Here is a 115,343-nt window from a genome sequence, read left to right as displayed (position 1 = left end):
AAATGCATTAAAGGCAGGGATAACCAGATATTCAGCAAAACAGCCCGGGCGATTTACACCCACCCCAATGGTATTACGGCATAAATGCGTACGACCACCACGGCAATTACGGCAATGACCACAAGTGATATGCCCTTCACCAGAGACGCGATCACCAATATTAAAACCTTTCACTTCCTGTCCTATCGCAACAATTTCGCCGATATATTCATGACCTACAACCATAGGAACAGGAATTGTTTTTTGTGACCACTCGTCCCAGTTATAAATATGAACATCAGTGCCACAAATTGCTGTTTTACGAATTTTGATCATCACATCGTTATGACCAAGTTCAGGTACTGGAACATCGGTCATCCAGATACCTTCTTGCGCTTTTAATTTTGACAATGCTTTCATATGGGAACCTTATGCAATCACATTAAGTTGTTTGCCGATTTTGATAAATGCCGCCACTGCACGCTCAATTTGTTCAGTAGTATGTGCTGCCGACATTTGTGTACGAATACGAGCTTGGCCTTGTGGTACAACAGGATAGAAGAATCCTGTGACATAAATCCCTTCATCAAGTAAGCGGGTTGCAAACTCTTGTGCTAATTTAGCGTCGCCTAGCATCACTGGAATAATCGCGTGATCAGCACCCGCCAATGTAAAGCCTGCCGCACTCATTTTTTCACGGAAAAGCGAAGCGTTACGCCATAAACGAGCACGTATTTCATCGCCTGTTTTCAGCATATCTAAAACAGCAATAGAGGCAGAAACAATTGCAGGTGCTAACGAGTTGGAAAATAAATAAGGGCGAGAACGCTGACGTAACCACTCAACCACTTCTTTGCGTGCTGCGGTGTAACCACCCGATGCACCGCCTAAGGCTTTACCTAAAGTGCCCGTGATAATGTCGACTCTGTCCATCACATCACAATACTCATGAGTTCCGCGGCCTTGTTCACCCACAAAACCCACGGCATGCGAATCATCGACCATCACTAAGGCACCAAATTCATCCGCTAAATCACAGATACTTTTAAGATCTGCAATCACACCATCCATAGAAAATACGCCGTCTGTCGCGATCATAATGTGGCGAGCATTCTCTGCTTTAGCTTTTTCAAGTTGTGCGCGCAGTTCTGCCATATTGTTATTGGCGTAGCGATAACGCTTCGCTTTACATAAACGCACACCATCAATAATAGAAGCATGGTTTAAGGCATCAGAAATAATCGCATCTTCGGGCCCCATTAATGTTTCAAATAATCCACCATTGGCATCAAAGCAAGATGAATACAAAATGGCATCTTCCATACCTAAAAATTCAGCAATTTTATTTTCTAATGTTTTATGTGAATCTTGAGTACCACAAATAAAACGTACAGATGCCATACCAAAACCGTGACTATCCATACCTGCTTTTGCTGCTTCAATCAGTTTGGGATGATTAGCCAAACCTAAATAGTTATTAGCACAAAAGTTAATAACATGGCTTCCGTCAGCAACGGCGATATCTGCGTTTTGTGAAGAAGTGATGATACGCTCATTTTTAAAGAGGCCATCTTGACGAGTTTGTTCGAGTTGTTGATTAATTTGTTGATAGAAAGAGTGGGTAGACATACTTTCTCCTAAGACTACAGGGCGAAAAGAGGTAACATACATTTTTGATTATAATGTAGTCGTTATTGTTTCTTATTCTATTCCTTTGTTCTATTAAAAACGACAAATGTAAATAAATAATGTTATTTATGTAATTAAGATCACTAATACACACTGTGTTTATCGAGAATTTCAGCCTGTTGTTCCGTGATGAATACTACCGTTAATGCTGTTCAGTGTTATTATAGACCTAGAGCTAATTTTTAGATTTTTATATGAAGGGGTAGCCACATGATTATCGTCACGGGCGGTGCAGGTTTTATCGGCAGCAATATTGTTAAAGCATTAAATGATGAAGGTTATACCGATATATTGGTTGTTGATAACCTTAAAGATGGCACCAAGTTCGTGAATTTGGTCGATCTGAATATTACCGATTACATGGATAAAGAAGATTTTATTGCGAGCGTTGTTGCTGGTGATGATTTCGGCGATATCGATGCAGTTTTCCATGAAGGTGCTTGCTCATCGACCACTGAGTGGGATGGCAAATATATGATGGATAACAACTATCAATATTCTAAAGAGCTACTTCATTTTTGTCTTGAACGCCAAATTCCTTTCTTATATGCCTCTTCGGCTGCCACTTATGGCGGTCGTACAGATAACTTTATCGAAGATAGAAAATACGAAGCACCTTTAAATGTCTACGGTTATTCAAAATTCCTATTCGATGAATATGTACGCCAAATTTTACCTGAAGCAGAATCGATGATTTGTGGCTTCCGTTATTTTAATGTTTATGGCCCTCGTGAAGGACATAAAGGCGGTATGGCAAGTGTTGCATTCCACTTAAATAACCAAGTAAATGCTGGACAAAATCCTAAGTTATTTGAAGGTAGCGAAACCTTCCAACGCGACTTTATTTATGTAGGTGATGTGGCTGCGGTTAATTTATGGTTCTGGCGCAATAATGTATCGGGAATTTTTAACTGTGGTACAGGCCGCGCTGAATCATTCCAAGCGGTTGCAAACGCAGTTATTGCGCACCATAAAGATAAAGATCTCTCTATCGAACATATTGAATTTCCAGAAAAATTGAAAGGTCGTTATCAAGCCTTTACACAAGCAGATCTCACAAACTTACGTAAAGCAGGTTATACCGCACCATTTAAAACGGTTGCCGAAGGCGTTGAGCTTTATATGCAATGGTTAAATCAAGGTAAGTAATCGCTGTTTATGAAAATCTTTGTGGTAGGGCCTTCATGGGTCGGGGACATGATGATGTCTCAAAGTCTTTATCGTACATTGAAAGCATTACATCCTGCGGCAACGATTGATGTGATGGCACCAGCGTGGTGCCGTCCATTACTTGAAAAAATGCCAGAAGTTGATAATGCCATCCCAATGCCGTTAGGTCATGGTGCATTAGCGATTGGTGAGCGTCGTCGTTTAGGAAAGCAATTAAGAGAAAATGGTTACACGCACGCTTATGTATTACCTAACTCGTTTAAATCTGCATTAGTCCCTTTCTTTGCAGATATTCCTAAGCGCACAGGCTGGCGTGGAGAAATGCGTTATGGCCTATTAAATGATTTACGCCCTTTAGATAAAGATGCCTTCCCGCTGATGGTTGAACGCTATGTGGCTCTAGCTTATGACAAGCAAAAAGTCCAAAAAGCGACAGATTTACCTCAACCTCTGCTTTGGCCTAAGTTATCGGTTACAGAGCGTGATATATCTACCACATTGACTCAATTTTCATTATCTACACAGCGCCCTGCAATTGGTTTTTGCCCCGGTGCTGAATTTGGTCCTGCAAAACGTTGGCCTCATTATCATTATGCAGCTTTAGCACAAAAATTAATTGCTGAGCAGGGTTATCAGATTTTCCTTTTTGGCTCTCAAAAAGATAAAGAAGCGGGTGAAGAGATAAAACAAGCCCTAACGCCAGAAGCACGTGAAGCCTGTTTTAATCTGGCAGGTGAAACCAGCCTTGAACAAGCGGTTAATTTGATTGCGTCTTGCAAAGCCGTCGTCAGTAATGATTCTGGTTTAATGCATGTAGCAGCTGCATTAGAACGCCCATTAGTCGCACTTTACGGCCCAAGTAGCCCTGATTTTACACCTCCGTTATCCCATAAAGCGCGTGTGATCCGTTTAATTACAGGTTATCACAAAATCCGTAAAGGGGATGCTGAACAAGGCTATCACCAAAGCTTAATTGATATTCAGCCAGAGCAAGTCTTTGCGGAACTTGAACATTTGTTGTCAACGGAGCCATCAGCGTGAAGCGGGTATTAATCGTTAAAACCTCCTCTATGGGAGATGTTTTACATACATTGCCCGCATTGACTGATGCAATAAATGCGTATCCTGATATCCGTTTTGACTGGGCTGTTGAAGAAGGCTTTGCACAAATTCCAAGCTGGCACCAAGCTGTTGATACTGTTATTCCAGTAGCAATACGCCGTTGGCGTAAAAATTGGTTTAGTGCGCCTATTCGTGCTGAGCGCTCACAATTTCGTCAAGCGATTCAAGCTCATCATTATGATGCTGTGATTGATGCACAAGGTTTACTAAAAAGTGCATTTTTAGTGACACGCTACGCCAAAGGCACTAAACACGGCTATTCTCGTCAATGCGCCCGCGAGCCTTTAGCTAGTTTTTTCTACAATGTTCGCCATGATGTCAGCAAAAAAATGCATGCGGTTGAACGTATTCGCCAACTCTTTGCGCTGAGCTTAAATTATCCCATTCCACAATCTCAAGGTGATTATGGGATTGCACAGCATTTTCTCTCACTTCCATCCTTTGATGAACGCCCTTATTTGGTATTCTTGCACGCAACAACCCGTGATGAAAAACACTGGCCAGAATCTCATTGGCGAGAATTAATCGCCCTACTCGCTGATTCAGGATTGCGCATTAAGTTACCTTGGGGCGCAGAGCATGAACATCAACGCGCTATCCGCCTAGCTAAAGATTTTGACTATGTTGATGTATTGCCAAAAATGTCGCTCGCGGATGTTGCTCAAGTGATTGCTGGTGCAAAAAGTGTAGTTTCTGTGGATACGGGGTTAAGCCACTTAACCGCGGCATTAGATAAACCGAATATCACTCTATTTGGCCCTACCGATCCTGGTTTAATCGGCGGTTACGGTAAGGCACAAATGTCTGTGAAAGCAGAAGGTGGAGATATTGGTGAGATAAAGCCACAGCAAATATTCGACCTTCTTGATATTTAGTCTTATAAACCCTAAAGATCACTAGCCTTTTAGGGTTTTATTGACTGCATTAAAGACTTCATCAACAGTAATTACATCCATAATCGACTCTGGAGCTTCACAAAAGAGAGGCTCTTTCTTAATCACGGTATGTAGCTCAAGATCTTGGTAAGGACCTGTTGAACAAGGATTTGCGGTGACAAATAAACTCACAGTTGGTCGTTTTAATGTAATCGCTAAATGTAAGGGTCCTGTATCACCAGTCACTAATACGTTCATCATATTGATATGACTTAATAAGTCTGGTAATGACGTTTTACCAACTAAGTTTTCTATATTTTTGTGATAATTAACAGGAAGTAATTTGAAAAATTCATCAGATAAACCTTGTTCATGAGGAGCACCAATTAACTTAATTATCAATGAATTATCACTGTTAATTAATTTTTTAGCTAACTCGACAAAATGAGAGACAGCCCATCTCCGTTCTGGCGTTGACGTTCCCATCTGAAAGCCGATCACTTTATATTCTATTTTTGGTAATAACTTTATCTTACAAGGGAGCTCCATATCAGTGCTTACATTTGTGATGCCTAAATGACTGACAAGATCTAATTTACTTTGAACAAGATGTACTGGTGTGGTGTTATGATCAGCAACAATCCATTTTGTAAACCACTTAGGAAGTTCATGAAAAGTATTACGCAAAATATATTGGCAACCTGCCATTACTGCGAATAGCACATCATAAGGGAGGTGAGAATGTAAAATTACAGCTAATTCAGGCTTATATTTTTTTGCCTGTAAGACAATAGGAAGTAAGTTTTTTATTTTATTATCCCAATAAATCACACTGTCTATTTGGTCATAGTTTTCAACTAATAACCTATTTTTCTCACTCGAAACTAATGTGATATGAGCATCTGGATAATGCGCACGAATGGCTCTTATCGCTGGGGTATTAAACATAAAATCCCCAAGCGCAGTCGTTGAAAAAATAAGAATGCTGTTAAATTGAATATCTGATGAAAATGTATCCGTTTTTTTCATCTTGCCAAAAAGTGGGTTATAGATATTTAAGAAGTTATGTACCCATTTCAGTTTTTTCAACTTCATTTTATTTTGCCTGTACTTTACTTTGATAATACTCAGCCAGCGTCATGCCCTGCACTTTATCTTTTAAGAAACTAAATAGCGTTTCTAAATCGTTATATAGCCCTTCGATATCTTTTTCTGTGCGGAATGTGGGGCTACCACCTGGCATAAATTCAGACGAGTGCAACATAAACTCAATATGATCATGACCTTGTGCTAAAGATTTTTCTGCTACTTCAATCATCTGGTGTACATTTCCGCCTTTAGGACGTAGCCAATTTACAGAAGGTGCCCGCTGTTTACCTCTTAATTTATCGTAACCTTGCTTAAATTTATTCATTAAAGGTGAGTGCTTATATTGAATACTCATCGGCACTTCTAGCAACGTTGAATTTCCTGCTTTAGTGATATCCTCTAGATCCATAAAATAAGCATGACTTGGAAAATCAGTGTAATTTGTTCCACCCGATTGTGCGGGATCACCTTTGGTAAAACGCCAATCCACTTTAGGTGTTACAGAGCAATCAACTTGATAACCAAATTCAACTAAAAGCTGTGCATAAATTTCATTAAATGCCCAACGACCCGCTCGATGACTTAACATTTTGGTTTGTAGTTTATTTTCAAGTAAGTCAGTCATTAACGCGATTTTTTCTCGCATTTGATCTTTAGGATATTCAACTAAGTAAGGCTGATGATGTAAATCATCATTGGTTAAAGGTACAAGTGGTGGGCTATTCCATGCATGTAAGTGCATACCAATTTCACCCGTATTACGTGCAATAACATCACGAGCAAACTCAATATAGGCATCATCCATTACCATTTCGTAATTTGTTAGCCAAACGGGTTTAAAATGAAAATGCTCGCAAAGTTGCTGAAAACGGGGTAAAAAATGCGTATTTTTTGTGGTGATATCACGTTCGTTTTCCCAAAGATTATCGCCTTCGGTATCTAATGTGATAATAAATGCTGGTTTTTTCATGCATACCCTGCCAATTAATGGATAATAGGCTAATAAATTTATATTTAATACTATGGCATGCAGTGTAAAACATCAATTCAATCAATATAAATTAGGTTTTATGGATGCTTTTGGCTGTTTTGTTTACAATTAGAGTATCTCACTAAAGCTAAAGTAATTATGACTAATATAAATCAATCATTTAATAGAATACTGGTTATTAAACTCCAACATCATGGAGATATGTTATTAACGACGCCCGTTATATGCTCATTAAAATCAGCTTATCCTAATGCAACGATTGATGTTTTATTATACAAAGAAACATTACCTATGCTTGAGCACAACCCATTCATCAATAATATTTTTTATCTTGATCGTAATTGGAAACATCAAGGTAAATTCACTCGATTAAAAAAAGAGTGGGAGCTTGGTCGAATATTACAAAAACAACAATATGATTTAGTTGTTAATTTAGCTGATCAGTGGAAAGCTGCCATTTTTGCTTTAGTCACTAAAGCACAAGTGCGCTTAGGTTTTGAATTTGAAAAGCGCAAAAACAGTCAGTTTTGGCAAAAATGCCACAATATTATTGTCTCTACGGCAGATCATGGACAGCTACACACTGTTGAACAAAATCTGAGTATCCTTGCTCCACTTAATATTCCTATTATTTCAGATGTTATGATGGCTTATAGCGAAGCAGATAAACAGTGGTTAACTGAGACTATTGAAAAATATCATCTCCCTAAAAACTATATCGTTATACAACCAACCTCTCGCTGGTTTTTCAAATGCTGGGATGAAGATAAAATGGCGACTTTAATTACAAAGCTTCAGCAAAATCATTATTCCGTAGTGTTAACTTCGGGCCCAGAAGCAAAAGAATTAGAGATGATACAAACTATTTTGGCACGCTGCCCAAACAAAGATGTGATAACGGTTTTAGCTGGGCAAACATCTTTATCTCAACTTGCTGTATTAATTGATAATGCAGGACTTTTTATTGGTGTTGATTCTGTCGCAATGCATATGGCTGCTGCATTAAAAACGCCTTTAGTTGCTCTTTTTGGTCCTTCTAAACTTGAACATTGGCACCCTTGGCAAGCAGTAGGTGAAACAATATGGGCAGGCAATTATGACGATATTCCACACCCAGACCATATAAAGACAGACACCCAACAACGTTATCTTTCCGCTATTCCGGTTGATGTGGTTTACAACACAGCTATAAGGCATTTATCTTAATGAATCACCCGTTACGACTCGCCATTGTCAGACAAAAATATCGCCCAGATGGGGGAGCAGAACGCTTTATTGCGCGCGCATTAGATGCATTATCCAACGATGACCTTGAACTCAATGTGATCACGCGAGAATGGCAAGGTGATACTAATTCAGATTGGCATATTCACTTATGCAATCCACGAAAATTGGGCAGGATTAGCCGAGAATTGGGTTTCGCTAAGGCAGCTAGAGCATGTTGGCAGGAAAATCATTTTGATATTGTTCAAAGCCATGAACGTATCGCAGGTTGTGATATTTTTCGTGCTGGTGATGGTGTACATCGCCGATGGCTATTACAACGCCAAAGAATATTGCCTAATTGGAAAGGGCGTTGGCTATTTTATGATAGATACCACCGCTATGTAATGAATGCAGAAAAACAGATGTATGCCGATCCCGCATTAAAACAAGTTATCTGTAATTCACAGATGGTTAAAAATGAAATTATTGAGGATTTTGGTGTTTCTGCCGATAAAATAACTGTCATTTATAATGCAATTGACCATAATGCTTTCGTACCTGCAACAAGTTCTCAAAAAGAGACCTTAAAAACACAATATAATATTCCACACGATGTACCTTGCTTTATTTATGTGGGATCAGGCTTCGAACGTAAAGGCTTAGCAGCTGCTATCTCAGCAATAGCAAAGACATCAGCTATATTGTTAGTAGTTGGAAGTGATAAAAATCAGCGTAAATATGAACAACTCGCAACACAATTAGGTTGTGAGCAACGCATTTTCTTTTTAGGTATGCAGAAAAAAACACTCGATTTTTATCAAATCGCGGATGCATTACTACTTCCTACTCTTTATGACCCTTTTCCTAATGTTATTCTTGAGGCATTATCGTGTGGTTTACCGGTGATCACCTCAACGACTTGTGGTGGTGCAGAGTTTATTCAACATGGTAAAAATGGATTTGTTTGTGATGCATTGGATATTTCAGCATTAACTGATGCAATTACACAGATCCCAAAAGAAACAGCGTGGACTGAGATGTCACAAGTGGCGAGAGAGACCATTCTCCCTTATACACCACAACGATTATCAGGCGAGCTTATTTCACTTTATAAACGGATATTAGCCTTGTGAGTCAACAACATATACTTTTTATTATTGATGGATTACCGGGTGGTGGCGCTGAAAATGTCACGCTCAGGCTAGCTAATGGTTTTCATCAAGCTGGATACCAAGTCACATTATTATCCTTACATAATAAATTAGCGTATGAACTACCTGATTTTATTGATTATATTGTTGATCATGATAACTATCGTGGAATTTTTAGAAAATTAACTGAAATATCGCGTAGAGCAAAATCGCTTGATAATGTACTCACTCAACTTTTTGCTAAAAAAGGGCGCCCAGCGCTTGTTCTTTCTAATTTACATAAAACAGACCGTATTGTTTGTCGCTCTAAACAACTAAAAAGCTGCAATGTTTGGTACTGTATTCACGGCATTTACTCTCAATCTTATCTTGGTAATAAATCAGGATTTTCATATTGGTTGAAAAAAATAAAAATCCAACGAGTTTATCGAGATAAAAATCTCGTTTGTGTTTCTAATGCGGTAAAAGATGATCTAATCAATGCCATTGGTATTCATGCTGAACAACTAAAAACTATTTATAACCCATTTAATATTGAAGAAATACAGCAAAAAGCTACCCTTTCTAATCCATTTGCCGAACAAGATTATATCTTGCATGTGGGTCGATTACATGAAGTAAAAAGACAAGACAGATTAATTGAGGCTTTTGCTAAAGCCGATTTACCTTGCCAACTCATTATATTAGGTGAAGGTACTCCCACCGTTAAACAGCAATTAGAAGCTCAAATTAAACAACTTAACTTAGTGGAGAAAGTCACACTTGCGGGTTTTATCCCAAACCCTCTCCCTGCAATCAAAGGCGCTAAAGTGGTTGCATTAAGCTCTGATAGTGAAGGGCTTCCTACTGTATTAATTGAAGCATTAATATGTGGTGTGCCTATCGTCAGTACTCGATGCCCTGGTGGGGTCAGCGAAATTATGACAGACGAGCTTTCTGATTACCTCTCTACAATGGATAGTGACTCTCTCGCAGAAAAACTTCGCCTTGCGTATTATTCACAACCTCAAATATTGCCATCATCCTATGCAAAATTTGAACTAAACCATATTTTAAAGCAGTATATCGCTTTAATTCCTTAATCCGCGCTTACTTGTTTTACACACTTTCTCTCACACAGTGTGATACTATAAGCGTTCGTCCAGATAAGTGAATTTGATAGCATGTTGTTGCGTTTATATCAGGTACTTCTTTACCTTATTCAACCTCTGATTTGGTTGCGTCTTTTATTACGCAGCCGTAAAGCACCCGCCTACCGTAAACGGTGGGGAGAGCGCTATGGCTTTTGCAAAGGCAAAGTCGTCCCTCAGGGTATATTATTGCATTCCGTTTCTGTCGGTGAAACACTCGCCGCAGTGCCGCTTGTTCGTGCCCTTCGTCATCACTATCCTGATTTACCCATTACCGTCACTACTATGACGCCAACTGGCTCAGAACGTGTGCGTTCTGCATTTGGTGATGATGTTTACCATGTCTATCTTCCTTATGATTTACCCGGTTCAGTTAATCGTTTTCTTAAAACGGTTGACCCAAAATTGGTGATCATTATGGAAACGGAGTTATGGCCTAACCTAATTTCAAAACTTCATCAACGAAAAATCCCGTTGATTATTGCTAATGCACGTTTATCAGAGCGCTCTGCTGCGGGTTACCAAAAATTGGGCAGCTTTGTCAAAACGATGCTCCAAAAAATCACTTTGATTGCTGCTCAAAATCAGGAAGATGGTGAACGATTTATCGAGCTTGGTTTAAAACGTTCACATTTACATGTTACAGGTAGCCTAAAATTTGATATTTCTGTCACCCCAGAGTTAGCTGCAAGAGCGGTTGCTTTGCGCCGTCAATGGGCTGCTCACCGCCCGGTTTGGATAGCAACAAGTACCCATGAGGGTGAAGAAACCATTATTTTAGAGACACATAAAAAGCTACTGACACAATTTCCTCAGCTTTTGTTAATTTTAGTCCCTCGCCACCCAGAGCGTTTTCCTAAAGCCGAACAATTAACGCGCGAAGCAGGGTTAAAATATACCTTACGAAGTACCGATGCTGTGCCAGATGCACAAACGCAAGTGGTTATTGGCGATACAATGGGCGAGCTTATGTTGCTCTATGGTATTGCAGATTTAGCCTTTGTTGGAGGGAGTTTGGTTGAGCGTGGTGGTCATAATCCTTTAGAAGCCGCCGCTCACGCTATCCCTGTTATCATGGGACCTTATACTTTTAATTTTAAAAATATCTGTGCCAAGCTTGACCAAGCTGAAGGATTAATTACGGTTACAGACAGTGAATCGATGGCGACTGCTATTGCTTCATTGCTTAATGATGAAGATTATCGCCGTTATTATGGTCGTCATGCAGTTGAAGTGCTTCATGAAAATCAAGGGGCATTACTGCGTTTACTTACCTTACTTTCACCTTATCTTCCTCCACGGAGTCACTAATGAGCCAAAGTAAGCGCCTTTCTGTGGTGATGATCAGCAAAAATGCAGCTGATATCATTGGTGAATGCTTAGACTCAGTACAATGGGCTGATGAAATCATTGTATTAGATTCTGGTAGCCAAGATGACACCTGCCGTATTGCGACAGAGAAAGGGGCTAAAGTCTTTATCAACAGTGAATGGCCTGGGTTTGGTAAACAACGCCAATTAGCGCAGCAATATGCCTCTGGTGATTATATTTTTATGATTGATAGTGATGAACGCGTCACTCCTGAACTCAAAAGCAGTATCCTCGCAGTATTGCAACAACCTGAAGAAAATGTCGTTTATAACTGTGCTCGCCGTAACTTATTTATGGGGCGATTTATGAAACACAGCGGTTGGTATCCCGATAAAGTGACACGTTTATATGCCCGTGAGCATTATCAATATAACGATAATTTAGTGCATGAATCATTAGAAACAAAAGATGCAACAGTAAAAACCTTGCAGGGTGATCTACTGCATCTTACCTGCCGTGATTTAATGGAATTTCAGCAAAAACAGCTAAAATATGCCTCCGAATGGGCAAAAGAACGCCATCAACAAGGTAGAACAACAAGTTATAGTTCTATCTTAAGCCATACTGCTGGTGCTTTTTTTAAGACATGGCTGTTAAGAATGGGTTTTTTAGATGGGAAACAGGGATTAATACTGGCATTTGTTAACGCACAGTATACCTTTAATAAATACGCCTCTTTATGGGAACTCAGCCAGAAGACTGTAAATCATGAAAAATAAAGCTATCTATCCCGGAACCTTTGATCCTATCACTTATGGTCATATTGATATTTTAACGCGTGCGGCAGGTATGTTTGATACGGTTTTATTAGCGATTGCTGATAGCGCCCGTAAAAATCCTATGTTCACCTTAGAAGAGCGGGTTAATTTAGCCAGAGAAGTGACAAGCCATTTACCTAATGTTGAAGTGGTGGGATTTAGTGAACTGATGGCTAACTTTGCTAAGCAACAACAAGCCACCATTTTAATTCGCGGTGTCCGCTCTGTTTCTGATTTTGAATATGAATGGCAACTTGCGAATATGAACCGTCACTTTGCGCCTGATCTTGATAGTGTATTTTTACTGCCCTCTCAAAATCTTTCATTTGTCTCTTCATCGTTAATTAAAGATGTGGCGCGCCATGACGGTGATGTCTCTACGTTTTTACCTGAAGTTGTCACCACCGCCATGCTAAAAAAACTCGGTAAAATTTAGCTCTCATTTTCACCATGTTGGCAATGTCGGCAGAAAAATGTGCTACGTTGCCCTTGTTTAATACTTTCTATCGGTTGACCACAAATTAAACAAGGCTTGTCTTTACGCCCATAAACAAATAACTCTTGCGCAAAATAACCCGGCTTACCGTCTGACTGCAGAAAATCTTTTAGCGTTGTGCCACCTTGTTCAATAGAACGGGTTAATACGCGCTTAATCGCCGTGACAAGAACCGCACATTCTTCTTGCGTTAAACTATTGGCTTTTCTATCTGGCATAATTCCTGATGAAAATAGTGCCTCATTAGCATAAATATTACCGACACCAACCACTAATTTATTATCCATTAACCACGGTTTTATAGCCGTTTTTTTATTTTTGGATTGTTGATAGAGATATTCGGCATTAAATTCATCTGAAAGTGGCTCTGGCCCTAAATGCGCTAATACAGAGCTTGTGGCTAAATCTTCACACCATAGCCAAGCACCAAAGCGTCGTGGATCAGTATAGCGGAGTACTTTACCATCACGAAAAATCAAATCGATATGATCATGTTTTTCTTCAGGTTGTTCCTCTAATAATATGCGTACACTTCCTGACATCCCTAAATGAATAATGATCCACCCAGTATTAAGTTCGATTAGCAAATATTTAGCACGTCGCTTTACACTTAAAATAGGTTCATCTAGTAACGTTTTTATTTTTTCTGAAACAGGCCAACGTAATTTGCTATTACGTACAATGGCATAGTGCAACACATTGCCCACAAGATGAGGCTCAATACCTCGGCGACTAGTTTCGACTTCCGGTAATTCAGGCACAGGTTGCTCCATGATTATCAGATAAGAGATACAGCGATAAACACATTTTTATTGTATGATCGCCACTCTATCAAAAGTATAAAGGATGATGGCAGATTATTATGATGGTGTTTAAAGACTATAGTAAAAAATCCCTGTGGAATTTATCCATTATTGGGCTTTACATTATATTGATCTACTTACCAGATATCACTCGCTATAAAAATATTGTGATGGGATTGATTGGTGCAACAGCACTGTGGTATCTGGTACGTGATTTTAAGACTATCTGCAAAATATTTAAAAATAACCTGTCATTCTCACTGCTGTTTTTATTACTGACTATTGGTTATTCCATCCTAATTTCTGTCGAGCCCAGTATTAGTATTAAAGAAGTAAATAAGCCTATTTTAAATGGCTTACTGCTATTTTCTATTACCTTTCCGATTATATTGTATAAAGAAAAACCTACCGATATTGCTAAAATGGTGATGATAGCTTTTGCAATTGGGCTATTGGTGATTATGGCTAAGGAACTGGTGCGGTATTATTTGGAGTATCAACAAGGTATTTGGCCTTTTACAATAAAAAGTCAGTTAATTCATAGAGAAATATCCTATGCCCTTCTTTTTTTCTTTCCTATTATATTGGCTTTATGGGCTTTAAAAAAACAAAACTCAGTTATTAATTGGTTGCTGTTAGCTGCTGTTAGTTTATCTTTTATTTTTATAATGTTAGGAACATTAGCTCGTGGTGCTTGGATCGCATTAGCAATTAGTACGCTACTTATTTTAGTTATTAATCGCCAATGGTTACTGATGATAATAAGTACATTAACCTGTGCCTTATTATTTATTGGGGCGACGAATTTACCCATAAATCCCGTTGTCAGCAAATTACTTCAATATAAATTAACTCAAACTAATAGTGGATTGCGTTTTGATAATGGCACACAAGGTTCAGCTTTAGAACTTATTTTAGAACAGCCAATAAAAGGCTATGGTTATGGTAATCAGCTTTACCATAATGTCTATAATGAGCGCATTAAAGAACATAAGAATTGGATATTTAAAAAATCCATTGGACCCCACAATGTCTTTTTAGCTTTCTGGTTTGCAGGTGGTATTTTAGGGTTGATTGGTATTCTCTATTTTTGCTCTTCCATTATTGCCCAAGGTATTCAGCTAATAAGAAAAAACCAAGGTATTATTCGCCAAGCTGCTTTAGTGTTATTGATGTCATTTTTAGGTGTTTATGTACTGCGTGGATTATTTGAAAATGCCTATATCAATCAGGTGGGTATTTTGGTGGGATTAATGTTGGCGTTGCGACACGCTTTACTCAATAATCAATCAGCAACACTGTTAGATAAACAGCAATAGATCACTGAATTAACGTCTCTATTGTCTTTAGAATAACCTCAGCCCGTTTATCCCAGTTGTAATAGTTTTCAACTAATGAGCGGGCATGGGCGGTTTTTTCACTTGCTCGTTGTGGATTATCTCTTAACTGTATTATCTGTTTTGCAAAACTTTGTGCATCGCCACTATCTGCAAAACTTACCGATTTTTCATCTACAACATCACGGATTGAAGGAAAATCTGAAATCACCACAGGTTTTTCCATCGCCATATACTCAAATAACTTAAGTGGTGAAGTATAACGGCTTCCAATACTGGTTAACGTCAGTGGGAGTACACAGATATCGTGCTGAGCAATCGCTTCAAAGCGTTTTTTCGGATCAATAAACCCCAAAAAATTGACCTTATCTTTTACATCCATTTCTTGCGCTAATAAGGTTAATCCTCCGATCTGCTCTGGCGTTCCCCCTGCGATATTCAACCGTGCGTTATCAAGATATTTCATTGCTCGCATCATGGTAGGAATACCCTTCCATTTATGCAGGCTACCTAAATACAGCACTTCAGTTATAGTTTTATCTAATAAAGAAGGAGTAATCTGATAATCCGTCGCGGCATGTAAATCAACACCATCAGGGACAACCGTTATTGGTGTAGTAACTTGATATTGCGAAACAATATCATCTCTGAGTAATGAAGTAAGAACAAAAATACCTGTCGCTTGGCTGTAAACCAATTTCTCCATTTTTAATAACTTATGATATTTAGCACGATTCTTTTTTTTCTCAAATGAATGAGACTCGGCAAAAGATTGCGCAAATATTTCATGGCTTTCAAAAAAAAGAGGAATTTCTGGATAGCTTTCACAAAGATAACAAGCCAGTTTTAAATTACGGGTAAACAACGCATCAACATTATTTTGCTTAACCCAACGCGCTATCTGTAATGAGAAAAGTTTTTGTGAATTAAATGGAAAATACCATTTACGACGAATATCTCTTAAGGAAACTAAACTTGCATTAGCATGGATTGAACGACCTAATATATCGCTATCTCGATATTGTCCTTTTGGTGTAACTAAAGTGACATGTGCCCCCGCTCTGGCAAAAGCATCAACATTTTGCAAAATTTGCAATGAAGCAACTCGTAAGTCAGGAACTGGGTAAGGATCAAGATAGGCAATCTTCATTATTATGACGCCAATGTCTGTAATAAACGTTGTGCAGAATGTTGCCAAGTATAACGTGTTTCTATACGTGAACGTGCATTCTCGCCCATTGTTTTACCTCTGTCGGGTAATTGGCGAAGATGATTAACTGCCATCACAATTTCATCTGCATTGCCTGGTGCGACCAATAACCCTGCAGTGCCCTCATTACCCACCACTTCAGGAATACCCCCGATATGGCTCGCAATAACCGGTTTGGCGCACGCCATTGCCTCTGCAATCGTAATACCAAATGCTTCATCCCCAGTACTTGGGAAAATACCAGCATCACTGGCTGCATAAAATTCAGGTAATTGGTTATGCTCAACGGGCTGATGAAAAATAACTTGTTCAGCAACGCCTTTCGCTACCGATTTACTCTTCAATCGTTCTAGATCATCACCCGTACCGATAATCAAGAGCTTAACATCTTCACCTTTTAGCTTTTCAATGGCATCTATTGCGACACTCAAGCCTTTCCAACCAACTAATCGTCCAGCAAATGAGAGTAAAAAAGTAGACTCACCTATTCCTAATTGCTCACGTAACGAGGTAGTCATAGGTTTAAATTTTTCAATATCCACACCATTATAAATCACACTAGGGAATTGCTTAAAATGATGTTGGATTTGCCAAGCATTAAAATGGCTACATGCTACCCATGCTGAAATCTTTTTACCTAATCTGCGATCACCTTTAAAAAAGCTGGTTCCTCCACTCATATAGCAAAAACGCGTTGAGGATGATTTAGGCATCATAGAAGGCCAAAAAAAATCAAAAGGTTTCGTTAAAATAACCCAATCGAATTTTTGATTGATAACATCTTTTTTAGCGTGTCGTGCAAAAGTGTAGCGCTCAACAATACGACGAAAACGACCACCAAGATCGATAACTTTATCTCGCGGTGTATAAGGATAAGTGTGTACCTGTATTTGGCGTCCAGCCAGATTGTGTCGAATATCGCCATTACCACCATAAAGATGAACTTCATGCCCCGCATCATGCAATTGCTTAGCCAGTTCCCAAACCGCTGTTTGGATCCCGCCATAAGACATGGTGATTGTGACATCAATTATACCGATCTTCATGGATTACTTTTTCACCTTCATTCCATCAATGATATTACGCACTGCACCCCACACTTCTTCGACTGATATATCAGCCATATTATCTTCACGGCGGGCATTGTCCAACGACGTTGGATGCTGGATAACCTGACAACAAGAATGCTGTAATGGCGCTAAATAACACCCTGGGTGATAACTATGATATAACGCCACCATTGGGATATCTAAAGCCCCAGCTAAATGTGTGGGACCTGTATCTACCCCAACATAAAGCGATAAATTCGCCATAATTGCCGCATTTTGCCGCATTGAAACTCGACCCGCTAAGGCTAAACAATGTTGTTCACCCATTTGTTTCGCTAAATCAATGGATAATTGTTCACTTTCCTTACTACCTAATAGCAAAAAGTACGCACTCGCGTCATGGGTAATAATCTGTTTTGCTAATTGTAGAAAATTTTCCACAGGCCAATCTCGATAGGCTTTAGCTGGAAAACTTTGCAGTTGAAAACCAATAATATTCTTATTAATTAATGAATTATCTTTTAAAAACTGTTGTGCAAAAGTCGCTTCTTCCTCATTGATAAAGTAACGCAATTGCCAACAACTCGGATAAATCCCTAATGCATTAATTAATAAGGCACGTTCTTTTTGTGCAACTATCGGCGACTTGGGACGAGCAACCCAAGTCACATTGCCTTGTTGCTGAGAAATATCAGCGAAAGCAACGGTATGATGAGATTGGCGACGAGCATAATTCACCAAATCACGATCATTACCGTATACCAAAGCCAAATCATAAGGCTTATGAGGTAACCAACCAGCCCAAACCGCCCTTTTTTTAGAAAAATGCCTAATGCTATCAATATCAGGGTTATGCTCAAGAATGCATGCGCTACGCTTATGTGCAAATACATGAATATGAGCATTGGGCCAGCGCTGTTTTAAGGCATGAATAACGGGAGTGATAAGTAATGTATCACCAAAACGCGCTACCGCTATAACCAATATATTTTTCGGATCCATATGCTTTTTATTTGGCTTAAATGATACATTTACTTCTCAGACTATACACTAAAAAGTATTACAAATATTCATCAATAAGATGAATACACCAAGTTGATAATAGAGATAATCGTTTCACGGCTTTATTATCAACATGAATCATACTGATTTATTTTTATTGTTGATTGCCTGAATAAAGATCCTTTCCATCTTATCTAACATATTATCTAAACTAAATCGTGAAACGGCATGTTCAAGCGCTGCTTTTCCCATTTGTTCACGCAATTCATCTGAGCTCATTAATTTAGCTAAATGACGGGTTAATAATTCTTGTACTTGCGGTACTAATGTAAATCCTGTTTTACCATCAATAACTGCTTCGCTAATCGCGCCAACCGTAGTTGACACGACAGGTAAACCACATGCCATCGCCTGCATAATACCTTGTGGCACACCTTCATTACCAAAAGAGGGTAACGCAAAGAGATCCATTGCATTTAAACAATCAGGCACATCATTACGATTACCAAGGAAAAAGATACTCTGTTCTAAACCAGCCTCTTTCACCATTGGCTCTAGGTTTTTACGCTGAGGTCCATCACCTACAAAAATTAATTGCCAGTCTGGAAACTGCTGATGTAACAATTTCCATGCTTCTATTAAATATTTATGTCCCTTCCATACTCGCATAGTCGCAACAATACCTAATGTCGGTTTATTTGGTATTCCAATTTTCTCTCTAGCTTTTTGTTTATCTTGTGGAAAGAAACGTTGCAAATCAATTCCTGTAGGAACTGATGTCATTTTTTCTAATGGAAATTTATTATGCTGATGGAGTGTCTGGCGTAATTTCTCACCCGTTGTCACAATATGGGCACTGGATGAAAGATAAAGCCATCGTGTTGGTAATAAACGTGAAACATCCGTAGAAACATGACGAGTTCGAACAATAACGGGTGAATGACGTAATGTGGCACAAGAAGCGGCAACTAACCATGCATCAGTTGAACTATGGGTATTGATAACATCAAATTGATGACGATGTAACTTTAACCATTGGCGAAGTGCTTTTAATGCTGAACCGCGTTTTTTTTCAATCGGTAGAGTGAAAACCTCAATACCATAATCCGGTGCAGCCTTAGCAACTTTAGATGTAGGGCAACACACTAATGCAACTCGGTGCCCTCTGCGGATCATGCCTTGAGATTCCGTCAGTATTCGAATTTCCTGACCACCCCAGCCACAAGATGACTCTGTGTGTAATATTGATAATACTGACTTGCTCATCCGCAATCCATTCACCCGATGATTTTAAAAGAGCCATAGTATAACTAAAGAGTAAGCGAAGATCACAATAGCTTTACTTTGTTATACTTAGCGGGCTCCAGATAACAAAAAACCCGACACTAAGGTCGGGTTTTTTAAGAAAACTAAAATTATTTAATTTTAGCTTCTTTATAAAGCACATGTTGACGAACAACTGGATCGAATTTTTTCATTTCCAGTTTTTCTGGCATAGTGCGTTTGTTCTTCGTAGTGGTATAGAAGTGACCTGTACCAGCAGAAGAAACGAGTTTAATTTTCTCGCGAATACCTTTAGCCATTTTTCAGCTCCTTAGAACTTCTCACCACGGGCACGTAAATCTGCTAATACAGATTCGATGCCTTTCTTATCAATCACACGCATACCTTTAGCAGATACACGCAGAGTTACGAAACGTTTCTCAGACTCAACCCAGAAACGGTGAGAGTGCAGGTTTGGCAGAAAACGGCGTTTAGTCGCGTTTAATGCGTGAGAGCGGTTGTTTCCACTCACAGGACGCTTGCCGGTAACTTGGCAGACTCGGGACATGTCTATTCTCCAAAAATCTAATCAGCTCGAGCTTTAATATCAGGTTTGACCGCCTCGTCAGGCTTTGGAGCCCATCTCAGCAACTTTTAACGATTGAAAAACTGTGTAAACACCTCAGAAAAAACTTGCTGAGATAGGCTCTTCTCGCCAAACCCAAGATCCTCAAAGGTGGCGTAGTATACGCCCAATGGCCTCAACGCTCAAGACCCGTACAAATAAAGATTGACAATAATTACAAAAATATTTGCTATAACCAACCACGTTCTGCAAAAGAAACACAGTTATCATGCCCTATCACAAGGTGATCGAGTACATTTATGCCAACCAACTGACAAGCAGTAAAAATTTTTTCAGTCAATTGTTTATCTGCAAGGCTTGGTTCTGAATGACCAGAGGGATGATTATGAGCAAGAATGATAGATGTTGCATTCTTTTTTATCGATTGACGGACAATTTCTCTCGGATGAACCTCTACTCGGTTAATTGTTCCTTTAAACATTTCTTCAAATGCAATCAATTGGTTTTGATTATCAAGAAACAACACCACAAACACCTCTCGGTCTCGCCAATGAAGTAATTTTTGCAAGTAATATTTTGTGTCTTCGGAAGAAGAAAGTACATTTTTATACATAAATTGTGTTGTAGAAAAACGCTGAGCCATTTCATTGATAGCTTGCAACTGGGTAAACTTTCCCACGCCAACACCTTTAAAACGCCCTAATGTTTCATAATCAGCATTAATAACGTGATAAAGAGAGCCACATTCTTTAAGTAAAAAAGCAGCAAGCTCTAATACAGATTTTTCATAAGTGCCGGTGCGTAAAAAGAGCGCCAATAACTCAATATCAGTGAGTGATTCCACGCCATAAAGTAATAGTTTTTCTCTAGGTAAAAGTTCACTAATCGATTGATTTTCCATCCGTGGACTCCTTAATAAGTAAAGGTAGTGGCATTAATGATCTATTTTATTTATTCACATAAGCAATAGGATTTAGGGGAAACATTACTCATCATTAAATGCTAATCGCAAAACAACTGTTGTTTTATACAGTTAATTTACTATAAACTGCTAATCTTGTATAAAAAAGACACATATCAAATTTATGCGAGATGAATCGCAAAAATTTAACCTATAAAACATGAAGTTACATAGAATTCCGAATTCACGATTACCTTGTGGTAAAATTACGGGCAATTATTTATGTACTTAGGCATTTCATCATGACTACACTTCACGACAAAAAGATTATTCTTGGTATCAGTGGTGGTATCGCGGCCTATAAAGCACCAGAACTTGTACGCCGTTTACGTGATAAAGGCGCAATTGTACGAGTTGTAATGACACCCGCTGCTCATGCATTTGTGACGCCTTTGTCACTACAAGCGGTTTCTGGTTTTCCTGTTGCTGATGATTTACTTGATCCAGCAGCAGAGGCCGCTATGGGACATATTGAATTAGGTAAATGGGCTGATTTAATTCTACTTGCACCCGCGACTGCCGATCTTATTGCACGCTTACGAGTGGGTATGGCAAATGATTTACTTACCACACTCTGTTTAGCGAGTAGCGCGCCTATCGCTATTGCGCCTGCAATGAATCAGCAAATGTACAGAGCCACAATTACACAAGAAAATTTATCTGCTTTAGAACAACGTGGCTGTTTAATTTGGGGGCCTGACTCTGGTAGTCAAGCTTGTGGTGATGTAGGCCCAGGACGAATGTTAGATCCTCTAACTCTCGTCTCATTAGCTGAAAAACAACTTGCTTTACCGCCACAAGATTTTGTCGGTAAAAAAATAACGATAACCGCAGGGCCTACTCGTGAAGCCTTAGATCCAGTGCGTTTTATCAGCAATCATAGCTCAGGAAAAATGGGGTTTGCAATTGCACATGCAGCCGCATTACGTGGGGCTGATGTCACACTTATCGCAGGACCTGTCACATTACCGACACCGACTTGTGTTAAACGTATTGACGTTGAAAGCGCACAAGAAATGTACGAACAAGTGATGTTAATCGCACCTTCACAAGATATTTTTATTGGTTGTGCAGCTGTTGCCGATTACCGCGCTAAACTTATCGCGACTGAAAAAATAAAAAAACAAGGTGATGAAGTCACCATCACTATGGTAAAAAACCCCGACATTGTCGCGAGTGTTGGAAAAATGCTTGAACACCGTCCTTTTGTTGTTGGATTTGCAGCTGAAACCCAGAATGTGGAAGAATATGCCCGCAAAAAACGAGAACAAAAGCAGCTCGACTTGATCTGTGCCAATGATGTTTCAGCAGAAAATCAAGGCTTTAACAGTGACAATAATGCATTACACCTTATTTGGGCTAATGGAGAAACGCGCTTACCACACAGTAGTAAAGCACAACTTAGCCATCGCCTACTTGACGAGATAGCCAAACATTATGATGAAAAAAATTGATGTTAAAATCCTTGATGCACGTATTGGTCAAGAATATCCACTTCCTGCTTATGCCACAACAGGCTCTGCTGGTTTAGATTTACGCGCTTGCCTTGATGCACCATTGGTTCTTGAACCAGGGCAAACCGAATTATTACCTACAGGTCTTGCTGTACATATTGCCGATGAAGGATTAGCAGCAATGGTGCTTCCTCGTTCAGGTTTAGGCCATAAACACGGTGTTGTATTGGGTAACTTAGTTGGACTGATTGATTCTGACTACCAAGGTCAACTTATGGTATCAGTTTGGAATCGCGGTCAAACAGCATTCACCATCGAACCGGGTGAACGTATTGCTCAAATGATCATCGTGCCCGTAGTTCAAGCTGAATTTAATATTGTTGAAGATTTTACTGCAACGGAACGTGGTAGCGGTGGCTTTGGTCACTCTGGCCGCCAATAATAAAGACGTCTTGCATTAATTATATCAATGACGATATCACTCCCTTTGCACTAAAAACCTTAGTGCAAAGGTTTACTGATTTGTTTTGCTTTTAGCAGGGGCCTTATCAGTCATGGCAGAAGAAAAAGAAACCAAAAAGAAAAGAAATAGACGGGATGAAATCTTACAGTCACTTGCCCAAATGTTGGAATCAAGTGACGGTAGTCAGCGCATTACAACGGCGAAGCTTGCCGCTACTGTTGGTGTATCTGAAGCTGCGCTCTATCGACATTTTCCAAGTAAAACCAAAATGTTTGATAGCTTAATTGAGTTTATCGAAGATAGCTTAGTCTCTCGTATTAATTTGATTTTAAAAGACGAAAAAGACGCTGTGGCAAGAATTCGCTTAATTCTTGTCTTGATCCTTGGTTTTGCTGAAAAAAATCCAGGGTTATCTCGTATTTTAACGGGTCATGCTTTGATGTTTGAACAAGACAGATTACAAGGGCGAATAAACCAGCTTTATGAACGCATTGAAGTCCAGCTTCGACAAGTTATCAAAGAACGTAAAATTCGTGAAGGGAGTGCCTTTTTACATGATGAAGCATTACTTGCTTCACAATTACTCGCTTTTTGTGAAGGCATGCTAGCGCGCTTTGTACGCACAGAATTTCGCTATCAACCCACTCAAGAATTTGAAGCCCGCTGGCCATTAATTTTGGCACAGTTACAATGAAATGATGGACTCGTGATTTAACTCAACAATTTGAAATTTACAGATATGCCGTTTTTTTCTTATTTGTGTTAACATGCGTCCTCTGGTACATAGTTACCTAAATGTATTTATCAGGAATGGCACTCGTGCAGTTCCTACATTGTGGCATTAGCGACTCGCTTTGCCCCTGCTGTAAAAGTCCTTTTTATATTTCAATATCTGTGATAATTGTCGCAGAAGATTCATTGTACTACTCACCCCGCCCATAATTGGGCGAGGGCTTTTTTTTATCTATAATCGGCCAACTCGTTTATCGCGTATTAACTTTATTAATTCACACCGTAGCGTTCACGATAAGCTTTAACCGCAGGTAAATGCTCAGACAGAGTCTCACTCTCACTTAGGTAGCTAATTAAATCATCCAAAGTAATAATCGAATACACTTGGCATTGATAGTCACGTTTTAACTCTTGTATTGCAGAAAGTTCTTCTCGCCCTTTCTCTTGTCTATCCAAACTTAATAACACCGCAGAAAGCGTTGCATCATGCTGTTTGATGATTTCCATTGACTCACGAATTGCAGTACCTGCTGTAATGACATCATCAACAATCACTACATTACCTTTCAATGGGCTTCCTACTAATGTTCCTCCTTCACCATGATCTTTAGCCTCTTTGCGATTAAAACAGTAAGGGATATCGATATCATGATGTTCAACCAATGCGACTGCCGTTGTAGTTGCAATAGGGATCCCTTTATAAGCAGGTCCAAACAACACATCACAAGACACATTATTATCTAATAATGTTTGCGCATAGAACTGCCCCAATAAAGCCAAATCACGCCCTGTATTAAATAAACCGGCATTAAAAAAGTAAGGACTCACCCTTCCTGATTTCAGCGTGAACTCACCAAATTTCAGGACATTTTTTGCTAATGCTAGTTCGATAAAGCGGCGTTGGTAGGCTTTCATTTCTTTCTCCTCTCTACGTTACTTGATGACAAATTTTAGGCATAAAAAAAGCGACTTCTCAGTCGCCTTTAAAAATAGAATTTATTGCTTAAGCGCCTCTTTTTGCGCTTCAAATATTTTCTCTAATCCCCCCTTCGCAAGGGCGAGTAAAGCAAGTAATTCTTCATGGCTAAATGGTGCGCCTTCTGCCGTACCTTGAACTTCAATCATACGACCATCATCGATCATCACCACATTCATGTCTGTTTCTGCTGCTGAATCTTCAACATATTCAAGATCGCATAATGGTTCACCATCAACAATACCCACAGAGACTGCAGCTACCATTGATTTCAGAGGGCTTTTTTTCAGTTTGCCTTCTTCAACCATTTTATTTAAAGCATCAACTAATGCGACACAAGCACCAGAGATAGATGCAGTACGTGTACCACCATCCGCTTGGATAACATCACAATCTACAGTGATGGTAAATTCACCTAGTGCTTTTAAATCAACCGCGGCACGTAATGAGCGAGCGATTAAACGCTGGATCTCCATAGTACGACCCGTTTGTTTACCGCGAGCCGCTTCACGAGCATTACGACTATTTGTTGCGCGAGGAAGCATGCCGTATTCTGCGGTCACCCATCCTTGCCCTTGTCCTTTCAGAAAACGAGGTACACCGTCTTCTACAGTGACATTACACAAGACTTTAGTATCACCAAATTCGACTAATACAGAACCTTCAGCATGTTTTGTATAGTGGCGAGTAATGGTAATAGGACGTACTTGGTTTGCTTGTCTGTCTGCTGGACGCATGGTGTTATCTCCGCTTTCTCTGACATATTGGGGGCGCATTATACGACCTAAAATGGCTTATGCCTATCCTTGTATTGATGCATAGGGTTATAATCATATCATCTTTTACATTATTGAGACCCTATTATGATCCGTAGCATGACCGCTTTTGCTCGCCGAGACATCAAAAAAGACTGGGGCACTGCCGCTTGGGAACTGCGTTCCGTAAACCAGCGCTACCTTGAAACTTATATTCGTTTACCTGAGCAATTACGTAGTTTAGAGCCTGTTATTCGTGAACGTCTACGTAATCGCTTAACGCGCGGTAAAATTGAATGTAACTTACGTTTTGATCTTAATGCTCGCTTTCAAGGTGAATTAAATCTTGATGAAAATCTCGCAAAACAACTGATTGTTTCTGCAAATTGGGTAAAAAGCCATAGCCATGAAGGCACTATCAGCCCTTTTGATATTTTACGTTGGCCGGGTGTGATTTCAGCACAAGAGCAAGACTTAGATGCGATTGGTACTGAACTTTTAGCCGAATTAGATCTAGCAATCGATGCTTTTATTGCTAGTCGTGAAGCCGAAGGACAATCACTCAAAGAACTTATCGAGCAACGTTTAGATGCGGTTAGCGCAGAAGTCGTTAAAGTAAGAGCTCAAATGCCAGAAATTTTACAATGGCAACGCGAGCGCTTAACCAGCAAATTAGAAGAAGCACAGGTTCAAATTGATAATAATCGTTTAGAACAAGAGTTAGTGATGTTAGCGCAACGCTTAGATGTCGCAGAAGAATTGGATAGATTAGAAGCTCACGTTAAAGAAACGCGCAAAATTCTTGTTAAAAAAGAAGCGGTAGGTCGTCGTCTTGACTTTATGATGCAAGAATTTAACCGTGAATCCAACACATTAGCCTCAAAATCAATTAATACTGAAGTCACCAATTCAGCCATTGAATTAAAAGTTTTAATTGAACAAATGCGCGAGCAGATCCAAAATATTGAGTAAGATTTCTTAGCTGTTTACAGCCCATCATTAAGCCAGCCAATACCTTGTATTAGCTGGCTTTTATCAAGAATAAAATTTAACATTCTCTTTAATAAATGAAAATCACTCACCCAACGCCTTTCTAATAAATCCTTTATTTTGGTTAAGCATCTGCGTGGCTTGAAGTGCATCTACGTTTGCTAAGATCATCAAAATTGCAGTTTTACAGTGACGCTGACATTGTGATAACGCTTGTTCAGCAATAGCTCTTTCACACTCTGTTGCTTGCATCACAATACGAACTTGGCGCTCAACAAGCTTGGCATTGGTGGCTTCAACATCCACCATCAAATTACCAAACACTTTGCCGATTTTTATCATCGCAGCCGTTGTTATCATATTAAGAATAAGTTTTTGTGCCGTGCCCGCTTTCATTCGTGATGATCCCGTGACTACCTCGGCTCCCACAATCGGTGTAATAGCGATATCTGCAATTTGTGCAATAGGGCTTTCAGGATTACAGCTGATGGCACCTGTTGTCGCACCTAATGATTTTGCATAATTTAAAGCACCAATGACATAAGGGGTTCTGCCACTCGCAGCAATACCCACTAATACATCTTTTTCATTAAAATTAAGTTGGCGTAAATCTTGTTCACCTAATTGAATATTATCTTCTGCATTCTCGACAGCTTGTAAAATAGCCTTGTGTCCACCAGCAATTAAACCAATCACCATATCATAAGGTGTACCATAAGTTGGAGGGCATTCACTGGCATCTAAAATCCCTAATCGTCCCGATGTACCTGCTCCGCAATAAATAAGGCGACCACCTTGAGAAAAAGCAATTGCAACTTTATCAACTAATTGAGCAATTTCAGGTAACGCTTTCTCGACTGCTAATGGCACTTTTTTATCTTCATTATTGATGACTTTTAGCATATCGAATGTTGAAAGTGTGTCTATATTTTCACTGTTATGATTTCTACTTTCAGTGACAAGATTGCTAAGGTCAATCGCCATTATCGCTCTCCCAATATTGTTATTTGTTTGATTAAGTCGAAGAAATAAACTGCTTTTATACCATTATTATTGGTAAGATTTTCAAAATCATTACAAACGGTACTCTACATGACATTTATTAAATCTATTTCGACCTTTATCAGTTTAATGACCCTTTTCTTCTCTTTTTCTTTGCATGCTAATTTTGAAGAACAAGAAAAAAGAGTGTTTGAACAAACCCGCACAGAAGCACTAAACCATAATGCACAAGCTCAATATCAATTGGCTGAAATGTATTTAATGGGAACGGGTGTAGAAAAAAATCTCTTCAATGCACAACTGTGGGCTAATGAAGCCATAAAAAATGATTATGCCGATGCCTACGCACTACTTGCTGATCTCTATTTATTTAATACTGACCCTTATTTTAAAAATCATTATGTTGATGCAAGAAAATTAGCAACAATCGCAGCGAATAAAGGAAGCATAAGAGGAAAAATAAGTCTAGCAACAGCGCTGATAGCACCTTTATCTGGTGAAACCGATTATAAAAAAGCAATTGCGTTATTAGAAGAAGCCGCAGCAACGCATCAACCTGAACTGGTTTATGCGCCGATTTGGTTAGGTGTTCTTTATAGCGGAGTAGGTAATGTCCCTGTAGATACTAAAAAAGCGAATATGTGGTTTGCAAAAGCCAACGAAATAACTTTTGAAGGATTTGCTCAAGCAATGGCCTCTTTTATGTTCTCTGGTCAATATCATATTATCGAACAAAATAAGCAAAAAGCTGATGAATTAATGAAACAGGCTTGTGAAGAAGCCAAAAAAGTTGGCAATGAATTCTATTGCCAACAAGCATTTAATTAACCGAAATTTAATCTAATAAATAACCCTAACTCAGAAAAGAGATGGTAAATATTGCCATCTCTTTTATACCCTATCTGTCCTACCTAACGTTCTTTTACAGCGCCATACGGTATTCAATCACACCTGGTTTTTCTGCCACCCAGTTATATAAACGTTGACCGCGTAAGTTGGTTTCCTGTGTATGCCAATATAAACGAGCACAATCACGCTGTTTTGCTTGTTGATTAACAAATTCAATAAGTTGCTTACCTACGTGGCGGCCGCGTATATCTGGTGAAACAAATAAATCTTCTAAATAACAAAAATCACTTTCAGCCCATGTTGAACGATGAAAAAGGTAATGAACAAAACCCAATACCTTTTCACCTTCCATCGCTACGGCACAATAAACAGGCTCTTTTTCATCAAAAAAACGTGCCCATGTTTTTAATGTAATTTCTTCTGATAACTCAACTTTATAAAATACTTGATAACTTAACCAATGTGGCAACCATTGAGCATAATGCGCTTGTTCAACAAACTGAATTGAAACAGTTATTGGTGTTGTGCTCATCTCTTCGCTTCCTTCTACTTTCATAAACGGTATAAACAAAAGGTATCACCCTGCCTTTAATCGTTGCCATGGTACGTTTAATTTTGGTTCTCAATAAGGTACACTTTTTGTGTTTTTATAGGATCCACTTTATGAAACAGAAAAAAACAGCTTATTTTCCTAACCTTGTTTTAGAGGAAGGACCTATTGGTTCTCAGATTTATCACGCGATTAGAAAAGCTATTTTAGATGGGCGTTTATCTTCTGGTAGTCGCTTACCATCAAGCCGTACCTTAGCTGAAATGATGTCGATTTCCCGTAATTCTGTTATTGCAGGATTTGAACGTTTAATTGATGAAGGTTATTTATTTACTCGACGCGGTGCAGGTACTTTTGTCGCAAGTACAATCCCTGATGCCATTATTTCTGATAAGTGGGTTAAAACAACCAATCCAGCCTCTTCTTTGTTAATAGAAAATCCGTTAGAAACGCTAAATCCGAATATGCAAAAAGCACAGGATTTTTGGCAACAATCGCAACCCAATATAAACAGTAACCCTATTTTTCACGTCGGGGTCGGATGTGTTGATCTTTTTCCACATGAACTTTGGGGAAGATTATTAGGGCGTGTTTGGCGGCAATCAAAAAAAGCACTCGCAACATTTAATTCGCCAACAGGCTATACCCCATTAAAAGAGATGATATGCCAATATATGCAATCAACTCGTGGTCTTTATTGCCAACCTGAACAAATCATTATTGTAAATGGAACACAGCAAGCGATTAACCTCACCACCAGAGTATTATTAAAAGAAGGCGATGCCGTTTGGTTAGATGATCCTGGTTATGACAGCGCACGAGGGATCTTCACATCTTATGGTATAAAATCACACCCAATAAGTTCAGATATTGATGGAATGGATATTTTTCAAGGAATAGAGCAGTGTCCTGAAGCAAAACTTGTTTTTACAACACCTTCACATCAATTCCCTTTAGGTAATACCCTCTCATTTTCACGCCGTATTGCGTTATTAGAGTGGGCATCATCCCATGATGTGTGGATCTTTGAAGATGACTACAATAGCGAATTTCGCTATCACTCTAAACCCATTCAATCTCTACAAGGTTTAGATAAATACCAGCGCGTTATTTACGCCGGTACATTTTCAAAAATGATGTATCCCGGATTTCGTTTAGGCTTTTTAGTCGTGCCTCAAACTTTAGTTGACGCTTTTAAAGTCGCTAAATACTACACCGACTCTCACTCAGGCTTTTTAGAGCAAGCAACATTAGCGCTGTTTATTTCTCAAGGTCATTATGCACGCCATGTTCGGCGAATACGAAAAGCCTGCTATGAACGTTATCAAGTATTAACTAATGCCATAAAAACACATTTATCTCATGTTTTCTGTGTTGAACCGACAGACTCTGGGATCCATATTATCTGCTGGCTACTAGCTGGCTACACAGAAGAATATATTGTTAAAAAAGGGCAAGAAATTGGCTTAGCTATACAGCCTTTATCACGTTACTGTATACAAGCTTATCCTAAACAAGGCGTATTATTAGGATATGCGGCTCATAATCCTACCGAAATTGAAAACAGTATTATGCGGCTTGCTCAAGTTTTATCTGAATAAATAATATTGATTATTTACAATATAAAAATCGAATAAGCTTTATATTCACCCTATTTTATTTTTGGTGTGCAATAATAAACCCAAGCAGGAGGAACATTTCGTATTACACGTCTTTTTTCCAAATGAAAATAACGAGATAATGTCTTTTCATATCGCGTTGTATATTGAAAAAGAACAAAGCAACCTTGTGTTTTTAATAACTCACTATGAACCCGTTTTAAGATTTTTAATCCTAATTTTCGATTAATAGATAGAAAAGGAAGCCCTGAAATAATCATATTATAATGACTATCTAATTTCTCTGCTGATGTGGTATAAATCCTTAAGCGTTTATCATCAATTTTACGCAGTTCAGTGGCGAAACTCGGTTCTATTTCAAAGACATCTAACGATGAATGTGCAGACATTCTTTTTAGAATTTGATGCGTAATAACGCCAGTACCCGCACCTAATTCTGCAATTTGAACATCTTGATGCCAGTTGAGTTTATCCAGCATTTCATAACATAACCAACGAGATGAAGGTGCGATAGTACCCATTGTGGTTGGTGAAATCACAAACCGCTTTAAATATGAGTAATACGTAGATAATGGAATGAATGTAGATATATCCATTTGCGCCTCCTAAAACCTTTTTATCAAGGTAAAATAAAAATCAGATAAAATGAAGAATATTCATCGTTATTTTTTATTTATGAATTTATGTCATCTCTTGGATAACGTTTTTCAGTATAAAGCTTGGAGCCATATCTAAGTAAATACGTTTTTCTTATATATTACACTATTTTACATTTTTCTATTTTTACTCTATTTTCTTAAACAAGAATATATTTTTATTTATTAAAAAAACGAAATAAGAAATAACAGAATATTCTTACACTTTAATGACTCATCCATTTTGCTTTTAACAAATTATTGATATTTGTTCGTTCTGTGGTTTCCTTTTGTTAACTCTATGCAGACTATAAGAAACGCTTCTAATTCTTTGGCAAATAATCAATAAATTCACTTGCACCTATCTCTATATTTTGTCAGGTTAGTGTGAGGTCTCTCACTATTCCTACAGACAAAGACAGGGTAATTACAATGAAAAATGTTGGTTTTGTGGGCTGGCGTGGTATGGTCGGCTCCGTTTTAATGCAAAGAATGGTTGAAGAACGTGATTTTGATGGGATAAACCCTGTTTTCTTCACCACATCTCAATTAGGTGAAGCAGCACCTGCTTATGGTAATCACCGTAGTACTCTGCAAGATGCTTATGACATTGATACCTTAGCATCACTCGATATTATTATTAGTTGCCAAGGTGGTGACTACACCAATGAAATCTATCCCAAACTACGCCAAGCCGGTTGGCAAGGTTACTGGATTGATGCCGCATCAGCACTGCGTATGAATGATGATGCAGTGATTATTCTCGATCCTGTTAATGGACAACATATTCAAGACAGCTTAAATAAAGGCATTAAAGCCTTTGTCGGTGGTAACTGCACCGTCAGTTTAATGCTAATGTCATTAGGTGGTCTGTTTGCTAACAATCTAGTGGAATGGGCAAGCGTATCTACTTATCAAGCGGCGTCTGGGGCTGGTGCTCGTCATATGAGAGAGCTACTGTCACAGATGGGTTCTTTACATAATCAAGTGGTTAAAGAGCTAGAAAACCCAGCCTCTGCAATCTTAGATATTGAACGTAAAGTCACTAACTTTACGCGCAGCGGTACAATGCCTACCGAACAATTTGGTGTTCCTCTTGCAGGTAGTTTGATCCCTTGGATTGATAAACAACTAGAAAACGGTCAAAGCCGCGAAGAGTGGAAAGGGCAAGCTGAAACTAACAAGATCTTAAATACAGGTTCTAATATCATTCCTGTGGATGGTCTTTGTGTTCGTATTGGTGCATTACGTTGCCATAGCCAAGCATTCACCTTAAAACTGAAAAAAGACTTACCTGTTGCAGAGATTGAACAGTTACTCGCAAGCCATAATGATTGGGTAAAAGTCATTCCTAATGATCGTGAATTAACTATGCGTGAATTAACACCAGCAGCAGTCACAGGTACATTGAGCACACCAGTAGGCCGTATTCGTAAACTAAATATGGGCCCTGAATTTATTTCAGCCTTTACAGTGGGTGACCAGCTGTTATGGGGTGCCGCAGAGCCTTTACGTCGTATGTTGAATATTCTGCGTTAAAATTCATTCTTTAGAATATCGGCCATTTTAAGAAAATAGAAATGGTTGATATTCTTATTTTCAATAGTTATTAGCTTCATTTCTTATTTTCCTCACATCTTTTTCTCATAAAACTATTTTTTAATTTTTCTTATTTTATTTATTTTTAATTTTATAGATCTTTATAAAACAAGTTTTCTACAATAATTTCAAAAACAACTCTAAAGAATTCAGGATGATTATTCAGCATAATCCACCTATTTTTATTCAAAATAGAGTGTAAAAATAAATAAAGCATTTTTTAACAACTGAAAAATAATGACGACAAAAATCTAAATATAATAATTTCTAATATATTATTCCTTTTCTCTTTCTTTTATATGAACCTCGGTAACTACTTATTATTTAAAAATAAATTTACTTTTTATTGTCATTTATTTAAGGTGATTTTTATTACTTTTATAAAAAGATGCATTATAAATATGACAACACAAACACAACCCAATAAAAAAGGTTTTTTAAACCGAGTCGAACGCATTGGTAATATCATGCCTGATGTTACGATGTTGTTCGTTTACGCCTTAGTGATCTGCTGGATATTTTCATTCTTCCTCTCATTTGTACATTTTGATTATTTCCACCCAGTGACTAAAGAGAAAATCGCCGTTATTAATATGTTTCAATATGAAGAGATCATATTATTTGTGACAAGTGCGGTGAAAAATTTCATTAGCTTTCCTCCACTTGGAATAACGATTGTTGCAACATTAGGAATTGGTATTGCAGAAAGCAGCGGTTTTATTAAAACGGCTCTAAAAAAAATGCTTTCGTTTATTTCTCCTAAAATGCTGACACCAACGGTTGTTTTTGTTGGTATTGTTGCACACTTAGCTTCCGACTCTGCTTACGTTATTCTTATGCCAGTCTCTGCGATGATGTTCTATGCCAGTGGTCGTCATCCTTTAGCTGGTATCGCAGCCTCATTTGCAGGTTTGGCGGGTGGATTTACAGCAAGTTATACACCGTCAATTATTGACCCAATAATGCAAAGCTTTACTCAAGAAGCAGCACAAATTATGGCTCCGGGATATAGTGTTAACGTTTTATGTAACTACTTTTTTAGCGTAGGTGGAACATTTGGCGTTATTTTAACTTGTTGGTATATCACTGAAAAAATTGTAGAGCCTTGGTTAAATAAAAACTGCCCTTTCTCTTCTAGTATTGATACTAAAGATGCAGAGTTAGGTGAAATCACACCAATAGAAAAACGGGCATTCCGTTTTGCGGGTTGGGCAGTGGTGCTAATGGGAATTGGTTTATTTGCACTGTTATTACCAGAAACCTCACCATTACGTTCACCAGAAGGCAGTTTAACCAGCCCTAAAGCCCCAATTATGCAAATTGTGGTGCCTTTACTGTTTATCTTCTTTTCTGTACCCGGTTTAATTTATGGCTATATGACAAAGTCTTTTGCGTCTACAAAAGATATTGTCAAAGCAATGGAAAATATCACCAAATCACTGATCCCATTTATCGTTTTCGCCTTTTTTGCGGCTCAATTTCTTTACTCTTTTCAGCACTCAAATTTAGGTACACTATTAGCATTATCAGGTGCGGAATTACTGCGCACGCTTAATATGCCTTCAGGTATGACTGTGTTGGGTGTGATATTGCTGACTGCAATCTTAAATATCATGATCACCTCAGCAACATCGAAATGGGCAGTGATTGCACCAGTATTAGTGCCAATGTTAATGGCTGTCGGAATTTCACCTGAATTAACGCAAGCCGCGTTCCGTGTTAGTGATTCTGCAATGAATGTGAGCACACCAATGTTCCCATTCTATCCACTGATTTTGATGTATTGCCAAAAATACTATAAAGGTGCAGGTATCGGTACACTATGCTCAATGATGATCCCCTTTACTATTGGCTTGCTTATTGTATTAACCACCACACTGTTTATCTTTTGGGGATTAGATATCCCTCTTGGTTTTGACAGTGGATATACATGGCAACCTGCATAAATCATTCTTATAAAATAACAGTATTAGGAACAACATTATAATGAACACCCTAGGTCAAAAGTTAGAACAGCGTTTCTTCCGTTATCTGGCAGTTGAAAGCCAAAGTGATGCATCTGCTTCTGTGGTACCCAGCACACAAGGGCAACTTGAGCTAGCAAAGTTACTGGCTAAAGAGCTAGAAACTTATGGATTAAAAGATATTTATATCAACTCTCATGCCATTTTATATGCGATGAGACCAGGTAATAATCCCAATGCGCCTAAAGTGGGTTTTGTTGCTCATCTTGATACGGTTGATGTGGGAATATCACCCAATATTCACCCTCAAACACTGCGTTATGAAGGTATAGATCTCTGTTTGAACCAAGAGAAAGACATCTGGTTTAAAGCTCAAGAACACCCTGAAGCTGTGCCTTATATCGGTGAAGAGATTATTTTCAGTGATGGCACAAGTGTATTAGGGGCTGATAATAAAGCGGCGATCACCGTTGTGATGGAATTAATGGATAAACTGCAACAAGCTGATTTTGATTGTGGCGATATCTATGTCGCGTTTGTACCCGATGAAGAAATTGGATTACGCGGTTCTAAACTGATGGATTTATCTCGCTTTGACGTTGATTTTGCTTACACTATTGATTGTTGTGCATTAGGTGAAGTGGTGTATGAAACCTTCAATGCCGCGTCAATTAAAGTGTCTGTAAAAGGTGTTACTGCGCACCCAATGTCCGCGAAAAATGTATTGTTAAACCCAATTCGTGTTGCTCATGATTTTATTGGCTGTTTTGACCGCTTTGATACACCAGAGCATACCGAGCATCGAGAAGGTTATTTCTATGTCACCGATTTAATAGCCAATCCTGATAATGCAGTGATTAAAATGGCTATTCGTGACTTTGATAAACAAAGTTATGAAGCTCGTAAACAGTTTATTAAACAGTCTGTTGCTTTGATCCAAGCTCGCCATCCTCGTGCACAAATCAACTATGAGATTGTCGATGTGTATAGCAATATCAGTGATTCGATTGGAGAAGATCGCACTGCTATCGAACTTATTTTTGAAGCATTAAAACAATTAAATATTCAACCTAATGTGATCCCAATGCGAGGAGGTACAGATGGCTCTGCGCTTTCAGCAAGAGGATTACTCACACCAAACTATTTCACTGGTGCACTGAATTTCCACTCTCGTTTTGAATTTTTACCTGTTAGCTCATTTGAAAAGAGCTATTTAGTGACAGAAATGCTGTGCCGTTTGGCTGGACAACGCGGATAGTGTGATTGTTGTAGCCAACAAAAAAGCGGAGCCGTTTTCACAGCTCCGCTTTTTTTATCTAATTTAGAATAAAACTAGATATCAATATTTGCCGCTTTCAGCGCATTCTCTTCGATAAAGGCACGACGAGGTTCAACTGCATCACCCATTAAGGTGGTAAATAATTCATCAGTTGCGATCGCATCTTTCACGGTGACTTGCATCATACGACGTGTATCTGGATTCATGGTGGTTTCCCATAATTGCTCTGGGTTCATTTCACCAAGACCTTTATAACGCTGTACAGCAAGACCACGACGTGATTCTTTTGTTAACCACTCAAGTGCTTCTTCAAAGCTTGAAATTGGCTGACGACGCTCACCACGCTCAATAAACGCACCCTCTTCAATTAGGTTACCGATAATGTCACCTAAATGCGTAATGCGTTGATATTCGCTACTGTGGATAAAGTCATAATCCAATTTGTAGTCTGTATCCACACCATAAGTACGAATACGTAATACAGGTTCGAACAGACGATTTTCATCATTTTGAGCGATGGTGTAGCTATAAGTGCTGCCTTGATCTTCGGCTTCGTTTAAGCGGTTAACCAAGCCACTCATCCACTCTTCAACTTTGGCTTTATCAGATAACGCATCTTCTGTCAGCGTTGAGTGATACACCAAGCTGCTTAACATGCTAAGTGGATAGATACGCTCCATACGACGAATAATCTTGTGCGCTGCATGGTAATCAACAACCAATTTTTCAAGTTGCTCACCGTGCATTGCGGGTGCGTGTTCACTCACATAAAGTGCTGCGCCATCAAGAGCGATCGACATCAGATACTCGTCCATTGCGTCATCATCTTTGATGTATTGCTCTTGTTTACCTTTCTTCACTTTGTAAAGAGGCGGCTGAGCAATAAAGATATGACCACGTTCGATAATTTCTGGCATTTGACGATAGAAGAAGGTCAGTAACAGAGTACGAATGTGAGAACCATCGACGTCCGCATCCGTCATGATGATAATGCTGTGATAACGCAGTTTATCTGGGTTATATTCATCACGACCGATACCACAACCTAATGCAGTGATTAACGTTGCAACTTCTTGAGAAGCCAGCATTTTATCAAAGCGTGCTTTCTCAACGTTTAGGATTTTACCTTTTAACGGAAGAATAGCCTGTGTTTTACGGTTACGCCCTTGTTTTGCAGAGCCACCCGCAGAGTCCCCTTCCACTAAATACAGTTCAGAGAAAGCAGGATCACGTTCAGAACAGTCCGCTAATTTACCTGGTAAGCCACCTAAATCTAATGCGCCTTTACGACGTGTCATTTCACGCGCTTTACGTGCAGCTTCACGCGCACGAGCAGCATCAATGATTTTACCAACAACGATTTTTGCGTCATTTGGGTTTTCTAACAGATATTCCACCAGCTTCTCATTCATCAGCGTTTCTACCGCTGTTTTCACTTCTGAAGAAACCAGTTTATCTTTTGTTTGTGATGAGAATTTAGGATCTGGGACTTTAACAGAGATAACCGCAATCAAGCCTTCACGAGCGTCATCACCCGTTGCACTGATTTTCGATTTCTTATTAAAACCTTCTTTATCCATATAGTTGTTTAACGTACGTGTCATTGCAGTACGGAAACCAACTAAGTGAGTACCACCATCACGTTGTGGAATATTGTTGGTAAAGCAATAAACGTTCTCTTGGAAACCGTCATTCCACAACATTGCCACTTCAACACCAATATTGTCTTTTTCTGTTGAGAAATAGAATACGTTTTGATGAATAGGCGTTTTGTTACGGCTTAAGTATTCAACGAATGCTTTAATACCGCCTTCATAGTGGAAATGATCTTCTCGGTTATCACGTTTATCAATTAAACGGATAGAAACGCCTGAGTTTAAGAATGACAACTCACGAAGACGTTTTGCTAGGATCTCATACTGGAATTCAGTCTCACCTTTAAAGGTTTCAAGACTTGGCCAGAAGCGTACAAATGTCCCTGATTTTTCAGTATCGCCAATCACTTTTAAGCGATCATCAGGCACACCATGACGATAAATTTGTTGATGGATATTTCCATCACGATGGATTGTCAGTTCAAGTTTTTCAGACAACGCATTAACAACAGAAACCCCTACACCATGAAGTCCACCAGAGACTTTATAGGAGTTATCATCGAATTTACCCCCCGCATGCAGAACGGTCATAATAACCTCTGCTGCTGAGACACCCTCTTCTGGGTGAATGCCGGTTGGAATTCCACGACCATCATCTCGAACAGAGACGGAGTTATCTGAATGGATAGTGACAATTATCTCATCACAGAAACCCGCGAGGGCTTCGTCGATTGCGTTGTCGACCACCTCGAAGACCATGTGATGCAGACCGGTTCCATCATCTGTATCCCCGATATACATCCCCGGGCGCTTACGCACCGCATCCAGCCCTTTTAATACTTTGATACTTGAGGAGTCATATGTATTCGACATCAACGTTTCTCGCTTTATTCCTATGGTTTAACCTCTATTTTGCCACGTTCTACGCTAAATAGCCTGCTATTTACATCTAGCATATCTTTCACTTGCCCTTGTGTTATCGCACTGACAAACACTTGAGCTTGCGTAGACTTTAGACGCTCGGCTAATAACTGACGCCGACTCGCATCTAATTCGGAAGCAAAATCATCGAGCAGATACAGGCATCTTTGCCCATTCTTACGAGTGAAATATTCACCTTGTGCCAGCCTCAAAGCACACATCAACAACTTGAGCTGGCCTCGTGACAACATATCTTCTACTGGCGTGCCGTTTGCTCTAATACGTAAATCCGCCTTATGAGCACCAAGTGAGGTATACGCTAACATTTTATCACGTTCAAATTGACGTGCTAGCAACTCACCATAATCAGTTTCTTTATCCCATCCCCGTTGAAAGCTCACTTTCAACGAAAATTCAGGTAAAAACAGACGGCACGTTTCTTCAATATCTTTAGCGATATCTTCGGTATATTGAGCTCGCCATTCACTTATCTGTTCTGTTAATAAGATAAGCTCTTTATCCCAAGGCATCAGTTGTCGATAAGACGTTGCTTGCCTCAGTGCTGCATTACGTTGTTTTAATACACGTTTTAAATCTGACCATGCAGCAAAAAATCGAGGTTCATTATGGAAACAACCCCAATCAATAAAAGCGCGACGATATTTAGGCCCACCATTCAGAAGTGTAAAGCCTTCAGGTGTTATTAATTGCATAGGTAACAATTTTGCTAATTCTGCAATTTTATGACCATCGCTGCCATCAATACGCACTGTACTATTGCCTTCGCGATCTTTACTTAATCCAATCGCATAGCCACGGCTCTCTTCATTTAGCCCACTTAAGCGCCCATGAAGAATAAATTCATTTTCATCATGCTGGATCACGCGATTAGCTTGAGAACTACGAAATGCGCGTCCGTGGCCTAACGTGTAAATCGCTTCAAGTATACTTGTTTTACCACTCCCGTTAGGTCCAACAAGGAAATTAAAGCCATCCGCTAATGGCAGATCCGCCTGTTCAATATTTCTAAAATGACGGATCAATAAACGGGATAAAATCATGTTAGTGACTATTATAAACGCATTGGCATAACAACATAAGCAGCCGCAGAACTTGCCACATTCTCTACTTGAACACTTGAAACAGCATCTGTTAGTAGAAGTTTAACTTCTTCACATTTCAATGTATTAAGTACATCAAGGAGATAACTGACATTAAAGCCAATTTCCATTTCTTCACCTTGATATTGAACATCAACAATCTCTTCTGCTTCTTCTTGCTCAGGGTTATTAGCTGTAATTTTCAATTGACCGTTGGTGAGGTTTATACGCACACCACGGAATTTCTCATTGGATAAAATTGCAGCACGAGAAAATGCCTGTTTAAGAATATCACAACCCGCAGTCACTGTTTTCGTTGGATTTTTCGGTAATACACGACGATAGTCAGGGAAACGACCATCAACCAACTTCGAGGTGAAAATAAAATCCCCCACATGAGCACGTATATTATTACTACCGATTTGCAATTGCAGTGAGCTTTCACCACCACCATCAAGTAAACGCATCAATTCAATAACACCTTTACGAGGAACAATAACAGAATGTCCTGGTAAAGATTGCCCAATATCCATTGAACATACCGCTAAACGGTGTCCATCTGTTGCAACTGTGCGTAACTCTGTATTTTCAGTTTCAAACAACATGCCGTTGAGGTAATAACGCACATCTTGATGCGCCATTGAAAATTGAGTGGCCTCAATCAGACGTTTTAATGTTGCTTGAGGCAAAGTAAATTCAACCTCACTTTGCCAATCATCTAAATTAGGAAAATCAGATGCAGGTAATGTTGATAAGGAGAAACGACTACGACCTGAACGCACTAATAGGCGATCACCATCGAGCTCAACACTAATTTCAGCACCTTCTGGTAGCCCACGCCAAATATCAAAAAACTTACGCGCAGGAACAGTTGTGGCGCCAATTTCATGAGATTGGCTAAGATTAACTCTTGCCACCATCTCCATTTCAAGGTCAGTCCCCGTTAGCGATAAGGTATTTTCAGTGACCTTAAGCAATAGGTTACCTAAAATAGGTAATGTTGGACGACCACCTAAAGGGCCACTTACTTGTTGTAGCGGCTTAAGAAGCTGTTCACGTTCAATGATAAATTTCATAGCGCTAGGATGATAATGTTCTGATTAAGTTAGAAAAATCTTCTTTGATGTCATGACTTTCTTCACGCAATTGCTCTATTTTTCGGCATGCATGAAGGACTGTTGTATGATCACGACCACCAAAGGCATCCCCGATTTCAGGCAAGCTGTGGTTTGTTAATTCCTTCGCCAGCGCCATTGCCATTTGCCTCGGACGGGCAACCGATCGGGATCTCCGCTTTGACAGTAAATCAGCGACTTTAATTTTATAATATTCAGCAACCGTTTTTTGAATATTATCGATAGTGACTAATTTTTCCTGCAAAGCGAGCAGATCACGTAATGCTTCACGTACAAAGTCGATAGTAATCGCACGACCTGTAAAGTTTGCGTTAGCAATTACTCGGTTTAATGCACCTTCAAGCTCACGGACGTTAGAACGAAGTCTTTTAGCAATAAAAAAGGCCACTTCGTCAGGTAACTGAATTTGGTTTTCATCCGCTTTTTTCATCAAAATCGCCACTCGGGTTTCAAGTTCAGGTGGCTCAATAGCAACCGTTAATCCCCAACCAAAGCGTGATTTTAATCTGTCTTCAACACCATTTATCTCTTTAGGATAACGGTCTGACGTTAAAATAATTTGCTGATTTCCCTCTAACAATGCGTTAAAGGTATGAAAAAATTCTTCTTGTGAACGCTCTTTATTGGCGAAAAATTGAATGTCATCAATTAATAGTGCATCCACAGAACGGTAATAGCGTTTAAAGTCTTCTATCGCATTATTTTGTAATGCTTTTACCATATCTTGTACGAATCGTTCAGAATGCATATACACGACTTTTGCATTCGCTTTGCGTTCCATAATGCTGTTACCCACGGCGTGTAACAAGTGCGTTTTACCAAGCCCTGTTCCACCATATAAAAAGAGTGGGTTATAAGCTCCACCTGGGTTATCAGCAACTTGTCTTGCCGCTGCTCTTGCTAACTGGTTTGACTTACCTTCAACGAAGTTATCAAACTTATGTTTAGGGTTAACGTTAGAACGATAATTGAGTTCAGGCAGCTGAGATACCGGTTGATTATCCCAACTAGGACGAACAGGCTGACTATGTGTTGGAGCGGTATTCACTGTCGGATGTACAACAGCTTTAGGAATACTTTCTGTAGTACGTGCAGATGCAGGTTTATTACCCACTTCAAAACGTAAAGAAGGGACTTCAGAGCCACAAAAATCCACTAATAATGCGTTGATATTATTAATGTATTTTTCTCTCACCCAATCTAAGACAAAACGATTAGGTGCATACAGCGCCAGCGTATTATCGCTTAGTTCTGCCTGCAAGGGACGTATCCACATACTAAATTCAGTGGCAGGTAACTCATCCTGCAATCGGGCAAGACAATGCTGCCAAAGCGAAAGTGACACGGCGAACTCCCCTAAAAAAACAAGACTAAAAAATAAACAGGAAAAATGCAGTTAAACACTGTGCGCCTAAATACAAAGTGCACAACACCGTTCCTCTTCAATTCTTAATAAGGAACAACTCTTGGTGACAACGATTTTTTTACATCGTGACTCACGATCGCAGACTGGCTATTCTGATCGTGACGGGGGATCATATCGCAAAATGAAACGAAGATCCTCTTTCTTTTGCACAGTTTTTATGGTTTTTATCCACAGGCTTGCCGATTTGTGATAATTCACCAAATGAAATATGCAAAGGCGTTCTAGTGTACTTGAGTCGTCCTACAAATAGCAATTGGGGATAACTTTCTCTTTGCATAAATATCTCTTTCTTATAGTAAGTGATCAAATATCTCTCATTTGATCCGCTAAAGATCCTTGCGCTTTCACCGTGAGTCCGTATAATCTTGCACCCTGCGTGCTTGTACCAACAAAGTCACTTATTAAGACTTTTTTAGGTCGCTAATAAGCGTACTCGTTGCGCATAAGTCAGGATTGATTATCGGGTTTGCTAAAAAAGACGACAAAAATCGGTACTTAAAGCGTCATCTTCATTGACGCATTTGAGTGATTTTATTACAATCCCGCATCTTTCCATCATTGATGCTGCGATTGAAGTACTGGTTTGTTTATTTATTGCACGCCTGTCTGTCAACGCATTTGCTGAATCAGTAATTATATTAAGTAGGTAGAAATCGCCATGAAACGCACTTTTCAACCGTCTGTACTGAAGCGCAACCGTAACCACGGCTTCCGCGCTCGTATGGCCACTAAAAATGGTCGTCAGGTTCTGGCTCGCCGTCGTGCGAAAGGCCGCGCTCGTCTGACCGTTTCTTCGAAATAATAAAAGCTAACCATTCCGTGGTTAAGCTCGCTTTTCCAAGGGAGTTACGTTTGTTAACTCCCAAGCATTTCAATTTTGTTTTCCAGCAGCCACAACGTGCGAGTTCTCCAGAAGTTACTATTTTGGGTCGCCAGAATGAGCTGGGGCATCCCCGCATCGGTCTAACAATCGCAAAGAAAAACGTTAAACGTGCTCATGAGCGCAATCGTATTAAACGATTAGCCCGTGAATACTTTCGTTTACATCAGCATGAATTACCGCCGATGGATTTTGTGCTATTAGTAAGAAAAGGGGTTGCTGAACTTGATAACCATCAATTGACGGAAGTGTTGGGTAAATTATGGCGTCGTCATTGTCGCTTGGCTCAAAAGTCCTGATCTTGCTGATTAGGGGCTATCAACTGGGGATTAGTCCTCTGTTGGGGCCTCGTTGTCGTTTTAATCCTACGTGCTCTCATTACGGAATTGAGGCATTGCGCAGGTTTGGAATGATAAAAGGTAGTTGGTTAACAGTGAAACGCATATTAAAATGCCACCCTTTACACGAAGGTGGTGATGATCCTGTCCCACCTAGAAAAAACGACGATAACAGAGAAAATTAACGATGGATTCGCAACGCAATCTTCTATTCATCGCTTTGCTGTTCGTTTCTTTCCTGATCTGGCAGCAGTGGGAGGGTGATAAAGTTTCACAAAACACCACCACTACCGCACAGGTCTCGCAACAAGCGGACGTGCCAAGCAGTGATAGTCTTGCTGTAACTGGTAACAGCAATGAGCAGGCAAAATTGATTACCGTAAAAACTGACGTACTTGATCTTCGCATCAATACTCAGGGCGGTACTATCGATGAGGCTGATTTGTTAGCCTATCCCGCCGAGCTTAATTCGACAACACCTTTCCGTTTACTGGAAACTACACCACAATTCCTGTATCAGGCTCAAAGTGGCTTAATCGGCCCAGATGGTCCAGATCAGAAATCTCGCCCAGTTTATAGTGCTGATAAAAACGAATTCGTACTTGGTGAAAATCAAGATGAATTACGCGTACCTATGACTTTCGTAAATGAAGAAGGCGTAAAATTCGTCAAAACCTTCATTCTGAAGAAAGGTCAGTACGATATCGGTATTGATTACAAAATTGAGAATACAACAGATAAAACATTGACCATGAACTTTTACGGTCAGTTAAAACAATCTGTTAAATTGCCAGAAAGCCGTGATACAGGTAGCAGCAACTTTGCGCTACACACTTATCGTGGTGCGGCATACTCATCAGATGAAACCAACTATAAAAAATACAGCTTTGGTGATATCGAAGATAAAAACTTATCTATAACCACCAACAATGGTTGGGTTGCAATGTTACAACAATACTTTGCAACAGCATGGGTTCCTTCTAAAGAGAGTCAGAACAATAGCTTCTACTCAATCACTTTAGAAAACAAATCTATTGCTCTGATTGGTTATAAATCAGCACCAGTGACAATTGCACCAAATAGCAGTGCTGATATCAGCTCAACATTATGGGTCGGTCCTGAAATTCAATCAGAAATGTCAGCCATTGCGCCACATTTAGACCTATCTGTAGACTACGGTTGGTTATGGTTTATCTCTCAGCCACTGTTTAAACTGCTGAAATTCCTTCACAGCTTTATCGGTAACTGGGGCTTCTCCATCATCATGATCACCTTTATCGTTCGTGGTATCATGTACCCGCTGACTAAAGCGCAGTACACCTCCATGGCGAAAATGCGTTTACTGCAACCAAAACTGGCTGCACTGCGTGAACGTATTGGTGATGACAAACAACGTATGAGCCAAGAAATGATGGCGTTATACAAACAAGAGAAAGTGAATCCTCTGGGTGGTTGTTTACCACTAATTATCCAGATGCCAATCTTCCTTGCGTTGTATTACATGCTGATGGGTTCTGTTGAATTACGTCATGCGCCATTTATGTTATGGATCCAAGACTTATCTGCGCAAGATCCGTACTACATCCTGCCATTATTAATGGGTGTGACAATGTTCATCATTCAGAAACTGTCTCCTACAGCAGTGACTGATCCGATGCAACAAAAAATCATGACCTTTATGCCGGTTGTGTTTACTGTATTCTTCCTGTGGTTCCCATCAGGTCTGGTTCTGTACTATATCGTCAGTAACTTAGTGACCATTATCCAGCAGCAGTTAATTTACCGCGGTCTGGAAAAACGTGGCTTACACAGCAGAGACAAAAAATAAGGTCACATGAGGAAAAACCTCTTCCTTGGTTACATTCAAAGGAAAGTGACATAAAATAGCGAAGGCGGTCTACAATGACCGCCTTCTGTTTTTTATATTGATATGATTATTCTGATTAAGCGAGTACACCATGCATAGCACTGATACTATCGTCGCTCAGGCCACACCTCCGGGAAGAGGCGGTGTTGGTATCCTACGCGTTTCTGGCCCTAAAGCAGCACTTGTGGCACAAACTGTCTTAGGTAAATTACCTAAACCTCGTTATGCCGATTATCTGCCATTTCGCAATGATGATAACTCCGTGCTTGATCAGGGTATCGCTCTTTTCTTCCCAAATCCGCACTCATTTACAGGCGAAGATGTTCTAGAACTACAAGGTCATGGCGGCCCCGTTATTCTGGATTTATTACTAAAACGTATCTTACAAATTCCTGGTGTGCGGATTGCCAATCCTGGTGAATTTTCTGAACGCGCATTCTTAAACGACAAACTCGACTTAGCACAAGCCGAAGCCATTGCTGACTTAATAGATGCCAGCTCAGAACAAGCGGCACGTTCAGCGATTAATTCATTACAAGGTGCATTCTCCTCTCATATTAACGAGATGGTAGAGTCATTAACTCACTTACGCATCTATGTTGAAGCGGCCATTGATTTCCCTGATGAAGAAATTGATTTTCTTTCTGACGGTATCATTGAAGGAAAACTTAACGCTGTTATTGCAGAATTAGATGATGTTCGGGCTCAAGCACGCCAAGGTAGCTTACTGCGTGAAGGGATGAAAGTAGTTATCGCGGGTCGCCCTAATGCGGGTAAATCAAGCTTATTGAATGCATTAGCAGGCAGAGACGCGGCGATTGTTACGGATATTGCTGGTACAACGCGTGATGTATTGCGTGAACATATTCATATCGATGGTATGCCTTTGCATATTATCGATACAGCGGGTTTACGTGAAGCCAGTGATGAAGTTGAACGTATTGGTATTGAGCGTGCTTGGAAAGAGATTGAGCAAGCAGACAGAGTGTTATTTATGGTTGATAGCACCACAACTGATGCAACAACCCCTGAAGATATCTGGCCTGAATTTATGGCTCGTTTACCAAATACCTTGCCTGTTACTGTTATTCGTAATAAATCAGACTTAACGGGTGAGAATGTTGAGATCACGGCTCAAGGTAATTACCCGATGATCCGCTTATCCGCACGCGATGGAATGGGTATTGAATTGCTGCGCGATCACCTAAAAGAAGCTATGGGTTTTAATAGTAATACTGAAGGTGGTTTCTTAGCGCGTCGTCGCCACTTACAAGCCTTAAATACCGCAGCAGAGCACTTACAGCAAGGTCATGAACAATTGGTTTATGCAAAATCAGGTGAATTATTGGCAGAAGAGTTAAGACTAGCTCAACAAGCGTTAAGTGAAATCACCGGTGAATTTACCTCTGATGACTTATTAGGCCGTATTTTCTCTAGTTTCTGTATTGGGAAGTAAAGCCTCATTTCCACTACCTATGGCGTGTAAATAGAAAATTAACCACACGCTATAGGCTCTTTAAAAACAACTAAGTGATATTCTTATTTATTTTCGTAGTTCGTTTTTTAAACAAAAATAGTTGTTTCTACCCCTCTATATTGCTATATTTTCAAACAGGAAAACCGATAGGAGATACCTATGGCTACTACTTCTTTTAGTAAAAGCTTTATTGTTAAAGATAAGCAATCTATTGATTTTATCCAACATGATTTAAGCTACCCACGCCATGTAAAAATAGTTAAACGGAATTACAAAGCAGAAAATAAACAAGGGATTGCGCTATTAAAACAACGATTGTCCAACTTAGAGAACTGCTAAAAGAGTTTGGTGAAGAAGCAACAATTAAGCTTTTACGCAGTTTTTCTAATAAATTAAATAGCGATGTTGAAAAGTTTTTAATCTCTCCAACTAAAGCAATTAGATTTGAGAAAACCAATAATGCGAGAACTTATTTGATTTTAAATGATAGTGGTGAAATTCTTGCTTATTTTTCTCTATCCTTTAAAGAGCTTATACTTGATAACGTTAAAATAAGTAAAACAAAGAGACAGCAACTTGATGGTATTTCTAGAACTGCAGAAAAAGTTAAAGCTTTTCTTATTGGGCAGATAGGAAAAAATACATTAATAGTTGATAACCCTATTTCGTTAGCACTTATCTTACAAGAAATTTATGCTGTATTATCAGAAGCTCAAAAACTTATTGGTGGTAGAATTATCATATTAGAATGTGAAAATAATGAAAGGCTACTTCAACTTTATAAATATCATGGTTTCACCTTAATCGAAATAGAAAACAACTCACCCTCCACTCTTCGAACACTGTATATTCATATTATTGAAAAATAATAGTTACTTGAATATTAATAAATACTATTAAGCTAACTAAAAAATATTTATTCTCACACTTTTTTTAGTGTATCAACAACGCAAACGTTTACTTTATCTTCTTTATTTTTTCTAATATAAATAGATTTTAAATATCGCATAAATACGCATCTTAATTATGCTTTTTAATGATCTAAATATAGTAAATCAACTAATGATAATGCTAAACTTCGTTTTTAGTTAACTGGGTAAATATCCCCCTTTTATTTAAGAGTCTATCGTGAGAACGCTTTACTTTACTGCACTGACAACAGGCATTCTTTCTGCCATTTGGGCATTTGTTGCTAATCAATTTGACTTATTAAGCTGGGCTGGCTTTTTAGGTTGTACCGCCTATTTTGCTTATCCTAAAGAGGGTATTAAAGGATTAGCCGTTACTATGGCTACCATTATGAGTGGCGTAATTTGGGCATTGGCGATTATTTATGGTAGCCAAGTCTTTAGTGATATATCTATTTTTGGGTATGCAGTAACAGGTGTTATTGCCTTTGTGATGTGTATTCAAGCTAAAAGTGCATTACTTGCTTATATCCCCGGTACATTTATTGGGGCATGTACAATATTTGCAGCACAAGGGGATTTAGCTCAAACTATCCCTTCATTAATCGTTGGTGTTTTATTTGGTTATTCGATGAAAATGAGTGGGCTTTGGGTTGCCAATAAATGGCCGAAAACAGCGTAATTTATTTATGCTAACGCAAATCTAAAAGCGGTGTTTAGTCATGCTAAAGCCGCTTTTTTATCTCCTCAAAAGACATTATCTAAAATCAATCTAAGGTATATCCATAAGCGCTAATATTGATATTTTAAATTAATTTAATTAGAAGATAATTTATATTTAAAAAATCATATATTGGTCATTTAAAATGATAAAAATAAAGACATTTGTTATTAAAATTATAATTAACTAACAATATTTAATATTGTGCTTATTTTAAATTTCCGTCAAAAAATAAAGGGAGAAAGACACATTTAAAAGGAAATTAATTATGAGTGCAACACAATCAACAAACTACAATATTATCGTGATGTCAGATCCTCAGCCTTGGAGGCTAGACTTAGATAATAATGATCCTAATGATGATCAATCTCGTTGGGAATCAACGATAAAAAAAGTAAGGGATAGTATTCAATTATTACACCATGAAAAATCTTTTGTTTTTGGCATTATTAATGGTGATTTGACAGAGTTTGGTCGCCGTTATCAACGTGAAAGTTTTCGCTCTTTTTTTGCCCCTTCCCCCTTAGGGTTTATTACTTATGTTGGTCTTGGTAATCACGATTATCAAAATAACGTGGGTGATTGCTCTGAACCCAGTAATTCTGATTTAAGTATGAATGCTTGTGCGCGAGGCATGGTATTTGATATGCATTATCGTATTGAAGAATACCGTGGTTATTCGACTTCAGGTAATTTTAGATATGACAGTAGCGAATATTCAGGCAGTAAAGCGTATTCGTGGGAATATGGCGATATTCATTTTGTCCAATTACAAAATTATCCCACTTATCATGTCGTACTCGACCACTGGGCAGCATCGACCATTAATGTGACAGACTCTATTGATTGGTTAGAAAAAGATTTAATCCAAGCACGGAATCGCAATAAAACTATTATTTTAAACTTTCATGATGGTCACCAACATTTTCCTGAAAACTCCTCACAAGAAGAACTCTCATTCTTTAAATATATGCTTGAGCATTATGGCGTGAAAGCGGTGTTCGTCGGCCATACGCATTATGTTGGGCAAGATAACCGTTATGGTGGTAGTGAAATATTTGGTGATGTTCCCGTTTATAACAGTGGCGCTTTATTTAAAGGGGATTACTTATCTGTTGGAGTTAATGGCTCACAACTCTCTATTGCTGTTTATAACGGACTATCAGGACAACCTCAATTAATCGAACAATGGAACTAATTTTAAACAAGGAGCGTTTGTTATGTATTTAAACCCATTAAAAGTCGCCATTAGTCCTTCATCACTACCCGCAACACAGCCATTAATCTGTATCGACTACCAAGAACTCCAAGAAGGTATGTTGGATATGATTAACCGCAACAGTAATGTCTTACCCACCATTGTAGATAAATTCAATGAGCAAGATCCTTTAAATGCCCCCATGATTGTAGGGCAAACCGTCATCGGGCATATTATTGGCTTAATCCCTGTTGTCGGTGGTGCATTATCAAAAATCACCTCTGCGCTCTTTGGTTTGATGAATAAAAATATGAAAGATAGTTCGTTAGCTAATCAAATTATCGAACATGTCTCTCGTATTATTGACGCTAAAATCGCTGATAATAACGTTAAGATAATCAAACTTACCACAGAGGGAATATCTGACGTTTATCAGTTATTTTCTGATTCACTTGCTCGTTATCTTGATCCCACAATGCGTTATTCGGCTCAACAAAAACAAGATTTACGGGAACAAGTACTCAACCGTTTTGATGATGTCATTACTACTATTGTTTCTCAACAACCCTTAGTATTAAATTTAGCGCAATCAGCAGGCTTACCTTTTTATTGTCACTGTTGCGCCCTTTTTGTTGCGGCACACTACGATATTCTCACCAATAAAGATAAACTCGAGTTAAGTGATAATTACTTTAAAAGCAATCTAAAAACATTAAGAGAAAGTATAGATAAATTTAATAGTGCTATTCACACTACAATTTATCAGCAAACCTCTGGTGTATTTAAAGATGATTACAATAAAAGTAATACCTTTTTATCTGGTATTTATATATCAGGATTATCTTTTTATCAGACTTGGATAAAAAAGAGTTTTGAAATCGAATTTAACACTCCTTTTTCTCGTTGGAATAGCTTAGAGCTATATGGAAACGATTATAGCCATGATCCTAAAATCAGCTATTACAAAGCTTATTTTGATATAGGCAAAGATATATTACACCGAACATCAATGTTACAGAGTATCGAAACCTATTCTCATATTGATGCCGTTATTCGTATTAAACACAACTACTTAAGTATTGAAAAAATAGCAGATAGTTCTCAATATGAAGGCTGTTATGGTGTAACCGGTGATAGCCGTGATGTATTAAAAACAGAAACCTTTTTTACGCCAGATAGCAGTAAGTCATATTTATCACCCAATCAAATTTTACCTTCTGTACGTTATATTTCTGACACCCCTTGGGGCGCATTACACTATATGGTACTTGATGACGTAAACAATAATAGTTTTACCATTGGTCAAGGCGGTCGCGAGAACAAGTCTTATCTCAATATTCCTGGTTACTGTTTTAATGGCGTAAACCTTTATTTAAGCCGACATAATGGCAAACAATGCCATGATGATTCTGGTGCTTGGCTAACAGAATCGGCACCTATATTCCGTTTTTATGACGGTTATGCATCTCTTACGCTAGAAACTAAAAACCACTTACCAATACCACAAAAAAGTTACGAACTGGATTTAAATCATGGGTTTGATACGCAACTAAGTAAAGCTCAGTATGGGTATAGTGATATGCTGGTAGGTAAAAATTGTATTTTGTTAAATCAAGAAGCCTATTTTTGCTTGCCTTCAGAAGAAACTATTGGAAAAACAGATAATTCACAAAAAATGAAGGTGTTATTACAGTGTGCAGCTGAAAGTGAACAGTCACTTTCAGTTTCAGTGAGAACAGGTAATGCCATTAACGGTACCTTAATTGCTTCAAATACATTTTCGCTTGGCCTAAATCAGGACAATGTCGTTTATAAAATAACGCCTCTACTTAATCATCCAGTAACAAATAACAAAGCCTATTTTCGTACTTATCAGCTTGAATTAGACTATTTATTCATACGTGAAAACGAATCCAATCTTTATTTTTATTTACACTTTTCTAAACCTGATACGGTATTAGCGGATATTACTGTGCTGTTTTAGCCATCAATTCTAATAAAAACACCTAAGTCAAAATCACGCTTAGGTGTTTTCGTTAGCTCATTAATTTAATTGAAAATCTAATGCAACAATTAAAGGGTTCAATAGGCCTTCGGGTTTAGGGCCAATGGGTTTTACGCGTTTAACCGCCGCAATGGCCGCATTATCAAGAGAAGAAATACCTGAAGTACTTTCTATCTCAACCCTTGAAACCGCACCTTCTGATGTTAGTGAAAAACTCACCACTACCTGACCTTCATGTTGCATGCGACGCGCTTGTGAGGGATAACGTTTATGGCGCTCTATTTCTCGACGCAGTGAACTAATATAGTGATTGTCAGATTCACCTTGCCCTATTCCTTTCTCGCTTAATGCGTGACTTCTTCCTGCTAACGAGCTTGCAGTATGTTGCGTTAAGCTTTCTGCCGATGATTCAGATGTCGTTTGTGCTATTTGGTTTTCTAAATCACGCTGTTTTATTGGCTCTACTTTTTTTTGTACCACAGGCTTTTTCACTGGTGTGATTGGTTTTATGGGTATAGGTTTTTCTTTGGGTTTTTCAGGTATTTTCTTTGGAGCTTCAACAAACTCTCCTTTTTCTGCACTGGGTAAAACAATGGGCGTTTCTTGAGGTTCCGTTTCCACTAAAGGCTCCGGCACGACTGTCGATTGTTGAGGTGGTGAAAATACCACTTGATAGACAGATAATGTATTTTCTTGTTGCTGATGAATATGGTGCGCACTTTCTGTCATAGAAAGTGAACGTAACACCCAACTTAATATGGCGATATAAACTAACGATATCCCTATTAGCCAATAATAAATATTAAACGGATGCCTGACAGAAAGTGCCAACATAAATAAAAGCTCCTTACTCTCTTTTAATTAAAATTGTGCAGTCACACCTAATCGGAACGTTCTTCCCGGTGCAGGCATACCTGATCGCGTTAATGGATCAATGTAATATTCGTTTAATAAATTACTGCCCGTTATTTCAAAAGATAAATTAGGGCTATATTGATAGTTAATATAGGCATCAACGGTAAAAACTTTTGCCCAACGCATCGGGTTATTATTTCTGCCATACATTTCTCTTGGTAATTTTTCTTTTAGCCATTTTTCATCTTTATTTTCTACTTCTGATGAATAGAGCCAACGGCTACCTATTTCTAATTTATTATCTAACCAACGAGTCCCTAAATGTAAATTAACTGAATATTTAGGCTGAATAGAGGTACGTAAAAAACCACCGGGATACCCCCCTGTCATACACTCTTTAATACCCAAGAAACCAAAGGGATCATAGTTACTAAAAGCATTTTTATCGCATACCTTATTTTTATGACTATAAACAAGAGCGGTATCCATAAAGATAAAACCGTTATCAAAACGTGCTTGAACTTCTAACCCTTCTAATTTTTGCTTTTCAAATTGCCTAATTTGCCAATTCGCATCTCTATCAAACACATTTTCAATATTGGTATAAAAATAATTAATTTTAACGTCAGCATGGCGCTCTATATTAAGCCAATCGGTAAAATCAAACACGACCCCAAACTCTGTACTTTTGGCGCGTTCTGGTTTTAATTTAAAACCGTAATAACGAGCTTTAGAGCCTGAAAACCCGCTAGTATCTTCAAATAAATTAGGTAAACGCAGTTGCTCAGTATAGCGTCCATAAAAACGTAATATCTCGTTGGCATACACCGTCGCAGAAACTAGAGGTGAAAATGCCCCATGTTGATAGCTAGGCTCAGGTGCAAATTTATCTTTATCATCATCAAGATAAATAGGGATTGGATTTGTCACACCCATTTCATATTTATTAACTCGTTTACCTGTAATTGGATCGGGCACTTTTTCATTAGTATTAAGATGACCATTTAAGAACATATTGTTGCTTTTGGATAATTCGCCATTTTTGTCATAAAGTATGACGGTATATTCCGTGAGCATAGGACGTTCTTGAGAAGATTGTATATTGAGATTTCCTTGTTCATCACGAAGAAAATCTTCTTGCATCATATCAATCTGAATTCTTTTAACTTCATTACTATTAATAATCTTTTCTTTTATTTCAGGTGATAATTTTTCATATTCAGGATAAACAAATTTAGATTGTAAAAACTCACGCATTTTTTTGTCTATTTCTGGATAACGTCGATAATTTTTAAGCTCTTCAGGTAACGTCTCCACATCAATCTGGTGAAGTGCTCTATATAATAAATACTCCTCCGCAGTTAATGTACGTCGATAAGGAAGAATAAAGCCTCTTATTGAGGGAGATTTCTCATAACCCTTTACTTTATTTTTCCGCTTATTATTTAAAAAAGTATCTGTTAAATGATAATAGTGATATTTGCCGCCAGCAGTAATGACCAACCAAGAAAGCGGTTTCCAATCTGTGGAAAGGGCTAAATTAATTTCATGGCGTTGCCCACCACGCCCAGCGGTAACAAAATCAAATCTATCTGGTAATTCAATTTCATCGCTATCTAACTTTTCAAATTGATAGTTACTTGAAAATGAAATGGAAAATTGAGGTGATAATTTAAATATCGAAGATAAATCAATACCATAACGATTATTTTCTTGGTAAAGAGAAGCCGTATCAATAAAGTGAGTATTTGTTTTTAAATCCCATTGTGATGTATTAAAAAATCGTTTGTCATAATCAATCTGCACAGGCCTTCTTGGTTCACCACCACGAGTATTGGTATGCCCAGACGTTAAATTACCCCATAACCGTAACAGTAAATCCGCTTTCTTATCTTCTGGCTTCCACTGATAAGTTAATATTCCCGCCTGTTGATTAATCGTTGCTAATGGCCATTGAGTTACTAAATTTTTTTCGTAACGAGCCCACTCTAATCGTAATGGCATAATATCGCCAAACAGTAAGTCAGTGTATCGGTAATTAATGGAAAAACGATGCGCTGATTCAGGGAATAATGCTCCTTTAACTAAAAAGGAACGATTACGACTAGATGTATTAGGGACTTCATTACCGGGGCTATAAATATGGGCAATAAAAGGAACATAAGGTGTTAACCTTGCTTTATAATCATTAGAATGAATTGATTTCATATCATCGGTTTCGAGATAGGCTTTTGTATTTCTTTTTCCTGCTAAATAATTTCCTTTTTCTCGTAGTGCATAAGCAAATAATAAATTAAATTTTTCTTTTTCAAACCCAACACCTAGACGAAATGAATGATCATGAAAACTCAAAGCTTTATTCTTTTGAGGTGTTATTTCTAAGGCAGGATCAATTATTTTTATTCCCTCATGATAGAAGTGAGAATAACTTCGGTAATCTCCTAGCATATCTAAATAGACTTCTTTATACCGTGTAGCGTTATTACTCATATCCCCTTTAAAATTAATACCAAAAGAGTCACCTACAGGCACAATATCACGGATATCTAGGGTTTTTATTGCAATACCACCACCAATACCTGTTTTCATATCTGGGGTTAATGAAGGACCTTTTTCAATATAGATACTACTAATCAGATTAGAATCAATATAGTTACGATTAGAAGCACCACTATACCCACGATAAACAGTAATCGCTTGCTCTGTCCCATCAACAGTAACAGGAATTCGCCCTTGCCCTTGAATACCGCGAATATTCGGGTCAAGCGCCCCACCATTACGCGCTTCACCACTATAAACCCCAATTGCACTTTTTAGTAAGTCCGCTGGTGATACCCCTTGATAACGCTCTAATAGTTCTTTGCCTAAATAAACATTAGAGACATCTTTTTCATACACTTGAGCATACCCTTGTTTATCTTTTTCTTTATTATCTGAAATTTGAATATGACCAAGATCGGTTTTATCTTCTTTGGCTTGCAGATAAAAGCAAGGGGAAAATAGCGAGAGAGAAACGAAGATTGAAACAATTTTCCGCTTTCTAAAAAGCATTATATGCATTGTTTTACCTATTCAATTGATAAAGGAAGTAACTTATTTAATTAAAATTGTTTTTCTAATTTAAATAACACTTCATGTTGCTGATACTGATATAACCAATCCACATTGCTTAATCTTCGGGTATAACGTAATTCTATTGCGGGGTAAAACCCTAAAATAAAGGGTGATTTATTTTTAATATTAGTTGTAAAAACAAAGCTATTGTCTTTTCTTCTCTTTTTTAATAAAGGATTATAATTATTAAAGTGTTTAAATTGATATTGTAAAAAAAGAGATACTTGCCAATTTTCTAACAATGGATAATAAACGCCTGTTTTTATACCATACAGCTGATAATTTAATAAAGTGTTTTTTTTACGACCTGATTGATAATTTAATTGATTAACTAAATGCACTCTATTATTTAAATAATAGTTATGATTAGCACTATAACTAAGTCGCTGACTATTTAAATTATTTAACGCTATTTGATATTTCTTTATTTTATAATCAAAAGCTAAATTAATAGTTTGCTTTTTATTAATAAAATAAAAAAATTGTGTTTCATTTCCCCATGCTTGATATTCATATTGAGTTTGTGATTTTTTTATTTCGTAATAAGGTGTCATTAACCATTGATATTGAGGTTTTTGATAGCGATAACCCAGTTGTGTATATAATGCAAAAAAATTAGCGCTACGATGAGAGTGATAATCTATATATCGTACATAATTATAAGAAGAAAAAGTATGGTAAGAATAAATGATAACAGGTTGATAAAAAGAAAAATAATGAGTAAGGCCTGTTGATGCAATGGGTTTAGCACCTCTTAGTGTTATTTTTCTTTGAGTAGATTGAGAGACGATTTGCTCAGGTAAATCAGGAGCATGGTTAATATTATCATCATAAAAGAAGCTAAGTTGATAGAAACGTTGGCCTTGAAAATAAGAGGCTAACTTAACCCTATAAAACTCAATAGAGTGGATAATATCTTTAGGTAAATCAACCACATTGCTCAGTTGATTAAGTTGTACTTGTGCTTTTTTATATTCTCGCAAATGAAAATAAAGCTGAATTAACCCTGTTTGAGCTGGGATAAAATCGGCTTTTTGTTTAAGTTGCTGCTGATAATAAAATTCAGCATTTAAAAAATCGCCTCTGTTTTGTGCCAGTAACGCCTTTGCATAATTGACAAGTAAGACTTCATATTGAGGCAGCTGTTGATAATAAAGCAGTAATTTTTCTGCTTTCTGCCACTGCTGTTGTTACAAATAGTGATAAAGTTGCTGACCAATTTCCGCGACACTTCTTTTATTAAATTGCTCACGCAATAATTTATCATTATTTTCTATCGCCATACTATTCAATGATAATAAAATGAGTAGTAAAGCCAATAACCGTCTTATTAAAAGTCGATAATAATTCATGGTATATCCTTATAATAAAAACCGACCTATCCCTTAAGATTGGTTTATTTTTGATAAAAAAAAACAGATAACCCTATACCAGATTATCTGTTGCTAACATTTAGCTTAATGACCACTAATACCACTTTTAAAAGAATTAACCGATTGTATTACCAAACAAATTTATAATATTATTTTTGAAAAAATTAAGAAGCATCCGTGCTTGCTGTTGTTTCTTCACTTTCACTGCTATTTTTCGTACCACCAAAACCGATATCTTTTGTGTGATCCGAACTAAACACCACAATACCCGCTAACACTTCTGCGCTTTCACCAAAGAAAGCACCTTCAACAACCCCTGATGTTGTGCCTTCTTTCGCATCTGCAGAAAACGTTACTTGGTTATTTGCGGTATAAAGATTTCCACCTTCTAACTCAACTGTGCGTTGGCTATTCGCTAATGAACCTTCGATTTTCTTTTGTGAAAAATCAACATCAAACGTACCTGAAAGTAGGTTACTACCAGTGTATTGACTCATACCTGTTACCGTATAAGTCGCACTATCTGTCGGTAATGTGGTTGTCACATCTTTACCGACATAATAGGTTTGATGTGTCGCATCCGTTGCTGATGTTGTTTTTGCCCAGTCACCAAAATAGACATTAGCATCCGTGATTTTAGCAAAATGAAAAACGCCCATATCTCTATGAGTATTATTAGTTTGAATAGTATGAACACTATTACCATCAGCAACACCTCTCGCTAAAGAAGCAAAACCAATTTTTTTACCTCCCCCTATACCACTAATACCAACACCGGGTTCTCCAGCCACTGTTTTATGAGGACCATACTGTATTGCATCCGTCGCACCTACACTCATGGTGTTTAATGATCCGCTTTGATTAGAATGGATTTCTGCTTGTACAGCATGAGTGCCCATTAATATAAACAGTGCACCCATTAATTTATTCAGTTTCTTCATAATAATTTCCATATTATTTGTTTGAGGGTGTGGCTACTTATTATAAATAACAAGTAGCCACTTACAGAGATATTCATATTTTATCTTTACAGCTTCACTTTCGAATATAAAGCTTGCTGTTTCTGGCGTAGGTAATATTAAATAAATCGCTTTTATTGTAAATAACACATTTTAATTAAAAAGATTTTAATTAACCCTACTTATATGAGGAGAATTAAATTAATTAAATGATTTAACTTAATTTTTTATTTAAACACATAAAAAAACAACAAATATTCCATGTTTATTTTTGTGAACAAACTCGCAATTATTTATCTTTATTTCTTTTAAAACTAATTAATATTTATTAGGTATCTTAGCTTTATTATAAGTTATATATTGAAAATATAATCATAATTAAAATTAAAACCTTTTTTTATTCATTATATTTTATTTATTTCCTCAGAAATTATTTTTATAAAAATATCACGATCTTTATTCTGAATATTATTATTCCAAATAACACCTATTTTCCATTGTGTATACAAACCCGATAGCGGCAATAAAGTGACTTTTTGCTTGTCACAAATAAGTTCTGCATTTTTAGGCACCAATGCCATTCCTAATCCAGCAGCAACTAACGCTAACTGCGTTTGAATATCTTGCGATTGCTGTAATACACGGGGTTTGATTTGATGATGCTGCAAAAAATCATCGATTTGTTGATGCAGTTTTTTTCCTTTTTCAGGCACCAACTGAATAAGCCCAAGCGTATTAAAGTAGTGTAATGGATCATCATCAACCTCTAACACCCGAATAGTTTGCGTGGGGATTGCTAACATCAATCGCTCTTGTACTAATGAAATACCTTTTAATGGCGCTGTAACGGGTAAGCGTGAAAATGCAAGATCAAGCTCACCTAAAAGCAACTTATCTTCCATTTTGTTAGAAGGCATATCATCAATATGGACGGTAATATCAGGGTGAGCGTGATTAAATTTTGCCAATACTGGTGTAATAAAATTTAATGAGGATAAACCCAATCCTGCATAAAGTTCTGCTTTTTGGGGTTCACTTAATTGACGAGCCTGTTTTTCTAGAACTCGAGCTTCTCTCAAAACTGATTGAGATTGATTCAGTAAATACTGACCTTCAGGCGTTAATTTTGCACCATGACGTCCACGTTGAAAAAGAGTGATACCTAATTGAGATTCCAGCATTTTTATTTGTTTAGTGAGTGCCGGCTGGCTAATACAAAGCTTTAATGAGGCTTCACCAAAATGTTCTGTTTCCGCTAAAACAACAAATGCGTTCAATAAACGTGTATCCATGATTAATCATTAATCCTACATTATTTTCCTTTATTATTATTCTAACATAAAATAAATAAATAAAATTAATAACCAAAAAATGCATTGATAAGCACTTATTCTTTACTTTTGATAACCTTTTGGAATGAAATAAGATAACAGCTAGAAATAACAGGGTTATACATCTCTGTTTCACGGAACAAATACCTTATTTTTTGGCATCATAATGGCAATCAAGGAGTATTTATGTCTGCTAAGTCCCTATTTATAATTCTTTCATTATTAGGATTATCGTTCTCTTGTTATTCAGGAGATGGACTGGTGGATAGAACATGGGGATCTTCTAGGCTTGATACGCAAAGTTATCGACAAGCATTAAGACAACCGACCGCAACCTCTCGATATACTCTTTTTAATATCACGCCAGATATGCCTGTTCCAGGTGGTGCAAGCCATTCTGATCCTCAAGGTATCCGTTATATTGCAATGAAATATGGCCCTTATGGTCAGCCTGAACACTATAAAACCTACCAAATTATGTTTTCTCACTATTCAAATAGTAGTACAAAAAAAGTTCGCTATTTAGGTGAGTTATATACTGTTGTCGGTGATATCTATTTAATTGATCCTTTTGCAACAACCAATGAATGGCAACGTGGTCGTAGCCAAATCGTTGAAGAGTACTATGAGATATTAGATGCTCACGGAAATAGAATCGGCAAAGGATTACGCTTTAATAATTGGGATAAACCAATTCATATAACTAAATGGTCATCAAATTAATATATTCTTAATCAATATTCCTTTTTATTAACTCTCTCTTAATGTCGTCATTTTTCCTTTTATTAAAATAAGTATTTTGAATATTAACCCACGTTAATACTTTCTATTTTTATATAAATAAAAAATATAAGCATATCAATAACTGACATTATTCTCTTAATTTCTATTTAATTTAATTATTTCTTTAGATAGAAGTTTAACTCACAGAAAAATTAGTTTTTATTTCACTTATCTATTTAAAATAATCATTAGCTTATGAAAATCATAGAATACTACTTCAAACAGTTTCGAACTATCGCATTACCTGATCGAGTGTATTTAAAGAATAAGTTTATTCGTAACTTAGGCTATCAACCAAACTTTAAAAAACCAACGTCACTTAATGAAAAAATCAATGCACGTATGTTATTCGATAGAAACCCAATTTATACGCGCTTAGCAGATAAAATCAAAGTCAGAGATTATGTAATAGAAAAGATTGGCCCACACTATCTGGTTCCTATCATTAACACCTATTCTCATCCTGATGAAATCGATATCACTCAACTTCCTTCACGTTTTGTACTCAAATGTAATCATGATAGTGGTAGTACAATTATCTGCCTTGATAAAGCAACGTTTGATTTTGAAAAAGCAAAGAAAAAGCTTCAATTTCATTTAAAACGTAATCTCTATCCCGTCACGCGTGAATGGCATTATAAAAATATCAAAGCTCAAATCATCTGTGAAGAATATATTGATTTATTTGACACACAAAATCCAATGATACCAACGACTTGTCGTCTTCACTGTTTTAATGGTCAGCCTCATTATGCTGAAATTGATCTTTCTGATACCAAAGGGAATGAGTATATAAATGTATATGATACAAATTGGCAGTTACAACCCATCACATTAGAAGATCCCAACACACCAGAACTTGTTGAAAAACCAATTCAATTTAAAAATATGTTGCAATTAGCCGCTAAAATGGCAAATGACTTTAATTATTGTCGAGTTGATTTTTTAATGTCTGAGAATAGGCTTATCTTTAGTGAAATGACCTTTACCCCAAATGCAGGACGTATCCCCATCAAACCTAAAGAGTGGGATTACAAGTTAGGGGCATTGTGGCCATAAAAAAGAAAAATTAAACAGGTGCCAATCGTTACATAAAAAGATTACACCTGTTTTTAAATTTTTCATTTTATTTAGTCAGTCAGTCGTTGTGGATGAGTAAAGACCGTAGCTCTTCCGCGACGGCAAAACCCCACCAGCGTAACATTATATTTATTAGCAACGTCAACCGCCAAAGAGGTCGCAGCAGAAACAGCAAATAAAATTTCTGCACCACACATAGCCGCTTTTTGTACCATTTCATAGCTTGCTCGGCTTGAGACCAATACCGCGCCTTCATGCCACTTTTCTTGTGCTTTCATACCTAAAAGCTTATCAAGTGCGACATGACGCCCGACATCTTCACATCCTCCTTGCATTTCACCTTCTGGCGACAACCAAACAGCAGCATGTGTACAACCCGTTAGCTCACCGATTTCTTGAACGGTTGTCATCTGCTCTAAGGCTTTATCAAGATTTGAAAGTGAGAACGTTTGTGTAAAAGGTAACGGTGCGATAGGTCGGAAAATCTCTTCTAGCTGTTCAGTTCCACAAATACCACAGCCAGTACGTCCTGTCATATTGCGGCGTCGCTCTTTTAATCCCATAAAGCGTCGGCTTGATAATTCAACTTGAACTTCAATGCCTCCGTTACAACTTTCCACAATTTCAATACTGCGAATTTCATTAGAAGACTCTATAATGCCCTCGGATAAAGAAAATCCGACAGCGAACAACTCTAAATTTTTAGGGCTTGCCATCATAACAACGTGAGAGATTCCGTTGTACACTAATGCAACAGGAACTTCGAGTGCAATATAATCGTCTTCTTGTATGCTAAGCGATCCTTTGTGTTGCACAATTGTTTGATCTACGCCAATGATCACACGTTTAGTTAACAATTTTGTCGATTTTGTTTCATCCATAAGATGAATTCCTAAATTTATTAATACATAATAACAATACGGGTAAAACGATTTTACACTACCTATCAGGCAATGAACCTGATCCTATTAAGGATAATAGGAATAAAAAAACAATCAGCTCCATTTTCGTGAAGAAAATCAGAGTCAGTAAAAGCAATGTATGATGAGGAGAGACCCCATGCAGGTCAGCAGAAGACAGTTCTTTAAGATCTGTGCTGGCGGTATGGCAGGTACTACAGCGGCGGCGCTCGGTTTTGCACCAGCAGTTGCGCTAGCAGGCTCACGTCAGTATAAATTACTGAGAGCCCGCGAAACCCGCAATACCTGTACGTACTGTTCTGTCGGTTGTGGACTATTAATGTATAGTCTGGGCGATGGCGCGAAAAACGCAAAAGAAACAATATTCCATATTGAAGGTGACTCAGACCATCCAGTAAACCGCGGTGCATTATGCCCTAAAGGTGCTGGTCTTGTGGATTTCATCCACAGTGAAGGTCGTTTAAAACACCCTGAATACCGTGCACCCGGCTCGGATAAATGGGTAAAACTCTCATGGGAAGAAACGTTTGATCGTATTGCGCGCTTAATCAAAAAAGACCGCGATGCCAACTTCCAGAAATTCAATAAAGAAGGTGTTGAAGTCAACCGTTGGTTAACAACGGGTATGCTTTGCGCCTCTGCAGCAAGCAATGAAACTGGGTTTTTAACTCAGAAATTCTCAAGAGCTCTTGGGATGCTGGCTGTCGATAACCAAGCGCGTGTCTGACACGGACCAACGGTAGCAAGTCTTGCTCCAACATTTGGTCGCGGTGCGATGACCAACCACTGGGTTGATATGAAAAATGCCAACCTTATCGTCGTTATGGGCGGTAATGCGGCAGAAGCACACCCTGTGGGATTCCGCTGGGCTATGGAAGCTAAAATCCATAATAACGCCAAGCTAATTGTTATTGATCCTCGCTTCACCCGTACTGCGGCTGTTGCGGATTTCTATACGCCTATTCGTTCTGGTACTGATATTACGTTCTTATCGGGCGTTATCTTATACCTGCTCGAAAATAAGAAATATCAAAAAGAATACGTTGAGGCCTATACCAACGCCAGCTTGATTGTCCGTGAAGACTATCATTTTGACGATGGTCTATTCAGTGGCTATGACGCTGAAAAACGTAAATACGACAAAACCACTTGGAACTACGAGATGGATGAAAATGGTTTCGCAAAACGCGACACCACATTACAACATCCTCGTTGTGTCTGGAATCTGTTAAAACAACACGTTAGTCGCTACACGCCTGATGTAGTTACTCAGATTTGTGGTACACCAAAAGATGATTTCTTAAAAGTCTGTGAATATATTGCTGAAACAGCAGCGAAAGATAAAACAGCATCTTTCCTGTATGCATTAGGCTGGACTCAACATACCGTTGGTGCTCAAAACATTCGTACCATGGCAATGATCCAATTACTGTTAGGTAATATGGGTATGGCTGGTGGCGGTGTTAACGCACTACGTGGTCACTCCAATATTCAAGGCTTAACTGACCTCGGCCTATTATCTCAAAGCTTACCAGGCTATATGACGCTGCCTTCTGAAAAGCAGACTTCATTAGAAACCTACTTAGCTGCAAATACGCCAAAAGCGACAGTACCGGGACAAGTTAACTACTGGGGCAATTATCCTAAATTCTTCGTCAGCATGATGAAGACATTCTATGGCGATAATGCTCAACGTGATAATGATTGGGGCTTCTCACTATTACCTAAGTGGGATAAACCTTACGATGTTCTGCAATATTTCGAGATGATGGATAAAGGTGAAGTTAATGGCTATATCTGCCAAGGCTTTAACCCTGTTGCCTCATTCCCGAATAAGAACAAAGTTATTCGTTCATTATCAAAACTGAAATTCCTTATCACTATGGATCCGCTAAACACTGAAACAGCGTGTTTTTGGCAGAATCACGGTGAAGAGAACGACGTTAAAACAGAAGATATTCAGACCGAAGTCTTCCGTCTACCAACAACCTGTTTCGCAGAAGAAGACGGTTCTATCGTTAACTCTGGTCGCTGGTTACAGTGGCACTGGAAAGGCGGTGATGCACCAGGTGTTGCTATCCCTGATGCTGAGATTTTATCTGGTATTTTCCATCGTTTACGCCAACTCTATAAAGAGGAAGGCGGTGCGATGCCAGAACAGGTGTTGAATATGACTTGGGATTACTTTGATCCTGATAATCCAACATCCGCAGAAGTTGCACAAGAAAGTAATGGTAGAGCATTAGTCGATTTAAAAGACGCTGATGGCAATATCATTCTGAAAAAAGGTCAACTGCTTAGCTCGTTTGCTCAGTTACGTGATGATGGTACAACAGCAAGTGGCTGTTGGATCTTCGCAGGTAGCTGGACAGAGAAAGGTAACCAAATGGCTAACCGTGATAACTCAGATCCATCAGGGTTGGGTAACACATTAGGTTGGGCATGGGCATGGCCTCTTAACCGTCGCATTATTTATAACCGCGCATCGGCAGACCCACAAGGTCAACCTTGGGATCCTAAACGTAAATTAATCGAATGGGATGGCAGCAAATGGACAGGTATTGATGTACCTGACTATAGTAACGCTGCACCGGGTTCTGATGTAGGGCCATTTATTATGCAGCCGGAAGGTATGGGACGTCTGTTTGCTATCGATAAGATGGCAGAAGGTCCATTCCCTGAACACTATGAGCCAATTGAAACACCATTGGGTACTAACCCACTGCACCCGAATGTGGTTTCAAACCCAGCTGCGCGTATCTTTAAAGATGACTGGGAAGATATGGGTAAAGCAGAAGATTTCCCATATGTCGGTACAACTTATCGTCTGACCGAGCATTTCCACTTCTGGACTAAGCACGCGCGCTTAAATGCGATTATTCAGCCACAACAATTTATTGAAATTGGTGAGCGTTTAGCCGCAGAAAAAGGCATTGTTCAAGGCGATACCGTTAAAGTCAGCTCAAAACGTGGTTATATCAAAGCGAAAGCGGTAGTCACTAAACGTATTAGAACCCTTGATGTTGATGGGCGCAAAGTGGATACCATTGGTATTCCTATTCACTGGGGCTTTGAAGGTGTTGCAGTGAAAGGCTTTATTGCGAATACGTTAACGCCATTCGTGGGTGATGCGAATACACAAACGCCTGAGTTTAAAGCGTTCCTTGTTAATGTGGAAAAGGTGTAAGGAGATAAATTATGTCACTGCAATCCCAAGACATTATTCGTCGCTCTGCCACCAATTCCCTTACTCCCGCGCCACAGGTGCGGGATTACAAGGAAGAAGTGGCAAAACTTATCGACGTAACAACCTGTATTGGCTGTAAAGCCTGTCAGGTTGCTTGTTCTGAATGGAACGATATTCGCGATAAAATTGGCACTAACGTTGGTGTTTACGATAACCCAACTGACCTAACGGCGAAATCATGGACAGTGATGCGCTTCTCTGAAGTTGAAGAGAACGGCAAACTGGAATGGTTGATTCGTAAAGACGGTTGTATGCACTGTGCTGATCCGGGCTGTTTAAAAGCATGCCCAGCAGAAGGTGCTATCATTCAATACGCTAATGGTATTGTTGATTTCCAATCAGAACACTGCATTGGTTGTGGTTATTGTATCGCTGGTTGTCCTTTCAATGTGCCTCGCATTAATGAAGAAGATAACCGTGCTTACAAATGTACGTTATGTGTTGACCGTGTAGAAGTCGGTCAAGAGCCTGCATGTGTGAAAACTTGCCCAACAGGCGCGATTCATTTTGGTTCGAAAGAAGCCATGATCAATCTTGCAGGTGAGCGAGTTGCAGAACTGCAAACTCGTGGTTACGACAACGCGGGTCTTTACGATCCACAAGGCGTGGGTGGTACGCACGTCATGTATGTTCTCCATCATGCTGACAAACCAAATCTGTATCATGGTTTACCAGAAAACCCAGAAATTAGCTCAACCGTTAAATTCTGGAAAGGTATCTGGAAACCATTAGCCGCTGTTGGTTTTGCCGCAACCTTCGCGGGTGCTATTTTCCATTATTTAGGTGTCGGTCCAAACCGCACAACTGAAGAAGATGAAGAAGAAGCGCTCAAAGAGATGGAAGCATCTTCTAAAACACAGACCTCTGTGAATAAGGAGGAGCAGAAATGATGAAGAAGAAAGGTGATAAAATTCTTCGCCATACCGCATCAGAGCGTATAAACCACTGGGTCGTTGTGATTGTCTTTCTGTTCACAGCAATCAGCGGATTGGGTTTCTTCTTCCCATCTCTGAACTGGTTCATGAATATTTTAGGTACACCAGAACTGTCGCGTCTGTTACACCCATTTGTGGGTAGTGCAATGGCCATTCTCTTTCTCTTTATGTTCTTCAGATACTTGAAGTATAACTTTATTGATAAAGATGACTTAGTCTGGGCTAAAAATATTCATAAAGTACTGCAAAATGAAGAAGCTGGCGATATTGGTCACTACAACCTTGGTCAGAAAGGTATTTACTGGATGTTAAGTATCAGCCTTATCTTACTGACTGTCAGTGGCATTATCATTTGGCGCCCTTATTTTGCAGAATATTTCTCGATCCCAGTGATTCGAATCGCCTTATTAGTTCACTCATTATCAGCAATCTTACTGATAATCACCGTATTTGTTCATGCTTATGCGGCGTTCTGGGTGAAAGGTTCAATTCGTAGCATGATTGAAGGCTGGGTAACTCGTGGTTGGGCTAAAAAGCATCACCCTCGTTGGTATCGTGAAATTCTCGAAGAAGAGAAAAAAGAAGCCGAAAAGCAGTCACAGAAATAATGCCCTAAAGTGTATTTCTGAACAAACGGAGGCTTGTTAGCCTCCGTTTTTTATTCAATTTACGCCCGTTTTTAAGACGTAAAAAACAATAAAATCACGCTATTATTACCCACTGTCATGGCTTCGTGTTTGCATTTGATTTATTCTGAAGCCAAACCCTGTGGGTATTCACTATAAAATTTATGATAATAGGAAGATAGAACGTTATGAGTATTCGCATCGTTCCTAAAGAGCAATTAGGTAAAGAGCAATCAGAAAAAGGAATTAGTTTTATTCCACCCGTATTATTCCCTAATCTGAAAAACCTTTATCAACGTCGTGCTGAACGTTTTCAAACACTAGCAAAAGATAATCCTTTCGCAGATTACCTTGAATTTGCGGCAGAAATTGTCAAGGCTCAAGAAAAAGCACTTCATGACAATCCATTAGTCGTCGATCTTGCCCCACTCCTTACACAGCAAGTCGGTGTAGCGCCTTTAGATAGAAAAACATTCAAACGCAGTAAACATTGGCATGCTTTATTAGCCTCGATTATTGCTGAATTACGTCCAGTTGTGCCTGAAAGTGCTACTATCACGTTAGAAAATCTCTCTAAAGCTTCTGAAACTGAATTAGAAGAAATGGCAACTGCGTTACTCAATGATGAATATTCAAAAGTCTCAGCAGATAAGTCTGTCTTTATTTGGGCAGCCTTGTCTCTTTACTGGGCTCAATTAGCGGCGAATATTCCCGGTAAGGCTAAAACAGAATACGGTGAAAATCGTCAATTCTGCCCAGTTTGTAACAGTATGCCTGTGGCAAGCATGGTACAAATCGGCACAACACAAGGTTTACGCTATTTACACTGTAATTTATGTGAAACGCAGTGGCATGTTGTACGCATTAAATGCACCAACTGCGAATTAACAGGTAAATTAAATTACTGGTCTTTAGACAGCGAAAATGCGCCTGTAAAAGCAGAAAGCTGTGGTGATTGTGGAAGCTATCTGAAAATTTTATATCAAGAAAAAGATGCCAATGTGGATGCTATCGCTGACGATTTAGCGTCTATTGTTCTTGATGCAAAAATGGAAGAAGAAGGCTTTGCTCGTAGTAGCATTAATCCATTCCTGTTCCCAAATGAATAATAATTAGGTATTAGCATGACAAATGATATGCGCTCACTTTACAGCCAACTACCGTCTATTGATAAGTTACTGCACCAAGCCGACATTCAAGCCCTAGTGGCTTCTTATGGTCAGACATTTATTGCAGAGCATTTACGAAAGTTACAAGAAGAAGCGCGTATCATTATTCGTCAAGAAAATGAGTTACCACAATGGCATAACCATTGGGTGGATGAATTAAAAAATCGCATTACATTACAACGAAAATCCTCGATTAAACCTGTTTTCAATTTAACAGGTACCGTTTTACACACTAATCTAGGGCGTGCATTAATGGCAGAATCCGCCATTGAAGCAGTTAGCCAAGTTATGCGCTCACCAGCAACCTTAGAGTATTCTCTTGATGGCGCATCAAGAGGACACCGTGATCGTGCTATCGCTGATTTGTTATGTGAGTTAACGGGGGCAGAAGATGCCTGTATCGTTAATAACAACGCTGCTGCCGTTTTACTGATGCTCGCAACTGTTGCACCCAATAAAGAGGTTGTTGTTTCTCGTGGTGAATTAGTTGAGATTGGCGGTGCTTTTCGTATCCCTGATGTGATGACACAAGCAGGCTGTACACTCAAAGAAGTGGGAACAACAAACCGTACTCACCTTAAAGATTATCGTAACGCCATTAATGAGAATACTGGTTTGCTAATGAAAGTTCATACTAGCAACTATTGTATTCAAGGCTTTACCGCCGAAGTGCATGGCGATGAACTTGCCGCACTTGGTAAAGAAATGAACTTACCGACTGCTATCGATTTAGGCAGTGGCTCAATGACTAATTTAGCCGCATTAGGCTTACCTTCAGAGCCAATGCCTCAAGATTATCTACAACAAGGTATCGACCTTGTTACCTTCTCGGGTGATAAATTATTAGGTGGCCCACAAGCGGGGATAATCTTAGGTAAAAAAGTATGGATTGAGGCTATTCAACGCCATCCTTTAAAGCGTGCATTACGCGTTGATAAAATGACATTAGCTGCTTTAGGCGCCACATTACGCCTTTATCAGCAACCTGAAAAAATGGCTGTTGAAATTCCAACATTACGTTTGTTAACTCGGACACAAACAGAAATTAATGACATGGCGCAACGGTTATTGCCTCATTTTCAGGCATATTATGGGGATAATTACCATATCACGATATCCTCATGTGCTTCTCAAATAGGCAGTGGTTCGTTACCTATTGAAAGCTTACCGAGTGCAGCACTTACCTTTGAAGCCAAAAATGGAAAAGGTAGCCAGTTAGATGCGTTAGCCGCGCATTGGCGTAATTTAGAAAAGCCGATTATTGGTCGAATTACTGATGGTCGCCTGTGGCTTGATCTGCGCTGTCTTGAGGATGAGAATGCATTAATACAGGCACTTTAACTATGATTTTTGCGACGGCAGGTCACGTAGACCACGGAAAAACCACACTTATACAGGCAATTACTGGGGTAGATACTACCCATTTACCTGAAGAGAAAAAACGAGGCATGACCATTGATTTAGGTTATGCCTATTGGCGTCAAGACGATGGAACTTCAATTGGTTTTGTGGATGTTCCCGGTCATGAGAAATTCCTTTCAAATATGCTTGCTGGCGTTGGAGGGATCTCTCATGCGCTATTAATTGTGGCTTGTGACGATGGCGTTATGGCACAAACCATCGAACATATTTCTATTTTACGTCTTGCTGGCTGTCCTCAAGTTACCGTTATTCTCACCAAAGCAGATCGTGTTACCCCAGAACGAATAGAAGAAGTTCGCTCACAAACAACCGAGATGTTAGCTAATTTAGGTTGGTACGATCCTCAAATTTTTACCACCTCAGCCCCATCAGGGGAGGGAATTTCAGAGCTTCGCCACTATCTTGTTGATCTGCATCAGCAAGAACAACAACACCCTCAATGGCATAAGCGTTTTCGTTTAGCAATAGACCGTGTTTTTAGCATTAAAGGCGCGGGATTAGTTGTCACAGGAACTGCGCTTGCAGGACAAATTTCTGTTGGCGATACCTTTTGGCTAACGGGTGCAGATAAACCAGTAAGAATAAGAGCCTTACATGCACAAAATCAGCCCGTAGAACGTGCGGGTGCAGGTCATCGTATTGCAATAAACATCACAGGTGATGTCAGTAAAGAAAACGTCTCTCGTGGTGACTGGTTGCTTTCTCAAGCGCCTAATTATCAATCTTATAAAATATTAGTCAGTTTAATTGCGGATGAACCTTTAAAGCATTGGCAGCCTGTACATATTCACCACGGTACACGTCATATTACGGGTCGTGTTGCTCTTTTAAATGATGCTAATGAAACACCACAGTTAGCGGAGCTTATTCTAGATGAACCCCTTTGGCTGGTGGATAACGACAGACTTATCTTGCGTGATATCAGTGCTCAACGCACCTTAGCCGCAGCGAAAGTCTTATCTTTACACTCGCCACGTAGAGGCAAACGACAAGCTGAATTCTTAACTTGGTTACACCAACTTGATAATGCAGACAGCGTCAGTGCCAATTTAGCGTTATGTTTACCAAAAGGTGAACTCTCTCTAAGTCAGTTTTCTTGGGCTCAACAATTAACTGAAAGTGCGCTGACTCAGTTATTAGAAACCTTTGACCTAGTGAGCGTTGCTGGCGTTATTCTTTCCAAAGAGAATGCTGATAACGCAAAACAGAAATTACTCGATACACTTGAGGAATATCATCAACAACATAATGATCAAATGGGTGTGGGTCGTTCTCGTTTAAAACGGATGGCACTACCTACTTACCATGATGAATTGGTCTATTACTTAATTGATCAGTTACGTAAAGAAGGTGCTATTAGCCAAAGTCGGGGTTGGCTTCATCTTCCAACTCATGGTCTTGCTTTTTCTCCAGAACAAGATGCACTATGGCAAAATGCTAAAGTCTATTTTGAGCAATCTGAACCTTGGTGGGTACGTGATCTAGCAAATGAAATGAAAAGTGATGAGAAAGTGATCCGCTCATTATTACGTAAAGCAGCACAATTAGGTTTAATTATTCCAATTATTGCTGACCGCTACTATACACACCAATCAATAGAAAAATTTGCCTCTATCATTGTGAAATATAATGAAAGTAATGGCAGTGTCACCGCCGCGGACTTCCGTGATGAGTTATCTGTTGGGCGTAAATTAGCAGTACAAATCTTAGAGTATTTTGACCGCACTGGATTTACTCGCCGCAAAAAAGATCTTCATATTTTACGAGACAAAGGATTATTCTAAATCCAAATGTTAACTTAGGCTAAGTAAAATTATTTAGCCTATTTAAGGTTATCGCCTACAATATTTGTAAAATATCCCCTTGATTATTTATCGCTATACTCGGAAGAGATATGAAAAAAATATTAGGATGTGCTTATCTTGCACTTATTCTTATTGCCTCACTCTTTATTGTTTTTGAGAAAGCAACGTTTGTTTATACTGCACTTCTTTCCGTAGGTGCTTATTTTATTCTTTTTTCTCTTTGTTTTCTTTTATCAGCTCGTGTCTTATTTTCGGTTATTACCACCGGCACACTTTTCCTGATAACTAAGTTTATTAATCAACTCAAAGTTCATTATTACAAAGAAACATTAATGTTCTCTGATTTTGATTTGGCTTTTGATAGCTCTAATTTAGGGACATTAGGCCATTATTGGGAAGCCGGCATTGCATTGGTTGCGATGCTAATATGGCTGATTATCAATATGTCTATTGCGTGGCATTTTTCCAAAAAATCACGCCCAGTCTTGCGTATAAGTAGCTTACTCTTAATGGTTATTGGGTTTACTACTATCCATTTCACCGTAGAAAAATGGCAAGCTGAATGGGAAGGCACACTTCCAGGAGGACGAGGTACTGTCACTAATTTAATCATGTCTGGTTACCAAACGGCTTATCACCCTCCTTATTTCAAGGAAAATGCAGATTATTTCCTTGAACAAGCGAATAAAACCTTATTGCCAGAAACGCAAACTGACATAAAACCTGATATTGTCGTTTTATTACAAGAGTCGACGGTTAATCCTCATATTTATCAATTTGATACAGATGTTGCACTGCCTGATTTATTTATGTTTCAAAAAGATGAAAATGTCAGTGCACAAAGCCCTTTACGTGTACAAACCTTTGGTGGTGGTACTTGGCTTTCTGAATTTTCAGTATTAACAGGGTTAAATACGGATGACTTTGGTGCGCGTAAAAACTCTGTATTCTATTTTGTTGTCGATAATCTTAATGAGAGTTTATTCCGCCAACTCAAAGCAGAAGGTTATTACACGGTTTTACTCACTCCGTTTAATCGTAGTGCTTACCATGCAGGTTACGCTTATGAAAAAATGGGAATTGATGAAATCATTCAACCTCAAGAGCTTGGCTACCCTGGAATATTAGAAGAAAATCTCTGGAAAATATCGACGGTAGATATGCTAGGTTACGTTGAAGAGGTATTGAAAAAACGTACTGACAAGCCACTGTTTATATTCTCATTAACCATGTATGAACATGGTCCTTATGATGAATCACACAGAGATATGTACCAAATTACAGGTCATACAGAAAGCAGTAATGCACCGGGTAAATTTAGCCACTATATGGAAAAGATCATCACCAGTGATCCAGCAATTAAAGATTTCTCTAATTTTGTTACACAAAGAGAAAAACCGACGATGTTCCTCTATTTTGGTGATCACCAACCCAATATTGAGCTAAAAAATTATCAATCACCTTTTAATAACCCTGCGTATATTACTCAGTTCACCTTAAGAGATAATCTATCGCAAGGTGCGCCAATAACAACGGGTGAGTTAACTGATATTAGCTTCTTAGGTGGCATGATCTTAGAGCGTGCTCGTTTGCCATTATCCCCTTTCTACAAAGCAAACATTCAAATGCGCCATTTATGTGAAGGCAAATTAAATGACTGTGAAGACGAGAAATTAGTTAACAGTTATAAAAATTATATCTACGACAAACTAAAAGTCGCTGGTGATACTGATAAATAATTTTAGTAACCTTGCATAAAAGGTGATCGGGATTATAAATCTAAAAAGATAAGTAATATCAAAAAGAAAGAGGCTAAATATTTAGCCTCTTTTTATATTTTAAGAGAATAGCGTCTCGATTATTTGCGTGTTGCTACAATCACACTGGATGCTTTCACTAACGCTAAAACATCACTGCCTTTTGCCAATTTCATCTCTTGTAAGCTTTCATTGGTGATAACCGCAGTCAGTTCTAAACCTTTCGCCGTTTCTAAATGAACAGTTGAGTTCACTGCACCCTGTACGATTTGAGTCACTTTTCCTGCAAATTGGTTACGTGCAGAGAAATTTAAACCGCAATCAGGCAGTGCTAATACAACCCACGGCGCTTTAATAATCGCAATAGCTTCGCCATCTTTTTTAATATTTAAGCTTTCACAACTTTCTTTGGTGATGATTGTAGCCAGTTTCTCACCGTGTGCTAAAGATAAAATCACTTCACTATTGACGGCACCATCAATAATATCAACAACTTTACCGACTAACTGATTGCGTGCTGAAACTTTCATTTATCCACCTCTATTGTTGATGAAAAATTATATTAATAACATTATCAAGTTATTGGGATAACTTTAGCATAAATATCATTAAATAAATTATTCTTAGATCATAGATTAAAGTTTATTTATTATTTAAATAACATAACGTTATAAACAAATAGAGATAGCGAATTACAATTAACTTATTAAAGTCGAATAAGTATAAATAATTTAGAAATTTATTTTTTTAGCACTATCGATATAAAAAATAGATAACTTAATACCTCTCTGTATTAAAAGGAATTTAAGCTATCTATCATTCAAATTAACTAAATATACTTATTGCCCATTCTGAGCAAATGCCGCTAATAAGTGTAAAGCCGAAGAGTAATAATCTGTATCTTTACTTAAATCGACATCTTCAATAGGTGTTTTCATCGTTAAATCTCTCACTGCCATCATACCAGGAGTAAGGTTATATTCAGCGCGCTCTTGAGCATCAATACTTACCCAAGCAGGCGTCTTATAACGATCAAATTGCTGCCAATACTGCACAAAAGGTTGTAACGCTAATTCATCGTGTGCCCAAGCCAAATAGAGCGGAATACGTATTGCATCAAAGCTAAATCGTGCAGGCCATTTTTCACTAGGCTCTGTCTTTCCATCTGGAAACAAACTTACCCAATCTGTTGGTAATTGATATTCACCAAACCGCATATTTCTAAGTAAAGACTGGCTATCATTAATTAACTCTTTCCAACGAACATCTTTGCTCGTGCGGTAAAAATCTTTCCATGCAGGGAAAATAAAATAGGATGGGTTAATAATAATTTCTTCTGGCGTTTTGAAGCCATTAATACCGGGTAAAAGTACAGTATAATTTTTTGTCTTAACTAAAGTATGTTCCAAAATAGCGTGTTGAATAGAATCAGAAGCTGAAAGATAACTTTCATCATTCCATTTCTCACCAGCTTTTAATAATGCCCACGCAATTAAGATATCACCATCTGTTGCATTATTAGGATCAGGAGTATGTTCACTATTTTCGGGTTCATAACGCCATTTAAATAAGCCTAAATCGCCACGATAAAGAGAAGCAGCTGTCCAGTGCCATAACTTATTAAATGTTTCATGATCATCACTCATCACAGCCATTAACATGCCATAGCCTTGACCTTCAGAGTGTGAAATATTTTTGTTAGCGCTGTCTATAACTCGCCCATCATCCTGAATATAGCGCTCTTTAAACTGTTGCCATCCTACTTGAGTATCTGCTGCCTGTATTGAGGGAGAAACCATAAGCAACAAACCTAAAAAAAAGGTAGAAAATAGATAATGACAACGAGATAAGTGCCAAAAAGACATTGCCTTTCTCTCCTGCTATTGCCGACCGCCATCTTATCTCGGTCGGCATATTGCACATTATTTCAATATAAACTCAAAAGATAGCAACTATCTTTTGTGCTTCACTTACTTCATCTTCTTCTATGACTTCTGTTCTGGGTAACAATGTTTTTTCACAAAAGTCCCGCATCCAAGAAGAAAATTCTTCTTTTAACACAGAATTATGGAGGCCATACTCAACAAAGGCTTTCATATATCCTAGCTTATTACCACAGTCATGTGATTTACCCACTAAGGTATATGCTTCAGCGACTTCTTTTTTCAATAATAAATCAATCGCATCTGTTAATTGAATTTCACCACCAACACCAGCAGGTAGACCATCTAATAATTCCCAGATAGCTTCAGAGAAAACATAACGTCCAACAACAGAAAGGTTAGAAGGTGCATCTTCAGGATTTGGTTTTTCCACAATACGACGAATAGGCGCCCAATTACCTTGAGGGCAGAAAACACCTTCACAATCTACAACACCATATTGTTGCACTTGGCTCATTGGCACAGGTTCAACCATAATTTGGCTACGTTCTGTTTTTTCAAAACGTTTTATCATTGCTGATAAATTATCATGTTGAGGATCGCAATAATGTGAATTTAATAAAACATCAGGCAGTAAAACAATAAATGGATTATTGCCAATAACTGGGCGTGCACAACAAATTGCATGACCTAAACCTAAAGCATGGCCTTGGCGAATTTGGACAATCTTGACATTGTTAGGACAAATTGAACGCACTTCTTCTAATAATTTATTTTTAATACGCTGTTCCAGCATATTTTCTAATTCAAAACTGGTATCAAAGTGATCTGCAATTGAATTTTTAGAAGAGTGAGTAACTAAAATAATTTCCTCAACACCTGCCTGAGCACACTCTTCAACAATATATTGAATTAAAGGGCGATCAACAATAGGCAGCATTTCTTTAGGAATTGATTTCGTTGCAGGTAACATACGAGTACCTAATCCAGCAACAGGGATAACCGCTTTCATCATAATAAAATCCTCTAATAGATATTTATCTAAAACTAATATTTAGTATTATTTTAAATTTACTCTTATATTTCATCAGGAATGCTAGATATATTTAAAAAACAGTTACCCCCCTCTTCGTTAAAAAGAGATAACGTTACTTTTAATATATCTTTACTAAAAAACTTTCTATTTAAAACCTTTTATTTAAAATCCGGAATAAAACCCATATTTATTACCACCCATTTCTTTTATAGAATAAAGTGTTTCATCTGCAGATTTTAATAATTCAGATAATGTTTTTCCATCTTTAGGATATTCAGCAATACCTAAACTAATTGAAGGAGTTAACATAAAATCCGAATTAATATTGATGGGCTTTTCCATTGATTTCCAAAGTGATTCTATTATTTCTAGCAAAATCACAGAACAAGAACGTAATCCTTTAGGGAAAAGCACAGCAAACTCGTCACCACCAAGTCGCCCACAATAGACTTCATTATTTTCTAATTGTGACAACCGTTTAGATATTTCACACAATACCTTATCGCCTGCATGATGCCCGAATTGATCATTAATAGATTTGAATTTATCGCAATCTATAATACCAAGGCAAAATGAAGAAGGCTGTAAAACATTTAATCGTTCATTTTCAATTTTTTCGACAATACTTAGTCGATTAGATATTCCAGTTAATGAATCAATATAGCTTTTATTAAATAATTCATTTCTTAGCTCTACCTTATCAGTAATATCCAAGCTAATAAATACATAATGAGAAATTAAATTACTTTCATCAAACACAGGAATAATACTAATATCTTCCCATATATCTTGTTGAGTATCGTTATTTCTTTTGGCTTCTAATCGATATACTCCTTTATTATCATTATTACCATTTACACAACAATTGATTTGATTCTCGTCAATTAAGTTAAATAAGCTATATTTTTTACCTTTTATATTTTCAAAGTGAACATTATTGAATTCACAATATTTTTCATTTGCATAAATAATAATGCCATTAATATCTGTTACTAACATCATGAAAACATTATTAGTAAATTGCTTTATTAATAAGCATTTAGAATTATCATCATTAAATATCATTTCATTCATTTTTGACCTCCTATGCTCATCAATAAAGCATATATATTATTATTCGGCTGATGAGTTATGCGCATAGCGGAAAATAAAGACATCTTTTGCATCAGTAGGTTGGCGATGCACTTGCATTTTGGCATTACCACCTTGATTCGTTAACCAACCTTCATATAACCCTTCTAAAACACCCGCACTTGCAACACGCCACTGAGCATCATCTTGACTTTGCGTAAAATGAGGCCATGCACAATGAACCAGTAAAAGTTCGCTCATTGCAGGAGATATAGTGACAAACCCCCATTTAAATAGTGTTAATACGCGATTAATATGTGATTCAAGTAATTGAATATTTTCGCTTTCAGGTAAAGGATAACGTAAGGCAATATCTTTACCTATATTCCTTAATTTATTTCCAGCAGTAGAAATATCATTGTCATTTAAAATTTGAAAAAATAATAATTGAGTTAGATCTTGCCAGCCACTTTCAAAAGGTAATTGTAAGATATCACTGTCATGCTTATTCATTATTTGTCTCCTTAATTATTTAGACAGGAAGTCTGGGGTATATTTTAAGTGTAACCACATATTATCTTCAGCATAATCACCCGATGTATCATGCGATAAGCTGACACCTAACTCGGTTTCTTTGTTTAAATAATATTTCGCGTCTAAACCTAATCTATAAGTAATATTCGTTTCGTCTTGTTCTTCGTACTGAGATTTAATACGAGGATCGCTCGCATTCTGTTTATTTAATGCATTTTGCATATAACCATGCGTTGGGAAATAATCACTGCCTTTTTGTTTGTAACTTTGTATCCCTATAGCACCATTTAATGAGACTTCACCTTTTTCAAAACGACGGGTATAAGCAACAGGTAATGAAACAGACACATAATCTTGTGGACTAAAGTAACCACCGTGTCCTAATGAGAAGTAGTTTTGGTTATTTCTGAAGTTCATATAATCAACATGCACACCTGCTTTTACTTCTTGTTGATCATCTTTATAGAACTTAGCATAAGAGCCAATCCACGCTTTCACTTCATCATTACTCGCAACACTTTTACCTTCGTAGTTATAGAAACCACCACCAGCATAAGCCCCAATTTTTCCATCATCCCAAGCATATTGAACTTTAGCGCCGTTACGTGTTACACGGCCCCAACTTTCGCCTGTCATTGGATCAGTACGCCCCATATAAGAAAGTAGACTATCTTTTATGGCTCTGCGCTCTGCTGTCAGTATTAATTGCCCATTTTGGCTAATTTGAGGTGAATATGTGATACCACCGACAACCGTTGCCGTATCTTTACCTAATGGTGTTGAGCCCACATCAAAACTGACATCCTTGTCCGATAAACGCAGTCCTAATTCAACACCAGAAGCACGTTGACTACCGGCTTCATCGGCATTAATTTTGTTTTTCTCATCATGGTTATCGCTATTTTTAGCAAAGCGTTCAGCATGTTGAAGCTGACCAGAACCAAAGCGGTTAGCTCTTTCGCCTGAAACCGAACCACTTGTCATCGAAACAGGGTTAACACTAAATTCCCAACGGAACTCTTCTCCAGGCACACTCGAAATACTGATTGGCGCTGAAATTTCAGTGATGTTAGATAACCCTTTATCACCATTACGATGACGAACAGAAACACCACCTTGTACCCAAGGTGAAACTTTTTCTTCAAGTTCACGAATAGAACGTTGAACCGATGCCATCTCTTTACGTTCATAGATAGAACCCGCAATAACAGGATTATCACTTCCTCCTAATGCGTTTAATTGACCCGCAGAGGTTTTTAATGTGCTATCACTGTTTTGCCATTGCGCACTACGCAGTAACGTTAATGCTTTGCGATTCTCACCATTTAATTGCGCAATTTGCGCAGCTTGTAATAAATAAGCGGGTTGTGAAGATGAAGGAATTTGCTGCAATAATTGTTGTGCTTTTCTTCCATCTTTTTGTGCTAATGCCACTTCGATTTGAGCTTGGATTAATTTGCTATCTTTTCCTTGCTCTTTTTCTAAATAAGAAAGAATTTTGTTTGATTGTTCAGGCATTGATTGCGCTAAATAAACACGACTTAATGCCATTAATAAATCGGGATCATTCGGTGATGTTTTTAAAGCAACCACTAACGTGTCGTAAGCTGCTTTAATTTCGCCTTTTTCACGTAGGCTATCTGCTTGCGCAACTTTAGTGGCAACTTCTAAACGTTTCTTCTCAACAATCGGTGTTTCTTGTTGTAAAGCAGGATCATTAATCAAGCTAGATGCCTGTGTATAATGACCTAACTCATTGAGAACATTGATATGACCAGCGTAGTTACCTACTGAACCTTTAGTGCCTTTTGCAATATCACTTTCAACCAATTTCAACGCTTCATCATTTAATCCACTATTAACCAATTTTTCTGCTAATTCACCCACATCATTTGGATAATCAGCCACTTGATTAATTAATGGACGTAAAATATTACGCATTGCAACAAGGTTTCCTGCCTGACGATAATGGTCAGCTTGCGCAAGTTGGCGATGGAAACGAGCGCGCTGTAATAACGCTTTTTCAGCTTCAGTTTGTTGATTATGGCTACTTAGTAAGTTAAAAACTTTATCCCACTCTTTTTGCTCAACATAAAACAGCGATGCCACATAATCAGAATCTCTTGTTCTATGGTTTTGTAGCTGTGAGATAATATTTTTTGCGCCAGCACTGTCACCATCAGCGGCCATTAAGCGCGCTAAATCGAGGTAAACCCAGTTATTTTGCGGGTTTTTACGCTGCGCTTGTAAAAGCAATTGTCTTGCTTGAACACGATTACCATTTTCTAACGCTTTTTGCGCGTCACGGCGTAATTTCTCAGAAGGATCTGTATTTGCAGTAAGTTTTTGACGCAAAGAGGCTGATTGTTGAGCCAATAATTGTTCTGCTTTTGTATTCTGCCCTTCCTGAACTAATAAATAGTAATAAGCAGAAATCACTTTCTCATTATGGCTATTTTGCTGATAAAGCCCTGACAGCAATTGGTGAGCCGCGGGTAAATTACCTTGCTTACGTAATAAGTCAGCTTGTAATAAGTTGGCAGACAACCCTTTTTCACCTGAAGCACCCGCTAATGGGGCTAATTGATCGAGAGCTTGTTGAATATTCCCTTGTTTAGCGCGTTGTTGTGCACTGCGTAATTGCGCATAAAAACCCGCATCTTCCACTTGTTGTTTCCATTTGCTGCCTTGTTCTCCACCTGATTGTGCAGCTTGGTTTAATAAACGCTGACCTGTGGTTAAATCACCTGAGCGTAATGCGATATAACCTAACCCCGCTAAGGCTTGCGCATCATTGTTATCTGCCGCTAAAGCTTGTTTGAAATAACCTTCGGCTTCTTTCAATTTACCTTTATTTAATGCGGTATAACCTGCTTGGCGTGCATTACCTTGAATAGCACCTTGGAAATGCTCTGCAACCGCTTTATCGTTCGGGTTTGCTTGCAAATAAGTCTTATATAACACTTCATCATCAGGACGAACATTCAGCCATAACAGTGCTTGACGCATACCTTTTTTGGCTGATTCATCACCCGAGATATTACCTAAAATAGTTATACCTTCACGGCGAGTCTCTTCGTTATAAGTTAGCGTTAATCCTAATGCTTTTTGCGTTTCTTTATTATCAGGCATTAATGCAGCACGTTGCTTTAACCCCGTAATAGCTTGAGGCAACATTGCGGGTACACCCGCCATGGTTTGATAATATTCTAACGCTAGTGTTTCAGGTGGCTCACTACTAACAAATAAACGTTGATACGCTTTTATTGCTTCTTCATGTTGCCCTTTTTTCGCTAACTCTCTGGCATATCCTAATTGTTGTTCACTAAATTGTGATGATCGGATATTTTTTAATCCTTCAATTCGTGGATCTTGCGGTGCAACTTGCGCAAGTTTTTCTCGCCAATATGTTGCTTGTTTTTCATTACCTTGTTGCGCAGTAAAGAATGCCATTAAATACAGCGCGTCCTGATTATTGCTTTCCATAATCAGTACTTTTTGCAGTGCTTCTACTGCACGTTCATCGTGTGCTCTACCGTGCCAATAATTAGCTTGCTCAATAAGAGAACTGACAATATTTGGATCAGTTGCTGTTGTATTTGCCTCAACTGCGGTTGCTTGTACTTGGCTTGATGCCCCTAGAATACAACCTGCATAGATGACTTTAACGATGATATTAAGTGCGTGATTTTTCATCTTATATCCCCTCTTATTTGTCTGAACGATGCTGTGATATCTGATGTAAACGACGAGTTGAACGACGTTGTAACCAGTAATAAGTCACGAAGCCCGTCAACGCACAAAAACCAACAGCTAAAAGACCCAGCAAATATACGTGTCTAGAGCTATACCAAAGGAATTGTTGTAAGAAAGGTAAGTCACCTTGCGAAAAGTGTTCACCTAAATGGAAACTTTTTACGGTGTCTTTACCACTAATAAGAGTGATGTCGCCTTTAATAGCCGCATTTATTTGGGCTAAATTTAAGTCATTGATAATGGTTTTTATCGAATCATTACCTTTAGCTGTAACCAATACGACAACTCTGTCGCTTGCCCAAGGTGAGATAAAACTCATCATGCCACGCCAATCTTTCACTGAAGATAAGTAACTTGCAGCATCACCACTTTGAGATAAATAATCGCCAGCAATCCAACCTTTTGCCTTGTCAATCAATGATTGTGGTTTGATTTCGACGTTTTTATTTAAAAATGAGAACGTTTGTTGTGAAAAACGAGCAGGTAGAAATCCCTCACTATTTAATGAGCCAATCGCTAGCACATCGTGTTGAGAGAGGTTATTTTTCTCGAGCTCTTTAGCACCTAAGAAAACCGAAGCATGAGAAACAGGTGTTCCTGTGGCATAACCTGATCTCGCCATTAAGTTCACTAAGGTATAAAGCTCTTCTATTGTTGGACTTTCAGGTAATAGCAGTGTGGTTTGTGAAAAATCCGCACGGCGACTAAATGGGAATGACGCTCCTGAAAAATAAGCCAAGTTCGGCATTCTTGAGTAGTGCCAAGTATTTTTAAATTGCAGTGTTGATTGCGGATCAATTTGGCTAATTAAGCTACTGCCATCCGTTAAAATACACGGTGAATCATCAGGCTCACGTAAATCAAAATAAAACTGTAATTGATTCTGACTATAAATTTGACGAGGATTTAAATAGAGCGTGCTATTTTGCTGTTCGCTCTCCATTCCCAGCCATTGTCTTAACATACCTAAAGGTTCTGAACGCGCCGGATACAATGCACCTAAGAATTGGTTATTCAAAGAGACAATTAATGAAGAGCGACGACTATTTAGTTTATCCGAATGAGGAAAAACATATTTCAAATCTAACGGCAGTGCATCACCATCCCACCAAAAGAGATCGGGAGAGACACGAAACGAAAACTGATTTGGTGCATGGTTAATGCCTTGGCGTGAGAAATCATCACTACCATTGGCAATTTGACTTAACGAAACAGGTTTATTGGTATTTAACCAACGAGGTGCATCGTAATCCGCACTCATTGCAAGCGTTTGAGAAGGCACCACTAAGTGATCGTTTTGTGGCAATTTACCGTTGTTTAATGCCCATACAGCTTGGCGAAGAGATTTCTCATTATCACCGCTGATCAGTAATAATTTGAAAACAGGATCGACTGGGTTATCAACAATGGTTAATTGCCCACTATTTCCTGAAGGTAATGTAATACCCGCAATAGTCTGCCCTGAATAACCAACTAAAATACCATCACTTTCAGGTAACTGATTCATTAAAACCGGTAAATCAACTTGCTTAATATCATGGCTAAAACTGCCAAACCATGATGCAGCAATGGCTGCTGTTGTTACCTCTGCATGGTCAGGTTTATCTGACAATATGATAGGTAACGAGGTCGCTGTCATTCTGTCAGGATCAAAGAACGGTAGGGGCAATCGTTCCAGACTATACCCGCCATTAATCCAGCGACCTCGATAATCTAATGATGAATCCGGTGAAATAACCAGGCTTAATCCTTCCGCCAGTGGAGGAATACATTGGTTTTCATCCAATGCATCACGATTGGCTAAACGAAAGCTGAGGTTATTCACATTCGTCAACATCATTTCAGGAATTTCTAAAACATATTCATGCTCTTGCCCACCTTCTTCTAAAGGTAGAAATCCCATAGGTTGACCATTTAACATTAAGTGAAGTGTTTGATCAGATTGAATTAATCCTTGAGACGCTTTCACCTTCATCGTTAATGTTGCTTTATCAATAAATAAATCGTTCGCCATATTAAAAGTCACACCAGAAAGTAATTTTCTTCCTGATAACACGATAGGTGAGGGGCTTCCCATTTGTGCTAATATTAATTGCTCTTCAATATTACGCGCTTCAGACAATACGCCATCTTCAAGTTGGATCGGGTTATTCGCATTTTGTTGCACTGGCGAATGTGTATAAGCAGTCGGATCAGGTAAAAGCTCCCCTCCTAGCTCTAACATTCCGGTATCTGCTTGAGAAAGATTAATACTTGCGATCGCTATTGCCGTCAGGCTTAGCATTAATGTCAGTTTCTTTTTCATGCTTAGTCATCCCCGTTAATTGATTGCACAGAGAGTGAAGCTTTTGCTTTCGTTCTTATTGCTGGCGCTTTCACTTTTTGGCGACGACCAAAGAACAGTTCGAAAATACAACGTGTAATACCGGCCAATTCTTTAAATGGCTTGTCTTTATAATCTGCTTGATGGATCCATGCATCAGCACGACCAAAGACAATGCGCACCAATTTACGGCGAAGATTTAAATCAATAGGTAAGAATTCAAGACGTAGTTGATTGCTTTCTAAACTCACCATATCAACAGGAACGGTAACTTCATCTCGTTGTACATTCAGGGTGATTGAAGTGACATTACGTTGGCGAAGTTCAGACATTTTATTCACGGCAATGCGAACGCCACCCATTGAAATATCTTCTGTGGTAGTTGTTAATTCAGCGCCATCATCAAAATGTAACGTAATCGGTAAAGATGCATTGATTCGAGTATTTTTACGAATTTGTCGCGTCTCTTTACCTACTGCGATAGAGGCAAGAATGATAAATAAACTGTATGTCGCCCAAGCAAGGTTTAAAACAATAACCAGCGGGTCAATACCTTGGAAGTCATTTAATAGGTAACGGACAACAACCCATGAAATCCCAGTGATAAGAAGAAGTGCAGTGATAATTAATGGACGTACAGTGAGGTAATCCATATAGCTTTTATCAAGCAAGTCACCTTTATCTGTTACGTTAAATTTACCTAATTTTGGTGAAACTAAGCTCAGTAAAGTAGGGAGTACCAAACTAAATGCCATGACGGTTTCATAAATTTCACCCCAAAAAGAGTAACGGTATTTACCGATATTTTTCGAGTTTACATAAACCGACATGATTAAGTGTGGTAATGCATAGGCAAATATCATGCTGGCGGATGAAGCGATAATATTAAGGTTAAATAACATAAACAGTAACGGCGCAGTCAAGAAGATGATACGAGGCAAACCGTACTGAAAGTGGAGCATGGCATTGAGATAACATAAACGCTGAGGGAATGTTAAACCACGCCCCAACATTGGATTATCAACACGGAATATCTGTGTCATTCCTCTAGCCCAACGAATACGCTGGTTAACGTGTAATGCTAAACGTTCTGTTGCAAGACCTGCGGCTAAAGGAATATCAATAAATGCAGAGTTCCAACCTAAGCGTTGTAATTTAAGCGCAGTGTGTGCATCTTCTGTTACCGTTTCAACAGCAATGCCACCAATTTCTTCAAGAGCACTACGACGCATAACAGCACATGAACCACAGAAGAATGTCGCATTCCAGTTATCATTACCACGTTGAACAGGGCCATAGAAAAGTGCGCCTTCATGCGGTGCATCTTTAGCCGCACTTAAATTTCGCTCAAATGGGTCTGGCGAGTAGAAATAGTGTGGTGTTTGGATCAACGCTAATTTTGGATCTTCAAGGAAGCTTCCTACTGTTGCTTGCAAGAAAATACGCGTGGAAATATGGTCACAGTCAAAAACGCAGATTAGCTCACCGTCTGTTAATCCCATCGCATGATTTAAGTTACCTGCTTTAGCGTGATCATGAACTTCACGTTCAATGTAAGTTACACCAACATCACCAGCGAATTGTTTAAATTCTTCACGACTACCATCATCCAATATATAAACTTTCATTTTATCTTGTGGATAATCGATAGCTTGTGCAGCAAGGACCGTATCACGTACAACATCCAAGCTTTCGTTATATGTTGGAATATAAATATCAACAGTAGGCCATTGAGAAATATCTTTAGGTAAAGGTGCTATTTTTCTATTTAATGGCCATGACGTTTGGAAATAACCTAGGACTAATATTATCCAAGAATAAATTTCAGCCATAAATAAACCACTACCTAAAACAGCCTCGATAGTTGTATTAAAATTTAAGGTATTTGTTGCACGCCAGTAGAGATAACGCGTTGACATCAACAATGAAATAAAAACCATTGTTAATAATCGTTTTTTTGATTTTTTAAAACCGATAACAAATAACAGCAATATATTGATAAGACCGAATATATATTGTTGTTCGGCGCTCATTGGCATAACAATGAGTGAAAACATTGTTATCAATAAAAAAGCCGTAATTAATGTTTTAAATATTTTATTCATAAACCCATACCTTTGTCATCGCCATAGATCTTTTCTTAAGACAAAGGCACCCTATCGACATTAATAAATATCGAAAAGAAATAAACCTATCTTAAAAAATAAAATAACAATGGCTAAAGATTGACACCAGTCAATATTATTTATTTACACAAAGAGTTTTGCTTATTCAGATTAGATAGAGGCAATAAATGACAATATATCTTTTAGTGATATATTTTCATGAGCATGAACTCTATCAGTTTCTTTGCTATCAAATATTTTATTATCTGCTAACAAATTTTGCTTACTCTTAATTAAATTGTCTTTCTTTGCTTTAACAACTAAAGCATCCTGGTGATAAGAAGGGATAGACGATGAAGTAACAGGCTGTTTTGGTTCGTTTTTCACTATAAGTGAAGTTTCAGAAAACGTATTATTACTTAAATTACTAATTTTATTATTATCTTCTTTATTTATAACTACTGGTTCTATTTTATTATCAACATCTTGTATTGTAGAGGAAGAAAACTCTTGAAAAGCAAAGGCATCTTCCTGAAACTTATCTTTTAGGTTACTAATATCATCATACATAGTGTGGCCCCTTTAATAACAGTACTCTAAACCTTGTTCAATAATTTGATGCTCATCCAAAATAAGGAGGAGAGAACCTTATAGATAATTTTCACAATAAGTTAAAAATATATCTCTATAAATTCATATTTAAACTCTCATTAAATCATCAATTAATGAACATCAACTATGTAGGGTAAAATAATCTTATAAATACTAATTTATTTAATTACAAATAAACATCATCCAATTAGGAGTAATGATTATTTAAATTAAATTGTATAATTATTTTAATGAAAAAGACAACATCAAAAAAAGTGTAAAAAGTAAAATGCCACTCATTTTCACTTTATAAAAATGGGTACTTTTACTTAATTTCATATTTATTATTACTATCAAAAATAGCGTCTTTTTTACCTAAAAAAACAGGTTTAAAAACCAGATAATAACTAGAGTTAATTAATAACAATTTGTATAAATTTTATAAATATAAAATTCTAAAATAATTATTTATTGATATTATTTCTTCTAAAAAGCAAAGAGCCCATCAAGATCAATTTTAATAAACCCTCTTTTTTCTATTCCAAAAAAGACTAAAAAAATAATAACTAAAAATGGAAAGGATTATTTATTCATATTGATCATCATCAAAATAGGTTCTTTTTTTACACCTAAAAAGTGTGTTTATTGCTTTTTATCATATTACGATCGTTCTATTTTATTAATAAAAAAATAAAACACATCAGTATTGGTTAAGTTTTAGAAAAAAACATTAAAATAAAAGACAAAAGTAGATAATCAATCTATGATTAGTTTTATTATTTACTTATAGTAAATACCGCTAAGAATAACCTGTATTCCAGAATAATTAACTTAAGTAATATTTTATCTATAAAATGATATTGTTAATTTAGCTTAACAAATACACAAGCGTGATTTAGTTCAAATAATAAATGTAACAATGAAAACAAGTATCTCAATTAAGCTAAGTTATTAAATTAATTACGTAATAGCTATTTTATTAGTTATAAATACCAACAATTAGTATAAATACCAATAAATGTGCTTTTTTATATTAAAAACACTTAATTAACTACACCTTTATACTAAGTAAGTAGTATCGTTTTAAGATTATCTTTTTGTGTGATTATATAAATAAAGAAACTCTTTAGTTCGATTTTTTTAAGAGTAATCCTAGTAATCTAAGCTCTATTTTTTTATCATTCAGTAAAAACAAATCTAATTAAGATTAATTTAATAAGAATAATTTGAAAATAGCGGAATCGCTTCACCTATAAGCAGAATAGCAAAAAGGCACTCTATCCTTCTTTACTTCTATGCTATCTTTATTAAGTGAATTAGGAGTATTCAACATAACGGAAAAAAAGATGGATTTAGAACAATTAAAAAAAGAATTTCGTGCAGGAAAGAAAATAAAGTACATCTACTTTTGGGGACACAAAAGTAAAGGTAATGACATCGCAAAAAGTTGTTTTAGCCAATGGTATCCAGCACCTTTTATATTAGATGATGTGCGTTATGCCAGCGCTGAGCACTATATGATGGCTGAAAAAGCAAAGCTATTTAATGATATAGAAGTCAGAAAGCCCATTATTACTGCATCTAACCCAGGCTCTGCAAAAGCATTAGGCAGAGAAGTCAAAGGATTTGACCAAGGTATTTGGGAACAACACCGTATGGATATTGTTATTCGTGCCAATATCGCTAAGTTTTCCCAAAATGAAGAACTCGGTAAATTTCTGATTTCAACAGGCAATCGTGTGCTTGTTGAGGCAAGCCCCGTTGATAAAATATGGGGAGTCGGTTTAAGTGAGCAAGACAATGAGATTAACAATCCTCTTCTTTGGAATGGATTAAATTTATTAGGCTTTGCTCTAATGAAAGTACGTAGTGTTTTGATTGAAAGTAGTAATCAATAGATAAAGAAAACTCAACTGTCACCAATCACTGTTCTTCTTTAACCTAGTGTATATAAGCAGTAGAGATAACTTAAGTATTGACTGAAATAGAAATGGCCACGTAACGACACCCTTGTCGTTGCTATAAATAATATTTACAGAATAATTAAGAGACTGATATGTATTATGGTTTTGATATGGGCGGCACAAAAATTGAGCTTGCCGTTTTTGATAAAGATCTGACTCAAGTATGGCAAAAACGTGTTCCTACACCTAAAAATGATTATCAGGCGTTATTGAATGTTTTTAAGGAACTGACCTTAGAAGCTGACATTGAATTAGGGTGTAAAGGAAAAGTAGGCGTTGGTGTTCCTGGTATTGTGAATGCAAAAGAAGGAACGGTATTTACCACTAATGTTCCAGCCGCTAAATACAAGCCAATGGTTCATGATCTTGCACATATACTCAATAGACCGGTTAAAGTTGAAAATGATGCTAACTGCTTTGCCTTATCGGAAGCATGGGATCCCGAATTTCGTCATCATCCTTCTGTACTTGGACTTATTTTAGGTACAGGTGTTGGTGGCGGTTTTGTTATTGATGGCAAAGTATTATCTGGCAAGAATGGGATTGCTGGTGAAATCGGTCATATGAATCTGAATGTGGATGCAGATAACGTGATTGGCGAAACAATGCCAAAAATCATCTGCGGTTGTGGTAAAAAAGCGTGTTTTGAAACTTATTTATCTGGTCGTGGTTTTGAACGTATGTATAAGGCATTCAATCATACTCCCAGAAGAGCCGTTGATATTGTTGAGCAATACTATGCTGGAGATAAGAAAACAGAAGAGCACGTTGATCGTTATATGAAAGTGTTAGCGATTTATCTAAGTAATATTCTTACTGTACTTGATCCACATTTAATTGTTATTGGTGGTGGATTATCGCAATTTAATGCACTGTATGACCAATTACCTGAATATCTCTCACACTGTGTCTATGGAAATGCTCAAATTCCAGCAATAGAAAAAGCTCGTCATGGTGATGCAGGTGGCGCTCGCGGAGCTGCTTGCCTTAATTTATTAGACTAATAAATAAAAAAGAGCCTTTCTTCTTTTTATTAGAGGCTCTTCTATTTATAGCGTTTTATCAACGTCATTACATTATTAAGGCTACGTTATGGATAAGGTTTGGTTTAAAAAAAGGCTCACCTTTCTTGGTGGGTTAACTATCATATTAGTCTTACTTCAACTTATTAACTCACTATTACCCATATCTCTTTTTCAATGGGGTATTGTTCCAAGAACGGGTGAAGGTTTAATTGGTATTTTTATCGCACCTTTCATTCATGGATCTTGGTCCCATCTATTTAGTAATCTACTCCCGCTTCTTATTCTTAGCTTTTTATCCATGACACAATCTCTACGAGAATATGTACTATCCAGTATATTTATTATTATCGTAAGTGGTTTATTAGTTTGGATTTTTGGACGAAATGCTATTCACGTTGGTGCAAGTGGATGGATTTTTGGGTTATGGTCTTTACTTATTGCTCACGCTTTTACTCGACATAAAATTATCGATATTGTAATTGCACTCTTTGTTCTATTCTATTATGGATCAATGGCCTATGGCTTAATTCCGGGACAATTAGGTGTATCAACAGAATCACATATTTCAGGTGTCGTTGCAGGGTTGCTTTACGCATGGTGTGCAAGAAAACTAATACGCCGTAAAAGCCAAGTAGTAGAAGTGGCTAAATAGCCACTTCTGTATAAAGCGGTTACTTGTGACCAATTGGCAGTATTGTTCTGCCATACATCTCATTTAATACTTCAGCCATTGCAAGATAAAAAGCACTGGCACCACAAATAATACCTTCAAAACCTGCAATTTTTAAAATCAGTGCATTACCTGTGATATTTCCTATTGCCAGTAATGCAAATAAAATAGTCAGACTTAAAAAGACAAACTGGAGTGCTCTATTGGCTTTTAACGTGCCAATAAACATGAAAAAGGTAAAAATTCCCCATAACGCTAAAAACACACCCAAAAAGAGAGGTGTTGTGGGTTCACTTAAGCCCATCACGGGTAATAACCAAATACCTACTAATGTTACCCAAAAGAAGCCGTAAGAGGTAAATGCAGTGGCTCCAAAAGTATTGCCTTTTTTGAACTCAAAAATTCCAGCAATAACTTGTGCGATCCCACCATAAAAAATTCCCATACTCATAATAACTGAGACTACTGGGAAAAAACCGGCATTATGTATGTTCAACAAAATCGTTGTCATACCAAAACCCATTAAACCTAATGGACCCGGATTGGCAATGCGTTCGTTAGTCATAAAACCTAAAACCTCTAAAAATAACAGGGGAAAATTAAAAAAAATTTGAAGGCGCTGGATGATAAGAGGTAATACATCTAAAAACAATGATCCTACAAGGTATATTTTTGAATAACGGTCTACACTGATCCAAAGGGGAAATAACCAGAAGATTTAACTTAAAGAAAAGAAGTACTTAGTGATAGATGCTTATATTGAAAAAAACAACACTATAAAATATAACTCTAGTTTTAAAATAGTAATATCAATCATTTGATGTATTAATATCTAGATTTACCTTTATATGCTGTTTTATACATGAAGTTGAAATAAAATAAGTACTATACTTAGTTATATTTTAAACAGAAAGCGAGCTTGATATGAAAAAAATTCTTGTATTATTAATTGGTAGTACGTTGGCCTTTGCATCTCAAGCCAATACAACATCTCATAATGGTGGTTTTGTTTCTCCTCAAGGCACTATTCAATCAAGTGCCGATCAAGGGGGATTTAAAGGTCCTTCAATTAGCGAAACCTCCGTTGCAAAAGCAAAAGATCTTTCTGATGACACTTGGGTTATTTTAACGGGTAAAATTACCAAAAAAATTGGTGATGAGCTGTACGTTTTTGAAGACAGCACAGGCGGTATCAATGTAGATATCGACAATAAAAGATGGCGTGGACAAACAGTTACACCAGATAATACCGTCAGAATTGAAGGCAAAGTTGATAAAGAATGGACAAGCACTGAGATCGACGTAAAACAAATTACTATTATCAAATAATCGCCATCAAATAATTTGTTTTTAAATTAAAAATACACCTATTCATTTTAAAGCCAATACATTGAAAATATTGGCTTTTTTATTTTTATATTCTCTATATTTTATTTTCATCAATAAAATTGGATCCCTTATACAAATTTCTCCGCTTTAACCTCAAGTTAAGTTTAGGTTTATAGTTATTCCAAGTTAAAGCACAAACACTCTTCGCAAGAGGTGATTTAACTTATGAGATACCCTCATAGTCGTTTACATCCTAACTACTCTACGTTTACCCTGTTTTCTCCATTTTAAGCCTGCTATGCAGGCTTTTTTTCTTCTTATATCAAGTCATATTCTCGAAAAACATCAAAAAAGGATAAGCAAAGTATTATTTATATCTTTGTTTTCTATAAATATTTTTTTACAAAACTCTACGCGTTTATACCTTAATTAAATTGACCTTCCAGTAGGGGGAAAGATTATTGTTTCATCTATCAATTTAGTGAAAGGAATAAACAATGAAAAAATTATTACTGCCTTCTATTATTGCAATCTCCGCTTTTACAAGCACGGCTTATGCATCTAATCATAATGTTATTGAGGTTTATAAAACTGACAGTTGTGGATGCTGTACGTTATGGGCTGATGGCGTAAAAGAAGCAGGCTTCAATGTTAAAGTGAATATTGTTTCAGAGACAGAGTTAATGCAGAAATATCAACAAGCCGGTGTACCCAATAATTTATTAAGTTGCCACTTTGCGACTTACCAAGGTAAAGATTTAGTAGGACATATCCCCGTTGATAGTTTAAAAAATATCGACTTAGTAGATAAATCTAAATCAGGTATTGCCGTTGCAGGTATGCCAGCGGGAAGTTTAGGTATGTATGCAGGTGATTACAAAGAGCCTTACCAAGTGATTGCCTTTGATAAATCAGGCAACCAATCCCTGTTTAAGTCTTACAACTAGTTTTGTTCTTACTGTAGTGTTGTTTTAATAGCAATATATCTCTCCGATTGTGTTATTTTCCTCTGCCTGTTATCGATTTGCGGGCAGAGTTTTATTTTCTAGGCATAAAAAAACCAGCCTGCTTTTTACAGCATGACTGGTTCTTTTAGAATAAAGTTAACTTTGACTTTATTTATTCAACTGTAACCGATTTTGCTAAGTTACGAGGTTGGTCTACATCTGTGCCTTTAATTAAGGCAACATGATAAGACAACAACTGTAATGGTACAGTATAGAAAATAGGTGCGATAAGCTCTTCAACATGAGGTAAAGAAATTAACTTCATCGTTTCGTTTTCTTCAAAGCCTGCATCTTGATCCGCAAATACATACAGTAAGCCACCACGCGCACGTACTTCTTCAATATTAGATTTTAATTTCTCTAATAACTCATTGTTTGGCGCAATGATGATAACAGGCATATCCGCATCAATTAATGCTAATGGACCATGTTTTAATTCACCAGCAGCATAAGCTTCAGCATGAATATAAGAGATCTCTTTTAGCTTTAATGCACCTTCTACCGCAATCGGGTATTGGTCGCCACGACCTAAGAATAAAGCATGGCTTTTTTCTGAGAAGTCTTCAGCTAACGCTTCAATCACTTTATCTTTCGATAGCATGCTTTCAATACGGCTTGGTAATGCATGTAATGCTGTTGAAACGTCTTGCTCTAATGTCGCGACACCTTTAATTCGTCCCATATATGCCACCAGCATTAATAGAACGGTTAACTGTGTGGTAAATGCTTTGGTTGATGCAACACCAATTTCAGCACCCGCTTTAGTCATTAAAACAAATTCAGACTCACGAACCAAAGAAGAGCCTGCAACGTTACAAATAGCTAAAGAAGATAAATAACCTAACTCTTTAGATAACCGCAATGCAGCTAATGTATCTGCTGTTTCACCTGATTGAGATAATGTAATCAGTAAACTGTTACGGCGAGTTGCTGGTTTACGGTAGCGATATTCTGATGCAATTTCGACATCACAAGGAATACCCGCTAAAGACTCAAACCAATAACGTGAAACCATACCTGCGTTATAAGAAGTACCACAAGCTACAATTTGAATATGTTCAACTTTAGATAAGATATCTTCAGCTTTAGATCCTAGTTCACTTAGATCAATCGTTTCTGATTTTAAACGACCTTCAAGCGTGTTTTTAATCGCCAGAGGCTGTTCATAGATCTCTTTTTGCATGTAGTGACGGTAAACACCTTTATCACCCGCATCGTATTGAACATTTGATTCAATCGTATCACGAACAACTTCTTCGCCATTCACATCAAAAATATGAACATGGCGACGAGTGACCTCGACAATATCCCCTTCTTCAAGATAGATAAAGCGGCGGGTAACAGGTAATAGAGCCAACTGGTCAGAAGCAAGGAAGTTTTCACCCACGCCAAGACCTACCACCAGCGGGCTACCAGAGCGAGCAGCGACTAATAACTCAGGTGTACGGCTATCCATAATAACGGTACCGTAAGCACCACGTAATTGAGGAATAACACGTTGTACAACTTCACGTAATGTACCACCTTGGCGCTGTTCCCAGTTAACAAGGTGAGCAATCACTTCAGTGTCAGTTTGAGAAGCAAACTGATACCCTTTTTTAATTAATTCTGCTTTCAGTTCTTGGTAGTTTTCGATAATGCCATTATGTACAACTGCAATCGTACCTGATACATGAGGATGTGCATTATCTTCACAAGGTTCACCATGTGTTGCCCAACGAGTATGAGCAATACCTGTGCCACCAATCACTTGTGTTTTTTCTGCTTCTTCCGCCAGCATTTGTACTTTGCCAGCTTCACGCAGACGTGTCATTTTACAGTCATTATCCACAACCGCTAAACCCGCAGAGTCATAACCGCGGTATTCTAAACGACGTAAGCCTTCAATTAAGATTTCAGCGATATCGCGTTGTGCAACTGCACCTACTATTCCACACATTGTGTTATTCCTAAAACTGTGCGTTTATTCGCACTTGGATGTCTTATACCTAATTGGTTTGTTCCCCAAGCCATTGTAGAAAGCGGGGATATTTTTTGTTTTTAGAATAATAGCGTACAAGAAAAGGGCGCTAATGAAATATACGCCCTTTTCTTAAAATTATTGTTTTTTCTTCACTGGACGTTTCCATCCACTAATATGAGTTTGCTTAACTCGACTGATCACTAATTCATTTTCATTCACGTTTTTAGTGAGTGTTGTTCCTGCACCAATTGTTGCACCATTAGCAACCGTAACTGGCGCTACTAATTGGGTATCTGAACCAATAAAGACGTCATCACCAATAACTGTTTTGAATTTATTCGCACCATCGTAGTTACAAGTAATAGTACCCGCGCCGATATTAACATTAGCGCCTACTTCAGTGTCGCCTAAGTAAGTCAGATGACCCGCTTTAGAGCCAACACCTAAGCTTGCTTTTTTCATCTCAACAAAGTTACCAACGTGAGCTTTATCCGCTAATTCACTACCCGGACGAAGGCGTGCAAATGGCCCAACAGTACACTTTTGAGCTAAGTTTGCATCCTCGATCACCGTATAGGGGCTGATAATAGAATTATCACCAATCACACAGTTTTTCAGGACACACCCTGTACCGATTTCAACGTTGTTACCTAAAGTGACATTACCTTCAATAATCACGTTAGTGTCAATGACGACGTCTTTACCGTGAGTTAACGTACCACGTAAATCAAAACGAGCAGGATCAAGCAACATGACGCCTTCTAATAATAAGCGTTCAGCCTGTTCTGTTTGGTAAATACGTTCTAATGTAGCCAGTTGTAAACGATTATTCACGCCTTCCATTTCACTATGACGACGAGGATGAGCCGTTTCAATTTTACGACCTTCTTTATACGCTAACGCGATAATGTCAGTAATGTAATACTCTTTTTGTGCATTATTATTATTGAGCTTACCTAACCAACGTTTTAAATCACCACCATTAGCGACCAAAATACCCGTGTTGATTTCAGTAATTTTGAGTTGTTCTTCAGACGCATCTTTTTGTTCGATAATGCCCGTCACTTCGCCATTTTCACGAACAATACGACCATAGCCAGTTGGGTTATCTAAAATAACTGTTAATAAACCAATACCGCCTTCTGGTTTGACTTCAATTAAACGTTCTAACGTTTCTTTAGTGATAAGTGGAACATCACCGTAAAGCATCAGGATATCTTCATCATCAGCAAAGAAAGGCGCAGCTTGTTGCATTGCGTGACCTGTTCCTAGTTGCTCTGCTTGTAGTACCCAATTAACAGGTTGTGAACCTAATTTTTCTTTCATTAGTTCACCACCATGCCCATAGACAAGGTGTGTTTGTTGAGCGCCTAATGACTTGGCAGTATCAATCACATGTTGAACCATGGATTTACCTGCAAGTTTATGAAGAACTTTAGGTAACTGTGAATACATGCGGGTGCCTTTTCCCGCAGCAAGAATAACAACGCTTTTAGCTGAATTAGACATAATTAACCCGATAACTCCCGTAAAGAATGGCAAGTAAACCTGTTTATGCCAAATAATACTACATATTTCGTCACACAAAATATTTCATGACGCAAAAAAGCCAGTTAGCGAAGAACCAACTGGCTTTTTTATTCATAGACTGCCTATTTACATCAACGTCGAGTCAATTCGATTACACGTAGTTTTGCAATCGCTTTGGCTAATTCTGCTGATGCTTGAGCATAATCAACATCACCATGAGAGGATTGAATGTGTTCTTCAGCTTTACGCTTAGATTCCAACGCTTTCGCTTCATCCAAATCACGACCACGGATAGCTGTATCTGCCAGTACAATGACGCCTGTCGGTTGAACTTCGAGAATACCACCAGAAAGGTAGATAACCTCTTCTTCACCCGATGTTTTTACGACACGTACCATGCCCGGTTTTATGGCAGTTAATAACGGGGTATGCTGCGGATAAATACCGAGCTCACCTTCGCTACCAGTTACCTGAATTCGTTTGACTTCGCCGTCATATAACTGCTTTTCAGCGCTGACAACTTTCAGGTAGAACGATGTATCAGCCATATCAACCTCCCGTCAGCCGTATTAAAGCTTCTTAGCTTTTTCTACTGCTTCTTCGATAGTACCAACCATGTAGAACGCCTGCTCTGGCAGGTGGTCATAATCACCGTTCAGAATACCTTTAAAGCCATGGATAGTGTCTTTCAGGGAAACGAACTTACCTGGTGATCCGGTAAATACTTCAGCAACGAAGAATGGCTGAGACAGGAAGCGCTGGATCTTACGCGCACGCGCAACAACCAGTTTATCTTCTTCTGACAGTTCATCCATACCTAAGATAGCGATGATGTCTTTCAGTTCCTGATAACGTTGCAGGATAGACTGAACACCACGAGCCACATCATAGTGCTCTTGGCCAACTACCAGTGGGTCTAATTGACGACTGGTAGAATCCAGTGGGTCAACCGCAGGGTAGATACCTAATGAAGCAATTTGACGGCTCAATACAACTGTCGCATCTAAGTGAGCAAACGTTGTTGCTGGTGATGGGTCAGTTAAGTCATCCGCAGGTACGTATACAGCTTGTACAGAGGTGATTGAACCTGTTTTGGTTGAAGTGATACGTTCTTGCAGAACACCCATCTCTTCAGCCAATGTTGGTTGGTAACCTACCGCTGATGGCATACGACCTAACAGTGCTGATACTTCAGTACCGGCTAAGGTGTAACGATAGATGTTATCTACGAATAACAGTACGTCACGACCTTCGTCACGGAATTTCTCAGCCATAGTCAGACCAGTCAGTGCAACACGCAGGCGGTTTCCTGGTGGCTCATTCATCTGACCATAAACTAACGATACTTTGTCAAGAACGTTAGAATCTGTCATTTCATGATAGAAGTCGTTACCCTCACGAGTACGTTCACCTACACCAGCAAATACAGAGTAACCTGAGTGCTCGATCGCAATATTACGGATCAATTCCATCATGTTAACTGTTTTACCAACACCCGCACCACCGAACAGACCTACTTTACCACCTTTAGCGAACGGACAGATTAAGTCCATTACTTTGATACCGGTTTCAAGCAGTTCTTGTGAGTTTGATAACTCTTCGTAGGTTGGCGCTTCACGGTGGATAGACCAACGTTCTTCAGTTGCAATATCACCTTTCATATCGATAGGTGTACCCAGAACGTTCATGATACGTCCCAGTGTTGCTTTACCTACTGGTACTTCAATTGGGTGGCCTAAGTTTTCAACTTTTAAGCCACGGCTTAAACCGTCTGATGTACCCATTGCGATACAACGAACGATACCACCGCCTAACTGTTGCTGAACTTCTAGCACCAGTTTTTCTTTACCATTCATAACCTCAAGAGCGTCGTATACTTTAGGGACGCTATCCTGAGGGAACTCGGCGTCCACTACGGCGCCGATTACCTGGACAATCTTTCCAGTAGCCATCTTGAATCCTCTACGTAATTCGTAAACCTAGCTGTTATACCGCGGCTGCACCAGACACAATTTCTGTAAGTTCCTGAGTAATGCTTGCTTGGCGTGCTTTGTTGTACACCAATTGCAGTTCTTTAATCAGGTTACCACCGTTATCTGTAGCGGCTTTCATCGCGACCATTCGGGCGGCCTGCTCACTCGCTAAGTTCTCTACGACGCTCTGGTAAACTTGCGATTCGATATAACGACGCAGTAAAGTATCCAGTAACGCCTTAGGATCAGGTTCGTACAGATAATCCCAAGATTTTTCTTTCAGCTCTTCATCATCACCTGGTGGTAATGGTAAAACCTGAAGAATTTTAGGCTCTTGAGCCATGGTATTGATGAACTTATTTGCCACCACATACAGTTTATCTAAACGACCTTCGTCATAAGCCTGCAACATGATATTGACTGGACCGATAAGGTCTGACAGTTTTGGATCATCACCCATACCAGTTACTTGACCAACAACATTCCCACCTACTGAGCCAAAGAATGAAGCGGCTTTAGAACCGATTAGTGCTAAATCTACCTGCACACCTTTTTCAGACCACTCTTTCATGTCTGCCAGCAGTTTTTTGAACAAGTTAATGTTCAAACCACCACACAAACCACGGTCGGTCGAAACAACCAGGTACCCGACACGTTTAACTTCACGCTCTTCGAGGTATGGATGTTTGTATTCCAGATTCCCTAACGCAAGGTGACCAATCACACTGCGCATGGTTTCTGCATAAGGACGGCTGGCTGCCATGCGTTCCTGCGTTTTACGCATTTTCGACGCGGCGACCATCTCCATCGCTTTAGTGATCTTCTGTGTGTTTTGCACACTGGCGATCTTCGAACGTATCTCTTTTGCGCCGGCCATTTCTGCTTCTCCTCATGAACCAGACGGCCTAATGTTTAACTATTAGGCCGAATAGTTATTACCAGGACTGAGTCGCTTTGAAGTTTTCTAGCACGCCTTTCAGCTTCGCTTCGATTTCTTCGTTATAAGTACCAGTCTGGTTGATTTCTTTCAATAAATCAGCATGTTCACGAGAGGCATAAGCTAATAAAGCCGCTTCAAATGGCACAACTTTTGAAATTTCAACATCTTCCAGATAACCACGTTCTGCTGCAAACAGTGATAAAGACTGTTGTGCGACAGACATTGGTTCGTACTGTTTCTGTTTCAGCAATTCAGTCACTTTCTGACCGTGGTTTAATTGTTTACGGGTAGCATCGTCCAGATCGGAAGCGAACTGTGAGAATGCTGCCAGCTCACGATACTGCGCAAGAGCAGTACGGATACCACCAGAAAGTTTCTTCATGATCTTAGTCTGAGCTGCACCACCAACACGAGATACGGAGATCCCTGGGTTAACAGCTGGACGGATACCTGCGTTAAACAGGTTAGATTCTAAGAAGATCTGACCATCGGTAATAGAGATTACGTTCGTAGGAACGAATGCAGAAACGTCCCCTGCTTGCGTTTCGATAATTGGTAACGCAGTCAGAGAGCCGGTTTTACCTTTAACTTCACCATTAGTGAATGCTTCTACGTACTCAGCATTAACGCGAGCAGCACGCTCAAGTAAACGGGAGTGCAGATAGAAAACGTCACCAGGGTATGCTTCACGTCCAGGTGGACGACGAAGTAACAGTGAAATTTGACGGTATGCGACAGCCTGTTTAGACAGGTCATCATAAATAATCAGGGCATCTTCACCACGGTCACGGAAGTATTCACCCATTGCGCAACCTGAATAAGGAGCTAGGTATTGCAGCGCTGCTGATTCTGATGCAGAAGCAACAACAACAATGGTGTTTTCTAACGCGCCATGTTCTTCTAATTTACGAACAACGTTCGAAATAGTAGAGGCTTTCTGACCGATAGCGACATAGATACATTTAATGCCAGAGTCGCGTTGGTTGATGATCGCATCGACAGCCAGAGCAGTTTTACCTGTTTGACGGTCACCGATGATCAATTCACGCTGACCACGACCAATTGGGATCATGGCATCGACGGATTTGTAACCTGTTTGTACAGGCTGATCAACTGATTGACGGTCGATAACACCAGGAGCAATCATCTCAACAGGTGAGAATCCATCATGCTCTACTGCACCTTTACCATCAATCGGCTCACCCAGTGTGTTTACCACACGGCCAAGCAGACCACGCCCAACAGGTACTTCCAGAATACGACCTGTACATTTAACTTTCATGCCTTCTGCTAAGTCAGCATAAGGACCCATCACAACCGCACCAACAGAGTCGCGCTCTAAGTTCAGTGCGATAGCGAAACGGTTACCCGGCAGTGCGATCATCTCACCCTGCATAACTTCGGCTAAACCGTGGATACGAATGATACCGTCACTAACGGATACAATCGTACCTTCATTGTGAGCTTCACTCACTACATTGAACTGAGCAATGCGCTGCTTGATCAGTTCGCTGATTTCAGTGGAATTCAGTTGCATATGCTCCAGTCCCCTTAAGACTGCAAGACGTCTGTTAATCGCTCTAAACGGCCACGAATACTGCCATCGATGACGAGGTCACCGGCGCGTATAATCATGCCTGCGATAACAGACTTATCAATTTTGCAATTCAGCTTCACTTTGCGTGATAGACGTTTTTCCATCGCTGCAGAAATGTTAGCTAGCTGCTGTTTAGTTAGCTCAATGGCAGAAGTTACTTCAACGTCAACCGTTGACTCTAGTACTGCGCGCAATTGAATAAATTGGCTCAATACTTCAGGCAACGTTGATAAACGGCCATTATCAGCCATAACACGAATTAAATTCTGAGCATGACCATCTAATTGTTCGCCACAAAGGTCGACAAAGATGTCAGCCAGTTTTTCTGATGCTAAAGAACCAGAAAGTAATTCGGTTACCTGCTCATTGCGTGCTACTTCAGCGGTGAACGCCAGCATAACCTGCCATTTATCGACAGCCTGGTTTTCCACAGCAAAGTCAAAAGCTGCTTTGGCGTAGGGGCGAGCTACCGTTGCTATTTCAGACATGCCCCTCCCTCCTTACAGTTCAGCGACCAGTTTATCAACGATGTCGCTATTAGCAGCTTCATCCACGGAACGTTCAATAATTTTCTCGGCACCTGCAATAGCCAGCATTGCGACTTGTTTACGAAGTTCTTCACGAGCACGTTTACGCTCTGCATCCAGTTCGGATTGAGCTTGTGCAACGATCTTACTACGTTCTTGCTCTGCTTCTGCTTTAGCATCTTCAATCATTTGAGTGCGTTGTTTATTCGCTGATTCAATGATTGCTTGAGCTTCTGCTTTTGCTTTTGCTAGCTGATCGCCTGCATCGGCTTTCGCTAAATCTAAGTCCTTTTTAGCACGTTCTGCAGATGATAAACCGTCAGCAATTTCTTTTTGACGTTTTTCAATGGCCGCCATAATTGGTGGCCATACGAATTTCATACAGAACAAAACAAACAGGACAAATGCGATGGCCTGGCCGAGGATTGTTGCATTTAAATTCACAGCACAATACCTCTTTCTTGGTTATTAACTAACTTGATGCTTTTACTGCTCATTGCCATCATTAGGCAACAGCAAACATCACGTAAAGGCCCAGACCCACAGCAATCATTGGGATGGCGTCAACCAGACCCATAACGATAAAGAACTGTGTACGCAGAAGAGGGATCAGATCAGGCTGACGAGCAGCACCTTCTAAAAATTTGCCTCCGAGGATTCCGATACCGATTGCAGCACCGATTGCAGCTAAACCCATCATAATAGCGGCAGCCATGTACAGCAGATCCATACTCAGGTTTTCCATGACAGTCTCCAGTTTGTTTCAGTTATTTCTTCAAAGAGTTAATAATTAATGTTCTTCAGATGCCATCGACAGATAGACAATCGTTAGAACCATGAAAATAAATGCTTGTAACGTAATAATCAGTATGTGGAATATCGCCCAAGGAAGGCTTAATAACCACTGTGACCACCACGGTAACAGACCAGCAATAAGAATAAAGATCAGTTCACCTGCATACATGTTACCAAACAGTCGAAGACCGAGGGAAACAGGTTTTGATAGCAGGCTTACCCCTTCTAAGATTAAGTTGACAGGAATAAAAATTGGGTGATTAAAAGGCTGTAAAGTCAGCTCTTTTGTAAACCCTTTTATGCCTTTTATCTTAATGCTATAGAAAAGGATCAGGATAAATACACCAATTGCCATCGATAGAGTAATACTCACGTCCGCAGTCGGAACGATGCGTAACGCAGGTAACCCTAAGATGTGTTCACCGATATAAGGGATGAAGTCGATTGGTAATAAATCCAGGGCATTCATTAACAGCACCCAAACGAACACAGTCAATGCCAAAGGTGCAATGACCTTGCTCTTTCCGTGATACATATCACGGACGCTGCTATCAACGAAACCAATGATCATTTCTACTGCAGTCTGGAATTTTCCCGGTACGCCACTGGTTGCTCTTACTGCTACTTTTCTAAACAGCCATAGGAATAGTGCTCCCATCAGTACTGAAAAGAAAAGTGAGTCAATATTTAACACCCAGAATGATGGCGCATTTTCAGCATGGGGATTGACCAACTCGAAAGTACGCAGGTCCAACTGAAGGTTATTCAGGTGGTGACCTATGTAGTCTCTAGTGGTTAATGCTTCTCCTGATGCAGACATGATGCCAATTACCCTTTTGTTGTTAAAAACGCTAACCGTTAATGACGGCTGGTGCAACGACCTGCATAACAAGCACCGCTAAGTAGGTCATGACCAGTGGTGCAAATGCCACTTTAAACACTCCTAAAGCAACAATCAGCAAGGCTATTGATAATATAACCTTCAACCCTTCACTGAAAGCAAAAAGCCAGTTTATGCGAACTGGAGCTTCTTCTTCGTTGACTTTTTGTAAGCGCATTAACAAAAGAAAAGCAATATTGGGTAACCAACATGCCAACCCGCCTAAAAAAGCCGAAAAACTCCAGTCTGTACTCTTTAAGTAGAAACCCGCACTGAGAATAACAAAAGTCATAAACTGCAAAAATAACAGTTTCAGTGCAACTTTCCCGCTGTAGAGGGAGACAGACATGACGTTTGTATTCTCCAGACTAGCTATCGTAAAAGGTATTACTGAATGATGTATCAAACTGTCTTTGCTATAAAGTGTCAAGTGACAAAAACGAGCAAATTATACGGGGCGTGGCAATGAATTCAATCAATAAGTAGCGAAAAAGTGAAGATTAATTTAAATTTCTTACCAAGGTTCCATTTATGAAAAATGATTAAGAACAAAAAGAGTAAAAATAATAGAGCTGAATAAAATAAATAGCGTGATATACATCACAAATATAAAAGTATAAATAAAGCTTATTTCATAAAATATATAACAGAGTTAACAAATAACTTCCCTTTTATGAACAATTTAGTGGCAATTGAAAAATAATTAATCGATTTTCAATTAAATAAATTCAATATTTTTATAATGCACAGAATTATTAATTTATTTTGGAAATAAAAAGAGAAAAACGCAGGCAACAAAGGGAATTAAAGCAAAAGATAATATATTGTTAAATTATTGTTCTATTAAAGTGAATTTTAATACTTCGTATAATTCCCCCTAAAGCAAATGGCGATAACATTGTAAATGTTATCGCCAGAGCACAAAAAATGAAAAAAGGATCAGTGAAACACTAAATATTTGATTAAATAATCACCAAATGTCTTTGTTCATTCAATTCAGGTATGGATAAGCTAATCACTTTTTCAGGCATTTTTAATCCATTATCAGCAAGTTCATCCAACTCTTCTTGATGAATTTGTCCTTTCAGTGCATAGAAACGACCGTGTTCTTCAGTCACTAAATGAGAGCACCAAGAGAGCATATCGTTCATAGAGGCAAATGCTCGGCTAATAACACCATCAAAAGGCTTATCTGTTTGGTACTCTTCAACACGGTATTGAACTGGCTCGATATTATTAAGTCCTAGCTCGTGCTGAACTTGTTTCATAAAGCGAACCCGCTTGCCTAAGCTATCCAATAATACAAAGTGGTGATCGGGACGCATTATCGCTAAAGGGATACCCGGTAAACCAGGCCCTGTACCCACATCAATAAATCTTTCACCTTCAAGATATTGACTAACAACAATGCTATCCAAAATATGACGGATAAGCATTTGTTGTGGATCTCTCACTGATGTGAGGTTGTATGCTTTATTCCATTTATCAAGCATAGCAACATAGCCAGTGAGTTTTTCAGCTTGAATATCTGTAAGCTCAATATTGGCTTGCTTAGCCAGCTTTTTTAGCCGATTAAGTAAGTCACTCATGATGCGCTCCTGCGTAATAGGCCTTGTTTTTTCAACCAAACTAATAAAATGGAAATAGCCGCAGGTGTAACACCTGAGATCCGCGATGCTTGTCCGATCGATGTGGGTTTGTGATCGTTAAGTTTCGCAATAACTTCGTTAGATAATCCGCTAACTTGCTTATAGTCCAGATCTATCGGTAGCGCTGCATTTTCATTGCGCAGTTGTTTTTCGATCTCTTCTTGCTGGCGACTAATATAACCTTCGTACTTAACTTGGATCTCAACTTGTTCAGCAGCTTGTGGTTTTGAATCATCAATACCTGGTGCAAAACGAGGGATTTTTTTCAAAATGTCATACGTCATTTCAGGGCGACGTAATAAATCTTCACCATTAGCTTCTTTAGATAGTGGTGTATTAAGTAACTCGTTAATTTCAGAAATATTATCTGCTTTAGGATGAACCCAGATATCTCTTAAACGTTGGCGCTCTTTTTCAACTAACTCAACTTTTTCGCTAAATTGTGCCCAACGGTTATCATCAACCATGCCTAATTCACGTCCAATTTCCGTCAGACGTAAATCTGCATTATCTTCACGTAACATCAAGCGATATTCTGCACGAGAGGTAAACATACGGTACGGTTCTTTTGTGCCTAGTGTGCAAAGATCGTCAACTAATACACCAATGTATGCTTGATCACGACGTGGGAACCAACCTTCTTGATCGAAGGCGTAACGTGCCGCATTAAGCCCAGCAAGCATACCTTGAGCCGCCGCTTCTTCATAACCGGTTGTACCGTTAATTTGCCCTGCAAAGAATAACCCATTGATAAATTTGCTTTCTAGTGTTTGTTTTAGATCTCTAGGATCGAAGAAGTCATATTCAATTGCATAACCAGGTCTAATGATCTTCGCGTTTTCCATACCTTTCATGGAATTTACGATTTGCATTTGAACATCAAAAGGTAAGCTTGTTGAAATACCATTTGGGTAAATTTCGTTACTTGTTAAACCTTCAGGCTCTAAAAAGATCTGATGTGAATTACGATCAGCAAATCTCATCACCTTATCTTCAATAGATGGGCAATAACGAGGACCTATTCCTTCGATGACACCAGCGTACATTGGGCTACGATCGAGGTTATTACGAATAACATCGTGCGTTTTTTCGTTTGTGTATGTGATATGGCAAGGCATTTGTTCAGGATGCTGATCCACATTACCTAAAAACGAGAAAACAGGCATTGGAGTATCACCCAACTGAACGGCTAATTGGCTAAAATCAATAGTTCTAGCATCAATACGAGGTGGTGTGCCTGTTTTTAAACGACCTACACGTAAAGGTAGTTCGCGTAGCCTGTGTGATAACGAAACTGATGGTGGATCACCAGCACGACCCCCACTGTAATTTTCTAAACCAATATGGATTTTTCCATCAAGGAAAGTACCTACAGTTAGAACAACAGACTTAGCACGGAATTTTAAGCCCATGCGAGTAACAGCACCTGTTACTTGGTCGTTTTCAACAATGAGATCTTCAACTGGTTGTTGGAAGATCATTAAATTAGGTTGATTTTCAAGAGTAGTACGAACAGCTTGGCGATAAAGAACACGGTCAGCTTGTGCTCTTGTTGCTCTTACAGCTGGTCCCTTACTTGCGTTAAGGGTTCTGAATTGGATCCCTGCATGGTCAATAGCGGTTGCCATTAATCCACCCATGGCATCGATCTCTTTTACCAGATGCCCTTTACCAATCCCACCAATAGCTGGGTTACAAGACATTTGGCCCAAAGTATCAATATTGTGGGTCAGTAATAGGGTTTGACGCCCCATACGAGCTGCAGCCATAGCGGCTTCTGTACCGGCGTGACCACCACCGATGACAATGACGTCAAAGTGTTCTGGATAAAACATGTGTGAACCTTAAATGTTACGAATGCTGAATGTGTTGCATTGGGAAAACGAATTCTACTCAACTTTTTGACAGATACAAGCGAGCAGATCCGCAGGTAATTATTTAAAGATCTTTTTATTTAAAGATCTCTTTATTAGATCTTTTATTAAGGAAGCGATCCTCTGTGGATAAGTGGATTTTCTATTTAAAGATCATAAAAGTGTAAAGGATCATATACTGTGAATGATCCGTGATCTATCTGCTGATAAGCTGGGATCAAAATGACGACTTATGCACAGGTCATTTCTTGATATAGCCTTATACAATGGATAACTACGGGTTAACCCCTGCTTTTAAGCAGAGTTATCCACATTCGTTTGCTGTTTTTTTGTGCAATTTAAAGTAAATTTTTCCAAGAAGCTATCCATTCTTCAGCTGGATCTTCCGGAATGTCGTACTTTTGAATATCAATTTCGAGACGATCGCCAAGGCGAGTAGCCCCTTTTTCCACCAATTTTTGATCCAATGTTCTGATCGCACCGCAGAAAGTGTCATATTCACTACTTCCTATGCCGATCGCACCAAAGGTGACATTACTAAGATCAACGGAGTCAGCCGATATTTCATTAGCAAAAGGCTGTAGGTTGTCAGGAAGATCACCTGCACCATGCGTTGATGTGACCACCAGCCAGATCCCTTCATTTGGAAGATCATTAAGAGAAGGCCCATGGTGCAGATCCGTCTCAAACCCTTCATCAGATAAGATCTCTGCAAGGTGTTCTGCGACATATTCAGCACTACCCATGGTACTGCCACTAATAAGAGTGACTTTTTTCATTAATGATCTCCTTATGTTTAAGACGCGCTATTGTACGCTGTGAATCACTTGGGATCTACCTGTGGATAATGTGGTTATAAAAAAAATAAGAATTTACCCTTATGGCTTGATCGTCCTTATTATCGGGTTTTGCAGTGAGATCAGAGTTTCTGTTGATTGAATTTCATCGATTGTCTGAATTTTGTTGATAAGTACGTCTTGTAAGGCTTCTATACTTTTACACATAACCTTCGTAAAAATACTGTATTGCCCTGTTGTATAGTACACTTCTACAACTTCATCTAACTTATCTAATTTATCTAATGCAGTGTGATAGTCTTTTGCACTCTTAAGAATAATGCCAATAAAGCAGCAGACATCAAAACCGAGTTGCTTTTCACTAATATCAACTCGCGTTCCCGTAATAATTCCTGCCTGCTTCATTTTCTCTACTCGAACATGAATTGTGCCAGGGCTTACTTCGAATTTTTTGGCTAATTCAGCGTAAGGTGTTCTCGCATTCGCCATTAATGCGTGAAGTATGTCACGATCGAGATTATCGATCTGATAAATATTGTCCATAAATCCCCTCTGTTTTTAACGATAATACATTTTTATAGCGTTATTTTTAACGATTTAAAACAAGCAAGGCTATTTTTAATGAAGTATATTGAATTTAGTACCTGTTTTGTTGCTTAATCTATATCAGCGAAACACGACATCACCACTAGGAATATAAAAATGGAAAAATCATTCATCCAGACTCAACAGCAAATTAGCTTTGTTAAATCTTATTTTTCACGACTGCTGGAAAAAGAATTAGGACTGATTGAAGTTCAAGGACCGATCTTAAGTCGCCTTGGTGATGGAACTCAAGATAACTTATCTGGTCATGAGAAGGCAGTACAAGTTAAAGTCAAATCTTTACCAGATTCTACTTTTGAGGTTGTCCATTCATTAGCTAAATGGAAACGTAAAACATTAGCTCGTTTTGGATTTAGTTCTGGTCAAGGTCTTTATACTCATATGAAAGCTTTGCGACCAGACGAAGATCGCTTAACTCAGATCCACTCTGTTTATGTTGATCAGTGGGATTGGGAAAAAGTGATGGAAGATAAAGAGCGTACAGTTCCTTATCTTAAGCAGACAGTGGGTAAAATTTATCAGGCAATAAAAGAAACTGAAAAAGCCGTCAGCGAAGAGTTTGGTCTGGTACCGTTCCTGCCAGATCAAATTCAATTTATCCACACTGAAGAGTTACTGCGTCGTTATCCTGACCTTGATGCTAAAGGTCGTGAAAAAGCGATTACAAAAGAATATGGTGCTGTTTTCTTAATTGGTATTGGTGGCAAATTATCAAGTGGCGAAGCTCATGATGTAAGAGCGCCAGACTACGATGACTGGACAACACCAAACGAAGATGGATTTGAAGGTTTAAACGGTGACATTCTTGTTTGGAACCCTGTTCTACAAGATGCGTTTGAATTGTCATCAATGGGTATCCGTGTCGACCCTGAAACATTAATGCGTCAGTTAACATTAACAGACGATACTAAGCGTCTTGAGCTGGATTGGCACAAAGCATTAATGCATGGTGATATGCCACAAACTATCGGTGGCGGTATTGGCCAATCTCGTTTAGTGATGCTACTGCTACAAAAAGAGCACATTGGACAAGTACAATGCGGTGTATGGGAAAAAGATACCCGTTTAGCTTTCGCCGATATGCTGTAATTATTGGCGCCAGCGTCGAAGTAAACGACTTTTTAATCCAGTATCAAAACGCCATATATGGTCAAAGATTTTCATGATACTGGGTTTACCGTAATTGGATAGGGTAACCGCATGGAAGCGATTGTGCTGTTGCTGTTGGATTTTTTTGATTTTGTTGATTAGGTTTTCGGGTAACCTTTGGGCGACAAAGTCAGAAATAACAACAGCATCAGCATCTTTCCATGCTGGGTTATTTAGTTTTTCTGCGACATTATCTAAACAAGCACTTAAGTCCGTACCCCCTCTAAATGACTGATTCAAAAACTTGATAAGATCTTGCAGACCATTAGACGATGACAATTGGTAATGTACTGTTTCAGTAGAAAATAACATCACATGACATGAACGATTATCAGCTAGTGCTATTTTCATCAATGCAAGCCCAAAAGCTTTAGCACACTGTTCGTTAAATCCCCCCATCGAACCTGATGTATCAATACATACAATAAAAGGTCCTCTTGGTCTTTCTTCATCATGATGATGAGTTACTGGACGCAATACAGTACGCTCTTGCCAATTATCTCCTTGTAATCGATAGGTATTGAGTTGTTTTTCCACCAGCTTTCGATAAAACTCATATTCGATTTCATTAATACCTAACAAGGCGAGCTCTGTAGGGAGTAAGCGTAAGATATCATCACTGAGCCCTATACCATTGACTTGCTCTGGTGTTGTATCTGGTGCTTTCTCAACAATAGTGACTGGCTCAAAAATCACACTCTCTTCAGGAAGTGATTTCGCTGTTTTGCTACGACCTAGCAAACTTGCGAGTTTATGTAATTCAGGTTGTTGATCGAGAAAGTCGCTATAACGTTGAATAATTTTCTCATCGAAAGGCGTTTTTGTTAAAACACCTTTACTCATATCCCATAAACGCCCTGCTGCACGCTCATTTTCTGAAAATGTATTACTTAAGCTTCCACTTAGTGCCAAACGTTCCTGAAGCTCAGCAAGGAGTTGCTCTTGTTCTTGGTCAAATAGGGCTTTGTGTAATGCAGTGACTTGGAAAATTAAACTTATCCGCCAGTGTTGAATAAACAAAGCTTGTTGAGCGGGTGAAAAAGGCTTATTGGTTTTAATCAGTTGTGATGCTTCGTCAGTAAAAGAGGAGTCTAGCTTGTTTAATTCAGCCAGTATTTTCTCTACTTGCTGATTAAACATCGCATTACCAAATGACTGCGTTTGTTGATAAAGTGCAAACTCATCAGCAATCATTGTCGGGACTAATGTCTCTTTTACTCTTTGCTGTAAGCTTTTTTTCCATTGATGAATATCTTTCAATAAGGCTTTTTTGAGTCTTGGATGCTTTTCAAAAAATACCGCTAATTGAGGAGATGCAAGTACAGCAATAATAACTTCCTCAATAAGCTGTCCTTCATTTATGGCTAAAAGCATATCTAATGTTGAAAGTGTCAGCATAATATCATTACTTTATTTGGCTTTTTAATTGCGACAATTTGTCATTAATCTGAACAAAACTTTGTTCTATGGAAATAAGCCAATCATTATCAATAAATAAATTTGGTTGATGATGATTAAATTTTTCCTGCTCACCATAAATTTCTTGAGTCAGATCTTTTAACTTATCTTTCCACTCTTTGTTATCTTCAATAGGAACAGCGGGTGCTGTCTCTTTTTGTTGATAAAGAGATGTTGTTCGACGACTCACATCCAAAATTTCTAATACGCCATCTTGGCGTATTTGTGCATTAATTGATTGTGGGAAACCAATACCATTTAAACGTGCTAATAACTCATCCCCTTTTGCCAAAAAGTTTTCTAATGCTTTTTGTTCGATAGTAATAAAGTTAACCTGAATACTATGGATATGAAGAGGGATGTGTAAAAACAGGGTGAATTTATCAGCCTGCATTTTATCTGATAGGCTAAAATGTGCGTTTCGTCCAAACATTCCACTTTGTTTTTCAAAACGAAAAGCCTGTTGATCTTGCTTACTTCTTGTCGATTGCATCCACTCAGCCCATAAACTTTCTATTTTTCTAATCAACTCTAGCTGGTGGTAGGCTTGTTCTGTTAAAAGGTTTTGTAATAACTTATCTAATAATGCAAATGATGCTTGGTCATGCCATAGGCAATCTTTTAATAAAATAAGATCTAATGGTGAAATAGCACTACGACCATTAAAAAAGGCACTGGCTTGTAAAAGGCGTACCGCTTTTTTCCAACGTCTATCTGAAACATAAGGTGCAGCATCACTTTTATCTAAAGACTCACGAAGTTGATAAATTAAATCAAATAAATGGTCATCTAAAGTGACCTTTTCTAATTCTGATTGCCAACGTGAAAACTCTTCTGCGGTAATTTGGATATGTTCTGGAATATGAAAAGAGCCTACTTCTTTATTAATAAGTAATGCGCGAAAGTTTTTCTTATCCTGAACTTTTGTTAACCAAATACGAATAAGCATTCGGTCATATAGCGCTTCAAGACTACTGTCTGAATCAGGTAACTCATTAGAGGCGGATACTAACAAACGCATTGGAATAGCAACTTCAGCTTCTCCATTTCTAAATTTACGCTCATTAATCGCTGTTAATAACGTATTAAGAATAGCGGGTCCTGCTTTCCATATTTCATCAAGAAAGACAACTTCAGCATCAGGTAAATATCCTTCAACCAAACGCTGATATTTACCTTCATCTTTTAAGGCTTGAATAGATAAAGGACCAAAAATTTCTTCGGGTGTTGAAAAACGCGTCATTAGGTATTCAAATGCTTTAGCCTCTTTAAAAGCTTCTTTCATTCTTCTGGCTATTAAGCTCTTGGCAATACCTGGAGGGCCAAGTAAGAAAACACTCTCACCACTCAGTGCTGCAAGTAGACAAAGACGGATAGCTGACTGTCGCTCATAAAGCCCAGTTTCAAGATATTGGCTAAGTTGTGAAATCCGCTCTGCAAGTTGCATAAACACTCCTAATAATGGGTACTTATTTTCGTCATCATCCTGAAAATATCAGAAAAGGATTGCTGACATATAGTCAAACATTCTATTAGCACACAAATTGTTTATAACAAAAATCGATTCAGCTTCCTACTGCTTATTTTTGGTTCTTTTTTGTTTTACTAGCGAAACGTTTCGATGATGATCACGTTTTTTCATTAATGTTGCTGAGATGATCGGTTTAAAATATTGAATGTCATTTATGCAATACATCTAGAATTTATTACTGAGAGTAAGGAAAAATCATGGAAGCGAAGAAACTTGTGATTTTAGGTAGTGTTAATGCAGATCATATTCTTAATGTTGCCCATTTTCCGCTTCCTGGTGAAACAATTTCAGGTAACCAATTTCAAATGGTATTTGGCGGTAAAGGTGCTAATCAGGCGGTTGCTGCTGGGCGTTGTGGTGCTAATATTTCGTTTCTTGCTTGTTTAGGGAATGACGATATTGGTAAAAAGGCTAAAGCTCAATTAATAACAGATAATATTGATACCAATAGTATTGAGTTAATTGATGATGTCGCAACGGGTGTTGCGCTGATTTTCGTTAATCAACAAGGTGAAAATGTTATTGGTATTCATGCTGGTGCTAATGGGCGATTAGATACAAATTATGTTCAGCGCCATGGAAATATTATAAAAGAAGCTGATGCTCTGTTAATGCAATTAGAATCACCACTTGATTCTGTATTGAAAGCGGCTGAAATCGCTAAACAAGAAAATGTACAAGTAATACTAAACCCCGCACCTGCTCAAGCATTACCTGATGAGCTGTTATCACTTGTCGATATTATTACTCCAAACGAAACAGAGACTGAATATCTGACTGGAATTAAAGTGATAGATGATGAAAGTGCTCAGCAAGCAGCGGATGTTCTGCATCATAAAGGTATTAAAACGGTTCTTATTACATTAGGAAGCCGCGGAGTTTGGGTAAGTGAGAAAAATAGTAAAGGTTGTATTGTCCCTGCATTTAAAGTGAAAGCTGTTGATACTATCGCAGCAGGCGATACATTTAATGGCGCGCTAATTACTGCTTTATTAGAAGGGCAATCTATGATGCCTGCGATTAAATTTGCTCATGCGGCAGCTGCCATTGCTGTTACTCGAGCAGGCGCTCAACCATCAGTACCATGGCGTCATGAGGTAGATACTTTTTTAGCTTCATCTTTATAATGTATTTTTCTATCTTATATAAAGAAAAAGAGAGCCTAGGCTCTCTTTTTTAGTTTGAATAACGTTATCAGGTTTTTTTCTTTTTATTAGTTAGATTATCGCCATCATGTTTATCAAGGAGTAAAAATACAAAGGAAGAAAGTAATGTAATGATACCAACAGTAATAAAAGTATAATGAAAGTTATCAACCGTAGTGCCCACATTCTCTGTATCAAAATATCCTAAAATAGATGCACTTACTGCAATACCAAAACTAATTGCCAATTGTTGGGTGACAGCCAAAACACTATTTCCTGAGCTAGCATTGTTGTCTGTTAAATCGGCCAATGAAATTGTATTCATTGATGTAAATTGTATGGACATGACCACACCTAATAAAAAGAGTGGAATGACAAGATAGTAAATAGACATATCAGGGGATTGAAGTGAAAACTGAGCGATCATCAAACCAATGATAATGGTGATAGTAAAGAGTGTTCGGCGATAGCTAAATTTCACTAAGATCTTTGTGACAAATGATTTTGCTAAAATAGAACCTAATGCCATAGGCGCCATCATCATCCCAGAAATAATAGCAGGATAACCAAACCCAACCTGTAACATAAGTGGCATTAAGAAAGGAATACAGCCAGTTCCCAATCTTGTTGCAATATTTCCCGCAATACCGACAGAGAAAGTTCGTGTTTTAAATATATTGAGAGGGATAAGTGGTTGCTGGTGGCGTCTTGCATGATTGACGTATAACCCCAGTAAAGAAAATCCACCTAAAATAATGGCAATAGGAATATATCGAGAGATATTTTTATCACCAAAAAGATCAAGGCTAACAGAAAGCATAACTAAGCCAAAACCAAAGAAAATAAAGCCAAGTAAATCAAATTTACGTTTTGGCATAGTGAAATTAGGCATATGTTTTATGGCATAGAAAATACCTAATAGGCCAATAGGAATATTTATAATAAATATCCAATGCCAAGAGGCATAAGTAACCAATACCCCACCTAAAAGAGGCCCTGCTATGGGGCCGACTAATCCCGGCATTGTGACAAAATTGAGAATGGGGAGTAATTCGCTGCGCGGATAAGCTCTTAGTAAAGCAAGACGTGCAACCGGCATCATCATTGCGCCACCTATACCTTGTATAATCCGTGAAATAACAAGAAAAGTAAGGTTAGGAGAAAGTGCACATAATAAAGAGCCACCTGAAAATAAAGAAACCGCAATAATAAAAATTTTACGCGTTCCAAATCTATCAGCTAGCCATCCACTGATGGGGATTAATAATGCAACAGTTAAGGTATAGCTGATAACAGCCGATTGCATGGCGAGAGGAGAATGATTAAGGCTTTTTGCTATGTCTGGTAATGCCGTATTAAGAATGGTTGCATCGAGAGCCTGCATAAAAAAAGCCATTGCAGCAATCCAAGGCAACCCAGACATATTTTTGGCGGATTTCAACATGAAGCATATACCGTCTTTGTTCTATATTTTGATTATCGCTTCATTATAAACAGAAAACCTACAAAATTTGTATTAAAACTATTCAATCACTCGTTAATAAGATTAAACAGAGATCTCGCGCTTTATTTCCATCCTTATCAATAATTGCCTGAACAATTTGATTATGTGTTTCCGGCTGAACGGTTTCATTACCCACAATAAGATCGAAATACTTTTTATAAGCAGAAAGAAATAATGAGCCGAATGAGGCAAAGAATGGATTGCCACTTGCTTGATAAATGAGATAGTGAAATTGAGTGTCGATATCTAGCCAATGTTGTCTATCGAAATTCTCATCAAGCAACTGCATTTCTCTACCAAATAAAGCAAGAGACTGTTTTTGGCTTTCGGTTGCATTAAATGCAGCTAAATAACATGCCTGAGGTTCTATTGCTAAACGAACGTGATGGAAATAATGGCTGACCTTATTAAATTCACCGCTGTCTATCCACCAATTAAGAAGATCATTATCTAATAGATTCCAATTTTGCATTGGAGTAACACGAGTACCTATTCTTGGCCGAGGTAAAAGCATACCTTTTGCAGCGAGCATTTTGATTGCTTCACGGATAACTGTTCTGCTGACGGAGAGTATTTCTGCTAGTTCTATTTCTCCAGGTAGTAAAGATTCAGGTTCATAATGTCCCGAAAGGATTTGTTTACCTAGTTTTTCAGCAACTATATAAGAAAGATTTTTTTGAGAAGCTGAACGTTGCTCGTTAAATTGCATAATAAAGATTACCTATACCATAATTTATCTTCTATCTTACGTGAGTCAGCTGGATAAAGCTGTTCGGATTTTACTCTATCAGCATAAAAATAGAGCGTTTTTCTTTGTTTTGTTGAAAAAAAAAGCGAACAGAAAAAAAATTGAAATAAACACTTGCGCTAATCCGAGATCTCCCTATAATGCGCATCCACTGACCGGCGATGAGCAAACAACAAGCCACGCAGGACGGTGAAGAGAAAAGAAAAAAGTTTGAAAAAACTCTTGACTCTTCAGAGGAATAACGTAATATACGCCTCCTCGCAACAACGCAGAAGACCGGAAACGGCAGCGAATGTTGCACTGCTCTTTAACAAATTATCAGACAATCTG

General features: G+C 38.3%; 102 protein-coding genes and 1 pseudogene (1 of these 103 running past the window's edge). 45 read left to right on the top strand and 58 right to left on the bottom strand.

Annotation, left to right across the window (positions count from 1 at the left end; all coding sequences use genetic code 11):
• Both tdh and ABN212_RS11895 read right to left on the bottom strand, forming a co-directional pair.
• On the bottom strand, positions 1-399 hold the beginning of the coding sequence (tdh, locus tag ABN212_RS11900; RefSeq protein WP_023583402.1) for an L-threonine 3-dehydrogenase. The gene continues 627 nt to the left of window position 1, outside the view; the window shows 399 of its 1,026 coding nt (coding positions 1-399); its start codon is at positions 397-399; its stop codon lies beyond the left edge, outside the window.
• A gap of 9 nt (positions 400-408) precedes the next feature.
• Positions 409-1,608, bottom strand: coding sequence for a glycine C-acetyltransferase (locus ABN212_RS11895; RefSeq protein WP_198620322.1), 1,200 nt, complete (start codon positions 1,606-1,608; stop codon positions 409-411).
• Between the two features lie 270 nt (positions 1,609-1,878).
• On the opposite strand from ABN212_RS11895, the gene rfaD reads away from it, so the two are divergent.
• Genes rfaD through rfaC form a run of 3 tightly spaced genes read left to right on the top strand, consistent with a single transcriptional unit; the run spans position 1,879 to position 4,835 of the window.
• Complete coding sequence (gene rfaD, locus ABN212_RS11890) at positions 1,879-2,817, top strand: ADP-glyceromanno-heptose 6-epimerase (RefSeq protein ID WP_198620321.1); 939 nt, start codon at positions 1,879-1,881, stop codon at positions 2,815-2,817.
• A gap of 9 nt (positions 2,818-2,826) precedes the next feature.
• Positions 2,827-3,879 carry an ADP-heptose--LPS heptosyltransferase RfaF gene (gene rfaF, locus ABN212_RS11885; protein ID WP_198626412.1) on the top strand — a complete coding sequence of 351 codons (1,053 nt, stop codon included), beginning with the start codon at positions 2,827-2,829 and terminating at the stop codon, positions 3,877-3,879.
• On the top strand, positions 3,876-4,835 hold the full coding sequence (rfaC, locus tag ABN212_RS11880) for a lipopolysaccharide heptosyltransferase RfaC (RefSeq protein WP_198630112.1): 960 nt from the start codon (positions 3,876-3,878) through the stop codon (positions 4,833-4,835). Before rfaF ends, rfaC begins: the two co-directional genes overlap by 4 nt.
• Positions 4,836-4,856: 21 nt before the next feature.
• On the opposite strand, the gene ABN212_RS11875 is transcribed toward rfaC, so the two are convergent.
• Both ABN212_RS11875 and ABN212_RS11870 read right to left on the bottom strand, forming a co-directional pair.
• On the bottom strand, positions 4,857-5,930 hold the full coding sequence (locus ABN212_RS11875; protein ID WP_198630111.1) for a glycosyltransferase family 9 protein: 1,074 nt from the start codon (positions 5,928-5,930) through the stop codon (positions 4,857-4,859).
• A gap of 1 nt (position 5,931) precedes the next feature.
• Positions 5,932-6,894 (bottom strand): polysaccharide deacetylase family protein, encoded by a 963-nt coding sequence (locus tag ABN212_RS11870; protein WP_198630110.1) that lies wholly within the window; start codon positions 6,892-6,894, stop codon positions 5,932-5,934.
• Between the two features lie 159 nt (positions 6,895-7,053).
• Between ABN212_RS11870 and rfaQ the strand changes: the two genes are divergently transcribed.
• The 6 genes from rfaQ to coaD all read left to right on the top strand — a co-directional run bounded on the left by rfaQ (position 7,054) and on the right by coaD (position 12,967).
• Complete coding sequence (gene rfaQ, locus ABN212_RS11865; protein WP_198626409.1) at positions 7,054-8,121, top strand: putative lipopolysaccharide heptosyltransferase III; 1,068 nt, start codon at positions 7,054-7,056, stop codon at positions 8,119-8,121.
• Positions 8,121-9,254 carry a glycosyltransferase family 4 protein gene (locus ABN212_RS11860; protein ID WP_349443264.1) on the top strand — a complete coding sequence of 378 codons (1,134 nt, stop codon included), beginning with the start codon at positions 8,121-8,123 and terminating at the stop codon, positions 9,252-9,254. The genes rfaQ and ABN212_RS11860 overlap by 1 nt, the downstream gene beginning before the upstream one ends.
• Positions 9,251-10,354 carry a glycosyltransferase gene (locus tag ABN212_RS11855; protein WP_196533687.1) on the top strand — a complete coding sequence of 368 codons (1,104 nt, stop codon included), beginning with the start codon at positions 9,251-9,253 and terminating at the stop codon, positions 10,352-10,354. Before ABN212_RS11860 ends, ABN212_RS11855 begins: the two co-directional genes overlap by 4 nt.
• A gap of 81 nt (positions 10,355-10,435) precedes the next feature.
• Positions 10,436-11,713 (top strand): lipid IV(A) 3-deoxy-D-manno-octulosonic acid transferase, encoded by a 1,278-nt coding sequence (gene waaA / locus ABN212_RS11850; RefSeq protein WP_349443263.1) that lies wholly within the window; start codon positions 10,436-10,438, stop codon positions 11,711-11,713.
• On the top strand, positions 11,713-12,492 hold the full coding sequence (locus tag ABN212_RS11845) for a glycosyltransferase family 2 protein (RefSeq protein WP_349443262.1): 780 nt from the start codon (positions 11,713-11,715) through the stop codon (positions 12,490-12,492). The genes waaA and ABN212_RS11845 overlap by 1 nt, the downstream gene beginning before the upstream one ends.
• Positions 12,482-12,967 carry a pantetheine-phosphate adenylyltransferase gene (coaD, locus tag ABN212_RS11840; protein ID WP_109419621.1) on the top strand — a complete coding sequence of 162 codons (486 nt, stop codon included), beginning with the start codon at positions 12,482-12,484 and terminating at the stop codon, positions 12,965-12,967. The genes ABN212_RS11845 and coaD overlap by 11 nt, the downstream gene beginning before the upstream one ends.
• Here coaD and mutM read toward each other — a convergent pair.
• The gene (gene mutM / locus ABN212_RS11835; RefSeq protein WP_198626404.1) at positions 12,964-13,788 is read right to left on the bottom strand and encodes a bifunctional DNA-formamidopyrimidine glycosylase/DNA-(apurinic or apyrimidinic site) lyase; all 825 of its coding nucleotides are present in this window, start codon (positions 13,786-13,788) and stop codon (positions 12,964-12,966) included. The genes coaD and mutM overlap by 4 nt on opposite strands.
• 101 nt (positions 13,789-13,889) lie before the next feature.
• On the opposite strand from mutM, the gene rfaL reads away from it, so the two are divergent.
• Complete coding sequence (gene rfaL, locus ABN212_RS11830; protein WP_349443261.1) at positions 13,890-15,149, top strand: O-antigen ligase RfaL; 1,260 nt, start codon at positions 13,890-13,892, stop codon at positions 15,147-15,149.
• A 1-nt stretch (position 15,150) separates the two neighbouring features.
• Here the strand turns inward: rfaL and ABN212_RS11825 are convergent, their stop codons facing one another.
• From ABN212_RS11825 to radC, 7 genes are all read right to left on the bottom strand, one after another.
• Complete coding sequence (locus ABN212_RS11825; RefSeq protein ID WP_198626439.1) at positions 15,151-16,320, bottom strand: glycosyltransferase family 4 protein; 1,170 nt, start codon at positions 16,318-16,320, stop codon at positions 15,151-15,153.
• Complete coding sequence (locus ABN212_RS11820) at positions 16,320-17,423, bottom strand: glycosyltransferase family 4 protein (RefSeq protein WP_198620309.1); 1,104 nt, start codon at positions 17,421-17,423, stop codon at positions 16,320-16,322. The genes ABN212_RS11825 and ABN212_RS11820 overlap by 1 nt, the downstream gene beginning before the upstream one ends.
• Before the next feature lie 3 nt (positions 17,424-17,426).
• Positions 17,427-18,428 carry a glycosyltransferase family 9 protein gene (locus ABN212_RS11815; RefSeq protein ID WP_198620308.1) on the bottom strand — a complete coding sequence of 334 codons (1,002 nt, stop codon included), beginning with the start codon at positions 18,426-18,428 and terminating at the stop codon, positions 17,427-17,429.
• 138 nt (positions 18,429-18,566) lie between these two features.
• On the bottom strand, positions 18,567-19,694 hold the full coding sequence (locus ABN212_RS11810; RefSeq protein WP_198620307.1) for a glycosyltransferase family 4 protein: 1,128 nt from the start codon (positions 19,692-19,694) through the stop codon (positions 18,567-18,569).
• Positions 19,695-19,843: 149 nt separating this feature from the next.
• Positions 19,844-20,011 carry a 50S ribosomal protein L33 gene (gene rpmG / locus ABN212_RS11805; RefSeq protein ID WP_006534250.1) on the bottom strand — a complete coding sequence of 56 codons (168 nt, stop codon included), beginning with the start codon at positions 20,009-20,011 and terminating at the stop codon, positions 19,844-19,846.
• A gap of 11 nt (positions 20,012-20,022) precedes the next feature.
• Positions 20,023-20,259, bottom strand: a complete 237-nt coding sequence (rpmB, locus tag ABN212_RS11800) for a 50S ribosomal protein L28 (protein ID WP_036914542.1) — start codon at positions 20,257-20,259, stop codon at positions 20,023-20,025.
• A 247-nt stretch (positions 20,260-20,506) separates the two neighbouring features.
• Complete coding sequence (gene radC / locus ABN212_RS11795; protein ID WP_198620306.1) at positions 20,507-21,178, bottom strand: RadC family protein; 672 nt, start codon at positions 21,176-21,178, stop codon at positions 20,507-20,509.
• Between the two features lie 302 nt (positions 21,179-21,480).
• On the opposite strand from radC, the gene coaBC reads away from it, so the two are divergent.
• From coaBC to slmA, 3 genes are all read left to right on the top strand, one after another.
• Positions 21,481-22,692 carry a bifunctional phosphopantothenoylcysteine decarboxylase/phosphopantothenate--cysteine ligase CoaBC gene (coaBC, locus tag ABN212_RS11790; RefSeq protein WP_349443260.1) on the top strand — a complete coding sequence of 404 codons (1,212 nt, stop codon included), beginning with the start codon at positions 21,481-21,483 and terminating at the stop codon, positions 22,690-22,692.
• Positions 22,676-23,134, top strand: coding sequence for a dUTP diphosphatase (gene dut / locus ABN212_RS11785; protein WP_006534255.1), 459 nt, complete (start codon positions 22,676-22,678; stop codon positions 23,132-23,134). Before coaBC ends, dut begins: the two co-directional genes overlap by 17 nt.
• A 112-nt stretch (positions 23,135-23,246) precedes the next feature.
• The gene (gene slmA / locus ABN212_RS11780; RefSeq protein ID WP_109373373.1) at positions 23,247-23,849 is read left to right on the top strand and encodes a nucleoid occlusion factor SlmA; all 603 of its coding nucleotides are present in this window, start codon (positions 23,247-23,249) and stop codon (positions 23,847-23,849) included.
• Positions 23,850-24,157: 308 nt separating this feature from the next.
• On the opposite strand, the gene pyrE is transcribed toward slmA, so the two are convergent.
• Positions 24,158-24,802, bottom strand: coding sequence for an orotate phosphoribosyltransferase (gene pyrE, locus ABN212_RS11775; RefSeq protein WP_099073912.1), 645 nt, complete (start codon positions 24,800-24,802; stop codon positions 24,158-24,160).
• Between the two features lie 81 nt (positions 24,803-24,883).
• The gene (rph, locus tag ABN212_RS11770) at positions 24,884-25,600 is read right to left on the bottom strand and encodes a ribonuclease PH (protein ID WP_349443272.1); all 717 of its coding nucleotides are present in this window, start codon (positions 25,598-25,600) and stop codon (positions 24,884-24,886) included.
• Positions 25,601-25,726: 126 nt separating this feature from the next.
• Between rph and ABN212_RS11765 the strand changes: the two genes are divergently transcribed.
• Complete coding sequence (locus tag ABN212_RS11765; protein ID WP_196533674.1) at positions 25,727-26,590, top strand: YicC/YloC family endoribonuclease; 864 nt, start codon at positions 25,727-25,729, stop codon at positions 26,588-26,590.
• 102 nt (positions 26,591-26,692) lie between these two features.
• On the opposite strand, the gene murQ is transcribed toward ABN212_RS11765, so the two are convergent.
• Complete coding sequence (gene murQ, locus ABN212_RS11760; protein ID WP_349443259.1) at positions 26,693-27,592, bottom strand: N-acetylmuramic acid 6-phosphate etherase; 900 nt, start codon at positions 27,590-27,592, stop codon at positions 26,693-26,695.
• Between the two features lie 108 nt (positions 27,593-27,700).
• On the opposite strand from murQ, the gene ABN212_RS11755 reads away from it, so the two are divergent.
• Positions 27,701-28,438: a tetratricopeptide repeat protein gene (locus ABN212_RS11755; protein ID WP_349443258.1), complete on the top strand. Its 738-nt coding sequence runs from the start codon at positions 27,701-27,703 to the stop codon at positions 28,436-28,438.
• Positions 28,439-28,532: 94 nt separating this feature from the next.
• Here the strand turns inward: ABN212_RS11755 and ABN212_RS11750 are convergent, their stop codons facing one another.
• Entirely contained in the window at positions 28,533-28,991 is a 459-nt protein-coding gene (locus ABN212_RS11750; RefSeq protein ID WP_160229842.1) for a GNAT family N-acetyltransferase, read from the bottom strand.
• 131 nt (positions 28,992-29,122) lie between these two features.
• On the opposite strand from ABN212_RS11750, the gene ABN212_RS11745 reads away from it, so the two are divergent.
• Positions 29,123-30,610 carry a PLP-dependent aminotransferase family protein gene (locus ABN212_RS11745; RefSeq protein WP_349443257.1) on the top strand — a complete coding sequence of 496 codons (1,488 nt, stop codon included), beginning with the start codon at positions 29,123-29,125 and terminating at the stop codon, positions 30,608-30,610.
• A 50-nt stretch (positions 30,611-30,660) separates the two neighbouring features.
• Here the strand turns inward: ABN212_RS11745 and ABN212_RS11740 are convergent, their stop codons facing one another.
• Entirely contained in the window at positions 30,661-31,224 is a 564-nt protein-coding gene (locus ABN212_RS11740; RefSeq protein ID WP_109373362.1) for a class I SAM-dependent methyltransferase, read from the bottom strand.
• A 471-nt stretch (positions 31,225-31,695) separates the two neighbouring features.
• Here ABN212_RS11740 and asd point away from each other — a divergent pair, with 471 nt between their 5' ends.
• The 3 genes from asd (at position 31,696) to pepT (ending at position 36,084) form a co-directional block, all read left to right on the top strand.
• Positions 31,696-32,802: an aspartate-semialdehyde dehydrogenase gene (asd, locus tag ABN212_RS11735; RefSeq protein ID WP_100157779.1), complete on the top strand. Its 1,107-nt coding sequence runs from the start codon at positions 31,696-31,698 to the stop codon at positions 32,800-32,802.
• A 461-nt stretch (positions 32,803-33,263) separates the two neighbouring features.
• Complete coding sequence (locus ABN212_RS11730; protein WP_198620297.1) at positions 33,264-34,808, top strand: AbgT family transporter; 1,545 nt, start codon at positions 33,264-33,266, stop codon at positions 34,806-34,808.
• Positions 34,809-34,848: 40 nt separating this feature from the next.
• Positions 34,849-36,084 carry a peptidase T gene (pepT, locus tag ABN212_RS11725; RefSeq protein ID WP_232797631.1) on the top strand — a complete coding sequence of 412 codons (1,236 nt, stop codon included), beginning with the start codon at positions 34,849-34,851 and terminating at the stop codon, positions 36,082-36,084.
• A 74-nt stretch (positions 36,085-36,158) separates the two neighbouring features.
• Here the strand turns inward: pepT and gyrB are convergent, their stop codons facing one another.
• Genes gyrB through dnaA form a run of 4 tightly spaced genes read right to left on the bottom strand, consistent with a single transcriptional unit; the run spans position 36,159 to position 42,202 of the window.
• Entirely contained in the window at positions 36,159-38,573 is a 2,415-nt protein-coding gene (gene gyrB / locus ABN212_RS11720) for a DNA topoisomerase (ATP-hydrolyzing) subunit B (protein WP_198620296.1), read from the bottom strand.
• 20 nt (positions 38,574-38,593) lie between these two features.
• A complete protein-coding gene (recF, locus tag ABN212_RS11715; protein ID WP_109373358.1) occupies positions 38,594-39,682 on the bottom strand; it encodes a DNA replication/repair protein RecF in 1,089 nt (362 codons plus the stop codon).
• 11 nt (positions 39,683-39,693) lie between these two features.
• A complete protein-coding gene (gene dnaN / locus ABN212_RS11710) occupies positions 39,694-40,797 on the bottom strand; it encodes a DNA polymerase III subunit beta (protein ID WP_198620294.1) in 1,104 nt (367 codons plus the stop codon).
• A 4-nt stretch (positions 40,798-40,801) separates the two neighbouring features.
• Positions 40,802-42,202 (bottom strand): chromosomal replication initiator protein DnaA, encoded by a 1,401-nt coding sequence (gene dnaA / locus ABN212_RS11705; protein WP_311752653.1) that lies wholly within the window; start codon positions 42,200-42,202, stop codon positions 40,802-40,804.
• A gap of 739 nt (positions 42,203-42,941) precedes the next feature.
• Here dnaA and rpmH point away from each other — a divergent pair.
• The 10 genes from rpmH (at position 42,942) to ABN212_RS11655 (ending at position 51,656) form a co-directional block, all read left to right on the top strand.
• On the top strand, positions 42,942-43,085 hold the full coding sequence (gene rpmH / locus ABN212_RS11700; protein ID WP_004246509.1) for a 50S ribosomal protein L34: 144 nt from the start codon (positions 42,942-42,944) through the stop codon (positions 43,083-43,085).
• 17 nt (positions 43,086-43,102) lie between these two features.
• Positions 43,103-43,462: a ribonuclease P protein component gene (gene rnpA / locus ABN212_RS11695; RefSeq protein WP_071788569.1), complete on the top strand. Its 360-nt coding sequence runs from the start codon at positions 43,103-43,105 to the stop codon at positions 43,460-43,462.
• A complete protein-coding gene (gene yidD / locus ABN212_RS11690) occupies positions 43,426-43,686 on the top strand; it encodes a membrane protein insertion efficiency factor YidD (RefSeq protein ID WP_072070482.1) in 261 nt (86 codons plus the stop codon). The genes rnpA and yidD overlap by 37 nt, the downstream gene beginning before the upstream one ends.
• Before the next feature lie 2 nt (positions 43,687-43,688).
• On the top strand, positions 43,689-45,329 hold the full coding sequence (yidC, locus tag ABN212_RS11685) for a membrane protein insertase YidC (protein ID WP_023583364.1): 1,641 nt from the start codon (positions 43,689-43,691) through the stop codon (positions 45,327-45,329).
• Between the two features lie 130 nt (positions 45,330-45,459).
• Positions 45,460-46,824, top strand: coding sequence for a tRNA uridine-5-carboxymethylaminomethyl(34) synthesis GTPase MnmE (mnmE, locus tag ABN212_RS11680; RefSeq protein ID WP_196533655.1), 1,365 nt, complete (start codon positions 45,460-45,462; stop codon positions 46,822-46,824).
• 180 nt (positions 46,825-47,004) lie between these two features.
• Positions 47,005-47,184, top strand: a complete 180-nt coding sequence (locus ABN212_RS11675; RefSeq protein WP_198626397.1) for a hypothetical protein — start codon at positions 47,005-47,007, stop codon at positions 47,182-47,184.
• 134 nt (positions 47,185-47,318) lie between these two features.
• A complete protein-coding gene (locus ABN212_RS11670; RefSeq protein ID WP_198626396.1) occupies positions 47,319-47,714 on the top strand; it encodes an acetyltransferase in 396 nt (131 codons plus the stop codon).
• Positions 47,715-47,973: 259 nt separating this feature from the next.
• Positions 47,974-48,435, top strand: coding sequence for a DUF1097 domain-containing protein (locus tag ABN212_RS11665; protein WP_109373355.1), 462 nt, complete (start codon positions 47,974-47,976; stop codon positions 48,433-48,435).
• Between the two features lie 307 nt (positions 48,436-48,742).
• The gene (locus ABN212_RS11660) at positions 48,743-49,672 is read left to right on the top strand and encodes a metallophosphoesterase (protein ID WP_109373354.1); all 930 of its coding nucleotides are present in this window, start codon (positions 48,743-48,745) and stop codon (positions 49,670-49,672) included.
• Between the two features lie 22 nt (positions 49,673-49,694).
• Positions 49,695-51,656: a hypothetical protein gene (locus tag ABN212_RS11655; RefSeq protein ID WP_198620290.1), complete on the top strand. Its 1,962-nt coding sequence runs from the start codon at positions 49,695-49,697 to the stop codon at positions 51,654-51,656.
• A gap of 60 nt (positions 51,657-51,716) precedes the next feature.
• On the opposite strand, the gene ABN212_RS11650 is transcribed toward ABN212_RS11655, so the two are convergent.
• From ABN212_RS11650 to ABN212_RS11625, 7 genes and pseudogenes are all read right to left on the bottom strand, one after another.
• On the bottom strand, positions 51,717-52,511 hold the full coding sequence (locus ABN212_RS11650; RefSeq protein ID WP_198620289.1) for an energy transducer TonB: 795 nt from the start codon (positions 52,509-52,511) through the stop codon (positions 51,717-51,719).
• Between the two features lie 27 nt (positions 52,512-52,538).
• Positions 52,539-55,592: a TonB-dependent receptor domain-containing protein gene (locus tag ABN212_RS11645; RefSeq protein ID WP_349443256.1), complete on the bottom strand. Its 3,054-nt coding sequence runs from the start codon at positions 55,590-55,592 to the stop codon at positions 52,539-52,541.
• Positions 55,593-55,633: 41 nt separating this feature from the next.
• The gene (locus ABN212_RS11640; protein ID WP_349443255.1) at positions 55,634-56,581 is read right to left on the bottom strand and encodes a surface lipoprotein assembly modifier; all 948 of its coding nucleotides are present in this window, start codon (positions 56,579-56,581) and stop codon (positions 55,634-55,636) included.
• A 30-nt stretch (positions 56,582-56,611) separates the two neighbouring features.
• Positions 56,612-56,824, bottom strand: a pseudogene (locus ABN212_RS18885) (surface lipoprotein assembly modifier); the annotation flags it as partial.
• A 12-nt stretch (positions 56,825-56,836) separates the two neighbouring features.
• Positions 56,837-56,998, bottom strand: a complete 162-nt coding sequence (locus ABN212_RS11635; RefSeq protein ID WP_349443254.1) for a hypothetical protein — start codon at positions 56,996-56,998, stop codon at positions 56,837-56,839.
• Between the two features lie 185 nt (positions 56,999-57,183).
• Positions 57,184-57,960 (bottom strand): Slam-dependent surface lipoprotein, encoded by a 777-nt coding sequence (locus ABN212_RS11630; protein ID WP_198630097.1) that lies wholly within the window; start codon positions 57,958-57,960, stop codon positions 57,184-57,186.
• A 422-nt stretch (positions 57,961-58,382) separates the two neighbouring features.
• Positions 58,383-59,270, bottom strand: coding sequence for a LysR family transcriptional regulator (locus tag ABN212_RS11625; protein ID WP_349443253.1), 888 nt, complete (start codon positions 59,268-59,270; stop codon positions 58,383-58,385).
• 225 nt (positions 59,271-59,495) lie between these two features.
• Here ABN212_RS11625 and umoA point away from each other — a divergent pair, with 225 nt between their 5' ends.
• A complete protein-coding gene (umoA, locus tag ABN212_RS11620; protein ID WP_349443252.1) occupies positions 59,496-60,032 on the top strand; it encodes a UmoA family flagellar biogenesis regulator in 537 nt (178 codons plus the stop codon).
• Positions 60,033-60,287: 255 nt separating this feature from the next.
• Complete coding sequence (locus ABN212_RS11615; RefSeq protein ID WP_198620285.1) at positions 60,288-61,151, top strand: ATP-grasp fold amidoligase family protein; 864 nt, start codon at positions 60,288-60,290, stop codon at positions 61,149-61,151.
• Positions 61,152-61,222: 71 nt separating this feature from the next.
• Here ABN212_RS11615 and fdhD read toward each other — a convergent pair whose 3' ends face one another.
• Positions 61,223-62,053 carry a formate dehydrogenase accessory sulfurtransferase FdhD gene (gene fdhD / locus ABN212_RS11610; RefSeq protein WP_198620284.1) on the bottom strand — a complete coding sequence of 277 codons (831 nt, stop codon included), beginning with the start codon at positions 62,051-62,053 and terminating at the stop codon, positions 61,223-61,225.
• Positions 62,054-62,231: 178 nt separating this feature from the next.
• Between fdhD and fdnG the strand changes: the two genes are divergently transcribed.
• The 7 genes from fdnG (at position 62,232) to ABN212_RS11575 (ending at position 73,035) form a co-directional block, all read left to right on the top strand.
• A complete protein-coding gene (gene fdnG / locus ABN212_RS11605; protein ID WP_198620283.1) occupies positions 62,232-65,279 on the top strand; it encodes a formate dehydrogenase-N subunit alpha in 3,048 nt (1,015 codons plus the stop codon).
• Positions 65,280-65,290: 11 nt separating this feature from the next.
• Positions 65,291-66,229, top strand: coding sequence for a formate dehydrogenase subunit beta (gene fdxH, locus ABN212_RS11600; RefSeq protein ID WP_023583348.1), 939 nt, complete (start codon positions 65,291-65,293; stop codon positions 66,227-66,229).
• A complete protein-coding gene (gene fdoI, locus ABN212_RS11595) occupies positions 66,226-66,882 on the top strand; it encodes a formate dehydrogenase cytochrome b556 subunit (RefSeq protein ID WP_109373343.1) in 657 nt (218 codons plus the stop codon). Before fdxH ends, fdoI begins: the two co-directional genes overlap by 4 nt.
• 206 nt (positions 66,883-67,088) lie before the next feature.
• Positions 67,089-68,009, top strand: coding sequence for a formate dehydrogenase accessory protein FdhE (gene fdhE / locus ABN212_RS11590; protein ID WP_109373342.1), 921 nt, complete (start codon positions 67,089-67,091; stop codon positions 68,007-68,009).
• 15 nt (positions 68,010-68,024) lie between these two features.
• On the top strand, positions 68,025-69,410 hold the full coding sequence (gene selA, locus ABN212_RS11585) for an L-seryl-tRNA(Sec) selenium transferase (protein ID WP_198620281.1): 1,386 nt from the start codon (positions 68,025-68,027) through the stop codon (positions 69,408-69,410).
• 2 nt (positions 69,411-69,412) lie between these two features.
• On the top strand, positions 69,413-71,275 hold the full coding sequence (selB, locus tag ABN212_RS11580) for a selenocysteine-specific translation elongation factor (protein WP_198630094.1): 1,863 nt from the start codon (positions 69,413-69,415) through the stop codon (positions 71,273-71,275).
• Positions 71,276-71,385: 110 nt separating this feature from the next.
• Positions 71,386-73,035, top strand: coding sequence for an LTA synthase family protein (locus ABN212_RS11575; RefSeq protein ID WP_349443251.1), 1,650 nt, complete (start codon positions 71,386-71,388; stop codon positions 73,033-73,035).
• Between the two features lie 119 nt (positions 73,036-73,154).
• On the opposite strand, the gene ABN212_RS11570 is transcribed toward ABN212_RS11575, so the two are convergent.
• From ABN212_RS11570 to ABN212_RS11530, 9 genes are all read right to left on the bottom strand, one after another.
• Entirely contained in the window at positions 73,155-73,583 is a 429-nt protein-coding gene (locus ABN212_RS11570; protein WP_196533626.1) for a TOBE domain-containing protein, read from the bottom strand.
• A gap of 309 nt (positions 73,584-73,892) precedes the next feature.
• Positions 73,893-74,918 (bottom strand): glycosyl hydrolase family 8, encoded by a 1,026-nt coding sequence (locus ABN212_RS11565; protein WP_349443250.1) that lies wholly within the window; start codon positions 74,916-74,918, stop codon positions 73,893-73,895.
• A 73-nt stretch (positions 74,919-74,991) separates the two neighbouring features.
• Positions 74,992-75,951, bottom strand: a complete 960-nt coding sequence (gene galU, locus ABN212_RS11560; protein WP_232797629.1) for a UTP--glucose-1-phosphate uridylyltransferase GalU — start codon at positions 75,949-75,951, stop codon at positions 74,992-74,994.
• A 183-nt stretch (positions 75,952-76,134) separates the two neighbouring features.
• A complete protein-coding gene (locus ABN212_RS11555; protein WP_196533622.1) occupies positions 76,135-77,046 on the bottom strand; it encodes a sensor domain-containing diguanylate cyclase in 912 nt (303 codons plus the stop codon).
• Between the two features lie 39 nt (positions 77,047-77,085).
• Complete coding sequence (gene bcsD, locus ABN212_RS11550; RefSeq protein WP_109373335.1) at positions 77,086-77,556, bottom strand: cellulose biosynthesis protein BcsD; 471 nt, start codon at positions 77,554-77,556, stop codon at positions 77,086-77,088.
• Positions 77,557-77,571: 15 nt separating this feature from the next.
• Positions 77,572-81,273 (bottom strand): cellulose biosynthesis protein BcsC, encoded by a 3,702-nt coding sequence (locus ABN212_RS11545; protein WP_349443249.1) that lies wholly within the window; start codon positions 81,271-81,273, stop codon positions 77,572-77,574.
• A 13-nt stretch (positions 81,274-81,286) separates the two neighbouring features.
• The gene (bcsB, locus tag ABN212_RS11540; RefSeq protein WP_349443248.1) at positions 81,287-83,638 is read right to left on the bottom strand and encodes a cellulose biosynthesis cyclic di-GMP-binding regulatory protein BcsB; all 2,352 of its coding nucleotides are present in this window, start codon (positions 83,636-83,638) and stop codon (positions 81,287-81,289) included.
• Between the two features lie 2 nt (positions 83,639-83,640).
• The gene (bcsA, locus tag ABN212_RS11535; RefSeq protein WP_196533616.1) at positions 83,641-85,761 is read right to left on the bottom strand and encodes a UDP-forming cellulose synthase catalytic subunit; all 2,121 of its coding nucleotides are present in this window, start codon (positions 85,759-85,761) and stop codon (positions 83,641-83,643) included.
• 171 nt (positions 85,762-85,932) lie between these two features.
• The gene (locus ABN212_RS11530) at positions 85,933-86,331 is read right to left on the bottom strand and encodes a hypothetical protein (protein WP_196533614.1); all 399 of its coding nucleotides are present in this window, start codon (positions 86,329-86,331) and stop codon (positions 85,933-85,935) included.
• A 1,367-nt stretch (positions 86,332-87,698) separates the two neighbouring features.
• On the opposite strand from ABN212_RS11530, the gene ABN212_RS11525 reads away from it, so the two are divergent.
• The 3 genes from ABN212_RS11525 to ABN212_RS11515 all read left to right on the top strand — a co-directional run bounded on the left by ABN212_RS11525 (position 87,699) and on the right by ABN212_RS11515 (position 89,993).
• Complete coding sequence (locus tag ABN212_RS11525) at positions 87,699-88,250, top strand: NADAR family protein (protein ID WP_349443247.1); 552 nt, start codon at positions 87,699-87,701, stop codon at positions 88,248-88,250.
• A gap of 158 nt (positions 88,251-88,408) precedes the next feature.
• Complete coding sequence (gene nagK, locus ABN212_RS11520) at positions 88,409-89,320, top strand: N-acetylglucosamine kinase (RefSeq protein WP_198620272.1); 912 nt, start codon at positions 88,409-88,411, stop codon at positions 89,318-89,320.
• An 88-nt stretch (positions 89,321-89,408) separates the two neighbouring features.
• Positions 89,409-89,993, top strand: coding sequence for a rhomboid family intramembrane serine protease (locus ABN212_RS11515; protein ID WP_196533611.1), 585 nt, complete (start codon positions 89,409-89,411; stop codon positions 89,991-89,993).
• Positions 89,994-90,012: 19 nt separating this feature from the next.
• Here ABN212_RS11515 and satP read toward each other — a convergent pair whose 3' ends face one another.
• A complete protein-coding gene (satP, locus tag ABN212_RS11510; RefSeq protein WP_072065220.1) occupies positions 90,013-90,576 on the bottom strand; it encodes an acetate uptake transporter in 564 nt (187 codons plus the stop codon).
• A 359-nt stretch (positions 90,577-90,935) separates the two neighbouring features.
• Here satP and ABN212_RS11505 point away from each other — a divergent pair, with 359 nt between their 5' ends.
• Positions 90,936-91,340, top strand: a complete 405-nt coding sequence (locus ABN212_RS11505) for a YgiW/YdeI family stress tolerance OB fold protein (RefSeq protein ID WP_109373328.1) — start codon at positions 90,936-90,938, stop codon at positions 91,338-91,340.
• 497 nt (positions 91,341-91,837) lie between these two features.
• Positions 91,838-92,287: a DUF411 domain-containing protein gene (locus tag ABN212_RS11500; RefSeq protein WP_198626385.1), complete on the top strand. Its 450-nt coding sequence runs from the start codon at positions 91,838-91,840 to the stop codon at positions 92,285-92,287.
• A gap of 172 nt (positions 92,288-92,459) precedes the next feature.
• Here ABN212_RS11500 and glmS read toward each other — a convergent pair whose 3' ends face one another.
• The 15 genes from glmS to asnC all read right to left on the bottom strand — a co-directional run bounded on the left by glmS (position 92,460) and on the right by asnC (position 107,415).
• On the bottom strand, positions 92,460-94,286 hold the full coding sequence (gene glmS / locus ABN212_RS11495; RefSeq protein ID WP_198620269.1) for a glutamine--fructose-6-phosphate transaminase (isomerizing): 1,827 nt from the start codon (positions 94,284-94,286) through the stop codon (positions 92,460-92,462).
• Between the two features lie 159 nt (positions 94,287-94,445).
• Positions 94,446-95,819 (bottom strand): bifunctional UDP-N-acetylglucosamine diphosphorylase/glucosamine-1-phosphate N-acetyltransferase GlmU, encoded by a 1,374-nt coding sequence (gene glmU / locus ABN212_RS11490; RefSeq protein ID WP_349443246.1) that lies wholly within the window; start codon positions 95,817-95,819, stop codon positions 94,446-94,448.
• 152 nt (positions 95,820-95,971) lie between these two features.
• Entirely contained in the window at positions 95,972-96,388 is a 417-nt protein-coding gene (locus ABN212_RS11485) for a F0F1 ATP synthase subunit epsilon (protein WP_109373324.1), read from the bottom strand.
• Positions 96,389-96,409: 21 nt separating this feature from the next.
• The gene (gene atpD, locus ABN212_RS11480) at positions 96,410-97,792 is read right to left on the bottom strand and encodes a F0F1 ATP synthase subunit beta (RefSeq protein ID WP_349443245.1); all 1,383 of its coding nucleotides are present in this window, start codon (positions 97,790-97,792) and stop codon (positions 96,410-96,412) included.
• 34 nt (positions 97,793-97,826) lie between these two features.
• Positions 97,827-98,690: a F0F1 ATP synthase subunit gamma gene (atpG, locus tag ABN212_RS11475; RefSeq protein WP_006534342.1), complete on the bottom strand. Its 864-nt coding sequence runs from the start codon at positions 98,688-98,690 to the stop codon at positions 97,827-97,829.
• A gap of 58 nt (positions 98,691-98,748) precedes the next feature.
• Positions 98,749-100,290 carry a F0F1 ATP synthase subunit alpha gene (gene atpA / locus ABN212_RS11470; protein ID WP_006534343.1) on the bottom strand — a complete coding sequence of 514 codons (1,542 nt, stop codon included), beginning with the start codon at positions 100,288-100,290 and terminating at the stop codon, positions 98,749-98,751.
• 14 nt (positions 100,291-100,304) lie between these two features.
• The gene (gene atpH / locus ABN212_RS11465; RefSeq protein ID WP_006534344.1) at positions 100,305-100,838 is read right to left on the bottom strand and encodes a F0F1 ATP synthase subunit delta; all 534 of its coding nucleotides are present in this window, start codon (positions 100,836-100,838) and stop codon (positions 100,305-100,307) included.
• Between the two features lie 12 nt (positions 100,839-100,850).
• Positions 100,851-101,321 (bottom strand): F0F1 ATP synthase subunit B, encoded by a 471-nt coding sequence (gene atpF, locus ABN212_RS11460; RefSeq protein ID WP_109373323.1) that lies wholly within the window; start codon positions 101,319-101,321, stop codon positions 100,851-100,853.
• A gap of 61 nt (positions 101,322-101,382) precedes the next feature.
• On the bottom strand, positions 101,383-101,622 hold the full coding sequence (gene atpE, locus ABN212_RS11455; RefSeq protein WP_004246596.1) for a F0F1 ATP synthase subunit C: 240 nt from the start codon (positions 101,620-101,622) through the stop codon (positions 101,383-101,385).
• Between the two features lie 45 nt (positions 101,623-101,667).
• Positions 101,668-102,492 (bottom strand): F0F1 ATP synthase subunit A, encoded by an 825-nt coding sequence (gene atpB, locus ABN212_RS11450; protein ID WP_349443244.1) that lies wholly within the window; start codon positions 102,490-102,492, stop codon positions 101,668-101,670.
• Positions 102,493-102,523: 31 nt separating this feature from the next.
• Positions 102,524-102,901, bottom strand: coding sequence for a F0F1 ATP synthase subunit I (gene atpI / locus ABN212_RS11445; protein ID WP_349443243.1), 378 nt, complete (start codon positions 102,899-102,901; stop codon positions 102,524-102,526).
• 613 nt (positions 102,902-103,514) lie between these two features.
• Positions 103,515-104,141, bottom strand: a complete 627-nt coding sequence (gene rsmG / locus ABN212_RS11440; RefSeq protein ID WP_349443242.1) for a 16S rRNA (guanine(527)-N(7))-methyltransferase RsmG — start codon at positions 104,139-104,141, stop codon at positions 103,515-103,517.
• On the bottom strand, positions 104,138-106,036 hold the full coding sequence (mnmG, locus tag ABN212_RS11435; RefSeq protein WP_196533604.1) for a tRNA uridine-5-carboxymethylaminomethyl(34) synthesis enzyme MnmG: 1,899 nt from the start codon (positions 106,034-106,036) through the stop codon (positions 104,138-104,140). The genes rsmG and mnmG overlap by 4 nt, the downstream gene beginning before the upstream one ends.
• Positions 106,037-106,413: 377 nt before the next feature.
• Entirely contained in the window at positions 106,414-106,854 is a 441-nt protein-coding gene (mioC, locus tag ABN212_RS11430; RefSeq protein WP_109398565.1) for an FMN-binding protein MioC, read from the bottom strand.
• 99 nt (positions 106,855-106,953) lie between these two features.
• Positions 106,954-107,415, bottom strand: coding sequence for a transcriptional regulator AsnC (gene asnC, locus ABN212_RS11425; RefSeq protein ID WP_023583317.1), 462 nt, complete (start codon positions 107,413-107,415; stop codon positions 106,954-106,956).
• Between the two features lie 159 nt (positions 107,416-107,574).
• Between asnC and asnA the strand changes: the two genes are divergently transcribed.
• Positions 107,575-108,567: an aspartate--ammonia ligase gene (gene asnA, locus ABN212_RS11420; protein ID WP_198620266.1), complete on the top strand. Its 993-nt coding sequence runs from the start codon at positions 107,575-107,577 to the stop codon at positions 108,565-108,567.
• Here the strand turns inward: asnA and viaA are convergent, their stop codons facing one another.
• Positions 108,568-110,025: an ATPase RavA stimulator ViaA gene (viaA, locus tag ABN212_RS11415; RefSeq protein ID WP_198630086.1), complete on the bottom strand. Its 1,458-nt coding sequence runs from the start codon at positions 110,023-110,025 to the stop codon at positions 108,568-108,570.
• A gap of 7 nt (positions 110,026-110,032) precedes the next feature.
• The gene (ravA, locus tag ABN212_RS11410) at positions 110,033-111,532 is read right to left on the bottom strand and encodes an ATPase RavA (protein WP_198626382.1); all 1,500 of its coding nucleotides are present in this window, start codon (positions 111,530-111,532) and stop codon (positions 110,033-110,035) included.
• 281 nt (positions 111,533-111,813) lie between these two features.
• On the opposite strand from ravA, the gene rbsK reads away from it, so the two are divergent.
• On the top strand, positions 111,814-112,743 hold the full coding sequence (gene rbsK, locus ABN212_RS11405) for a ribokinase (RefSeq protein ID WP_349443241.1): 930 nt from the start codon (positions 111,814-111,816) through the stop codon (positions 112,741-112,743).
• Between the two features lie 67 nt (positions 112,744-112,810).
• Here rbsK and mdtD read toward each other — a convergent pair whose 3' ends face one another.
• Positions 112,811-114,205 (bottom strand): multidrug transporter subunit MdtD, encoded by a 1,395-nt coding sequence (mdtD, locus tag ABN212_RS11400; RefSeq protein WP_349443240.1) that lies wholly within the window; start codon positions 114,203-114,205, stop codon positions 112,811-112,813.
• A gap of 82 nt (positions 114,206-114,287) precedes the next feature.
• Complete coding sequence (locus ABN212_RS11395) at positions 114,288-114,974, bottom strand: FadR/GntR family transcriptional regulator (protein ID WP_160230827.1); 687 nt, start codon at positions 114,972-114,974, stop codon at positions 114,288-114,290.
• Between the last annotated feature and the right edge of the window lie 369 nt (positions 114,975-115,343).

Origin of the sequence: Proteus genomosp. 6 (assembly GCF_040139785.1) — a bacterium.
GTDB lineage: Bacteria > Pseudomonadota > Gammaproteobacteria > Enterobacterales > Enterobacteriaceae > Proteus.
Note: the sequence above shows the minus strand (reverse complement) of the source record. Positions and strands in the feature narration are given on the sequence as shown.

Excerpts from the sequence above, each read along its gene's own strand:
- ABN212_RS11895 (WP_198620322.1), bottom strand. The coding sequence starts at position 1,608 with ATGTCTACCCACTCTTTCTATCAACAAATTAATCAACAACTCGAACAA.
- rfaD (WP_198620321.1), top strand. The coding sequence starts at position 1,879 with ATGATTATCGTCACGGGCGGTGCAGGTTTTATCGGCAGCAATATTGTT.
- rfaF (WP_198626412.1), top strand. The coding sequence starts at position 2,827 with ATGAAAATCTTTGTGGTAGGGCCTTCATGGGTCGGGGACATGATGATG.
- ABN212_RS11875 (WP_198630111.1), bottom strand. The coding sequence starts at position 5,930 with ATGAAGTTGAAAAAACTGAAATGGGTACATAACTTCTTAAATATCTAT.
- ABN212_RS11870 (WP_198630110.1), bottom strand. The coding sequence starts at position 6,894 with ATGAAAAAACCAGCATTTATTATCACATTAGATACCGAAGGCGATAAT.
- rfaQ (WP_198626409.1), top strand. The coding sequence starts at position 7,054 with ATGACTAATATAAATCAATCATTTAATAGAATACTGGTTATTAAACTC.
- ABN212_RS11860 (WP_349443264.1), top strand. The coding sequence starts at position 8,121 with ATGAATCACCCGTTACGACTCGCCATTGTCAGACAAAAATATCGCCCA.
- waaA (WP_349443263.1), top strand. The coding sequence starts at position 10,436 with ATGTTGTTGCGTTTATATCAGGTACTTCTTTACCTTATTCAACCTCTG.
- ABN212_RS11845 (WP_349443262.1), top strand. The coding sequence starts at position 11,713 with ATGAGCCAAAGTAAGCGCCTTTCTGTGGTGATGATCAGCAAAAATGCA.
- coaD (WP_109419621.1), top strand. The coding sequence starts at position 12,482 with ATGAAAAATAAAGCTATCTATCCCGGAACCTTTGATCCTATCACTTAT.
- rfaL (WP_349443261.1), top strand. The coding sequence starts at position 13,890 with ATGATGGTGTTTAAAGACTATAGTAAAAAATCCCTGTGGAATTTATCC.
- ABN212_RS11820 (WP_198620309.1), bottom strand. The coding sequence starts at position 17,423 with ATGAAGATCGGTATAATTGATGTCACAATCACCATGTCTTATGGCGGG.
- ABN212_RS11815 (WP_198620308.1), bottom strand. The coding sequence starts at position 18,428 with ATGGATCCGAAAAATATATTGGTTATAGCGGTAGCGCGTTTTGGTGAT.
- ABN212_RS11810 (WP_198620307.1), bottom strand. The coding sequence starts at position 19,694 with ATGAGCAAGTCAGTATTATCAATATTACACACAGAGTCATCTTGTGGC.
- rpmG (WP_006534250.1), bottom strand. The coding sequence starts at position 20,011 with ATGGCTAAAGGTATTCGCGAGAAAATTAAACTCGTTTCTTCTGCTGGT.
- rpmB (WP_036914542.1), bottom strand. The coding sequence starts at position 20,259 with ATGTCCCGAGTCTGCCAAGTTACCGGCAAGCGTCCTGTGAGTGGAAAC.
- radC (WP_198620306.1), bottom strand. The coding sequence starts at position 21,178 with ATGGAAAATCAATCGATTAGTGAACTTTTACCTAGAGAAAAACTATTA.
- coaBC (WP_349443260.1), top strand. The coding sequence starts at position 21,481 with ATGACTACACTTCACGACAAAAAGATTATTCTTGGTATCAGTGGTGGT.
- dut (WP_006534255.1), top strand. The coding sequence starts at position 22,676 with ATGATGAAAAAAATTGATGTTAAAATCCTTGATGCACGTATTGGTCAA.
- slmA (WP_109373373.1), top strand. The coding sequence starts at position 23,247 with ATGGCAGAAGAAAAAGAAACCAAAAAGAAAAGAAATAGACGGGATGAA.
- pyrE (WP_099073912.1), bottom strand. The coding sequence starts at position 24,802 with ATGAAAGCCTACCAACGCCGCTTTATCGAACTAGCATTAGCAAAAAAT.
- rph (WP_349443272.1), bottom strand. The coding sequence starts at position 25,600 with ATGCGTCCAGCAGACAGACAAGCAAACCAAGTACGTCCTATTACCATT.
- ABN212_RS11765 (WP_196533674.1), top strand. The coding sequence starts at position 25,727 with ATGATCCGTAGCATGACCGCTTTTGCTCGCCGAGACATCAAAAAAGAC.
- murQ (WP_349443259.1), bottom strand. The coding sequence starts at position 27,592 with ATGGCGATTGACCTTAGCAATCTTGTCACTGAAAGTAGAAATCATAAC.
- ABN212_RS11755 (WP_349443258.1), top strand. The coding sequence starts at position 27,701 with ATGACATTTATTAAATCTATTTCGACCTTTATCAGTTTAATGACCCTT.
- ABN212_RS11750 (WP_160229842.1), bottom strand. The coding sequence starts at position 28,991 with ATGAGCACAACACCAATAACTGTTTCAATTCAGTTTGTTGAACAAGCG.
- ABN212_RS11745 (WP_349443257.1), top strand. The coding sequence starts at position 29,123 with ATGAAACAGAAAAAAACAGCTTATTTTCCTAACCTTGTTTTAGAGGAA.
- ABN212_RS11740 (WP_109373362.1), bottom strand. The coding sequence starts at position 31,224 with ATGGATATATCTACATTCATTCCATTATCTACGTATTACTCATATTTA.
- asd (WP_100157779.1), top strand. The coding sequence starts at position 31,696 with ATGAAAAATGTTGGTTTTGTGGGCTGGCGTGGTATGGTCGGCTCCGTT.
- ABN212_RS11730 (WP_198620297.1), top strand. The coding sequence starts at position 33,264 with ATGACAACACAAACACAACCCAATAAAAAAGGTTTTTTAAACCGAGTC.
- pepT (WP_232797631.1), top strand. The coding sequence starts at position 34,849 with ATGAACACCCTAGGTCAAAAGTTAGAACAGCGTTTCTTCCGTTATCTG.
- gyrB (WP_198620296.1), bottom strand. The coding sequence starts at position 38,573 with ATGTCGAATACATATGACTCCTCAAGTATCAAAGTATTAAAAGGGCTG.
- recF (WP_109373358.1), bottom strand. The coding sequence starts at position 39,682 with ATGATTTTATCCCGTTTATTGATCCGTCATTTTAGAAATATTGAACAG.
- dnaN (WP_198620294.1), bottom strand. The coding sequence starts at position 40,797 with ATGAAATTTATCATTGAACGTGAACAGCTTCTTAAGCCGCTACAACAA.
- rpmH (WP_004246509.1), top strand. The coding sequence starts at position 42,942 with ATGAAACGCACTTTTCAACCGTCTGTACTGAAGCGCAACCGTAACCAC.
- yidD (WP_072070482.1), top strand. The coding sequence starts at position 43,426 with ATGGCGTCGTCATTGTCGCTTGGCTCAAAAGTCCTGATCTTGCTGATT.
- yidC (WP_023583364.1), top strand. The coding sequence starts at position 43,689 with ATGGATTCGCAACGCAATCTTCTATTCATCGCTTTGCTGTTCGTTTCT.
- mnmE (WP_196533655.1), top strand. The coding sequence starts at position 45,460 with ATGCATAGCACTGATACTATCGTCGCTCAGGCCACACCTCCGGGAAGA.
- ABN212_RS11675 (WP_198626397.1), top strand. The coding sequence starts at position 47,005 with ATGGCTACTACTTCTTTTAGTAAAAGCTTTATTGTTAAAGATAAGCAA.
- ABN212_RS11660 (WP_109373354.1), top strand. The coding sequence starts at position 48,743 with ATGAGTGCAACACAATCAACAAACTACAATATTATCGTGATGTCAGAT.
- ABN212_RS11655 (WP_198620290.1), top strand. The coding sequence starts at position 49,695 with ATGTATTTAAACCCATTAAAAGTCGCCATTAGTCCTTCATCACTACCC.
- ABN212_RS11650 (WP_198620289.1), bottom strand. The coding sequence starts at position 52,511 with ATGTTGGCACTTTCTGTCAGGCATCCGTTTAATATTTATTATTGGCTA.
- ABN212_RS11645 (WP_349443256.1), bottom strand. The coding sequence starts at position 55,592 with ATGCATATAATGCTTTTTAGAAAGCGGAAAATTGTTTCAATCTTCGTT.
- ABN212_RS11635 (WP_349443254.1), bottom strand. The coding sequence starts at position 56,998 with ATGAATTATTATCGACTTTTAATAAGACGGTTATTGGCTTTACTACTC.
- ABN212_RS11630 (WP_198630097.1), bottom strand. The coding sequence starts at position 57,960 with ATGAAGAAACTGAATAAATTAATGGGTGCACTGTTTATATTAATGGGC.
- ABN212_RS11625 (WP_349443253.1), bottom strand. The coding sequence starts at position 59,270 with ATGGATACACGTTTATTGAACGCATTTGTTGTTTTAGCGGAAACAGAA.
- umoA (WP_349443252.1), top strand. The coding sequence starts at position 59,496 with ATGTCTGCTAAGTCCCTATTTATAATTCTTTCATTATTAGGATTATCG.
- ABN212_RS11615 (WP_198620285.1), top strand. The coding sequence starts at position 60,288 with ATGAAAATCATAGAATACTACTTCAAACAGTTTCGAACTATCGCATTA.
- fdhD (WP_198620284.1), bottom strand. The coding sequence starts at position 62,053 with ATGGATGAAACAAAATCGACAAAATTGTTAACTAAACGTGTGATCATT.
- fdxH (WP_023583348.1), top strand. The coding sequence starts at position 65,291 with ATGTCACTGCAATCCCAAGACATTATTCGTCGCTCTGCCACCAATTCC.
- fdoI (WP_109373343.1), top strand. The coding sequence starts at position 66,226 with ATGATGAAGAAGAAAGGTGATAAAATTCTTCGCCATACCGCATCAGAG.
- fdhE (WP_109373342.1), top strand. The coding sequence starts at position 67,089 with ATGAGTATTCGCATCGTTCCTAAAGAGCAATTAGGTAAAGAGCAATCA.
- selA (WP_198620281.1), top strand. The coding sequence starts at position 68,025 with ATGACAAATGATATGCGCTCACTTTACAGCCAACTACCGTCTATTGAT.
- selB (WP_198630094.1), top strand. The coding sequence starts at position 69,413 with ATGATTTTTGCGACGGCAGGTCACGTAGACCACGGAAAAACCACACTT.
- ABN212_RS11575 (WP_349443251.1), top strand. The coding sequence starts at position 71,386 with ATGAAAAAAATATTAGGATGTGCTTATCTTGCACTTATTCTTATTGCC.
- ABN212_RS11570 (WP_196533626.1), bottom strand. The coding sequence starts at position 73,583 with ATGAAAGTTTCAGCACGCAATCAGTTAGTCGGTAAAGTTGTTGATATT.
- ABN212_RS11565 (WP_349443250.1), bottom strand. The coding sequence starts at position 74,918 with ATGTCTTTTTGGCACTTATCTCGTTGTCATTATCTATTTTCTACCTTT.
- galU (WP_232797629.1), bottom strand. The coding sequence starts at position 75,951 with ATGATGAAAGCGGTTATCCCTGTTGCTGGATTAGGTACTCGTATGTTA.
- ABN212_RS11555 (WP_196533622.1), bottom strand. The coding sequence starts at position 77,046 with ATGAATGAAATGATATTTAATGATGATAATTCTAAATGCTTATTAATA.
- bcsD (WP_109373335.1), bottom strand. The coding sequence starts at position 77,556 with ATGAATAAGCATGACAGTGATATCTTACAATTACCTTTTGAAAGTGGC.
- ABN212_RS11545 (WP_349443249.1), bottom strand. The coding sequence starts at position 81,273 with ATGAAAAATCACGCACTTAATATCATCGTTAAAGTCATCTATGCAGGT.
- bcsB (WP_349443248.1), bottom strand. The coding sequence starts at position 83,638 with ATGAAAAAGAAACTGACATTAATGCTAAGCCTGACGGCAATAGCGATC.
- bcsA (WP_196533616.1), bottom strand. The coding sequence starts at position 85,761 with ATGAATAAAATATTTAAAACATTAATTACGGCTTTTTTATTGATAACA.
- ABN212_RS11530 (WP_196533614.1), bottom strand. The coding sequence starts at position 86,331 with ATGTATGATGATATTAGTAACCTAAAAGATAAGTTTCAGGAAGATGCC.
- ABN212_RS11525 (WP_349443247.1), top strand. The coding sequence starts at position 87,699 with ATGGATTTAGAACAATTAAAAAAAGAATTTCGTGCAGGAAAGAAAATA.
- nagK (WP_198620272.1), top strand. The coding sequence starts at position 88,409 with ATGTATTATGGTTTTGATATGGGCGGCACAAAAATTGAGCTTGCCGTT.
- ABN212_RS11515 (WP_196533611.1), top strand. The coding sequence starts at position 89,409 with ATGGATAAGGTTTGGTTTAAAAAAAGGCTCACCTTTCTTGGTGGGTTA.
- satP (WP_072065220.1), bottom strand. The coding sequence starts at position 90,576 with ATGACTAACGAACGCATTGCCAATCCGGGTCCATTAGGTTTAATGGGT.
- ABN212_RS11505 (WP_109373328.1), top strand. The coding sequence starts at position 90,936 with ATGAAAAAAATTCTTGTATTATTAATTGGTAGTACGTTGGCCTTTGCA.
- ABN212_RS11500 (WP_198626385.1), top strand. The coding sequence starts at position 91,838 with ATGAAAAAATTATTACTGCCTTCTATTATTGCAATCTCCGCTTTTACA.
- glmS (WP_198620269.1), bottom strand. The coding sequence starts at position 94,286 with ATGTGTGGAATAGTAGGTGCAGTTGCACAACGCGATATCGCTGAAATC.
- glmU (WP_349443246.1), bottom strand. The coding sequence starts at position 95,819 with ATGTCTAATTCAGCTAAAAGCGTTGTTATTCTTGCTGCGGGAAAAGGC.
- ABN212_RS11485 (WP_109373324.1), bottom strand. The coding sequence starts at position 96,388 with ATGGCTGATACATCGTTCTACCTGAAAGTTGTCAGCGCTGAAAAGCAG.
- atpD (WP_349443245.1), bottom strand. The coding sequence starts at position 97,792 with ATGGCTACTGGAAAGATTGTCCAGGTAATCGGCGCCGTAGTGGACGCC.
- atpG (WP_006534342.1), bottom strand. The coding sequence starts at position 98,690 with ATGGCCGGCGCAAAAGAGATACGTTCGAAGATCGCCAGTGTGCAAAAC.
- atpA (WP_006534343.1), bottom strand. The coding sequence starts at position 100,290 with ATGCAACTGAATTCCACTGAAATCAGCGAACTGATCAAGCAGCGCATT.
- atpH (WP_006534344.1), bottom strand. The coding sequence starts at position 100,838 with ATGTCTGAAATAGCAACGGTAGCTCGCCCCTACGCCAAAGCAGCTTTT.
- atpE (WP_004246596.1), bottom strand. The coding sequence starts at position 101,622 with ATGGAAAACCTGAGTATGGATCTGCTGTACATGGCTGCCGCTATTATG.
- atpB (WP_349443244.1), bottom strand. The coding sequence starts at position 102,492 with ATGTCTGCATCAGGAGAAGCATTAACCACTAGAGACTACATAGGTCAC.
- atpI (WP_349443243.1), bottom strand. The coding sequence starts at position 102,901 with ATGTCTGTCTCCCTCTACAGCGGGAAAGTTGCACTGAAACTGTTATTT.
- rsmG (WP_349443242.1), bottom strand. The coding sequence starts at position 104,141 with ATGAGTGACTTACTTAATCGGCTAAAAAAGCTGGCTAAGCAAGCCAAT.
- mnmG (WP_196533604.1), bottom strand. The coding sequence starts at position 106,036 with ATGTTTTATCCAGAACACTTTGACGTCATTGTCATCGGTGGTGGTCAC.
- mioC (WP_109398565.1), bottom strand. The coding sequence starts at position 106,854 with ATGAAAAAAGTCACTCTTATTAGTGGCAGTACCATGGGTAGTGCTGAA.
- asnC (WP_023583317.1), bottom strand. The coding sequence starts at position 107,415 with ATGGACAATATTTATCAGATCGATAATCTCGATCGTGACATACTTCAC.
- asnA (WP_198620266.1), top strand. The coding sequence starts at position 107,575 with ATGGAAAAATCATTCATCCAGACTCAACAGCAAATTAGCTTTGTTAAA.
- viaA (WP_198630086.1), bottom strand. The coding sequence starts at position 110,025 with ATGCTGACACTTTCAACATTAGATATGCTTTTAGCCATAAATGAAGGA.
- ravA (WP_198626382.1), bottom strand. The coding sequence starts at position 111,532 with ATGCAACTTGCAGAGCGGATTTCACAACTTAGCCAATATCTTGAAACT.
- rbsK (WP_349443241.1), top strand. The coding sequence starts at position 111,814 with ATGGAAGCGAAGAAACTTGTGATTTTAGGTAGTGTTAATGCAGATCAT.
- mdtD (WP_349443240.1), bottom strand. The coding sequence starts at position 114,205 with ATGTTGAAATCCGCCAAAAATATGTCTGGGTTGCCTTGGATTGCTGCA.
- ABN212_RS11395 (WP_160230827.1), bottom strand. The coding sequence starts at position 114,974 with ATGCAATTTAACGAGCAACGTTCAGCTTCTCAAAAAAATCTTTCTTAT.